Annotated in this window: 86 protein-coding genes (1 of these 86 running past the window's edge); 51 read left to right on the top strand and 35 right to left on the bottom strand. The window is 59.7% G+C overall.

Annotation, left to right across the window (positions count from 1 at the left end; genetic code table 11):
- The 5 genes in view from NG895_RS00455 to NG895_RS00435 are tightly spaced (at most 49 nt apart) and all read right to left on the bottom strand, a layout consistent with a single transcriptional unit that may run on beyond the window.
- Nucleotides 1-186, bottom strand: partial view of a phage holin family protein gene (locus NG895_RS00455; protein WP_252850466.1) — the beginning only. 243 nt of this gene lie to the left of the window's left edge; only the first 186 of its 429 coding nucleotides appear in the window; it begins with the start codon at nt 184-186; its stop codon lies off the left edge, out of view.
- Between the two features lie 11 nt (nt 187-197).
- Entirely contained in the window at nt 198-389 is a 192-nt protein-coding gene (locus tag NG895_RS00450; RefSeq protein ID WP_252850465.1) for a hypothetical protein, read from the bottom strand.
- 19 nt (nt 390-408) lie between these two features.
- A complete protein-coding gene (locus NG895_RS00445; RefSeq protein WP_252850464.1) occupies nt 409-876 on the bottom strand; it encodes a hypothetical protein in 468 nt (155 codons plus the stop codon).
- A 6-nt stretch (nt 877-882) separates the two neighbouring features.
- Nucleotides 883-1,164, bottom strand: coding sequence for a hypothetical protein (locus tag NG895_RS00440; RefSeq protein WP_252850463.1), 282 nt, complete (start codon nt 1,162-1,164; stop codon nt 883-885).
- A gap of 49 nt (nt 1,165-1,213) precedes the next feature.
- Entirely contained in the window at nt 1,214-1,636 is a 423-nt protein-coding gene (locus tag NG895_RS00435; protein WP_252850462.1) for a CsbD family protein, read from the bottom strand.
- Between the two features lie 318 nt (nt 1,637-1,954).
- On the opposite strand from NG895_RS00435, the gene NG895_RS00430 reads away from it, so the two are divergent.
- Together NG895_RS00430 and NG895_RS00425 are read left to right on the top strand one after the other, a co-directional pair.
- Nucleotides 1,955-3,175, top strand: coding sequence for an AI-2E family transporter (locus NG895_RS00430; protein ID WP_252850461.1), 1,221 nt, complete (start codon nt 1,955-1,957; stop codon nt 3,173-3,175).
- Between the two features lie 41 nt (nt 3,176-3,216).
- Nucleotides 3,217-4,098, top strand: coding sequence for a YihY/virulence factor BrkB family protein (locus NG895_RS00425; RefSeq protein ID WP_252850460.1), 882 nt, complete (start codon nt 3,217-3,219; stop codon nt 4,096-4,098).
- A gap of 48 nt (nt 4,099-4,146) precedes the next feature.
- Here NG895_RS00425 and NG895_RS00420 read toward each other — a convergent pair whose 3' ends face one another.
- The 3 genes from NG895_RS00420 to NG895_RS00410 form a co-directional block, all read right to left on the bottom strand.
- Nucleotides 4,147-4,629, bottom strand: a complete 483-nt coding sequence (locus tag NG895_RS00420) for a PA2169 family four-helix-bundle protein (protein ID WP_252850459.1) — start codon at nt 4,627-4,629, stop codon at nt 4,147-4,149.
- A gap of 141 nt (nt 4,630-4,770) precedes the next feature.
- The gene (locus NG895_RS00415; protein ID WP_252850458.1) at nt 4,771-4,938 is read right to left on the bottom strand and encodes a DUF1328 family protein; all 168 of its coding nucleotides are present in this window, start codon (nt 4,936-4,938) and stop codon (nt 4,771-4,773) included.
- 535 nt (nt 4,939-5,473) lie between these two features.
- Nucleotides 5,474-5,674, bottom strand: coding sequence for a hypothetical protein (locus NG895_RS00410; protein WP_252850457.1), 201 nt, complete (start codon nt 5,672-5,674; stop codon nt 5,474-5,476).
- Nucleotides 5,675-5,985: 311 nt separating this feature from the next.
- Between NG895_RS00410 and NG895_RS00405 the strand changes: the two genes are divergently transcribed.
- Nucleotides 5,986-7,509: a sigma-54-dependent transcriptional regulator gene (locus NG895_RS00405; RefSeq protein ID WP_252850456.1), complete on the top strand. Its 1,524-nt coding sequence runs from the start codon at nt 5,986-5,988 to the stop codon at nt 7,507-7,509.
- Between the two features lie 106 nt (nt 7,510-7,615).
- Here NG895_RS00405 and NG895_RS00400 read toward each other — a convergent pair whose 3' ends face one another.
- Complete coding sequence (locus NG895_RS00400) at nt 7,616-10,465, bottom strand: hybrid sensor histidine kinase/response regulator (RefSeq protein ID WP_252850455.1); 2,850 nt, start codon at nt 10,463-10,465, stop codon at nt 7,616-7,618.
- 510 nt (nt 10,466-10,975) lie between these two features.
- Here NG895_RS00400 and NG895_RS30745 point away from each other — a divergent pair.
- The 11 genes from NG895_RS30745 (at nt 10,976) to fliM (ending at nt 22,886) form a co-directional block, all read left to right on the top strand.
- Nucleotides 10,976-11,230, top strand: coding sequence for a BON domain-containing protein (locus NG895_RS30745; RefSeq protein WP_425267186.1), 255 nt, complete (start codon nt 10,976-10,978; stop codon nt 11,228-11,230).
- A gap of 281 nt (nt 11,231-11,511) precedes the next feature.
- Nucleotides 11,512-12,450 carry a PhoH family protein gene (locus NG895_RS00395; RefSeq protein WP_252850454.1) on the top strand — a complete coding sequence of 313 codons (939 nt, stop codon included), beginning with the start codon at nt 11,512-11,514 and terminating at the stop codon, nt 12,448-12,450.
- Nucleotides 12,451-12,545: 95 nt separating this feature from the next.
- Entirely contained in the window at nt 12,546-14,816 is a 2,271-nt protein-coding gene (locus NG895_RS00390; protein WP_252850453.1) for an HD family phosphohydrolase, read from the top strand.
- A 69-nt stretch (nt 14,817-14,885) separates the two neighbouring features.
- On the top strand, nt 14,886-15,377 hold the full coding sequence (ybeY, locus tag NG895_RS00385) for an rRNA maturation RNase YbeY (RefSeq protein ID WP_252850452.1): 492 nt from the start codon (nt 14,886-14,888) through the stop codon (nt 15,375-15,377).
- Nucleotides 15,374-16,672 carry a hemolysin family protein gene (locus NG895_RS30505; protein ID WP_252850451.1) on the top strand — a complete coding sequence of 433 codons (1,299 nt, stop codon included), beginning with the start codon at nt 15,374-15,376 and terminating at the stop codon, nt 16,670-16,672. The genes ybeY and NG895_RS30505 overlap by 4 nt, the downstream gene beginning before the upstream one ends.
- An 87-nt stretch (nt 16,673-16,759) precedes the next feature.
- Complete coding sequence (locus tag NG895_RS00375; protein WP_252850450.1) at nt 16,760-17,377, top strand: DUF456 domain-containing protein; 618 nt, start codon at nt 16,760-16,762, stop codon at nt 17,375-17,377.
- Between the two features lie 201 nt (nt 17,378-17,578).
- A complete protein-coding gene (gene bamD / locus NG895_RS00370; RefSeq protein WP_252850449.1) occupies nt 17,579-18,874 on the top strand; it encodes an outer membrane protein assembly factor BamD in 1,296 nt (431 codons plus the stop codon).
- Nucleotides 18,875-18,923: 49 nt separating this feature from the next.
- Nucleotides 18,924-19,448: an LPS assembly lipoprotein LptE gene (gene lptE / locus NG895_RS00365; RefSeq protein ID WP_252850448.1), complete on the top strand. Its 525-nt coding sequence runs from the start codon at nt 18,924-18,926 to the stop codon at nt 19,446-19,448.
- A gap of 54 nt (nt 19,449-19,502) precedes the next feature.
- Nucleotides 19,503-20,396, top strand: coding sequence for a dihydropteroate synthase (gene folP / locus NG895_RS00360; RefSeq protein WP_341871421.1), 894 nt, complete (start codon nt 19,503-19,505; stop codon nt 20,394-20,396).
- Between the two features lie 90 nt (nt 20,397-20,486).
- Complete coding sequence (locus tag NG895_RS00355) at nt 20,487-21,761, top strand: glutamate-5-semialdehyde dehydrogenase (RefSeq protein ID WP_252850447.1); 1,275 nt, start codon at nt 20,487-20,489, stop codon at nt 21,759-21,761.
- 48 nt (nt 21,762-21,809) lie between these two features.
- The gene (gene fliM / locus NG895_RS00350; RefSeq protein ID WP_252850446.1) at nt 21,810-22,886 is read left to right on the top strand and encodes a flagellar motor switch protein FliM; all 1,077 of its coding nucleotides are present in this window, start codon (nt 21,810-21,812) and stop codon (nt 22,884-22,886) included.
- 30 nt (nt 22,887-22,916) lie between these two features.
- Here the strand turns inward: fliM and NG895_RS00345 are convergent, their stop codons facing one another.
- The gene (locus NG895_RS00345; protein WP_252850445.1) at nt 22,917-24,749 is read right to left on the bottom strand and encodes a carbon starvation CstA family protein; all 1,833 of its coding nucleotides are present in this window, start codon (nt 24,747-24,749) and stop codon (nt 22,917-22,919) included.
- Between the two features lie 185 nt (nt 24,750-24,934).
- Between NG895_RS00345 and NG895_RS00340 the strand changes: the two genes are divergently transcribed.
- The 8 genes from NG895_RS00340 (at nt 24,935) to NG895_RS00305 (ending at nt 35,025) form a co-directional block, all read left to right on the top strand.
- Nucleotides 24,935-26,026, top strand: a complete 1,092-nt coding sequence (locus NG895_RS00340; protein ID WP_425267184.1) for an NAD(P)/FAD-dependent oxidoreductase — start codon at nt 24,935-24,937, stop codon at nt 26,024-26,026.
- Between the two features lie 179 nt (nt 26,027-26,205).
- On the top strand, nt 26,206-27,141 hold the full coding sequence (locus NG895_RS00335; RefSeq protein WP_252850443.1) for a sugar phosphate isomerase/epimerase family protein: 936 nt from the start codon (nt 26,206-26,208) through the stop codon (nt 27,139-27,141).
- Nucleotides 27,142-27,205: 64 nt separating this feature from the next.
- Complete coding sequence (locus NG895_RS00330) at nt 27,206-28,759, top strand: divalent metal cation transporter (RefSeq protein ID WP_252850442.1); 1,554 nt, start codon at nt 27,206-27,208, stop codon at nt 28,757-28,759.
- A gap of 29 nt (nt 28,760-28,788) precedes the next feature.
- Entirely contained in the window at nt 28,789-30,195 is a 1,407-nt protein-coding gene (gene asnS, locus NG895_RS00325) for an asparagine--tRNA ligase (protein ID WP_252850441.1), read from the top strand.
- Between the two features lie 92 nt (nt 30,196-30,287).
- Nucleotides 30,288-30,878, top strand: coding sequence for a 3-keto-disaccharide hydrolase (locus tag NG895_RS00320; protein ID WP_252850440.1), 591 nt, complete (start codon nt 30,288-30,290; stop codon nt 30,876-30,878).
- A 77-nt stretch (nt 30,879-30,955) separates the two neighbouring features.
- Complete coding sequence (locus NG895_RS00315) at nt 30,956-31,456, top strand: DUF1569 domain-containing protein (RefSeq protein ID WP_252850439.1); 501 nt, start codon at nt 30,956-30,958, stop codon at nt 31,454-31,456.
- A gap of 85 nt (nt 31,457-31,541) precedes the next feature.
- The gene (locus NG895_RS00310; protein WP_252850438.1) at nt 31,542-32,969 is read left to right on the top strand and encodes a hypothetical protein; all 1,428 of its coding nucleotides are present in this window, start codon (nt 31,542-31,544) and stop codon (nt 32,967-32,969) included.
- Between the two features lie 166 nt (nt 32,970-33,135).
- The gene (locus NG895_RS00305) at nt 33,136-35,025 is read left to right on the top strand and encodes an ABC transporter ATP-binding protein (protein WP_252850437.1); all 1,890 of its coding nucleotides are present in this window, start codon (nt 33,136-33,138) and stop codon (nt 35,023-35,025) included.
- A gap of 16 nt (nt 35,026-35,041) precedes the next feature.
- Here NG895_RS00305 and NG895_RS00300 read toward each other — a convergent pair whose 3' ends face one another.
- On the bottom strand, nt 35,042-35,467 hold the full coding sequence (locus NG895_RS00300; RefSeq protein WP_252850436.1) for a zf-TFIIB domain-containing protein: 426 nt from the start codon (nt 35,465-35,467) through the stop codon (nt 35,042-35,044).
- 120 nt (nt 35,468-35,587) lie between these two features.
- Between NG895_RS00300 and NG895_RS00295 the strand changes: the two genes are divergently transcribed.
- Nucleotides 35,588-36,946 carry an arylsulfatase B gene (locus tag NG895_RS00295; protein ID WP_252850435.1) on the top strand — a complete coding sequence of 453 codons (1,359 nt, stop codon included), beginning with the start codon at nt 35,588-35,590 and terminating at the stop codon, nt 36,944-36,946.
- Between the two features lie 2 nt (nt 36,947-36,948).
- Here NG895_RS00295 and NG895_RS00290 read toward each other — a convergent pair whose 3' ends face one another.
- A complete protein-coding gene (locus tag NG895_RS00290) occupies nt 36,949-37,677 on the bottom strand; it encodes a peroxiredoxin-like family protein (protein WP_252850434.1) in 729 nt (242 codons plus the stop codon).
- Between the two features lie 129 nt (nt 37,678-37,806).
- On the opposite strand from NG895_RS00290, the gene NG895_RS00285 reads away from it, so the two are divergent.
- From NG895_RS00285 to NG895_RS00260, 6 genes are all read left to right on the top strand, one after another.
- Nucleotides 37,807-38,679 carry a ThuA domain-containing protein gene (locus NG895_RS00285; protein WP_252850433.1) on the top strand — a complete coding sequence of 291 codons (873 nt, stop codon included), beginning with the start codon at nt 37,807-37,809 and terminating at the stop codon, nt 38,677-38,679.
- A 535-nt stretch (nt 38,680-39,214) separates the two neighbouring features.
- Nucleotides 39,215-39,748 carry a sigma-70 family RNA polymerase sigma factor gene (locus NG895_RS00280; protein ID WP_252850432.1) on the top strand — a complete coding sequence of 178 codons (534 nt, stop codon included), beginning with the start codon at nt 39,215-39,217 and terminating at the stop codon, nt 39,746-39,748.
- A complete protein-coding gene (locus NG895_RS00275; protein ID WP_252850431.1) occupies nt 39,745-41,577 on the top strand; it encodes a LamG-like jellyroll fold domain-containing protein in 1,833 nt (610 codons plus the stop codon). Before NG895_RS00280 ends, NG895_RS00275 begins: the two co-directional genes overlap by 4 nt.
- Before the next feature lie 50 nt (nt 41,578-41,627).
- Nucleotides 41,628-42,701, top strand: a complete 1,074-nt coding sequence (locus tag NG895_RS00270) for a DUF1559 domain-containing protein (protein ID WP_252850430.1) — start codon at nt 41,628-41,630, stop codon at nt 42,699-42,701.
- A gap of 316 nt (nt 42,702-43,017) precedes the next feature.
- A complete protein-coding gene (locus tag NG895_RS00265; protein WP_252850429.1) occupies nt 43,018-47,982 on the top strand; it encodes a LamG-like jellyroll fold domain-containing protein in 4,965 nt (1,654 codons plus the stop codon).
- 188 nt (nt 47,983-48,170) lie between these two features.
- Nucleotides 48,171-49,496, top strand: coding sequence for a PIG-L deacetylase family protein (locus NG895_RS00260; RefSeq protein WP_252850428.1), 1,326 nt, complete (start codon nt 48,171-48,173; stop codon nt 49,494-49,496).
- 34 nt (nt 49,497-49,530) lie between these two features.
- On the opposite strand, the gene NG895_RS00255 is transcribed toward NG895_RS00260, so the two are convergent.
- Nucleotides 49,531-52,545, bottom strand: a complete 3,015-nt coding sequence (locus NG895_RS00255) for an alpha-amylase family glycosyl hydrolase (RefSeq protein ID WP_252850427.1) — start codon at nt 52,543-52,545, stop codon at nt 49,531-49,533.
- A 752-nt stretch (nt 52,546-53,297) separates the two neighbouring features.
- Here NG895_RS00255 and NG895_RS00250 point away from each other — a divergent pair.
- The gene (locus NG895_RS00250) at nt 53,298-53,996 is read left to right on the top strand and encodes a helix-turn-helix domain-containing protein (RefSeq protein WP_252850426.1); all 699 of its coding nucleotides are present in this window, start codon (nt 53,298-53,300) and stop codon (nt 53,994-53,996) included.
- 90 nt (nt 53,997-54,086) lie between these two features.
- Here NG895_RS00250 and NG895_RS00245 read toward each other — a convergent pair whose 3' ends face one another.
- From NG895_RS00245 to NG895_RS00185, 13 genes are all read right to left on the bottom strand, one after another.
- On the bottom strand, nt 54,087-58,283 hold the full coding sequence (locus NG895_RS00245; protein WP_252850425.1) for a beta strand repeat-containing protein: 4,197 nt from the start codon (nt 58,281-58,283) through the stop codon (nt 54,087-54,089).
- A gap of 278 nt (nt 58,284-58,561) precedes the next feature.
- A complete protein-coding gene (locus NG895_RS00240) occupies nt 58,562-58,978 on the bottom strand; it encodes a PaaI family thioesterase (protein ID WP_252850424.1) in 417 nt (138 codons plus the stop codon).
- A gap of 279 nt (nt 58,979-59,257) precedes the next feature.
- Nucleotides 59,258-60,445: an NAD(P)/FAD-dependent oxidoreductase gene (locus tag NG895_RS00235; protein ID WP_252850423.1), complete on the bottom strand. Its 1,188-nt coding sequence runs from the start codon at nt 60,443-60,445 to the stop codon at nt 59,258-59,260.
- The gene (locus NG895_RS00230; RefSeq protein ID WP_252850422.1) at nt 60,442-61,182 is read right to left on the bottom strand and encodes a helical membrane plugin domain-containing protein; all 741 of its coding nucleotides are present in this window, start codon (nt 61,180-61,182) and stop codon (nt 60,442-60,444) included. Before NG895_RS00230 ends, NG895_RS00235 begins: the two co-directional genes overlap by 4 nt.
- Before the next feature lie 54 nt (nt 61,183-61,236).
- Nucleotides 61,237-62,676, bottom strand: a complete 1,440-nt coding sequence (locus NG895_RS00225; RefSeq protein WP_252850421.1) for an MBL fold metallo-hydrolase — start codon at nt 62,674-62,676, stop codon at nt 61,237-61,239.
- Between the two features lie 46 nt (nt 62,677-62,722).
- On the bottom strand, nt 62,723-63,508 hold the full coding sequence (locus NG895_RS00220) for a sulfite exporter TauE/SafE family protein (RefSeq protein WP_252850420.1): 786 nt from the start codon (nt 63,506-63,508) through the stop codon (nt 62,723-62,725).
- Nucleotides 63,509-63,641: 133 nt separating this feature from the next.
- Nucleotides 63,642-63,992, bottom strand: a complete 351-nt coding sequence (locus NG895_RS00215) for an ArsR/SmtB family transcription factor (protein ID WP_252850419.1) — start codon at nt 63,990-63,992, stop codon at nt 63,642-63,644.
- Nucleotides 63,993-64,542: 550 nt separating this feature from the next.
- Nucleotides 64,543-66,069 (bottom strand): hypothetical protein, encoded by a 1,527-nt coding sequence (locus NG895_RS00210; RefSeq protein ID WP_252850418.1) that lies wholly within the window; start codon nt 66,067-66,069, stop codon nt 64,543-64,545.
- Between the two features lie 381 nt (nt 66,070-66,450).
- The gene (locus NG895_RS00205) at nt 66,451-69,327 is read right to left on the bottom strand and encodes a M10 family metallopeptidase domain-containing protein (protein WP_252850417.1); all 2,877 of its coding nucleotides are present in this window, start codon (nt 69,325-69,327) and stop codon (nt 66,451-66,453) included.
- A 437-nt stretch (nt 69,328-69,764) separates the two neighbouring features.
- On the bottom strand, nt 69,765-70,337 hold the full coding sequence (locus tag NG895_RS00200; protein WP_252850416.1) for a hypothetical protein: 573 nt from the start codon (nt 70,335-70,337) through the stop codon (nt 69,765-69,767).
- 879 nt (nt 70,338-71,216) lie between these two features.
- Nucleotides 71,217-72,134 (bottom strand): hydroxymethylbilane synthase, encoded by a 918-nt coding sequence (gene hemC, locus NG895_RS00195; RefSeq protein WP_252850415.1) that lies wholly within the window; start codon nt 72,132-72,134, stop codon nt 71,217-71,219.
- 8 nt (nt 72,135-72,142) lie between these two features.
- The gene (locus tag NG895_RS00190) at nt 72,143-73,099 is read right to left on the bottom strand and encodes a DUF502 domain-containing protein (protein WP_252850414.1); all 957 of its coding nucleotides are present in this window, start codon (nt 73,097-73,099) and stop codon (nt 72,143-72,145) included.
- 138 nt (nt 73,100-73,237) lie between these two features.
- Nucleotides 73,238-74,002, bottom strand: a complete 765-nt coding sequence (locus NG895_RS00185) for a ComF family protein (protein ID WP_252850413.1) — start codon at nt 74,000-74,002, stop codon at nt 73,238-73,240.
- A 243-nt stretch (nt 74,003-74,245) separates the two neighbouring features.
- Between NG895_RS00185 and NG895_RS00180 the strand changes: the two genes are divergently transcribed.
- The 6 genes from NG895_RS00180 (at nt 74,246) to NG895_RS00155 (ending at nt 82,113) form a co-directional block, all read left to right on the top strand.
- The gene (locus NG895_RS00180) at nt 74,246-75,385 is read left to right on the top strand and encodes an LptF/LptG family permease (protein ID WP_252850412.1); all 1,140 of its coding nucleotides are present in this window, start codon (nt 74,246-74,248) and stop codon (nt 75,383-75,385) included.
- Nucleotides 75,386-75,652: 267 nt separating this feature from the next.
- Nucleotides 75,653-76,585 (top strand): DUF6772 family protein, encoded by a 933-nt coding sequence (locus NG895_RS00175; RefSeq protein ID WP_252850411.1) that lies wholly within the window; start codon nt 75,653-75,655, stop codon nt 76,583-76,585.
- 39 nt (nt 76,586-76,624) lie between these two features.
- Nucleotides 76,625-76,957, top strand: a complete 333-nt coding sequence (locus NG895_RS00170; RefSeq protein WP_252850410.1) for a hypothetical protein — start codon at nt 76,625-76,627, stop codon at nt 76,955-76,957.
- 103 nt (nt 76,958-77,060) lie between these two features.
- Entirely contained in the window at nt 77,061-79,574 is a 2,514-nt protein-coding gene (locus NG895_RS00165; protein WP_252850409.1) for a sodium:solute symporter family protein, read from the top strand.
- A gap of 191 nt (nt 79,575-79,765) precedes the next feature.
- Entirely contained in the window at nt 79,766-80,962 is a 1,197-nt protein-coding gene (locus NG895_RS00160; protein ID WP_252850408.1) for a M20 metallopeptidase family protein, read from the top strand.
- A gap of 29 nt (nt 80,963-80,991) precedes the next feature.
- Nucleotides 80,992-82,113, top strand: coding sequence for a carboxylate-amine ligase (locus NG895_RS00155; protein WP_252850407.1), 1,122 nt, complete (start codon nt 80,992-80,994; stop codon nt 82,111-82,113).
- A gap of 27 nt (nt 82,114-82,140) precedes the next feature.
- On the opposite strand, the gene NG895_RS00150 is transcribed toward NG895_RS00155, so the two are convergent.
- The 4 genes from NG895_RS00150 to NG895_RS00135 form a co-directional block, all read right to left on the bottom strand.
- Nucleotides 82,141-82,359 (bottom strand): hypothetical protein, encoded by a 219-nt coding sequence (locus tag NG895_RS00150; protein WP_252850406.1) that lies wholly within the window; start codon nt 82,357-82,359, stop codon nt 82,141-82,143.
- A gap of 74 nt (nt 82,360-82,433) precedes the next feature.
- Entirely contained in the window at nt 82,434-83,900 is a 1,467-nt protein-coding gene (locus NG895_RS30500; protein WP_252850405.1) for an EF-hand domain-containing protein, read from the bottom strand.
- 148 nt (nt 83,901-84,048) lie between these two features.
- Complete coding sequence (locus NG895_RS00140) at nt 84,049-85,356, bottom strand: DUF1501 domain-containing protein (protein ID WP_252850404.1); 1,308 nt, start codon at nt 85,354-85,356, stop codon at nt 84,049-84,051.
- A 34-nt stretch (nt 85,357-85,390) separates the two neighbouring features.
- Nucleotides 85,391-86,941, bottom strand: coding sequence for a DUF1549 domain-containing protein (locus NG895_RS00135; protein WP_252850403.1), 1,551 nt, complete (start codon nt 86,939-86,941; stop codon nt 85,391-85,393).
- Between the two features lie 277 nt (nt 86,942-87,218).
- Between NG895_RS00135 and lacZ the strand changes: the two genes are divergently transcribed.
- Complete coding sequence (gene lacZ, locus NG895_RS00130; protein WP_252850402.1) at nt 87,219-90,359, top strand: beta-galactosidase, LacZ type; 3,141 nt, start codon at nt 87,219-87,221, stop codon at nt 90,357-90,359.
- Nucleotides 90,360-90,554: 195 nt separating this feature from the next.
- Nucleotides 90,555-91,163 (top strand): DUF4405 domain-containing protein, encoded by a 609-nt coding sequence (locus NG895_RS00125; protein ID WP_252850401.1) that lies wholly within the window; start codon nt 90,555-90,557, stop codon nt 91,161-91,163.
- 108 nt (nt 91,164-91,271) lie between these two features.
- Here the strand turns inward: NG895_RS00125 and NG895_RS00120 are convergent, their stop codons facing one another.
- Both NG895_RS00120 and NG895_RS00115 read right to left on the bottom strand, forming a co-directional pair.
- Nucleotides 91,272-92,183: a hypothetical protein gene (locus tag NG895_RS00120; protein ID WP_252850400.1), complete on the bottom strand. Its 912-nt coding sequence runs from the start codon at nt 92,181-92,183 to the stop codon at nt 91,272-91,274.
- A gap of 62 nt (nt 92,184-92,245) precedes the next feature.
- A complete protein-coding gene (locus tag NG895_RS00115) occupies nt 92,246-93,877 on the bottom strand; it encodes an OprO/OprP family phosphate-selective porin (protein ID WP_252850399.1) in 1,632 nt (543 codons plus the stop codon).
- Between the two features lie 581 nt (nt 93,878-94,458).
- Between NG895_RS00115 and NG895_RS00110 the strand changes: the two genes are divergently transcribed.
- The 12 genes from NG895_RS00110 (at nt 94,459) to NG895_RS00055 (ending at nt 112,447) form a co-directional block, all read left to right on the top strand.
- Nucleotides 94,459-95,403, top strand: coding sequence for a LysR family transcriptional regulator (locus NG895_RS00110; protein ID WP_252850398.1), 945 nt, complete (start codon nt 94,459-94,461; stop codon nt 95,401-95,403).
- Between the two features lie 110 nt (nt 95,404-95,513).
- Nucleotides 95,514-100,193, top strand: a complete 4,680-nt coding sequence (locus NG895_RS00105) for a glutamate synthase-related protein (RefSeq protein ID WP_252850397.1) — start codon at nt 95,514-95,516, stop codon at nt 100,191-100,193.
- A 109-nt stretch (nt 100,194-100,302) separates the two neighbouring features.
- The gene (locus NG895_RS00100) at nt 100,303-101,874 is read left to right on the top strand and encodes a glutamate synthase subunit beta (protein ID WP_252850396.1); all 1,572 of its coding nucleotides are present in this window, start codon (nt 100,303-100,305) and stop codon (nt 101,872-101,874) included.
- Between the two features lie 239 nt (nt 101,875-102,113).
- A complete protein-coding gene (locus NG895_RS00095) occupies nt 102,114-102,326 on the top strand; it encodes a SlyX family protein (protein ID WP_252850395.1) in 213 nt (70 codons plus the stop codon).
- A gap of 149 nt (nt 102,327-102,475) precedes the next feature.
- Nucleotides 102,476-103,993, top strand: coding sequence for a thiol-disulfide oxidoreductase DCC family protein (locus NG895_RS00090; protein ID WP_252850394.1), 1,518 nt, complete (start codon nt 102,476-102,478; stop codon nt 103,991-103,993).
- Between the two features lie 224 nt (nt 103,994-104,217).
- Nucleotides 104,218-104,982, top strand: a complete 765-nt coding sequence (locus NG895_RS00085; protein WP_252850393.1) for a (Fe-S)-binding protein — start codon at nt 104,218-104,220, stop codon at nt 104,980-104,982.
- Nucleotides 104,983-105,010: 28 nt separating this feature from the next.
- Nucleotides 105,011-106,402, top strand: a complete 1,392-nt coding sequence (locus NG895_RS00080) for a lactate utilization protein B (protein ID WP_252850392.1) — start codon at nt 105,011-105,013, stop codon at nt 106,400-106,402.
- Between the two features lie 10 nt (nt 106,403-106,412).
- A complete protein-coding gene (locus NG895_RS00075) occupies nt 106,413-107,018 on the top strand; it encodes a LutC/YkgG family protein (RefSeq protein ID WP_252850391.1) in 606 nt (201 codons plus the stop codon).
- A gap of 37 nt (nt 107,019-107,055) precedes the next feature.
- On the top strand, nt 107,056-107,862 hold the full coding sequence (locus tag NG895_RS00070) for a DUF1338 domain-containing protein (protein ID WP_252850390.1): 807 nt from the start codon (nt 107,056-107,058) through the stop codon (nt 107,860-107,862).
- Nucleotides 107,863-108,019: 157 nt separating this feature from the next.
- The gene (locus NG895_RS00065) at nt 108,020-109,165 is read left to right on the top strand and encodes a saccharopine dehydrogenase family protein (protein ID WP_252850389.1); all 1,146 of its coding nucleotides are present in this window, start codon (nt 108,020-108,022) and stop codon (nt 109,163-109,165) included.
- 301 nt (nt 109,166-109,466) lie between these two features.
- Nucleotides 109,467-111,017 carry an L-piperidine-6-carboxylate dehydrogenase gene (gene amaB, locus NG895_RS00060; protein WP_252850388.1) on the top strand — a complete coding sequence of 517 codons (1,551 nt, stop codon included), beginning with the start codon at nt 109,467-109,469 and terminating at the stop codon, nt 111,015-111,017.
- Between the two features lie 47 nt (nt 111,018-111,064).
- A complete protein-coding gene (locus NG895_RS00055; protein WP_252850387.1) occupies nt 111,065-112,447 on the top strand; it encodes a DUF2092 domain-containing protein in 1,383 nt (460 codons plus the stop codon).
- Nucleotides 112,448-112,451: 4 nt separating this feature from the next.
- Here NG895_RS00055 and lpxA read toward each other — a convergent pair whose 3' ends face one another.
- Nucleotides 112,452-113,309: an acyl-ACP--UDP-N-acetylglucosamine O-acyltransferase gene (lpxA, locus tag NG895_RS00050; RefSeq protein ID WP_252850386.1), complete on the bottom strand. Its 858-nt coding sequence runs from the start codon at nt 113,307-113,309 to the stop codon at nt 112,452-112,454.
- 387 nt (nt 113,310-113,696) lie between these two features.
- Between lpxA and NG895_RS00045 the strand changes: the two genes are divergently transcribed.
- Complete coding sequence (locus tag NG895_RS00045; RefSeq protein WP_252850385.1) at nt 113,697-114,035, top strand: tetratricopeptide repeat protein; 339 nt, start codon at nt 113,697-113,699, stop codon at nt 114,033-114,035.
- Between the two features lie 85 nt (nt 114,036-114,120).
- Here NG895_RS00045 and NG895_RS00040 read toward each other — a convergent pair whose 3' ends face one another.
- A complete protein-coding gene (locus NG895_RS00040) occupies nt 114,121-114,474 on the bottom strand; it encodes a DUF3467 domain-containing protein (RefSeq protein WP_252850384.1) in 354 nt (117 codons plus the stop codon).
- 133 nt (nt 114,475-114,607) lie between these two features.
- Nucleotides 114,608-115,273 (bottom strand): 16S rRNA (guanine(527)-N(7))-methyltransferase RsmG, encoded by a 666-nt coding sequence (gene rsmG, locus NG895_RS00035; RefSeq protein WP_252850383.1) that lies wholly within the window; start codon nt 115,271-115,273, stop codon nt 114,608-114,610.
- Between the last annotated feature and the right edge of the window lie 70 nt (nt 115,274-115,343).

Here is a 115,343-nt window from a genome sequence, read left to right as displayed (position 1 = left end):
CAGCACAGGTGCCGCGGCGAGTATCAGGCACGCTGCAAAAACCGCAATTGCCAGGCTTGCCAGCATGTTCTTCGCGGCATCGCTGGCATCGGCTTTGAGCAACTCGAGCTGCAGTTCGCCGAGTTCCACAATGTCGGAAACCAACTGTCGCGTGGGGCTCGATTTTGGCTTGAGGTCAGGGTTCATGGGCGGTTGTTTCAGTTCTTTCGTTTCAATAACCATCCGAGTAGACCTCCCATGACCAGTCCCGTACCCACGATCAGCCGCGGATGATTTCCCGCCCACTCGGCAATGCGGTCGCCGAGCGAGGAGTCGGAAGAGCCCTGGGCCTTCATCTTGCGGTGCGAGGCTGGAATGATTCTCTGTTCCGGTGGGTGGGTTGTTTGCATGGCTTCGATTCAGTTGAAGTTACGAAGCAGGATTCGTTGGTCCATCGCCAGTAGGAATAATGTCGCCCAACCGCTTGCCGAAGTAGGCCATGAGCGCGCGGGCGGCAACCGTCCCCAGGCCAAGCATCGCTTGCTGAGCGAACGTTGGCTTATTGGAGGGACTTTCCGTGGCTTCGATGCGAAGCTTGCCGGCCTTGACCAACTTCTCCACGGTGTCGGGCGAGGCGACCGTTTCCTCCTGCTTGCGGCGCGGCACCAGGCTGTAGCCCACGGCCGCCGCCACGGCCAAGCAGGTCCAGGGATATCGCTTGACGTACGTGGTCCATTGCGTGGCGTCGTGCACCTGTTGCGAGATGTTTTCAACATCTCGCGACAGGTCGTTCCGCACACGCTGCATGGCGTCCGCGATGTCCTCGGGATGCTTACCATTCACGGGAGGCATCTGCCCAGACGCTGGAGTCAATCGATTGATGGGGCGATGCGCCATGAGTGATTACCTGCTGAAAGCCTTGGACACGGTGTCGGGAATCAGTTTCTCCGCCAGATGCGACATCTGCCCACCGAGCCTCGACATCTCGTGACTCAGTTGATCGGTCACTCCGCGGCGCGACCGCGAGGCTCCATCGATACGCGCGGTTAGAGCAATTCCGACCGCGACACCGACGACGGCGCCGGTCACGAATGCGGCGATAATGGATTCTTCGGGATGTTCCTGAACTATTTCTCGTGCTCGATCCGAGGTGTCGGAGCAGCACTCAGTCATTGCAGTTGACATGACAGGTTCCTAACTTGTTGAAGGTTCTAGGCTGAGACTTCTCAGATTCTTACCGCGAGCGGCTGCTAAGAATGCCAACCACCAGACCGGTTACCAGCCCCGCACCGAGCGCAATAGCGACCGATTCGAATGGGCGGCGGCGCACCACGGCTTCTGCCTGTGCCTGTCGTTCGGCCACCTGTTGGCGAAACCGCTCGGCCGCCTCGGTCGTCGATTCAATGGTCTGGTTGTAATAGTCGCGAGCAGTCTGGCTGAACTGCTCGAGCATCGGGCGGAAACGGGCATCGAGCTCCGCCAAGCGGAGTTCAATTTCCTCTTGGGCTTCGCCAGTGGAACGTTGGATGTAACCCACAAGTTGTTCGAGATCGCCCTCGAACTCGCGGAGTTCATCGTCGTTGAGTTCGCCCCACACTTGTTTCACTTTGCCTTTGAGTTCCGTCCAGCCACCTTCGATATGTGATTGCGTTAACATGCTCAACTCCTCAGTCTTGTTTCGGGAGGGGGGATTCGGCTTGGGGCTGCTTCAGGAATCAGCCACCGGAAACCTGATGCAAGTGGCGCGCCATGGCGTTGGAATGAAGAATTGCCCACAGATTTGGCAGTAGTCAGGCAGCCGTCGGGCTAAATTGTGAGGGTCCGTCTGCCATGCTGGCTGGTTGCGAACCAGGGCCGGTGTTGCCGAGGTGCAGGCGGCCCGCAAAAATCCGATGTGGGCCGCAGGCACGCAATTCGCTCTGTAGACGTCCAAACAATGCCCTCCCATTCCTTCTCTCACCACCAAGGTGGTAATATGTCTCTTTCTGCTACCCCCGCGAACGACGAGCCGTCCGAAGAACCAGGGGTGCATCATGTTCGCATCGATGTTCTTCCTCGGCAAGAAGTCGATAGCTCGGAGGTCGTTACCGTGAATTCTGGCGACAGGGACGATACCTCCCACTCGTGGCGACGGCTCGAGAGGACATGCCTGGTGATCCTCACCGCACTGGCCATCTTCTACACCATGTACTTCGCGCGGGCCATCTTGCTTCCTACGACCATGGCCATCGTGCTGTCCCTGGTGCTGAAACCATTGACCAAAAGAATCACCCGGTTGGGCATACCGCCAATTGCCAGCACCATCGTGGTGATGTTAGCGTTTTCGCTGGTCGTAGCGGCCGGGGCCCGTGCACTGTGGCAACCCGCCAACGATTGGATCGAGCAGGTGCCCGAGAGCCTGCAAAAGGTTCGCCAACAGGTGGCATCCAGCGGGGGACCGCTGTCGCACCTGATGAAGGCCAAATCGGAGGTGGAAAAACTAACCTCGGTACCCGAAAGCGAAGAGACCGATTCCGACTTCCTTCCGGACCTGCCGCCGGTCTCAGTACATGTCGAACAGCCCCAGTTGACCAATCAGATGCTCAGCACCACAGGCGGCTTTGCGACGGCGTGCATCATCACGCTATCGCTATTGTTCTTCCTGCTGGCGGCCGGCGATCGGTTTATGGAGAAAGCGGTTCAGCTCAGACGAACCTGGCGCGAGAAGCGGGATTTGGTAATGCTGATCAAAGAGGTGGAGCAGAAGATGTCGTCCTACCTGGGGGCGATCACCATCATCAATATTGGATTGGGAGTCGTTATTGGCGGCGGGTTGTGGATGATTGGTCTGCCGAATCCCCTGCTGTGGGCCGTGCTGGCCGCACTGCTGAACTACATTCCCTTCGCTGGACTGGTAATCGGATCTTTGACGGTCACCATCGTGGCCATCGGCGAGTTCGATTCGATGAGCCATGCCATGCTGGCGCCGGCCATCTATTTGGGCGCCAATGGCATCGAGGCGAATTTCATTACCCCCGCCGTGCTGGGCCGATCGATCAGCCTGAACCCAGTGGTCATCCTGATGGCCGTGTTTCTGGCGGGCTGGGTGTGGGGAATTGGGGGGATTTTCCTCTCGGTTCCGCTGCTCTTAATGGCCAAGATTGCCTGCGATACCAATGAGTCGCTTGAACCGATCAGTGTGTTCCTAGCAAAATAGGGCGAATCGCCATCCGCCAACTGACATTGCCCGGGCACCCTATGTTTGCGTTCATCCGTTCCACCGCTATCGACTTTAACAAGCATCACTGCATGCAAATGGCCGCCGCGATTGCCTATGGCATGATCTTCTCCCTGCCTGGGCTGTTGCTTATTTCGACCACAACCGTAGCCTACGTCGCCCGAACCGGGGCGCTGGGGGGCAGTGAAGAAGTGGAAGAACGGATGGTGGACGAGATTGAATCGGCCGTGGGGCCGATTAACGCCAATCAGATTCGCGAGGTCATCGACCACTCCAAGAAGATGCCCACGTCGACCGTGGGATTCCTGATTGGCGTCGGCGTGCTCTTGATCAGTGCCTCGGGCGTGGTGGCCCAGGTTCAAGTGGCACTGAACACCATTTGGAGCGAAGCGAGCGAGTCGCCTCGAGGACGCAATCGCAATTTCCTGGTCAAACGATTGCTTTCGATCGCATCGGTCATGGTCATGGCGTTGCTGCTGGTCGCCTCGTTGGTGATGAGTACATTGTTTGCCGCGTTTGGCGAAACCATCGATCCGTTGCTTCCCCCAGCGGTGGTTCATGGTGCCCAATGGCTCACCGGCACGGTAACCAACCTGTTAGTTAGCTGGTTGGTATTCACCGCCATCTACAAATGGTTGCCAGATGTGCGGGTGGGTTGGAAGGATGCCTGGCGGGGCGGCCTGCTGACCGCCGGCATGTTCTGGGTGGGAAGGTCGGTACTGGCAGCTTTGATCGCCCGTCTTGGTATCGGTTCGGCGTACGGGGCGGCTGGGTCGCTTGTAGTGTTGCTCTCCTGGCTCTACTACAGTGCGATTGTCTTTCTGCTGGGTGCCGAGATGACCCGCCACATCGAAGACCGTGCGATTCAACGCCGGAAGGCAAAAAAAGAAGACGCCGGGTAGACTCTCCCGGCGTCTTACTGATATTTCAATTGTTCCGACACGTACGAATTACTTCTTGCTCTTCCGCGCGTCGCGAAGGTCACGCACACGGTCGTGCACGGCTTTCACGCTGGCATATTGCTGCTGCAGCAGGTCAGTCGCCGCGCTGCCGGCAACGTCCTTTAGGATCTCTTCGTACCGTTCTTTGATGGCGTCTTCGCCGCGCTCGGCTTCCGCCAGCACGGTGTAAGTGTTGCCGCCGGACAGGGCACTGCGAAAATTCAACCATGCCTGATGTGCGGCTGCGGACCAACTACGGTCTTCGGGAGCTTCGCCATTATTAAACTCAACGAGGGCTTGAAGTTCGTCTGCTTGTCGTGTGCGATCAACTGCCCAGACACGGAAGTCGGAGGCCAGTGCCTTGTCGTCAATGGCGTCAGCCGCTTCCTGAAATCCGCTTGCGCTGTCGCGGTTGATTTGGACAAGTTGCGACAGCTTGTTGACTGTTTCCTTTGGTAATGATGTCTTGGTTTCCTGAGTGGTAATTCCCATGACCTCAGCACTCCTTTCCAATTTGCCTAAGGGCTAACGACGGCAGTCAGGCCGGGGCAAGTAAAGGGGGTAAGAACCTGGCCCCGGCCCGCGCCGCTTGAGTCGAATAAGCTGGTGAGCATTGCTCACCAACTTAGGTTGCTAGGCCGATGGCCGCAGTCGCGGGAAGATCAGGCTGACAACGAACAACACGAGGAAGACGAAGAAGCAGATCTTTGCTGCACCATACGCCATTCCGCCGACAAGACCGAACCCAAAGAGGCCCGCAATCAAAGCGATAACCAAAAACGTAATAGCCCAACCTAACATAGTGTGCCTTCCTTTCTCGAAGGGATGTGTCGCCACACATATGTTGGTGCGGACGACTCGAAGTTGCTGATGCTGGAGAACAAATGCAATTGCGATGCCAAAGTCCAAAAAGGGCATAAGCCGCTAGAAATGGCTGGCTACACCATGACGAATTGGTCCTCTTTGCACCGCGCTGGGCGGCGGCAGAGCAAGGTCGACGAGCTAGATGAAAGCAGCCACCTGGCAGAGTGCGCGGCTTCCATTGAACTTATACATGGCTTCTCCGCGCGAAAAACGGAACATACTTCCTGCGCGCGCATCGTGGTGCGTGGCGAACAGTTGGGGTGCACGCTCGCAAGTAATGCTCACTAGCTTCACCTTCGAGCGGAGAGCAGCGACAGGCTGGCGGCCGTCGCTCGCATGGAGCAGAATCGCTCGGGGAGAGACAAGTAGCAGTGCGCAAAAGAGCAGTGCGCAAACGAATCGGGCGCAGCAAGTCGGAGTACCGACCCGCCACGCCCGACCTTGGGGGGATTCATCAAGTCGACGTGCAGGACTATTCGTTATCGGAAACGTCGACCTCGACGTCATCCGTCAGCTTATCCTCGTTGACCTCGACTTCGCCGGCAGGCGTTTCGACATCGATGATTTCATCTTTAGTGTCGCAACCGGCGGTCATGGCCAGGCTGCCAAATGTCAGTCCACCCAGAGCACAAGCTACAAAAGTGTGGCGAAAGACGTTTACAACTGATTTCATCGTTCTGTTCTCCAGGGAATGTCAGGCAAGGGCGTGCTCAAAAAGGGCACGTGAGGATAGGTAACCGCACGTTGCGTGCCCATTTGGGAAAATAGGGCTATTTCGAGAGAATTGACGCTTTTCCACGTATGCCTGCTGTCTGCGAATCTGCCAGCCTGGTTCCCAGGCAACCATTTTTCTGACCTCTGGCCGCCTGTCAGCCAATCTCAAAGCCCCGTAGGATTGAAGAAAGAGACTATTTACTTCGGTTTGTCGGCGAATGACCACGATTGAGCGTCCGACTGGCCCCGGTTTTGCTATTACGGCTTGCCATGAAAAAGCTCCTACTTGTAGACGACGATCGCGCGGTTCATGTACTCGTAAACCGAGCGCTGGAAAATGCTGGCTTCGATGTCCATGCGGTTACCACCAAGCAGGCCGCACTGGAAGCGATGGAGACCCTTCGGCCCGATGTGGTGCTGTTGGATATCATCCTTCCCGATTGTTCGGGGCTGGAGGCCTTTCAACAGATTCGCCAACGCGACAGCCACCTGCCGGTCATCTTTATCACGGGTAGCGGTACCAGCGACACGGCCATCGAGGCCATGAAACTGGGTGGCTTCGACTACGTCCATAAGCCGATCGACCTGGACCAACTCGAAGCCCTCGTCGAGCGTGCGGTGGCCTCCCGCCGGCTGGCGACGGTGCCGGTCGGAATGCGTGACATCCTGGAGCCCGAAGAAAAGGGCGATGCCTTCGTCGGACGTTGTGCCGCGATGCAGGAAGTGTTCAAAGCCATTGGCCGCGTGGCACCGCAGAACATTCCCGTGTTGATTCGTGGAGAGAGCGGTACGGGGAAGGAACTTGTGGCCCGAGCCGTGTTTCAGCACGGAGCTCGTGCCGACGGCCCTTTCCTGGCGGTGAATTGTGCAGCCCTGTCCGAAACCCTGCTGGAAAGTGAACTGTTTGGCCACGAAAAGGGGTCGTTCACCGGAGCCCACGAACGCCGCATTGGTAAGTTCGAACAGTGCTCCGGAGGAACCATCTTCCTGGACGAAGTGGGCGACATGACTCCGCTGGTGCAAAGCAAGGTTCTGCGTTTGTTGCAGGAGCAGAAGTTCGAGCGGGTGGGCGGCAACGAAACGATCAGCACCGACGTCCGCATCATCTCGGCGACCAACCGCGACCTGGAGGAGATGTGCGAGGAGGGCGAGTTCCGCTCCGACCTGTTCTATCGACTCAATGGATTTACGATTAATCTGCCCACGCTTAATGAGCGTGGCGACGACCGGGTAATGCTGTTTCAGCACTTCCTCGCCCTGTTGAACCGCGAGCTCACGCGCGAGGTGGAAGGCATCGCGCCCGACGCCCTGCATTTGTTGATGGAGTACGATTGGCCTGGCAATGTTCGCGAACTGCAGAGCGTGCTCAAGCAGGCCATGCTGCAGGCTTCCGGTTCGGTGCTAATGGCAGTGCATCTCCCGGACTATATCTCCGAAGCGCTGTCGGAGCGGACATCGGGGCCGAATGCCCATGGCAAGGCCGGCGATTCGGAGCGGTGGTCGATCACTAGCTTGATCGACCAGCACTTGGCAAAGAATCCCGACAACCTGTACGGCGACATGTTGGCTTGGCTCGAAACCAACCTGCTTAGCAGGGTGCTGCAGCACACTAAGGGCAACCAATCTGAAGCGGCTCGCCTGCTGGGAATCACCCGCGGCAGCCTGCGGAACAAGATCCGCTCACATAACATCTCGATCTCGCAAGTGGTTAGCCTGAACGACGAGGTGGATTCCGCCGACGCCCCCGTCGAAGAGGAAGCCGAGCAAGATGCCAACGAAGTGGCAACCACCTAAGGCTTAAAGGTGGCGGCCGAATAGAAGTGGGAGGGGCCGTCGATCCGCACGGCGGTCACCGAATGGCAGACTGAACTGCGCCCGCTGGTAGCGTGCAGCCGAATGGTTACGCGGTGTCACTGGCGTGGGGCCGCAGCAACTCTGCCAATTGGTTGCTCATTTCCGTGAGACTGGGCAACCGCTGCAACGCTTCTTGCACCTTGCCAGCCGCCAGCATTCCCTCCATCTCGGCCGCGAGTTGGGAAGTTTGCTTGGCGTTGAAGTTCATGGCCAGGCCCTTCAGGCTGTGGGCATGTCGTCTGGCCTCTGCTGCCTCGCCCGCCTGGGCCGCCGATTCCACCCCCTGCAGCAGCTGCTGGTAGTCTTCCAGATAGCAGGTAGCCAAATCGGCCAGCAGGCCCCGGTCGCCACGAAGGCGATCGAGGACGGGGCCCAGATCGATGGTTTCAGAGGCTTCGGAGACAGTTGGGTCCGAGGCTGGCTGTTGGTCTTCGTTGGGGGTGGGTGGGCTCATCGTGGGCGTGGGGGTTGGTTTGGCTACGAGTCCATGCTTCTCGACTATTTGGGCCAGTTCTAAAATATCCAGCGGCTTGGCGATGTAGTCGGTCATCCCCGCCGCCAGGCATCGATCGCGATCGCCTTGCATGGCGTGGGCCGTGATGGCGATGATGGGGGTCGGCAGAACCTGTGATTTCGACTCCCATTCACGAATGGCAGCCGTCGCCTGAAAGCCATCCATCACGGGCATCTGCACGTCCATCAGTATGATATCGAAAGTTTGTTGACGCGCGAACTCGATGGCTTCGCGTCCGTTGTTGGCCAACGTGCACTGGTGCCCGCGCCGTTCGAGGACGCGTTGCACCACTCGTTGATTGGCCTTGGTGTCTTCCACCACCAGCACGGATAGCGATCGAGGTGCACCAGACATGCTTGCCAATCCCATAGGCTTCTCCTCAACCGTGTCCCCGTCGGTCAAAATGCTGGCGATGGCATTAAACAGGTTGGACTGACTTATCGGTTTCTCGACGAAGGCGTCCGCCGGGATGTTTTCGCATTGTTCGCGCAGCAACGTTCGATCGCTGGGCGAGATCATCAGGATGCTGGCGGGGGTCTCTTCCTCCAGAGCGGCCATGTCTTCGATCAAATCGAAGCCGTTCTTGCGTGGCATCAAGGCATCGACAATGGCCAGTTGGAAGGGGCGACCCTGGGTTTTGCCTTGCTGGAGTTTATCGAGGGCTTGCTCGGCTGTTTCGACACCCACGGCCCGAATGCCCCAGTTTTGGAGCAGTTCCTGTACGATCGAACGATTCGCCTCGTGGTCGTCGACCACCAATGCAGTCACGCTCTGCATGTGATGTCGGGTCACCGCCGGCGTCTCGAATGGTGGATGGTCGCCGTTGCGGCGGAAGTGGCCGACAAAGCTGAATACGCTGCCTTCGCCCAGCGTGCTGTCGACTGTCAATTCGCCACCCAGGCAAGCGACCAGGTGCGAGGCAATCGAGAGTCCCAGTCCGGAGCCCCCAAACTGACGAGTGGAAGAGGCATCGGCCTGCGCGAACGGAGCAAATATCTTCTCGCGGTCCTTCGGCGAGATGCCGATTCCGGTATCGCTCACTCGGAAGGCAATCTGGCACTGCGAATCGTCCGCTTCGACCAGGCTGACCTCGACCAGCACTTCGCCTTTCTCCGTGAATTTGACCGCATTGTTCACAAGGTTATTGATGACCTGCTGCAGCCGCAACGAATCGCTGATCAAGGCATCGGGTACATCGTTGTCGATGTGGCAAGCAATCTCGATACCCTTCTGGTAGGCCCTCAATCCAGCCAGACGCATGGTTTCGTCCAGCGCGGTGCGTAAGCTGAAGGGGCCATCTTCCAGCCGGAATGACCCGGCGTCCAGCTTCGACACATCGAGCAAGTCGTCGACCAGCTGGTTCAACTGGCTGGCCGCTTCTTTGGCCATCTGTAGGTTGTCGTGGGTCTCTGCGGAGAGGTCCTCATCCAGGGCCAGCGATACCATGCCCACGACGGCATTCATCGGTGAGCGGAGCTCGTGGCTCACGTTGGCCAGGAACTGGCTCTTCGTGCGATTGGCAGCCTCGGCGTCTTCCAATGCTCGCTTCAGGGCATCGGCCGCCTGTACTCGGTCGGAGATGTCTTGGGCGATGGTCGAGCAGCCGATTACATCGCCATCGCGATTGCGAATCGGCGAGGCAGAGACCGCCACTGCCACCTCACGCCCCTTCTTCGTCATGCGCCGGGTATCGGTCGATTTGATGGAGTGCCCCCGCACGACCGTGTTCAGCAGGGTGTCGAACTCGTCGAGCCGATCTTCAGGATGGATGATCTTGCCCGACTGCCCGACCGCTTCGGCTTCGGTGAATCCATAGATGCGTTGGGCGGCGTGGTTCCAGCTTTGGATGGTTCCGTCGATGTCCATACTGATGATGGCATCGGTGGACGACGAGATGATGGCCGCGAATTCCGCCGCAGTACGATGCGAGACACTGTCGAAACAGTCTTGAAACTCCAGGAAGCTTTGCACCGATTCGACGATGGCATCGTCCGTGATTTCGGCGATCTTCGACAGCAACTCGGGCTCCATCTCCAGGTTGGCCTGCTCGAGCAGGAATTCCGCAATTACCGGCCGCAGCGTCTGATAGTCGCGAACCACGTCGTCCAAGCGCCAGCCTAATTGCCATCGCTGGCGACCGTGCTTCTCCGCGGCCTCCTCGGTTTGCCCATCCAACCTCGTGCTTCCCGCAGCGAGCTGCTTGCCGATTCGCTCGAGCAGGGTGGGCAGGTGATCGCGGAGCTGCTGGCGATGGGCGTAGGGAATTTCCGGCGTCTGCTGGGCGCGGTCGATCCACATCGAGACAATCCGGTCAGCGTGCTCGCAGACAGCCTTGCCCGCTTTGACCAACGCCATTTCGCTATCGTCGGCCGGCGCGGTCATTCAAACTCCCAAGAAACGTAACTTGAAGAGGACGCGTGCTTGCGTCTCCTGTTCTAGTGGCGAAAAAATACTCAGCGAGCGGCCAAGTCCGTGCGGCGCACTGAGGCGGAATTGGAGTGGACCACTGGGGCGGGCGTCTACTTATCAGCAATCTTCATACCACCTGCCGAGAAACTTCCGAAAGGCGTCGAAATGCCTCGCCCGAAGTGCAATCCAGGGGCTGATGTTTCGGAGGCCAGAAATGCGCCCGGTGATACCTGTTTCAGATAGGTGAGCGCCAGGCGACCGTTCTGGTGGACTGGCGAGCAGCTGTGTTGGCCGATTGGTTGGAGACGACCCTGTTTTACGCTAACTCGCCCTGCGACATCGGTATCGTTACTGAATGCTCTGTGGCACGTGTTTTGCTTAAGGTTGGTAGGTCGTGAAGCGATTTACACAGTAAAGGCGACACATCACCTCTATCTCTCCGCCTTGCTTGAATCGAAACCTCCTAGTGACCACCCCAAGGAAATGAATACCCAGCAACGAATCAATTCGCTCATTCGCTCTGCTTTTCGACGCTACGGATATCCCCAGCTAGAGGCTATCTGGTGCCGTTTGGAACGAGGAACTGTGATTCTCTACGGCGAGTTGTCCACAATGCATTTGAAGCAAGTCGCAGAAACGATTGCGAGGAGCGTGCCTCAGGTTCAGCGGGTTGAAAATCGGATTTCGCTCCGCGAATCGCCGCAGCCTGCCTCAACCAACTGCGAGACGGACGACTAAGCTGCCGGCCCCCCGCACGAGTGAATCGCAATCGCAAACGTGCCAAGGGTATGGCATGGCTGCGGGGGGATCTCGAACTCCCTCCCCAGCTCTCCACCTGGGGTATAATAGGGCTATTCGTCATAATCTGAATGCTTGTAAGGACTTGCGTCGGATGCTCAGCGTGCGGCTAGCTGTTGTGGCGGTTCATTAGGTATAGTTGTTGGTCGGGTGCGGCACCGTGCGCGCCCCGCCAGTTTCCTGACCCTTGCGCAGTGGCCCGAGTGCTGCGGCGATTCTTGATGATCGAAGCATCAATTCCGGTAGGCAGCCCCGAGCAACTCATTCTCCTCTTCGGGACGTCGGATCAGCATCTCCGGCGCATTCGCGAATCGACCGAGGCGAAGATCTCCACGCGCGGTGGGAAAATCCATCTCAGCGGTCCGGAAAGTGCTGTGCTTCAAGCGACCGCCATTTTCGAACAAATGCGATCGACCATCGGCAGCGAGGGGGCGCTGATGCCCCACCAAGTGGACGAGATCATCAACAACGTGGTCGGTAATTCGCCTAAAAGCAACACCAAGCCGGTCGACGTGAAGCGGGCCGGACGGACGGTTCGAGCCCGCACTCCTGGTCAGGAGGCGTACATCGAAGCCATTCGCAATCACGATCTGGTGTTCTGCATCGGTCCAGCGGGCACCGGAAAGACCTATTTGGCGGTCGCCACCGCCATTGAGGCGCTCAAAGCGCAGCAAATTCGTAAAATTGTGCTGGTACGCCCGGCGGTCGAAGCGGGCGAAAGCTTGGGCTACCTGCCGGGTGACCTCTTGTCGAAAATCAATCCCTATCTGCGACCTTTACTGGATGCGTTGGGCGAGATGATCGATTACGACCAGGTGAAGCGGTACATGGCCGACGATGTGATCGAGGTGGTGCCGCTGGCCTATATGCGTGGTCGCACGTTGAACAACGCTTTTATCATCATGGACGAGGCCCAGAACACCACGGTCTCGCAAATGAAAATGTTCCTTACCCGCATGGGCTCGAACAGCAAGGTCGTGGTGTCGGGTGACACTTCGCAAGTCGACCTGCCTTCCCATACACGAAGTGGCCTAACCGACGCCATCGCCCGATTGAAGCGGATTCCAGGTTGCGCACAGGTCATCCTGTCGCGAGACGATATTGTCCGCCACCGCCTGGTGGAAGCCATCGTAAAAGCCTACGAGGAAGGAACTGGATAGACCTTCGCAGAGTGACGCGAGACCGACCGGCTGTAGCGGACGTCTCGGACCTTTCATTTCTGTTGTTTGCCGTTCTTCATCCACCCAGCTAGACCGTGTCCACCGCCACCCCCAAGAAAACGCGAAGCGAGCGAGTAGCTTCGGTGGAACTGCCGCCAGGAAGGTGGACAGCTCTTGCGCACAACCTGCGTCGGGGGCCGGTGCTGCTGCGGTTGGCGATTTGTGCGTTGGCGGCGCTATTGTTGTGGACCATCACCGGTGGCTGGGCGCCGCCGCTGGAATATCACCTGGGCGAAATCCCCCACCGCGACATCGTCGCCCGCGTAACCTTCCAGGTGGAAGACGCGGACGCCACCGAAGAGGCGGTGGAACAGGCGATGGATACGGCCACGGCCGTCTATACGCAGAATCCGCAGCTCATCATCGAAGTCAAGAATCGGGTGCTCAATGAGCTCGCACAGTTGGCCGGTGCCAAGTCGATAGACGAAGCCGACGCCGCGATTTGGGCCAGTTACCAGCCTAATCTCGCCGAAGGAACGCCAGCGCCCACCGAAAAGGAACGGGCAGAGCAGTTCTTGGCGTTTAACAAGCAACTGACCGAAGACACCGAAAACAAGATCGCTACCGCGCTGTCCACTGTGCTGAAGCCGCTCGAGCAGTGGGGGATCCTCAAGGACCTGCCCCGCGAAGATCTGGCCACCAGTACCGAGATCGAGATTCAGGACGCCGCTAGCCCGCAGGCCCCCGTCATTAAGCAGATCAACGACGTTTTGTTGGTCAACGTCCGCGACCAGGTGCAGCGGCGTTTGCAGCAGGAGTTGCCCTCGCTGGAATTGGCCAATCGCATTTTCGCCCGGCTGTATGACGATCTGCCGGCGACGTTGACCCTCAACGAGGACGCCACGCGGGCGGCGCGGGAGGCTGCGGCCGAGGGCGTGACATCCGTGATGAAGGAGTACGTGAAGGGGAAGGACGTGCTGGCGCACGGCGACTCGCCCATCGACGCGGCAGAGTTTGAATTGCTGGAGGCGGGCCACACGCAGCGTCTTAAGAACCTCACCTGGCAGCAAACCTTGGCGTATACCGGTGCGAACTTCGGCATGTACATCGCCCTGTATACGCTGTGTGGCTTTTACATCTACAAGATGGAGCCCCGCATCCTGCGCGACCTGGCGCGGTTCATTGGCGTGCTGGCGGCTGTGGTGCTGGCCGTGGCGCTGATGTGGCTGACCTTCCGCTATCATCGCCAGGCGGAAGTCATTCCATTGTTGCTGTTTGGCATGACGATGGCCGTTGCTTATTCGCAGCCGCTGGCATTGCTGCTTTCCACTGCGGTCACGCTGATTGGTGTAACCGCCATTGGCGCCGACCTGCACGAAGCCGTGGTGCTGATGGCTACCACGGCCGGCGCGATTATCGTGCTCGATTCGATTCGCACCCGTAGCAAACTGCTGAGCGTCGGCTTCGCCGCGGCAGGCGTGGCATTTTTCACCAACCTGGGTGTTGGCACCCTGCACGGCGATCCATTCTCCAACACGTTGCAGGTTGCTCTTTGGCTGGCCCTGTGGGCGGTAATCGCTGGATCGCTGATGACCTGCATCTTGCCGCTGGTCGAAAAACTATACGGCGTGCAGACCGACCTGAGCCTGCTGGAATTGGGCGACCCCGCGCATCCCCTGCTGCAGGAGCTGGTGCGACGTGCACCTGGCACTTACAATCACTCGATCAACGTGGCGTCGCTATCCGAGGCGGCCGCCGAGGCCATCGGTGCACGCGGATTGCTGGTGCGGGTGGGAGCGTACTTCCACGACATTGGCAAGATGCTCAAGCCAGGGTACTTTGTCGAGAACCAGAGTGCCGGCGGCAATCGTCACGACTCGCTGGTGCCTGCCATGAGCACGCTGGTGATCATCGCCCATGTGAAGGACGGTGCCGACTTGGCGCGTCAGAACAAATTGCCCGAGCCGATCATCGATTTCATTCAGCAACATCACGGCACCACGCTGGTGGAGTATTTCTACCGCCAGGCGACCGACCGGCGAGAGAACGATCCCGACGCCAGCGAAGTGGACGAGAGCTCCTTCCGCTACCCGGGCCCCAAGCCGCAAACCAAAGAAGCGGGAGTGCTGATGCTGGCCGACGCGGTGGAAAGCGCCAGCCGAGTGCTGGTGGAGCCGACACCCTCGCGAATTGAGAACCTGGTCGAGCAGCTGACGCAGAAACGCTTGCTGGACGGGCAATTCGACGAATGTGGACTCACCTTGGAAGAGGTGCGTAAAATAGGCGATAGCTTGGTGAAATCGCTGACGGCCGTGTATCATGGACGAGTGAAGTACCCAGAGGAAAAGAAAGCCAAAACCGGCTGACATGCGGGAGGTACCCCGCAGGAACAGGCTCACGTGGCGGGTACGTGGGTACGCAACCAACATGGAACGATGATCGACATCGCGATCACCAGTCGCCAAAACCTCTTATCTATCGACACCGAACTGCTGGCAGAGGCCTGCCGTCGCATTGTCGCCGGCGCTGGCCACTCGCAGGCGGCCCTTAGCGTCACCCTGGTCGAAGATGACGAGATGCACGAGTTGAATCGTCAACATCTGGATCACGACTATCCGACGGACGTGCTGAGCTTTCCCCTCTCGGAACCTGGCCAACCGCTCGAGGGCGAAATCATTGCCAGTACCGGCACGGCGACGTCGAACGCCCAGGAGTATGGCAACCGTCCTGAAGAGGAATTACTGCTGTACGTCGTGCATGGAACCCTGCATCTGGTGGGGCTGGACGATAAGACGGCCGATGCCGCGAAGAAGATGCGAGCTGCGGAAGCCTACTGGCTAACCGACTTGGGCATACCCGACGATCGCGCCAGGGCGCTGGTGTATCCCTCGGAGCCAACTACTTGTGATGGAGAACCCACGCGGTGACGTTCGATCCGCTGCTATGGGTGGCGATGGTAAGTGCCGCCCTGGTTTGTTTCTTTTCGGTTGGCACGCGGGTGCTGCGAGGATTCTCGCGCCATGACCTGCGCGAACTGTGCGAAAAACGTGAGGACGTGGAACTGTTCGGCGAGGTAGTCCGGTCGCACGACCGCGTAGCCCTCGGACTGGACGTGCTGGCGGTGCTCGCGATTACCACGTTTATCGTCAGCTCGGTTGCCTGGCTGTGGGGCGAGGGCAATCACCAGATGCCGCTCGACTGGACCAGAGCCTTGGTGCATGGGTTGCTGTTGGGGCTCGTGCTGACGCTAATCCGCGTGGCCGTTCCATGGACGACCTCCCGGCTGTTCTCCGCGCACGTTTTGTACTACTGTTGGCCGCTGTTCGGAGCGTTGGCCGTGCTCGCCAGTCCCATTGTTGGCTGTGCCCAACTGATGGACACCGTGCTGCACCGGGTGTTCGGTCGCACCGCGCCGCAGTTGGACGAGGAGTCGCTGGAGGAAGAGATTCGCACCATCGTCACCGAGGGGCACCGCGAAGGCCTGCTGGAGGGGGAAGCGCGGGAGATGATTGAGGGCGTGATCGAACTGGCCGACGCCGACGTGGCCGAAATCATGACACCGCGAACCGACATGCACATGGTGCCGGTAGAGTTGCCCTGGGACCAGTTGCTGGCCGATGTGATTCAGTCGGGCCATACTCGTATCCCCGTGTACGACACCAATCGCGACGACATTGTGGGCGTGCTGTACAGCAAGGACCTGTTACCCGAATTGGCACGCGAGGGAAACGATCCCCCCACGCCGGTCCGCGACCTGGTCCGCAAGCCGCTGTTCGTGCCCGAGACCAAGGCGGTGGACGACCTGCTGAAGATGTTCCAGCAGGAGCGGACCCACATCGCTATTGTACTGGACGAGTACGGCGGAGTGGCGGGGCTGGTGACCATTGAAGATGTGCTGGAGGAGATCGTTGGCGAGATTGTCGACGAGTACGACGAGGACGTCGAAGACGCCATCCAGCAGAAAGAGGACGATGTCTTCGAGGCGGCCGGGCGGGCGCACGTCGACGAGATCAACACGGCCATGAGTCTCGAACTGCCAGACGATGGCGACTTCGACACTATTGGCGGGTTTGTCTTCAGCGAGTTCGGCCGAGTGCCATCGGTGGGCGAGTCGCTCCTATGGAACGACCTGCTGAAGATAACGGTGCTTGAAGCTACCCGCCGCCGGATCGACCGGGTCCGGCTTGAACGCCTGCAAACGGGCGCCCGCGAGATTGCTTAGGTGCCCGAACGTGCCAAGGCCCATGTCGCGACTTCTTGATGTTCGATACGATTGGTCGTAGTAACTCGCGGATTGGTTCTATTCTGTATGTTCTGGCTCTACCTGCTGTACTACGTGCTGTTGATGCTGATCTCCTTGGCGGGATTGGCCATTAGCGTGCTGGGGTTGCCCGGGCTGTGGCTGATGGTCGCGGCTGCCGTGGGCTTCTCGCTGGCCACCGGGGGATCGGTGCTGGGCTGGCAGGCGGTGGCCGTGGTAGCAGCGCTAGCGTTGGGGTCGGAGATCGCGGAGTTCCTGGCAGGCGCGGCCGGCAGCAAGAACGCCGGCGGTACCTGGCGAGGAGTGACCGGAGCCGTCGTGGGGGGCGTCGCCGGGGGCATCATCGGCGTGCCAGTGCCAATCGTGGGGCCCGTCCTGGGGGCCATCCTGGGCGCAGCCATCGGTGCCGGCATGCTCGAACTGGCTGGTGGCAAAGCCAGCGTTCAGCAAGCAGGCAACATCGCGGTGGGGGCCGCCAAGGGGCGATTCTGGGGCACGGTGAGCAAGCTGGCGTTTGGCAGCGTGATGTTCTTCGTGCTAGCAATCTACGCCTTCCCGTTGCCAGGCGATCTCCCCGAGTCGGAAGAGCCCGCCACGGTAGGCGTTCCGCAACCCGCGGCCGATCCTTGGGACGAGCCGGGCCGGCGGCAATTGGCTGCAAGGTAGCTGCGGCCCAGTTTGCACTTGACGCCGCTGCGACCAGTGGACTAACTTCCCCCGCCTTGTCTTACGACCAGCTGTGCGGTCGTGCTTCGGTCCTTCCACCGATGGTTCGCAGGATTTATGACTCGTCTCAACCGATTACTCACTACGGTCTTGGCCCTGACGCTGTTTACAGCGTGCGGCTGCAGTTCGTTGCCAACACGTATGCCTAGCATGCCTACGTTTGGTGCGGCAGCCAAACCGGGAACCAAGGAGTGGTGGAAGAAAAATAAAAACAAAGCCGAGTACGTCGTCGGAAAAGGCTTTCAGGTAGAGGGTGCGCCAGGCTATTACGACAGCCATGGTCAGCCGATGGATGCCCCCATGGCAGAAGAAGCGCTCGTCTTCTCGCGAGAAGAGAACTCCCACGAAGGGCTGCTGCCGGGGCTCGATCCAAAGAAACAATACAGCAAGGCCAAGGAGGCCGTGGGGCTGGGACCGAATCAGCAGAAGGCCACGGACGCCTACCAGGCGGGGCAGGAATTGTATGCCCAGGAGAAGTATCGCCGGGCCGCTAAACGATTCTCCGAAGCGGCCAGCCGTTGGCCCAATTCGACGCTCGAGCAGCAGGCCATGTACCAGGAGGCCAATTGCTACTTCTACGACGATAAGTACATCGACGCGCGGGATAAGTACGTCGAGCTGTTAGACAAGTACCCCAACTCGGCGCAAGTCGACAGTGTGATCGAGCGGATGTGGGCCATCGCCCAGTACTGGGAACAACACCAGAAGCACGAACCGCATTGGGCGGTGACCCCCAACCTCATCGACGAGACTCGGCCGTGGTTCGACACGATGGGCCACGCCGTGAAGACCTACGAAGACATCCAACTGTACGATCCCACCGGTCCGCGAGCGGACGATTCGATCATGGCCATTGCTGGAATTCACTTCCGCACGGGCCGGTTTGGCGACGCCGACCACTACTACGAACTGCTGCGGCAGCAGTACCCCCGCAGCGATTTCCAGTTCGAAGCGCATCTGCTGGGGCTGCAAACGAAACTGCGGAAGTACCAGGGGCCGGAATACGATGGGGCGCCGCTCGAGGAAGCCAAGAAACTGGCCAAGCAACTGGGCAACCAGTTTTCGCGACAGTTGAACGCTGAAGAACGCGAGCGGTTGCGCGAAACGCAGGGCGAAGTGGCCCGCGCCATTGTGGAACGCGATATGTCGATGGCCCGGCACTACGAGAACACGGGGCAATACGGTTCGGCAAAGGTGTACTACGCCGAAGTGTTGCGTAAGCACCCGCAATCGCAACTGGCGGCCGACGCCCGCACGCGCCTGGCCCAAATTGCCGACGAGCCAGCCGTGCCGGAAGAGCCCGTCAAATGGCTGATCGACATGTTCCCAGAGAACCCCGAGCGGACACGCGTTGCTCGTGTGCCCGAACTGCGCGACTCGCGCGGCGATAACGAGGCTCCTGAGCAAAAAGACGATGACAGCACCTTGTTGCGCTAACTGGCTGCCCCATCGGCACCGGCTACGCCCAACACGATTGCAGCACTTCATGCGACAAATCTCCACCCTGCTGCTGATTACCGCCTGTGGCCTGGCATCGCTGGGCTGCGCTGCCTATCGCATGGGGGCCGAATCGTTGTACGCGCCGGACATCCGCACCATCTACGTGCCGATGATCGAATCTGACAGCTACCGCCGTGATCTGGGCGAGCGACTGACCGAGGCGATCGTCAACGAGATCGAACTGAAGACTCCCTACAAAGTGGTCGGCAACCCATCGGCAGACGCCGTTCTGACGGTGCACCTGCAGAACGATATTCGCCGCACCACGGTCGAAGATGCCTTCGATCAGGTTCGAGCTGCTGAGAATCGCCTGCGGGCCGAGGTGACCTTCGTCAACCATCGCCGCTCCGGCTACGCGGCTTGTCCCCAGGTGTTCCCGATGCCGCCGGAGATCGTGGGCCAAACATCGTTGTTGGCGCCGGCCGTGGGCCAAACGGTCTCCTCTAGCCAGCAGGTAGCCATCGAACGCTTGGCCCAGCAGATTGTGGGTTCGATGGAAGAGAGCTGGTAGCGACACTCAGGGCGTCGCTTGGCTGGATCGCAAGGCTGGACTACGCTTAGTCGTATGCCCGATCCTTTCTCATCGAACTCGTTCCCTATTCGGCCGGTGTCGCCCCGGGCCGCCGTGTGGAAGTTGCGGACTTGCACGCTGCAGTTGCCGCCGCTGCCGCTGTGGATGGGCATTGTAAACGTCACGCCCGATAGCTTTTCCGACGGGGGAGAATTCTTCGCTGCGTCGGCGGCCGTGGCACACTCCCTCGACCTGGTGGAGCAGGGGGCCGATGTCCTGGACATCGGCGGCGAGAGCACCCGGCCCTATGCCGATCCCGTGTCGGCGGACGAGGAGATCCGCCGAGTGGTACCGGTGATCGAGCAGGTGGCTCGAGAGACGAGTGTGCCGATTTCCATCGACACCAGCAAGGCGGCAGTAGCCCGCGCGGCGATCGACGCTGGGGCGGAGATCATCAACGATATCTCGGGCCTGGAGGGCGACCCCGAGATGCTGCCCTTGGCCGTGGAGACCGGGGTGGGGGTGTGCGCCATGCACATGCAGGGCACGCCGCAGACCATGCAGGATAACCCGCAATACGAAGATTTGGTGCCGGAGATCTATAACTACCTGCTCCAGCGGCGAGACGCCCTGCTGGCCGCTGGCATCGACCGCGAGCGAATTTGTCTTGATCCGGGCGTTGGGTTTGGTAAATCGCACGAGCACAATCTGAAGCTCATGGCCAACTGCATCGAGTTCCACAATTTGGGCTGCCCGCTGTTGGTGGGGCATTCCCGCAAGGCATTTTTGGGTAAAATTGTGGGAGACAAAAGCGCCGACCGCCTGCCCGCCACCGTGGGGGCGGCCGTGTCACTCGCCCGCCAGGGCGTGCAGGTGATCCGCGTGCACGACGTCCGCCCGGCCCGCGAAGCGGTGCTAGCATTCGCCGCCACGGGTGGATTGGCTTAGCTCCTCCACAATTACCTGCCAACCAGCGTTGACCCCGCTGGCAAAACTGGCGATACTCCTCCGCCCTCTACAAATACAGATAAAAACGGTATGTCGACCGCAGCGCAACTCGATCTGGAAACCTACACCCGCACCGTCGCCCAACAAGCGCGCGAGGCGTCGCGAGCGATGGCGTCGCTAACCGGTGCGACCAAGATTGCCTGGCTCAATGCCACGGCACAGTTGCTTCGGGAGGAGAGCGGTGCAGTCCTCGAGGCCAACGCCCAGGACATCGAAGCCGCCCCCGGTTACGGCTTGACCGATGCGATGATCGATCGGCTGCGACTGTCGGAGGATCGCATCGAGGGCATCGCCAAGGCGCTGGAGGAAGTGGCCGCACTCGGCGACCCAATTGGCCGCGTGATGGATTCGACGGTGCGTCCTAACGGCCTCCGAATCAACAAGGTTCAAGTGCCGTTGGGGGTGGTGTTCTTTATTTATGAGTCACGCCCCAACGTAACGGCCGATGCCGCCGCGATATGCGCCAAGGCGGGGAATGCCGTGATTCTGCGCGGCGGTAAGGAAGCAATCCACTCCAGCCGGGCGATTGTCGATCTGTTGGCGAAGGCGGCCAAGCAGCATGGTGTGCCCGAGCACGCGGTGCAGTTGGTAAGCACCACCGACCGGGCCGCCGTGGGACACTTCCTGAAGATGAACGATCTGATCGACGTGGCGATTCCCCGCGGTGGCGAAGGATTGATTCGCCGCGTGGTGGCCGAAGCCACGATGCCGGTGATCAAGCATTTCGACGGCAACTGCCACGTCTACGTGGATGCCGACGCCGATCTGGAGATGGCCGAAGCCATCGTTCTCAACAGCAAGTGCCAGCGAATGGGTGTCTGCAACGCTTGCGAGTCGCTGCTGGTGCACGCCGACGTGGCGGGTGAGTTCCTGCCCCGTATGGGCAAGGCATTTGCCGCTCAGGGTGTCGAAGTGCGTGGCTGCCCTCGCACCTGCGAATGGATCGAAGCCGCCAAGCCGGCGACCGAAGAAGACTATGCCGCCGAGTTCCTGGGCCCTGTGATCTCGGCCAAGGTCGTCGCATCGCTCGACGAGGCCATGGCCCACATCAACCGCTACGGATCGGGCCACACCGACGCCATCGTGACCCGCAGCCTTGAAGCCGCGCGGCAGTTCACCGACCAGGTGGATAGCTCGGCCGTGATGATCAACGCCAGCACGCGGTTCAACGATGGCGGGGAGTTCGGACTGGGGGCGGAGATCGGTATCAGCACCGATAAGTTTCACGCCCGGGGGCCCTGCGGCATCGACGAGTTGACGACTTACAAATACGTGGTGCAAGGAACGGGTCAGGTGCGAAGCTGATCGCTGCCAGGCCACCCTTAATCCCCCCCCTGCTAACGGATTGGCACGATGGGCGACATACTTAGCCAAGAGGAAGTTGAAAGCCTGCTGAGTGAAGCAAAGGTGGCTCAGGTGAGCTCTGCAGAGGAATCTGCTGCAGCCGCCTCGACAACGCCACCCATTGCCAAGCCGGCCGCCGGCCCCGTGCCGATGCGGCCGCGGGAAAAAATCACACCTTACGACTTCAAACGCCCCGAGCGCGTCGGTAAGGAGCAGATGCGTGCCCTGCAGACAATGCACGAGGGCTTCGGGCGCAACTTTGGCGCGGGTCTTTCGGCCATGTTGCGCTCCATTGTCGAGGTAAAGCTCACGAGCGTCGATCAGCTCACGTACAGCGAGTTCGTGTTCAGTCTCGAGAACCCGACCTGCTTCAACTTGATCACGGCCAAGCCGCTCGAAGGCCAGTTGATACTGGATATCAATCCTTCGTTGCTGTTTCCCATCATCGACCGTTTGCTGGGCGGCGGCAACACGCCCACGCCAGCCGCCCGTCGTCCGCTGACCGAAATTGAGCTGCGACTTGTAGGCAGGATTACCGATTTATTTCTCACCGAGATGCGGCGGGCTTGGGAAAACGTGCTGGAGCTGGAGCTCAGCGTCGACCGCGTGGAGAGCAACCCTCAGCTGGTGCAGATCGTCCCGCCGAACGAAGTGGTGGTGCTCATCAGTTTCGAGCTGACGGTGGGCAGCGTTCGGGGCATGATGAACTTGTGCATCCCGTTCAACTCTATCGAGCGAATCGGCAACAAGCTAAGCGCCAACAGTTGGGTGGCCATCAGCAAACGCCCCGCCACCCGCGAGTCGATCCAACGGCTTTCCGACCAGATCGGCGGCGCCGTGGTGGAACTGATCGTCGATCTGGCCGATACGAACATCTCCACGGCCGACTTGATCGGTCTTCGCGTCGGCGACATCGTGACCACCGAGAAAGACATCCACAAGCCGCTGGTGCTGCGTGTGGAAGGGCAACCGAAGTTCCACACGTCCATCGGTGCGTTCAAGGGTCGCAAGGCCATTCGAGTGCTCGACGAAATCGAAGAGCATCATGTGGCCATTGGGGAAGTGCCCACCAGCGAGGCGGAATAGTCTGGTTTATACGATGTGGAGGCCAGGTGCCTACTTTCCGCCACCCGCCATGGCGCCCACGCTGGGCAAGCTTGGCTCGAGCACTCCCGCCGCGCGGCGCCAGGTGAGAAGTCCTTCGACGATCATCCATGCTTCGAGGGCCAGGATGCCGATGCCGAAGCTCATCAGCAGCCAGTTGCCTTGCCAGTCATGCGTCAGGTTGTGCACCATTGCCCAGGCCGGCATCAGCAGCATCATTGCCATGGGGGCCACGACAAACCAGGTGGCGATGTTGCGGCGGCGAAGGTGGAATGCCAGCACCAGGAACGCCAGCCCGGCCAGCAGTTGATTGGTGGCCCCGAACAGAGGCCACAGCAACAGGCCGCCCTTGCCGATCTCGCCGAGCGAATTCGGCATCATGGCAATCGCTCCACCCGTCACCACGGCCACTGTGGTGGCCGCGTACTTGTTGGTCAGTGGCGGCATGTGCAGCGAGGCGCCCAGTTCTTGGATGACGTACCGCTGTAGCCGCGTGGCCGTGTCGAGCGTCGTAGCGGCGAAGCAGGCGACCAGCACCGCAATGATGGCCGTGGCGAGCGCCAGAGGAATGCCCAGGGTTGAGACAAAGTTCGCGCCACCATCGACAAACGCGCCCACCAATTGGGGCAACTTCTGATTGGCCCAACCGCCGCTGCGAACCTCGGTGCCATCGGCATTAACGGTCGTGACAACTTTGGGTTGGTATCGACTTTGCCAGGCGGCGCGACCGGTGAGTTGCTCGTCGCCGGTGCCCCCTTTCACGCCCATGCCGACTCCCGCGCAGCACGCCAGGATGACCACCACCGCCAGGGCGCCTTCCAAGAGCATGCTGCCGTAGCCCACGTACTGGGCGTCGGTTTCGCAGTTGAGTTGCTTGCTAGTGGTACCGCTGGAGACCAGGCAATGGAAACCACTGCACGCTCCACATGCGATGGTAATGAACAGGAACGGCAGCATCGGCGGCGCATCGATAGGTACCTCCTGGGCGATGGCCGGGGCACTTTGCAGTTCTGCTTTGCCCTGCGCCGCAGCCACGACTAAGCCGCCCACCAGCAACGCCAGCGCCACCAGCAGCTGGTGGCTGTTCACGTAATCGCGCGGCTGAAGCAACAGCCACACGGGCAGCACCGACGCTGCGAAACAATAGATCAGGAGCAATATTGTCCAGAGCACGACGGGAGTGCCATAGGTTCCGATCGTCGGTAATTTGATCTGGAGGAACTCAACATAGGTGCCGAGGTAAACCGCAGCGTACAGGATGAACAGCGCCGCCAGGGATGGCCACAACAGCCCCACGTTGGCACGGTAAACCAACAAGCCCACGGCGATTGCCACAGGTACGGCCACGATGACGCTGAGCACCGAGGAAGGATAGAGGGCAAAGATGTTGGCAATCACCAGGCCGAAGATGGCGATCACTACCGACAAGGCAAAGAACAAGATCAACAGGAACAGCAGTTTGGCCCGGGGCGAAATCACGCGCCCGGCGATCTCGCCCACGGTCTGGCCGCGGTTGCGGAGGCTGACCACCAATGCGCCGAGATCGTGGACGGCGCCGATGAAAATGGATCCCAACACCACCCATAGCAGGGCTGGCAACCAGCCCCAGAATACGGCAATCGCCGGCCCGACGATGGGCCCCGTTCCCGCGATGCTGGTAAAGTGATGACCGAACACCACCGATCGCTTGGTGGGCACGTAGTCGACATCGTCCCGCAACTCGTGGCTGGGCACCGTGCGGGAATCGTCCAGGGCGAAAATCTTGTGGCTCAGCCAGCGACCATACGTGTTATACGCAACGATGAACGCAAAAAAGGAACCAATTGCGACGGCAATGGTGAGCATCGAAGGCAGTCTGAATAGGGTCAGAGAAGTGATTAAAGACTCGTACGTGCATGATAACGCGGTGCCGGGTGGCCGAACAAGCGAAAACGCGCAGTTAGGCAACTACCTCAAATGGCGATCCTCAATTCCGCAAACCAGTCGCCCGATCCCGCGGCTTGTTTACCCTTAGTGCCGGCGCACCTATAATGCGGGCTTCGATGTCCTACCCTGCAGCAGAGGATAATGTTGTGCCAGAGAAAGTTGTAATCGTCGGCAGCGGCCCCGCCGGCTGGGCCGCCGCCATCTACACCGCCCGTGCGAACCTCGAGCCCTTGGTGTTCGAAGGAGCGGTTACGGAAGAGAACCGCCAGGACGGTACTTTGCCGCTGGGCCAGTTGAATCTGACCACCGAAGTCGAGAACTACCCGGGCTTTCCCGCCGGCGACTTGAGCCACTACCTCCGTGGTGCATTGGACGAAGAGAATGCCTGGCTGGCCGACATGCACCAGAAGGAAGGTTGCAGCGGCCCCGAGCTGATGAACCTGATGCGCAAGCAGGCTAAGAATTTTGGCACCCGCATCATCACCGATGACATTGAAGACGTCGATTTCAGCGACCGGCCGTTCAAGCTCAAGAGTCTCGGCGGCGAAGAGGTCGAAGCCGAAGCGGTGATCATCGCCACGGGGGCGCGGGCGAACTACCTGGGACTGGAGTCGGAGAACAAATACAAGAACCACGGCGTCAGCGCCTGTGCTGTATGCGACGGGGCGCTACCTCGGTTCCGCAACAAGCCGCTGGTCGTGGTCGGCGGTGGCGACTCGGCTGTGGAGGAAGCCGACTACCTATCGAAGTTCGCCAGCCAGGTCTACATGATCCATCGCCGCGACGAACTCCGCGCCTCAAAGATCATGGCCGAGCGGGCGATGAAAAACGAGAAGATCGACATCCTCTGGAATACCGAAGTGGGCGAAGTGCTCGGAACCGAAAGCGATGGCGTGACGGGCGTGCGGCTCACGTCCACCGTGGGCGAACCAGATCGCGAAGTGGAAGCAGGCGGTATGTTCGTCGCCATCGGCCACACACCGAACACTGCCTTCTTGGAAGGCAAAATCGATATGACGGAGAAGAAGTACCTGAAGTGGACGGTGCCGTTCCGTACCAACACCAGCGTCGAGGGCGTGTTCGCTGCGGGCGACGTGGCGGACGACTACTACCGCCAGGCCATTACGGCCGCCGGCACAGGCTGCATGTCGGCCTTAGATGCGGAGCGCTGGCTGGCTGCTCAGGGCTTGCACTAAGGGGCCACCACTTCGAACTTACGTGCCGCGTTTGACAAGATTCGACGCCGAAGGGAGATCATCAGACCGAAAGGACTCGTTTGACACAGGGCTGGAGAGCAACGAGCATAGCAGACGGCAACTTGTCTAAGGGCTAGCTTCTCCTGCACCACACTACTCGTTCCACAGGGGGTCCGATCATGGATCAAGCAACGCGTCGCGATTTTATGAAAGGAGCCGCCGCGGTTGCCGCAGCGGCAACCGTGGGGATGAAACCAGCCATGGCCGCCGAATCTGCCAAGCCAACCAAGTTCTCTATCTGCAACGAGACCTTCTTCGACCTGAAATGGCCGCAGGAGAAGATCTTTCAGTTTGCCGCCGAGTGCGGCTACCAGGGCGTTGAGATCGCGCCGTTCACTCTCAACACCGATGTCACCAAGATTTCGGCCTCCGAACGGACTCGCCTGCGGAAGGCGGCCGATGCGGCGGGCATCCAGGTGTGTGGACTGCATTGGATTCTCTCGAAGACCGAAGGCCTGCACCTGACCACCGACGACAAAGCGGTCCGTCAGCGTACCAGCGATTACCTGGGAGAGTTGGCCCGCTTCTGTCGCGAGTTGGGTGGCGAAGTGATGATCTTCGGTTCGCCCATGCAGCGTAGCCGTCCTACGACCATGAGCCTGGTTCAAGCCTACCAGAATGCAACCGAAACGCTGCAAGCGGCGGTGCCCGTGCTGGAGGAGACGGACGTCAAGGTGCTGATGGAGCCACTCGCCCCTTGGGAGACAAACTTCCTGATGGACGCCCGCAGCGCGGTCCACCTGGTGAAGATGGTCGACTCGCCTAACGTTGGCATGATGATCGACTGCAAAGCGATGTGGGCCATGGAGCCGGAGCCGATTCCCGAGGTGATTCATCGCTACAAGGATTGGTTTGGACACTTCCACGCCAACGATCCCAACCTCCAAGGACCCGGCTTTGGCGAGCTGGACTTTGTACCAATCTTCCAGGCACTGAAAGACGTGAAGTACGACAAGTGGGTGTCGGTCGAAGTGTTCGACTATACCCCCGGACCCGAGAAGCTGGCAATTGACAGCATTCGTTACATGAAAGAGTGCGTGTCGCAGGTCGCGTGAAAGGAACATCGCGCGCCCCCGCGGTTCGAATTAGCAACTACTTCCACATACATGGAGCAACAGCATGGCGGATGATTCCAAGGGCTTGCCGATGACGGCCAAGTGGGACCCCGAACGTGTTCAGGCCGAAATTGCCCAACTCGATGCCCTCGAATCCCAACCGTTCTTTTCCCGTGTGGGCGGATACCTCAAGCGTACCGGGCCCGGGTTGCTGCAGAGCGCCATGACGCTCGGCGCCGGCAGCGCCGCGGCATCCGTCGTGGCGGGGGCTTCCTTTGGATACAAGTTGCTATGGATTCAGCCAGTGGCCATGTTCCTGGGCGTCTGCATGATGGCGGCCCTGAGCAACGTGGTGCTCACTACACAGGAACGGCCATACGGGGCCTTCGGTCGCGAGTCGAGCAAGTTTCTCGTGTTCCTGTGGGCGTTGGGCACCGTGATGGCCTCGGTCATCTGGCACTTTCCGCAGTATGGCCTCGTGGCCGGAGCGGCCCGCGATCTGGCCGACCTGGCGAACATTCAATGTCGCGCGGCTGAGGGCGCGGGAGCCCTCGCTGGTTACACCACGGCAGGTCTGGCTATCAGCTTTGGCGCGGGCCTGTTGATTCTGCTCATCAATATGGGAACCACCTGGAGTTACGGCAGCAGTGCCTGGGGCATCAAGCTGTACGAATGGTTCCTCCGCGGCGTGATTGGCCTAGTGATCCTCGCCTTTGGAATCGTCGTGTTTGCCAACTTTTCCAATATCGAGTGGGGAGAACTAGGCAAGGGCTTCATTGGCTACTACGGAGTTCCTGAAGTGGACGAACAGGTAGTGGATGCGGCCATCGAAGCTGGGGAATTGAAGCCCGAAAACAAAGAGGGCGCGATGGACACGCTTACCCTGGTGCTGGGTATGCTCGGTGCCGCGGTGGGCATCAACATGACCTTCCTCTACCCCTACTCGCTGCTGGCCAAGGGTTGGGGGCCACACCACAAGAAGCTTGCCCGCTGGGATCTCGGCATGAGCATGTTCGTGCCGTTCGTATTGGTGACCTCGCTGGTGATCGTGGCGATGTCTGTCAGCGGGGTATTCCAGCCCGGCGACGAGTACGTTCACTCGGGCATGAAGCCACTCGACGCGGCCGCCTCGCTGCAAGGTGTGATGGGCGATGCCGCCGGTCGCATCGTGTTCGACCTGGGGTTGATTGGCATGGCCTGCGGGGCAATTAGCGCCCACATGGTGGTCTGCGGCTTCACGATCTGCGAGATGTTCGGCCTGGAGTATACTAAGTGGCGGTTCCGAATGTTCGCCATGGTGCCGGCAATTGGTGTTTTTGGAGTGGTGACCAACCTGCCGATTTGGTTTCCGATTGCCGCGTCGGCGGTCTGCTTCACTATGCTACCCATCGCTTATGTGTTGTTCCTGATCATGAACAACAAGCGGAGCTACATCGGCGATGCGGTTGGCAGTGGTGCTAGCCGAATTGTGTTCAACACCATCTTGGTGGTTGCCCTTGCCGTGGCTACGATTGGGTCGATCATCAAGATCAAAGGTGGCGTGATCGATAAGGTGTTTACCAAGTCAGAAACGGTGACTGTGCCGACTGGTAGCGACCAAACCAGCAAAGAAGAATAGCCCCACGGCAGATGGAGAACCAGCGCGTCATGGACAGACTTTCTGTAGTAGCAGCTCGACAGCCCGAATCCGTTGGCCGGCAGGTTCGTCTGTCGGGCTGGGTACGGACGCGCCGCGATTCCAAGGGTGGATTCAGCTTCATCGAGATTAACGACGGTTCGTCGCTGGGCAATATCCAGGTGATCGCCGATGGGGACCTGGAAAATTACGAGTCGGAGATCAAGCACCTGTCGCCCGGCTCGAGTATCACCGTCGAGGGCGAGGTCAAAGCGTCGGGCGGCAAGGGGCAGGCGACCGAGATCCACGCCGCGAGCGTTACCGTACATGGCGGTGCCGATCCCGAGACCTACCCTCTGCAGAAGAAGCGGCACTCCTTCGAAAAGCTTCGCGAGTGGGCCCACTTGCGGCCGCGGACCAACACGTTCGGCGCTGTGATGCGGGTGCGGAATCGCATCTGCCGGTCGATCCACGAGTTCTTCCAGGAAGAGGACTTCCTGTGGATTCACACCCCCATCATCACGGCTAGCGACTGCGAAGGGGCGGGCGAAATGTTTCGCGTCTCGACGCTCGATCCGGCCAATCCGCCACGCAACGATAAGGGCGAAGTGGACTACGCCCGTGACTTTTTTGGCCGGGCATCGTACCTCACGGTGTCGGGGCAACTGGAAGGGGAAATCTACGCCACGGCGCTCGGCAAGATTTACACATTCGGACCTACGTTTCGTGCCGAAAACAGCAACACCTCGCGGCACCTGGCCGAGTTCTGGATGGTAGAGCCCGAGGTGGCCTTCTATGAACTGACCGACAACATGTCACTGGCCGAGCGGTTCCTGAAGCGGATCGTAGGCGATGTGCTCCGGGACTGCGGCGAGGATATGGACTTCTTCCAGCAGCGTATCGACGACACCACGATCGCCCGGTTGGAAAAGGTGACCGGCGGCAAGTTCCAGCGCGTTCCGTATTCCGAGGCTATCGAGATTCTGGAGAAGTCGGGGCAGAAGTTCGAGTTTCCCGTCTCCTGGGGCGCCGACCTGCAAGCCGAACACGAGCGGTTCCTTACCGAGCAGCATTTCGAGTCGCCAGTGATCCTGTACGACTACCCGGCCACGATCAAACCTTTCTACATGAGGGTGAACGACGACGCAGCGCCCGATCGTCCAACGGTCCGGGCGATGGACGTACTAACGCCAGGCGTTGGCGAGATCATCGGTGGCAGCCAGCGTGAAGATCGGATCGACGTGCTGGAAGCTCGCATGCGCGAACAGGATCTGAACCTGGACGAATACTGGTGGTATCGCGAGCTTCGCCAATTCGGCACGGTGCCGCATTCAGGGTTTGGCCTGGGCCTGGAGCGAATGGTGCAGTTCGTGACTGGCATGTCCAATATCCGTGACGTGATTCCATTTCCGCGGACTCCGGGAAATGCGGAGTTCTGACCGTTTTTATTGTCCAATCAGGCGAAAATGGGACTTTACCTGATAGAGGTATGCGCACTCAGAATCTTTGATCTTCGCTAGAAAGCTCTGCCATGCTCATTCGGTTCTTACTCTTCACCGTTTGCCTGTTTCCAGCCGTTGGCACGTTGGCTGTCGGTCTTCCCTCCGCCTTTAATGGCAAGGACTTTCAAGGCTGGAAAGTACCCGCTGGGAACCTGTGGTGGAAGGTCGATCAGGGGGTGCTGCAGGCTCGTAGCGATCCCGGCCAAAAGGGGTCGGTCCTGTTCACGGAACAGAAGTACCGCGACTTCGTCATGCAGCTGGAGTTCAAGCTGGGCGAAGGCACCGTTGATAGCGGTATCTTCATCCGTGGCGAGCATGACCAGATTCAGATTGGCGAATCGGGATCGTTGAAGCGGGACATGACCGCGTCGCCTTACATTCCCGGCAAAGGGTATCCTCAAGAGGCCGAGGGCGTGGCCGACTTGCTCAAGCCGGATGGCTGGAACGCAATGACCATCGTCGCCATGGGCGACACCTACACCGTTTGGCTGAACGGCAAGCTGGTAGTCAGCTATCAGTCAGATACGGCCAGCCAGCGGGGGCCCATCGGCATCCAACTGCACCCCGATCGCGACATGGGCATCGACTTTCGCAAGATCCGTATCGCCGAGTTGGACTAGTTGGTGCTTTAGCACCTGCATTGCGTTCGTCGGCAGAAACACTTGCGGTGCCCTACGTCCTGCGGGATGATGGTGGCATGAGCTCATCGCCACCCAGTACCGACCGCCGCACGCTGCAGTTGGCGGACCTTGACGCACTGTCTGTCGAACTCGATCGCATCGAGTCGGCCGAGCAGGCGGGGCAGTTAGTGGCAGTGGGCAGCTGGACGCCGGGCCAGATCCTCGGCCACGTAGCGGCCTGGATTCACTACGGTTGGGAAGGCTATCCTATCAATCCACCTCCCCGGTTTGTGCGCTGGTTTCTTCGTTGGCGTTTGCCAAAGATGCTAAAGGGTAGCATGCCGAGTGGGGTTCGCATCCCGGGTGTGGAAGGCGGCACCACCGGCATCGAGCCGGTCGAGTTCGGGCAGGGCCTGAGCGAGATGCGGAGGGGCATTCAACGAATGCGGGGCGACGATCCTGCGAAGTTCCACAGTCCGGCATTTGGTGAGATGTCGATGGCAGACCGGATTGAGCTGAACCTCCGCCACGCCGAGCTGCACTTCAGCTTCCTGCGCTACCCGGGCGATGGCGGCTGATTGACCGACGCGCAGCGTTTGGGTTGAAGAGCAATTCTGATCTATTCTTTCCGATATCGTTCGCCTGCTGGCGAACACAACTTGTATGAATGCAGTTGTCGACGAGAAGTCCGCTGAATCTGGTGTCCGCATTAGCCTGAAGTGGATGCTATTAGGACTAGTGTTGCTGGGAGCCGCCTTGGGGCTGCTGGGTCGATTGTTTTTCCGACATCATGAGATCTTCCAGGTGGTCGTGGGCATCCTGTCCACCATTGTCCCGTTCCTGCTAGCGATCATTACTCTCATTGCCCGTGGACGCCGAGACCGTAGTCGGCCGCTCATTCTCTGGGCGATCGCCATCCTGTGCATGCCGCTGCTTGGATTCGGGACCTTGATGCTGAGTGAATTGTTCGTGCGCCCTGGTCCAGGTGGATTGGGAGTGATGACCACGCAACAGATCATCGCGACGGAGCTGCCTCAGAAGTACGACGAACCATGGGTCTGGAACGAACTGAACGCCCGTCTTCAGAATGGCAAGCTCACCGCCGCCGAAGCCGATGCAGCGGTCGTGGAGTTGGCCAAGCAGATGAAGGCAGCCAAGCCAGCCGGCTGGGACAGCCCTATGCACTGGCAGGACGAGTTCATCAAGGCTGCCAGCAACGCGGGGTTGTTGTCCGATGAAGCGATTCTAGAGTTCTGCGACGCGTTCTATGGAACCACCCCTACCGTAGAGTCTTTTCAGCGTTTGCGTGAGGGGCTGACTCGTAACATTAATTTGGAAGTTCACTACGGTTCCACCTGGGGCCAACACTCTGGACTGCCCGTTCACTTGATGTGGACCATCAACAAGGCAACCATCGATGGCGAACCCATCGAGTTTGGTCACCGTAACCACAATGTTCGATCCGCCGATTTCAGCACCTATTTCGATCGCGAGCTGGCGGCCGGGAAACACAAACTCGACATCGAACTGGATTGTGCTTACATCGAAGCTGACAAGCTGTTTGGTCTCGATACGATGAATCTGCCCGCCGATCGTTGGCCTACCGCGCTGAAGCGGTGGACGAAAAAGCTCGAAATGCCGTTCGAGGTTTACGCCGGTGGTCAGCAGATTGTCAAGCTGACCACCGATCCCCAGCTCGATCCGAGAGCGGGGCGCAGTATTCGTGTCGACCGCTTCGTGGTTCAGAAGGCAGACAAAGGGTACTCCGTGGCGGCCAAACTGCATTTCGGAGAGGACCTGCCGGTCTCGGTGAGTATGGACGTGGTGGCCGTGGTGGACGGGCAGGAGGTCGAGCTTGGCAAGTCGTTTGTACTGCTGCGGGACGACGGCCGAGCGTCCAATGGCAGCGAACATCGTGGTGAGCTGGAGAGCATCGATCCCGAGACGATTTACGGCGACATCCTGCTAATTCCCAACCCGGCGCATATCGAGAAGTACCCCGAGGCCAAAGCGATATGGGGCAAACCGATTCGGTTTCGCAACCTCCAACTCGAGCGTCTGGATCTGCAGCCCAGCGGCGAGAGAGAGTAGCACAAGTAGACGGGCCCCCTCTGGTTCGTGGATTGGTTCGCTCTGGCGGGACGTGTCCGAGAGAATGCCACTTTTGTGCCTTCTCCCTGGCCGCTGCGATGCATAGGATGCAGCGGTCACTTTCTTTACGTTAGGTACAGGTGTTCATCACCTTTTCAAAGCTTCCGTGCACAAAATTCGTTCATCCAGAGTACGTTTCGGGCAATTTCGTCAGGCTTACCGCGAGGGGCGGCTGAAGGAACTGGCCGAGCGCCGGCGCGGCAATCGCAAGCGTCCACCCGAATCGGAGCGGCGCAGGTACCTATGGGACTACATTGCGTGGCTGGCCCCCTATCGGCGAATGGCGATGGGGCTAATGGTGCTGGCATTGATGGTGGCCGCATTGGACATGGCCCAGCCGCTGTTCATGCGGTACATCATCGACAAGGTTCTTTTGAGCGAGGGGCTGGATGCTTCCACTCGGATGCAGATGCTGAACATTGCCGGCTTCTCCTTCCTGGGGGTCATTCTGCTGGCCAGGCTGCTGGACTCGACCAAGAACTTCTACCAGCGGATACTCAACGTGCGGGTGCTGATGTCGCTCCGCAAGGCCTTGTTCCAGCGGATGCTCGGCCTGCCGCTGAACGATCTGACGGACATGAAAACCGGCGGTATCATCAGCCGGCTCAGCGGCGACATCGATCTGACGACGGGCCTGATGCAGTTGGCTATCATCTCGCCTGGGGTGTCGTTAGTGCGACTGTTGATTGCGGTGGGTATCCTGATTGCCATCAACTGGAAGCTGGCACTGTTGGCCATGATGATCCTGCCGCCGGCACTGGGGCTTAGTTTGTATATCGCGAAGCGCGTGAGACCCATCTACCGGGCGATGCGGGAAGAAAATTCCGCAAGCGACGCCCGTGTTAGCGAGACGTTTGGCGGCATCCGTGTGGTCCGGTCGTTCCAGCGCGAGAAGAACGAGGAGGCCGAGTACATCGGCAACCGCCACACTATTGTCCGCGAGCAGTTGTTCGCCCACTGGCGGGAGATCCTGTTGTGGAGCTTCTGGGGGTTCCTGCTGGCTTCGGCGAACGTGGTGATCGTGTGGATGGGCGGGGCCATGCAAATTGGTGGCAAGACCACCGTGGGCGACATCATGGCGTTTCAGTGGTACACGCTGATGTTACTGGACCCCGTGTGGCAGATCGTCAACACCTTCTCGGAGATGCAGCGTTCGCTAGCCGGTATGGAGCGGGTGTTCGAGGTGCTTGACTCCCCCGTCGACAAGCCCGATCGTCCCGACGCTTTGGAAGCTCCCGATCACGTGGAGGAGGTTCGTTTTGAAGATGTGAACTTCGAGTACCACGAAGGACAGCCGGTGGTCAGCGATTTCTCGGTCGAGGTTTCCGGCGGCAGCACCGTGGCGCTGGTGGGGCGCAGTGGGGCGGGCAAGACGACGATTACCGATCTGCTCGCGCGATTCCAGGACCCCACGTCCGGCCGTATCTTGCTGAACGATGTCGACCTGCGCGATTATCGTCTGGCCTCGTATCGACAACTGCTCGGTGTGGTGCAACAGGAGGTGTTCTTGTTCGATGGCACCGTGCGAGAGAACATCGCCTACGGCAATCCCAAGGCCACCGACGAGCAAGTGCTGGACGCCGCGCACCGGGCGAATGCCCACCGATTTATTGTCGATCTTGCCGACGGCTACGAAACCATGATTGGCGAGCGAGGCGTCCGGTTGTCGGGCGGACAGGCACAGCGGCTTTCGATTGCGCGTGCGATACTGGCCGATCCACGCCTGTTGATACTCGACGAAGCCACTAGCAACCTGGATACCGAGAGCGAGCAGCTCATTCAGGAGTCGTTGGACGAGCTGATGCACTCGCGAACGACATTTGTCATTGCCCATCGTCTATCGACGGTGGCCGGCGCGGACCTGATCCTGGTGATGGAAGGCGGCCGCATTGTCGAACGAGGCACCCATCCCAAGTTGATGCAAAAGCGGGGCGCCTACTACGAGATGGTCTCGCGTCAGCGCGACGCCATGGAAAACGAAGAGGCCTTGCTGTAGCCCGCCGCGCCGGAGTCTATCGGCTGGTCAGCAGGTTCGACATCGCCCGCATAAAGGCCTTCAGCTTGCTATCGTCGGCCAATTTTTCAAGTTGCTTCTGTTCCCCCAGGATGGCATCCAACTCCTTGTCATCCACCCACATCCCCAGGCACTCGTTGCAACGATCGATTCGCACGCGATTGCCATAGGTGTAGGTGAACTCCTGCAGTCGGCCTTCCGAGCAGCGGGGGCAGCGCATGTATCCTTTCACTTCGCCAGCAGCCACTTCGGGACTGCCGTACTGCTGTTCCAGACGTTCTTCAACCTCAGTGCGGTCGAGTTTGCGCACTCGGTCGAGCTCGCCTTGATCAAACCACAGTCCGTCGCAATGGTGACACTTGTCGATTTCTACGTCGCCAATGCGTACGGTGGTCAGTTCAGCGCCATCGCGGGGGCATTTCATGGCGGACCTCCTTTTCGATTCAAGACATGAAAAGTGGACTCTGCTTGCAGGTTGACTTAGAATCGGAGGATACTCAAGCTGAAGCCTCTACCACCTTCAACATATCGCAAGACGAACAACATGACAAACATCTCTAGCTCGCGTCTTGTTTCACTACCTACTTGGTTGTGCCTGCTGGTTCTTGTTGTAGGCCTGCAGCTTGACTCCGTTGGCATCGCGGCCGAATCGCACCCCAACATTGTGCTGATTGTATCGGACGACCAGGGGTGGAATGACGTTGGCTATCATAATTCGGAAATCAAATCCCCCACGCTCGACCGATTGGCCTCCGAAGGAGTGCGTTTCGACTGGCATTATGTCATGCCTCAGTGCACGCCGACTCGAGTTTGTCTGATGACGGGGCGCTATCCCAGTCGCTTTGGCAACCACTGCTGTTTGGCTTCCAACAGCCATGCCTTTGACTTCGACACGCCAACACTAGCATCGGTGCTCAGGGAGGCCGGCTACGAAACGGCTCTGTGCGGCAAGTGGCACCTGGGTTCCAAGCCCGAGTGGGGGCCGAACCATCATGGCTTCGATCACTCCTACGGTTCGCTTGCCGGAGCGGTGGGAATGCTCGACCATCGGTACCGGCTGGGTACATCGTTTACCAAGACCTGGCATCGCAATCACGAATTCGTCGAGGAGCAAGGGCACGCCACGGACCTCGTAACTGCCGAGGCAGTGAAGCTGCTCAAGGCCGACCGCGACCAGCCGTTGTTTCTGTATGTGCCGTTCCACGCAGTCCACACGCCCCTGGTAGAGGAGGAAAAGTGGCTCGCGCAGAACACGCACATCGAGTCGGCCGATCGTCGTTTGTACGCCGCCGCGGTTACTCATCTGGACGATTGCGTACGGCGGATCGTCGAGGCCACGGAAGACATGCCCAATGGTCGCGATACGCTGGTCGTGTTTGTTTCAGACAATGGTGCGGTCATCAATCACGGCGGCAACGCCTATCCGCCGCCCGACCCGAAGCTGCGCAACTTCAGCAGCAACGCGCCCCTGCGGAGTTCCAAAACACATGTCTACGAGGGTGGGATACGCGTGCCCGCGTTTGCTTATTGGCCCGGGCATTTGGAGCCGTCGGTCTGCGATGCTCCGCTGCACGCCGTGGATTGGATGCCGACGCTTGCTACGCTGGCCGGCGCAGATTTGCCGGACGACACCACACTCGATGGCCAGGACATATGGCCGCAACTCAACGGTCAGCCAGCCAGTGACCGCGAACTCTACTGGGTTTGGGGGTCGAAGCGAAATCGCGTTGCCCTGCGCGCTGGAGATTGGAAGGTTCTCCGCGATGGTCCCAACCAAGAGTGGAAGTTGTACAACCTGAAAGACGATCCCTACGAGAAGGACAATCGCGCCAGCGCCGAACCTGAACGCTTAGAACAAATGCTCGACAAAGTCCGCCAGCAGAAGACTGGCGACGCTTCGTAGGTCTATTCGTCTTCCGCCAGCTTATTCACTGCTTCAATAATGGCGGCCGGCTCGGCGCGTTTCTTGTAGTCGGCGTCGAGGAACGCGTAGCGGATCACTCCCTTGCGGTCGATCACGTAGGTGGCCGCCATTGGCAGTTCGAGTTTGTCGTAACCGTTCACCTTCGGCAGTTGCAAGCGGTCGCGGTAGACGGGCACGATCGACTCGGGCAGCTTGAATACGATGCCGTACTTGTGGGCTAGCTTGTTCTTCTTGTCATGCAGGACGAGAAAGCTCAGCTTGTTTTGCGCGGCCGTTTCCTTGGCGTTGGCGGGCAGTTCGGGGGTCAGGGCAACCAAGCGAGCTCCTGCTCCCTCGAGCTCTGCCAGTTTCTTCTCCATCGCCCGTAGCTGCAGATTGCAGTAGGGGCACCAACCGCCGCGGTACCAGGTAAGAACCAGTGGCTTCTCTTTCCATAAATCACTCAGCGTGGTCTTCTGCTCATCCCATGATAGCAACGTTCCGTCTGGAGCTTTGTCGCCCACCTTCTTGGCGGTTTTCTCGATTCCCGTTTCGCGAACCTCGTCGATGGCGTTGCCGAAGGTCTTCAGCATCTCGGCTGGCATTCGCTGCTTGGCTCCCTCGGTCATCTCCTTCAACTGATCGGACAGGGGCTTTTCGGGCTCCTGAGCAGAGGCGGATAGCGAAACCAGGAGGAAGGAAAACGCAATGAGTCGTGGCAGGTGGGGCATTTCAATCTCCTTGGGGTGCGTGTAGCTTGCGGTGGGCTAGTAATGCGGGGGCCGGATGATGGACTTGTTGCGCGGGTGCCAGTTATCATGGGGAGGTTGGCTGCAACACGACTTCATCGGGGTATTCCAATGTATCGCATCCTTTTCGCTGCGGCTATCTTCGTGGGCATAATTGGCAATGCTGTCGCCGAGCAAGCACAGTCGTATCGCATGCCGACGTACAACGACGTTGTTAACCCCCCGCCGCCACGCCCGAAGAGCGATGTCGACGCCTTGCTGGCCGGCAAGGATCCAACACCTACCAGCGAGAAGCCTCTGAAAGTGTTGCTGGTTGCTGGACCAAAGGATCACAAGTTGGGCGAACACGACTACCCCGCCTGGCTCGATGTCTGGAGTCGGCTGTTGGCGAAGGCTCCGCACACTGAAGTGAAAACGGCTTGGATGTTTCCCACGCCCGAAGAGGCCGAGAAGGCTGACGTGATGGTCTTCTACCAGAAAGGTTTGTGGAATGAGAAACGCGCCGAGTTGATCGACCAGTTTCTCGCGCGCGGGGGCGGGCTCGTGTATATTCATTGGGCAGTGAATGGCGAGGATCATCCGCACGAGTTTGCTAAGCGCATTGGCATGGCCTCCAAAGCCGGTGCCGTTGGATTCCGTCACGGGCCGCTCGATATCGACTTCACTCCGGCGGGCGACCACCCCGTGGCACGCAACTTCGACAGGGTGAAGTGGTACGACGAGACCTACTGGCGGCTGCGTGGCGATGCGAGCAAGATTTCTTTGCTCGGCACCAGTCGCGAAGACGGCGACGACACCCCGCAGTTTTGGACCTATCAGCCAACCGACGAGGGCCGCGTGTTTGTCTCCGTGCCAGGGCACTACATGTGGTCGTTCGACGACCCCGCGTTTCGACTGTTGCTCATGCGAGGCATCGCCTGGAGTGGTCACCGCAACGTCGATCGCTTCAATAATCTGGTGCTACTCGACGCCCGGGTGGAGTAGCACGCCCTTGGCAATTCTTGCCTGGCAACCGGTTGTTGCCGTGCGGCGGACTCGGCCGGCAGCGACTACGGTATTCCACCTCGCTCCAGCGGCGGCGGCCTCTCCAGGTTACGAAATACTAAGAGCTTCTCCGCTCGGCTGACCGCAGTGCAAAAGAGGCTCGCTTCCGGCACCATGGAGCCGGAGCGAGCGGCACCAGCTATCTCCTCTAGTTCTCTATCCGCGGTCTCCCGAAAGGGCATCGTTCCAGCCCGACCGCCCGTCGGTCGCCGCATCCGGGCTAGCTCCCTGCACTGTCGACGCGGGGCTACTGGCAATTGATTAGAGAACTTCGGAAAGAAATTAGAGTTTCTGGTAACGCTGACGTCCTAGGTGGCCAAAACCTAATAATCGCCCGCCTAGCGGCTACTGAGAATGCGGAATGCCGGGGGCTTGGGCGAGGTTCCGCATGAATTAAACTGAATGACTTCCCGAGTAGCTGATGCAGCGGAACGACTTAACTCAACCTGGCAACTCCGACAAAAGGCGGGGTGCTATGCGCGAGTTAAACGTTTTGTGGACCCAGTCGCATGGGGCCGTGCTGAGCTACATTCGCTCGATCGTGGTCGACTTTCATCGGGCCGATGATGTCTTGCAGGAAACTGCAGCTACGGTCGCTGAGAAGTTTGACGAATACGATCGCACTCTTCCTTTCGCTCCCTGGGCCTTGGGGATTGCCAAGTTCAAAGTGCTGGAGTACCTCCGCTCCTCTTCACGTGATCGTTTGGTGTTCAGTGAGGAAGTGGCCGAGTCGATTGCTGGTGCCTTCAGCGAATTGCAGATCAAGGCAAGCGATACCGAGATTGCCCTGGAGCAGTGCGTATCGCGTGTGCGTGGCCGGCCGCGCAAGCTGTTGGAAATGCGGTACCTGCGGCAGACTTCCGTCGAAGACGTGGCGCAAGCCACGGGAATGACGTCTACCGCCGTGCGGGTGGCTCTGCATCGGATCCGCAAGTCACTGCTGCAGTGCCTGCAGGATCAGTTGCCTGGCCTGTATGGTGGCAATCACCTGCCGAGGGGGAGGCAATGACGTTGGACCCCCGGCTACCACAGAAACCTGCCGATCAGTGGCTGCGGCTGATCAATGCCTATCTGGATGAGTCGATCCTGAAGGAGGAGTTCGAATTGCTCTCTGAGTGGATCGCCGCATCGCCGGACAACGCCATGTGGTTTGCGCGAGTCGCCTCGCTGCATAGTGGGCTTCGGACGACTTTGCAGCAGCAAGACTTGCGTGAATTCTTGGCCGCGAAGGACAGCGATGGAAGCTTGGAGCTGACCGTGGACCCGCAGAACATCCAAGAGATGTTGGTTGAGTTCGACGAAGCGGAGCGGCGACGCGAAGAAATCGAAGCTACTCAACGAGCCAAGCAGATCGCGGCCGAGGCAGCGGCCAAGCGGATGGAGCAGTTGGAACAGGAGCGACTCGATCGTCCCCACCGGCCTCAACCGATCGAGATTCCCCGCAGCGCCTTATGGGCAGCCATCGCAGTTGGCGTCGCCTTTGTCTTCCTCGCTGTCGATGCGCTCATGCTGCAGCAAGAGCAGCAGGCGGATATGACGCAAGTTGCCCCACCGGTAGAGACTCGACCGGCGGAGACCTTTGCGTCGGTCTCCGATTCGGTCGCCGCGGTGTGGGCCAGGAATGCCAAGCCGATTGGTCCCGGTGGACGCTTGCCGGCTGGCCGTTTGAATCTGATTGAAGGCGCCGTAGAGTTGACGTTCGACGATGGTGCGCAGGTGGTCTTGGAAGCTCCGGTTGAAGTCGAACTGGTGTCGGCCAGTCGCCTGTGGTTGCAACGAGGAAAAATGGTGGCCAAGGTGCCTGAAGAGGCAATTGGCTTCACCGTATCGACCGCGGCGGGATCCATTGTCGATCTGGGAACCGAGTTTGGAGTGGGCGTGACCGACACCGGCGACACCCAAGTGCAGGTGATGCAAGGCGTCGTTGCCCTGGCGGCAAAGAGTAGTGGTGAAAACGTGCCGCGATTGACCCTCACCGAAGGGCAGGCTCGATATATACAAGCAGAAGGCAGTCAGATCAGCAAGCTCGAATTCGACGAGCAGGCTTACCTTCGCAATGTGCCCTCGTCGCCCTATGAGTTGGCGGTCATGCGAGACAGGCCATTTGCCTACTGGAGGTTCGATGGCACGGGCAATGCCGTCGAGAGCATCGGTCGAGTGGAGTCAAACTCCCCGCTTGGATCGGGGGTCTCCCTGGTTGGTTTGGCCGGCCAAGCCCTGGTGGGGAGTGCGGCGGCCGAGTTTTCGGGTGCACACGACGGAATTATGTTGTCGGATCTGGCCTCTGAGTCGCTGAAACGCGACTTCACGCTCGAAGCTTGGGTCAAGCCAACCGAAATTCCAGAGTCCACCGGGGCCATGCGTATTCTTTCGAACTTCTATAGTTCAGCGGGCATACGTTGTGGCTGGGGATTTGGCGTGGCCGACGAGCGTTTTGTCGGTGCCCAGATACCGCGTCGCGTCCTGCTCTTCACGATGCATGGTGTTTACGACTCCATCTCGACGCAGACGATGACCTTCGGCGAGTGGACCCATCTGGCGGTGACGGTGGACTCGCGGGCTCAGCCGGCAATGTACATCAACGGGTCAGAGGTCATCGAGTTTTGTCGGGATTGGAAGACCAACAAGGACAGTTACAAACCGATCCCCAAGAACGCCAACTACACTGATGTCGATGTGACGAGCAAGAACCCGTTCCTGATTGGCAGGCACCCACCCATAGCGAACGAGGGAAATCCCCCCGAAGCATGGCACGGATCGATTGACGAGTTGGCTGTATTCACGAGAGTGCTCACTCCGGCGGAGATATTGGAGCACTACCAGGCGAGTAGGAAGTAACGTAACGGACTAGTTTTCTAGGTCAGGCGCAGGTGAAGCTTAGGAGAGATATGACGGACTACTCCCCCCCCCATTGTCACAAGCAGAACTTCCAAACCAGCCAGCTGGCAAGTAAGGCAAAGTCGGCTTTTACCCTGGTGGAACTACTGGTGGTGATTGCCATCATTGGCATTCTCGTCGCCCTGTTGCTGCCGGCGGTGCAGTCTGCTCGCGAAGCAGCTCGCCGCTCAAGCTGCCAGAACAACCTGAAGCAACTTGGGCTGGCGTTGCACAATTATGAGAGCGCCCACAAGCGTTTCCCGGCAGGGCAGGCCATGGGATTCGGCGTGAATGGCAACCAGGGCTGTTTGGGAACGCTACCAATGATTCTGCCATTCATTGAAGAATCGAACCTGCAGGACGCTTTGGATTTTTCCAAAGGTTCCTACGACCAACCCAACTACACGGTAACGGCAACCCAGCCGGAGATTATCGTGTGTCCCTCCGAACAGCGACAAGTCAACCTGGAAGCGGGCTGGACGAATTACCACGCCAATGCAGGTAGCTGGTCGGCGATTGCCGGTTGGGATGGCGTTTTCGGACCGATTATCGAAGAGGCGGGACATCGACCGCTGCAAGGTATCAAGCTCGCCAGGATCCTGGACGGCACATCCAACACCGTGGCTCTGTCCGAAGTGCGCAATGGCAAGGCTTCCGAACTCAGTGGAAGCGACCAGAAGGACGAGTTGACCGATTGCTTCGACTTCGGATCGGCTCCGTCGGGGAATAATCTTGCCACCGTTCGTGCAGCGTTTATGAACAAGGACTGGCGCAACGCCAGCATCCCCACCTACGCGGGTGACTTCTGGCGATTGCGGGGCCATCCCTGGTCGGAAGGGACCATGTGGCGTACCTGGTACAACCACTTGCTACCACCGGGATCGGTCTGTTGGAGGACGGACAATGAATGGTGGGAACTGGTGAGTCCCGCCTCGAGCTACCACCGCGGCGTCATTAACTCCGTGATGTGCGACGGCAGCGTGCAGTCGGTCTCGGAGGATATCGATCCCGATGTCTGGACGAACCTGGGCACGCGAGATGGCTTGCCCGAGTTTCGCTCCGCTGGTGGTGGAGGACGCGGTTAGGCGAGTCGCCGAAACGGCGTCCTGGGACTTTCATTACGTACCCAACCACCGGACTGAGATTATATGGTTCGCTATTTCCGATTGCTGCTTACCCCGGCCTTTAGCTTGTCGTTGAAGGTGGCAGCAACACGAACTTGAACACGTTTGCGGTGCGGGCCAGGTGTGGTCTGTTCCGCATGGCGCGACGCACGCGCAGGTTACCCATCAGGCGATTCTGACTTCATTAGTTTTTGCTCAACCTGCACGACCAGATTGTAGACAGAACTTTCAACATTAGCTGCCCAATACTACAGGCCCTACTTAAGAGGTAAGACCAATGATTCGCATCCTGTCCTTCGCCTGTGCCACCGCCTTGGTGGCGGCCGCCATCCCGCAAAGCAAGGCCGTGCTGCTGGCCCACTACGAATTCGATTCAGGTTCGATACTAGGGCTCGACTCCGCTGGCGGTAATAACAACGGTGTCCAAACGGGAGGCGACTCGTCTTACTCCACCTCTTCTCGGCTGGGTTCAGGGGCTCTCTCGTTGGATGGTACAGGTACGGGGCTCCGCTTGGATAACTCGGCGGACTTTCAGAACCTGACGACATTCACGATCGCTGCCTTTGTGCGTCCCGATCTCAACAGTGCCACCTGGGGCGGCGGTTCTGTGCCGGTAGGTCGAGTCTTCGGATCGGTTGGTGCGGATGCCCCGGGGGGGACCCAATTCGGCGACGGCAACGGCTACGGATTCGGTGTCTACAACTACGGCTCCGAAGGGGGGCTGCGATATACGAGTTTCTTGGTAGCCGACTTTGACATGACGGCCGCAAGCCTGCCCAATCCTCTGGAAAACAACGAGTGGGCTCATGTAGCCGTCGTGGTGACCGAAGGTACCCCCGCGACCGCCGAGTTCTATCTCAATGGGGTCAGCGTCGGTTCCCTCGAAGGGGGCAATCCGAATCCAACGACTGATCCCTTCCACGTTGGCGCATCGGGCGGTGGCAATACCGATTCATTCGCGGGGCTGATGGACGATGTGCGGGTGTATGACGAAGCACTCGACGCTTCGGCAATTGCCGCGTTGGCCAGTCCCGGCGGCAGCGGACAGCAGGGGCTGTTCTTCTCGATCGACCGCGACCTTGGTTCCGTGACCTTGACCAACGACAGCGCCTTCAGCGCCGAAGTGCGGGGCTATTCACTTACCTCCGACTCTTCGCGGTTTGATTCGTCGTCGTGGCTTTCGATCGCCGATAACTACGACCAGGGCAACGGCGGATCTTCCATCGATCCGGATGACGAATGGCTGGAATTCAGTGCCGGCGCGTCCGATCTGAGCGAAGGTACACAGGGCGAGGTGGTCTTGTCGGGAAGCCAGGTGCTCGACCTGGGAACGGCCTGGCGCAAGGGGGCCATCGAGGATGTCGTGGCCGAGGTGTTGCTCGCCGATGGTACGTCCCTGCAAGTGCCTGTTCAGTACACCGGCAACGGAGGCGTAGCTTGGCAGCAGGGTGACCTCGATTTCGACAATGATATCGACCTGGATGACTACTCCATCTACAACGCCGGACTGTTTACCACCGGAATCGATCCAGAGCTCTCCGATTCCTACCTGATGGGAGACCTGGACGGTGATCAGGACAACGATTTCTTCGACTTCCTGCTGTTCAAGAATGCCTACGTGGCCGCGGGCGGGAATCCAGCCGCGTTGACGTTTGGCGCAGCTGTGCCCGAGCCCTCGACCACTGCCTTGCTGGCGGTTGCGGTCCTGGGAATGGTTGGACTTAGGAAATGGAATCGCATCTTCACCTCTGCTCTGGCGGTGGTTGTCCTAGCGGCGGCTTCGGCTAGTTCGCAGGCGGCCCTCTTGCCAGTTTTCGAGTACAGTTTTCCTGCCAGCTACGATGGCAGTGGCCCGGAAAGCACGGTTAGCGACACATCGGCAGCTGGGAACCATGCCGTAATCGATGCTGGTAACGGTACCGCGGCACTGGTGGATGATCGCCCTGCAGGATTCGATGCCTCGTTGATGTCGATTACAGGATCGAATGGAGCCCATGGTGCTACCGAAGCGATCGACCTGTTGGAAAACAGCGTAATCGACGATTACGACGGCTTCATGATGGATGTATGGATGAAGTGGGAAGGGGTTTACACAGATACTCGTAAGATGATCGACTACGCCGGTACGGAGTTTATTCGTACTTCCGGTGGAGAGGTGCAGTTCGGCTTGAGCAATAGCGCCACGGTGCTTGGCTATCCCATCAACGCCAATGAGTGGTATCACGTTCAAGGTGCGTTCATCACCAAGAACCACCAGACCGACATCGACGGCAACTTGGTCGGCAATGCCTATCTGCTGGTAAATGGAGAGGTAGTGGACCATGCCGTGGGAGTAACGAAGACGTCGTTCGGCGACAGCCTGGATCGTCCGATTGGCATCAATCGTTGGGCCGGCGGCGGTGGCGACTGGAACCAAGGTTGGATCTTCGAGCCCGCAGTCTACTTGGGAAATGCTGAGGTACCCGAACCCTCCAGCATCGCACTGGTGGGGGTGGCGGCCCTTGGCCTGTTGCTTCACACGCGGCGACGCGTTGGGCGACTGCTCATGGGAGTAGCTGCGGCAGCGACGCTGTACGTCGCTTCCGGTAATGCGGCCTTGGCCGATTTCACCCCCGTGTTCGAGTACAGCTTCCCCGCCAGCTACAACAACACCGGGCCGGAAAGTGCCATTACCGACTTGTCGTCGGCGGGCAATAATGCGGCGCTTGATGCCGGGACAAACACCGCGGCGTTGATAGACGACCGTCCAGCAGGGTTCGACTCGTCGCAGATGTCGCTCACCGGTGCCAACGGCGGACACGGAGATACTGACGCGATCGACCTGCTGGAGAACTCCATTGTCGATGACCACGGAGGTTACATGATGGACGTTTGGATGCAGTGGGAGGGAACCTACACGAACGGCCGAAAGTTAATCGACTATGCCGGTACGGAGTTCATCTACACGCAGGGCGGCGATACTGAAGCCGGCACCACGCCCGTATATCTTCGCGTGAGCAATACGCTTCTCAGCCACACGATCAATGCCAACGAGTGGTACCACGTCCAAGGCGTGTTCGACAGTGGCAGCAACCAGACTGATGCCAATGGCGACCTGCTGGGGGACGCGTACCTGTACGTGAATGGTGAGTTGGTCGATTCGGCATTCGGGGTGACCAAGACTTCCTTTGGCGATAGCCTCGACCGACCTATCGGCATCAACCGATGGGGTGGTGGCGGTGGCGAATGGAACCAAGGTTTGATCTTCAATCCGTCCGTCTACCTAGGTAAGGCAGAAGAACCGATGCGGCTGACGATCGATGCCTCGACAGGCGAGACTGCGATCGCGCATTTGCCGAACGATCTGTTGCCTGATGGCCGCGAGATCGACTTCTATCAAATCTCCAGTGCTAGTGGAGCCTTGACCACCGAAACGTGGGAAAGCCTTGCCGACAGCGGTCAAGGTGGCAGCAGTCCGGCCGACTACAACGGTGACGGCAATGTCGACATTGCCGACTACACCGTGTGGCGAAACACCCTCGGTAGCACGGGGGCCGGACTGGCCGCCGATGGTAATGGTGACCAAGTTGTCGATGCCGCTGACTACGAATTCTGGAAAGGTAACTTTGGCACCGTAGGTGCTTCTGGTTGGGCCGAGGCAGGAGTCTTGTCGAGTTCGCTCGTGGGCGAATCGTATCTCACTGGCTCTACGTTGTTCGACAACGGCACCTCCATTAGCCTTGGCGACTTGTGGAATGAGGGCAGTTCGGCAGATCCCACCACCGACCTAGTCTTCCAGTACCACGTGGTGGGTGAGTCCGGGTTGCGAACCGGGGCGATTGAACTGGTGGGCGGATCCCTGCAAGCGGGGACGAGCGTGCCCGAGCCATCGTCGCTGTTGCTGCTCGGCGTAACGGCCGTAGGGCTGCTGGTCTCCCGCCGCCGGGTCGCCGCGAGTCGTCGCGCCGTTCGGCACTCGCTGGTAGCCATACTGTCATGCGTAGCGGCTGTTGTTGCCGCCCCGCTGGTATCGGCATCGTCGACCAACGACCGATTCTATCCGTTTGGCGAAAGCTCGGGCGATGGCGGAGCCAACGGGGTGTACGTGGTCGATAGCAACTTCCAGGCTACCTTCGACGACGAGTACGAAAGTGGCAACCTGACGGGTACCGCCCATGACCTGTTGCCGTTCGAATACAACGGCACGGAGGCGATTCAAGCTCCCGGCGGGGCTGGGCCTCAGTTCACCAGCGTGGCGGGTCGCCCACTCGCGGCTGGATCTCCCATCGGAGTGCGTTTCGATGGCCAGAACGACTTGCTGATCGGTGCGCGGCTGGGACTTCCTCAGTCGTCCGCTTCCAGTCTCACGGGCGATACAACTCCGCCCACGCAAGGAAGCGCCGGCACTGGCCCGTTTGACTACAGCGGGATTACCCGACGCGGTTTCCAGTTGTGGGTGAATCCGGACGAATCGAACGCGGTGTTTGGCACCGCCCAACAAACCGTGGTGCTCGATTCGAGTCAGCACGGTGTGTTAATCAGCGACACCGGCACCTGGATGTTGTCGTACAACGCCACGAACGTCGATTCGGGTGTGGCAGTGAAGGGCAATTCGGTTGACAACGGCTGGTCGCATGTGATGGTGGTCAGCCCCAACGATGGTGCCTTTGTGGGCAGCATTCTGTACGTCGATGGACTGGCCGTGGCGGCCGAGTCCGGAGGGTATATCAACAGCGACTTTCCATTAGTGATCGGAGCGAGCAATGGAGTCTTCGACCCTACGGTAGAAGCTCCCAATCCCGTGTATTCTGGTGGAACCTCCAACTACTTCGCGGGAACGATCGACGAGATGAGCATGTTCGTTTTGGGAACGAGCATCGGTGGTGTTGACTACGGCACTTTCGATCTCGCCACCGACAACGAATTCGTTGCCGACGCTTTGACCGGCTTTGGTCCTGCCGACCTTAATGGTGATGGCCTCACCACGAATGCGGATGTGACTGCATTCATTGGCCAATGGGGCAGCACCAATCTGGTGAACAACCTGCAAGTGGGAGACTTGGCCACTCGCATGACCGGCGACTTTAACATCGATGGGACAGTCGATCTCGACGACTGGCAAATTCTCACCGAAAACTACACGGGCTCCGCGGCGCTGAATCTCGGTGCCTTGCTCGCCGGACAACCTGTCCCCGAGCCTTCGTCGCTGATGTTGTTGGCCCTGGTGGGAGTCGTGGTCTGTGGCCATCGGCTTCGACGGTAGTTCGCCAACACGTCCCATTCCATAGTATCGACAGCGGCATTCTCGAAGGATTGCCGGATGACGGTGCGCGAATTGTTCGAATGAACGAGCGCGCGCGGGCCATCCGAGGCATCCTCCCTGAGCGCGGGGGACGAGCAAAGAGGGCAGCCTTTGCTCGCTCCCGCCATTTTTTCGGATACAGAGCAGAGATGACAAGGCTACTTGCAGCGTTCTATTTGGCCGTGATCGTATCATTTTCGATGCAGGCTGTCGGCGACACCCTCGACTGGAATCCCACACCCGACAAGGTCGATGTGCTAGTGATCTCGACGCACCCTGACGACGAGGGCATCTTCATGGGCAGCGTCCTCCCGTACATGACCCAGGTGCGGCAAGTGGAAGCTCTACACATCTCCATGACCAGCGGCGACTGGTTGGCCGAGAACGGTGCACCCGACTGGCGACGCGAGCAGGAGATGCGGGCGGCGGATTGGGTCTATGGATTCCGCAACGAGCCATTGTTCCCCCGCTTTCGCGATGCACCCACCAACACGATGGACGAGACTTGGGACTACTGGGCAGATGGTGTTCTGGATGGAGACGACATCGAAGAAGGGAAGAACGCGGCCACAACTTACATTGCCGAACAGATTCGCCGCTTTCAGCCAGAGGTGTTGGTCGTGTCCGACTTGGATGGTGAGTATGGGCACAACAACCATCGCGCGACGTCGCTGTCGGCGGTCAGCGGCTACGAAATGGCGATGAACCCTCTGGTCGACGTGGCCGGGCTCGACGCCTGGCAGCCAAAAAAGTACTACATTCATCAATCGCAAGCCAACGGCCTGGGCACTCCCGGATACGATTTTGTAAACTGGTTGTTTCACGACTACACCGAAGTGGTCTCGATCGACACCGACAATGACGGTATTCTCGACGCGACGCCTCGACAGGTGGCCGACTTGGGATTGGACGAGCACGTTTCGCAGGGCAGCCCCGATGTCTCGACCGTGTTCCGCACCGGAGAGAACTATGATGGCCACCACACCGAATGGTGGGGTTTGTATCGCTCGACGGTTGGACCGGACACGTTGCAGAATTTTGAGATTGCCGGTCAATCCTACTCCGACTGGGCGCTCGGCGACTTCTTCGAGAATGTGTTCGAGCCGCCGGTATTCTCCGCAGATATCAACCAGGACGGAATAGTAATTGGCGATGGAACCGGCCCGTGGGAGACGGATGACATCACCGCTTTCATCGCTGGCTGGGGAACCGGGGGGCACACCACGAACCTGGACAGATTGATGAACGGCGATATCAATCTCGACGGCCGAACCACGTTGGCAGATTGGCAATTGCTGGTCGACTCTCTCAACGAGACACAAGGATCAAGCCTGGCGGATGGAGTGAGCCTGCAGGCACTGCTCGAAGGTCAGGCGACCGAGGTGCCGGAGCCAGCAACGAGCACGCTGGTTGTTGCAGCATTGGCAGCGTGTGGGCTGCGGTATCGGACTCGAAAAAGAGCTGCCACACGTTGAGACGTTCGATCCACATGCTGCCCGGTGCGAGTAGTTAAACCTTTTCCAATACGACCGCACCGTAGTCTGGAATGTTCAGGGCGTGGCCGCCGTGCAACCGAGCGTGACGGCCACCGTTGGTGTGTTCCCCTTCGTCTTCCGAGTGAACGGCGAACGCCGGCCAGGTGGAGTTGAACAACTCGCGGTACTCGCCCCATGGCAGATGCAGCGACGCCAGGCTCTTGTGTCCGGACCAGCCGCCGAAGTTCAGCACGACGAAAAAATCGCCGTTCTGGCCACGGGTAAAGGCGAGCATCTGTTCGGCGGCAAATCGCACCTCCAGCGGGGCAGGGCCCTTGATCGACGGGTTGCGGCGCAGCCAACCCAGTTCGCGCCACCAGCCACGGATGCGCTGGCGGTCCGGATCAGTCAGGTACAGATCGATGTCTAGTTGCTCGTCGCTGCCAAACTGAAACTGCTTGTGCTCGCCCGACTCGGCTCCCATGAAGTACAGCGGAATCCCTCTGGAAAGCAACGTGGCCGCCGCGGCCACTTTCGACATCCGCAAGCCTTGTCCGTAACCCGCAACGTGCGAGATCCGGTCCGGCACGTTGCCCACTTCGTCGTGACTCTCCGGATAGCTGACTACGTTGTACCACTGATGGCATTGCCGGTGAGTCAGTTGCATGGCGTTTGCCAGGCGGGGCATGACGCCGAACTGGCGACGGCAGGCGTCCACCAACCGATCGTGGAAGTCGTCGCCCCACTGCGAATCCATCGGCCCGCCATAGTTGGTGATGCTCCACTCGTTGGGTAGGTGCTCGGCCATGAGGGGGCAGTTGCCCGGTACCTGATGTTGCACGGCATGGCGAAGTCCATGCAGGAACTCCCAGCCGCCACCGGAGCCGAGTTTCCGGACCGAGCCACTCCATGGATCCCAGGCCGCGGAGTGGACGATGGTGGCCGTGTGGTCCAACCGAAACGCATCGATACGATACTCGTTCGCCAGGTACACCAGGTTCTGAGCGAAGAAATGCAAGCACTGCGGGTGATCGAAGTTTACCAGTGCGCCCCATTGCGTATCGCCATCGAAGAAGCTGTCGCGGGCTACTTCCCACAGGATGTTGTCGCCACCGGCATGGTTGAAGACGACATCCAGTATCACTGCCAGACCGTACTCGTGGGCCACTCGAACCAAGTGTTTTAGGTCGTCTGGCCCATCCGGCCCACAGTAGTCGCCTTCCACTGCGTAGAAGTAGGCGGGGTCGTATCCCCAGGAATTCTTGCTGCTGACCTCGTTGATGGGCAGCAACTGGATGGCCGTGACTCCCAATTGCTTGAAGTAAGCGGCTTGGTCGGCGATCTCCTGGGCGACCCGCCGCAGCGGGCGCTCGTGCTGAAAGCGATTGGTGAAGCGAGTGGGGTGCAATTGGTAGATGATGTAGTGATCCGTGCTGGGCCGCTGCCACGACGCGTTTCCCCAGTCGAAGCGTTGATGGTTGACCAACCGCGATGCTCCTTCGATCGACGACTTCTCCACCCAACCAGCCCCCGGGTCCTGGCGAGCATCAACCTGATTTAGCAGCAGTTGATACTTGATGCCATGGTAGTCGGCTGCACCTGCAACGCCGGCCAGCACATCGGCGACGGGCACGCTCGCCCACCAGTAGGTGCCGTCGCGAGTGATTCTCATTTGCACAGGATGATCCCGCCAGTTGGTCCACTCTCCGATCAGGCTCATGTCCGCGGCGTGCGACGAATGCACCACGAACCTCAATTTGCCTGCCTCTTCATAGGCGCCGGGTCGGAGGATGCGGAACGGTGGATCCTGTACCAGGTCGTTGGGAGGGGCTTCCGGCAGCAGCGGCGGACGCTCGAGAACCACGTAGCGGTGAAGGGGAGAGTCTGCCTCCTGCACGCATGCGACATGGCGGAGGTTCTCCCAGACTCCGTGTTCGTCATGAAATTTGATAGAAGTATTAACTTTCGGGTAGACATGCAGGGAGACCTTTCCGGCGTTATCGACCGGCACATCGTCCAGCATGGGGCCACGAGCTCGGTTGATCCACACGTGGGCGAACCTGCTTTCCCCAAGGTCGCTGAGGTCGGTATTGGCTATCGTCAGGTCCAATCGCGCATTGGGCGTCGGCTCGGCGGAGAACAAAGCTCGATCCCCCTCGAGGGTCCACCATTCTTGATCATCGTCGACCACCAGATGGGTGCGTTTGGCCTCTTCGTGCTCCCACTCGACGTCGTAGCCGGGGTTGCGAATCAGGCAACCATACGGAAGGTGCGAATAGATGTCGGCTTTGAATGTAGTCCAGCCGGCTATGGTATTGCCTGGCAGATCGGCGACAAACTCGCCATTTTGTGCCCACAGGTGCAATACGGGCGGCATGTCTATCCATTGACGGACGTGCATCGTCAGAGTGCGTTTGACGGGTTGGGTCGTCGTGACCGCTGAATCGCCGCTATGCGTCCACACCTCGGCGCCGTCGCTGCTGACCCACCACCGATTGGCGCTGTTCGGTTCGAACTCTGTGAAATCCTCGCCCTTCTTGCGGATGAACTTGAAGTTGAAGAATGATTTTTCATCGTCCGATAGTGTGATGTCGAAGTAGGGACCGAGGGCATCCTCGCCGGTTTGTGATTCGCGTCGGGCGACCCCCAGGGCTGGATCCCAAATGTACATTTCGGCGGGGCGAAATCTCGTCTGAGAAATCAGGTGCACTCGGACACTGGCTTCCGATCTCAAGCGAGGATCGGTGAGTGTGATGCGCGGTGCCCCCGAAACAAACCAGACATCGGGCGGGAACTCGCCGGAAGGCAGTCGGGGCAGCTCTCGGTTGAATGTCCCATCCTCCCAGTCAACAAAGGTATCCTTGTCGGTGAAGGAGAAGAGCATGAATCGCACCGGATTCTCGATCGAGGCGTTCAGATTGTCGCACTCGAACTTCACCCACCCCGGTCCGAGGTTCTTGGGAACCAGGTAACGCTTCAGCGCGGTCCCCTCGCGCCAGACATGCAAACCTGGACGCTTGCGATTAGTGTAGACATAGAAGTCTGGCATCGACTTTCCCCCGTCGCCTGTCGATGAGAAACCACGCGCCAGTCTTGCGGCGGGCGTGGCGCGGTCGCATTATACTCCGCCAATCGAGCTTGTCACGCCATGCCATTGGAAAACGACTCTCGCTCAATAGCACCACGGGCAAGTCGTGACCGCCAACGGCCAAAGTTGCTAAGGCGGGCTGCCCTCAGGCGGCCTGCGTCGAAAAGAAAAACAGACATCTCGAGGTCGAGCGAACACGCGATTCGGCAGCCGTTTCTGGCCGCTCACCCGAGCGGGGGGGCGTGTGTCAGGGGCGTGATTTAAATTCGGTGCCGGCGACGTCCCCGTACTCTGGAGGCGTCGCTCGCAGAGTGCCGCCGGCACCGAGTTTGATATTTCCGTGGAAGGGTTGGATGGGTCGCGTGATAACCACCGTAGAGAACTTGCAACGCGATCCAAACGCGAAGCTCACTGGGTTGGTATCGAGGAGTTTTGGCCGATAAACGGAGGACGCCTAAGGCCTGCGTGGGCTCGAAATGCGGAAAATGTCGGAATTTCCGCCGCACTCGGGGCCGGTCGATATCTGCTGACTGACATTGGCCGATTCGCCAATGGCGAATCTTCTTCAGTCTAATGTCGCGACCCTGCGGTGAACACGCACGCGACACGCACGTTGACCTTTCGCCCGAAGAAAACTAGGCTTGAACAGGTATCTAGGGTGGAACATTTAGGAATTGTCACGATTCCTGCCAGCATTAACATGGGATGACTCTATGCCCTGGCAAGAACCGCCACAACAAAAAGCGTACGCCTGCAATGGCGAGCTAGTTGCATTTCTTCGACAAAAACGAGGTTGGACACAGCGAGAACTAGCTCAGGAATCGGGCTACAGCGAAAGGCTTGTTTCCAAGGCTGAGGCCAGCCAGTCCATTTCGGCCAGTACGGTGGCCGACCTGGCGGATACGCTAGCCACGCCGAGAGAGCCCGTGCACCCTGAAGACCTGATTTGTGATCCGGTTACATTGGCCAAGGCCTACATCGCGGCCGAGTACGAGCATCCGGGCAACAACGTCGAAAAGATCCGTCATTTTCTCGACGAGGATTTGGTCACTCGACTGAACGGCGACCCTGAGGTGATTCCATTTGCTGGCGAGCACTACGGCATCGACGGCCTTGAGCGAGCGTACAGTATCTTCTTTTCCATCATCGAGCCCCCGGCGAACCACGACTGGCGGCCCTGGTACAAGTTCGCCTGCCATGGCAACGAAGTGATCGTGTGGGGGCAAAACTGGATGGGGCCAATCGGGCAGCCCCTTACCCAGCCAATGCAATTGGTCCACCGGTTCGTGTTCCAACGCGGCAAGCTAGTCCTAAGCGAGGTGCTATTCGACGCCGCGCAGGGTGCTGAGTATCTCCGCCAGGCCGGGCTGCTCGACGAAGCAGGTAAGTTGCTCAGCAACCAGAATCAGTAGGCTCCGCGAATGCCAACAGAACAGCGACTTTGTGCAGCACGCTAGGGCAGGGCACCCAACAAGAAACGCTCTGTTAGCCAAACGTCAATTTCATTCTTTGGCTCGCCAATACGTGCCTCCCACGAGCGTCATGGCCAGCGCGAATCCCAGCAGCGTGTTGGGTTCTGGCACGGCGGTTTGATCGCCAACTGAAGAAGAGGCCGTGTTGCCAAAGTTCGACCGCCAGAGGTTGTAGTCGGCAGCGTCGACGGTGCCGCTGCGATCGCCATCGGCGGCGAGGGCCGTGCCGGCGGCTCCCAGGGTGTTGCGCCACACCGTGTAGTCGGCGATATCGACGAAGCCATCCGCGTTGTAATCGCCAGCGAGGGCCGGAACGACTGCCAGGATCACTTCGTTGGGGTTATAGAACACGTCCATCGCCAGCAGCGGACCAAGATCGGGCAGTAATGCATTGGAGAATTCGCCGGTCAGCCCACCCGTAGAGGCGAGTATCGTGAATGTCTCCGTTAATGCAGGCGCATACTCTTCAACTAGTTGGACTTCGAGGGTACCGGCGATGGTCGTCGGGCCGTCGATAACCAGTTGGTCGTGCTCGGGATTCATCGCATTCGAATTGTCATCGCCGGCAATGGCAACGGCGAGCGTTGCATCGGCGGCCTGATCATAGGACCCCTCGATCGATAGAACCCCAATCGAATCACCGGGTGCGACGACACCGGACTGATTGTGAACCTCGCCGCTGACAGTGCCCGAGCCGTTGAGCGTGCTGCTATTGCCCAGCCATAGCTCGCCGCCAACGGCAACCGAACCATTTGCTTTCACGCTAAGCGTGGCGCTGCCGCTGCCGAGGACCAGGTCTTGGTCGACCTGCAATGTTCCGGTATCGCTAATGGTGAGTTGCCCGATCGAGCCCGACTCGGGCGCAACGAGCACGCGGTTGGTGACGAGCTGGCCATTGCTGACTGTAAGCGAGGCTTCGTCGCCGGAACTTTCTGCGACAATCAGCGAGTCGGCTGCGTGCAAGCCGGCAACCTCGTACGTAAATCCACCAAGATCGAAAGTCACACGGTCCGTCTTGATCGCGGCGCTATCGGTTGCCACGTTGGCACCGAACAGCACCACATACCCTGCGATGCTGTCGAGGTCCCAGACGGCGGCATCGGATCGAATCGGGGTCACGCCATCGCTCCAGTTGCCTTCCACCTGGAAGTCGCCACCCCCGCTATTGTCCCAATGGAAATCAAGCGGTACAAGCTGCACGTAGCCATCGTCGTAAGGAATGCGCAATTCGCCCGGACCGAATAAGCTGTTCAGATGCACTTGTTGCCCTTGGATTGGGTCCCACGCATACACGTTCAGTCCGTTGAGCACCAACGCGGAGCCATTGAGTATTTTTAGGCCGGTCGGTCCGCCGAGGCCGTAGAGGTAGAGCGCCTCGGCCTCACCGCCGATGCCCCGGTTGCCGTTGTCGATGGCGTCGATCAATTCGACAGAGTTGCGTTCCGTGGCGGTTCCGATGACGAGCTGCGCCGTTCCAAAATTACCGCTGGTTGCACCGCCCACACCGCTGTCGAGGCCGGCGACTTCCATCTCTTGCACGCCGGATCCTTCAAACCGCAAAACGCCCGCGTCGAACGCAATGTTGCCTTCGTCGATCTGCTCGAAGCGATAATCGCCCTGCAGGATCAATACCCCTCCATTGCTCACGCTGAGCGTACTGTCAGGGTCGATCAGCACGTCGCCGTGGGCGATGAAGCGACTATCGGAATCGGTGACCAAGATATTTACCGAGTCGCCGGACGAGACGGAGCCGACCTCGATGCGTCCGCCCGACTCGACATGGAAATCGATCAGACTGGCCGATTGCAGTGCTCCCAGGTCGATCCGACTATTGCTTTCGGCGACGAAACGCAGGCGGTCGTTGCTGGAAGCATTGGCCACGCTGGACAAGTCGATCGTCGCCTGGTCGGCCGCTCGTACCGTAAGCGGGTCGTCGAACGAGGTGTTCTCGGTCACCACCAAACTACTGAGCGAGGACAAATCGAGCACCGAGCCGGTGCCGGTTGCCTGCATGATGGTTTGCTCGCCACTGAAGTTGCCGGTGTAACCAGTTGCAGTCGCGGCATCGAATACGCCACCTGCCTCGACGAAGAACCGCGACCCGTCGATGTTGATCAGCTTGGCGGTCTGGATCGAGTTGGACGCGGTGAACGTCGCCAGGCTGTCCGTCAGGCTGGTCAGATTGGTCGCAAGCAGGGCACCGCCATCGGAAACATCGAGGGTGGAACCACTGACCGCGGCAAGCAGTGGCGCATCGACCGTTGCGCCGGTGGCAACCAAAAACTGTGAACTGGCGGCCGTCTCCAGCGAAGGAAGCTCGAACGTGGCCACATCAACATCGAATCGCACTCGACTGGTGCTGATCAGCGAGCTGAGATCGATTTGCCCACTCGACGCTATCTCGAAAACCAGCAGGTCGCTGCTCACTGCCGACTCGATTGACGAGAGATCGATGATCCCGTCGTTGATAGCTCGGGCGTACAATGGGTCTTCGAACGAGGTCGTTTCATTTGCCTCGAAACTGGTCAGCGAGGAAAGGTCCAGCCGACTGCCGGCTCCGTCTGCTTGAAACAGCGTTTGTGATCCGTTGGAGAAATTGCCCGTGTACGAAGTGGCCGTGACTTCGCCAAACACCTTTCCTCCTTCGACGAAAAATCGCGCGTTATCGATATGCGAGAGTTGGCGGGTCGTAAAGGTGAAATCTGGTGAGATGGTCGCCGTACTGCCTGCGAAGTCGGTTACCAGTGGCGCGTTGAACGTGGCATTCGTTTCGGCGGTAAACGTGGTGTTGTTCAGGTGCGTCAGCGAAGGGGCGTTGAGCGTCGCGTCGGCGGACAGCGTGATGTTGCCGCCGTCCTGTTGCAAGAGCATCGGCAGGTCGAGCGTGGCCGCGGGGCCCACTTCGTAGCGAGTGTTGGCTGCGGTTGCGAGTACTGGAGTGGTGTAGGTAGTCACGTCGATGTCAAACAGCACTCGCTGCGTGGAGGTCAACGCGCTCAGGTCGATGTGGCCTGAAGTTTGAATCTCCAGTTCCAGCAGGTCATTGGCCTGAATCGACGTAACGTTCGACAGGTCGATGAGCCCTCCGTCCGCGGCGCGGACGGTTATGACGTCTTCGAACGAAGTATTCTCATTTACGGTCAGACTGGTAAGTGACGAGAGGTCTAGGTCGCTGCCTGGTCCATTGGAATCCAGCATTGTTTGGGCACCTGAGAAGTTGCCTGTGTAGCTGGTGGCCGTGACCTGATCGAATACCGCACCGGCTTGTAGAAAGAAACGCGAACTGTCGATGTTCACCAGTCCGTCCGTCGTAAAGGTGCGAGTAGGTGTGAGGGTAATCGTGCTGGATTGGAAGCTGCTGAGGTTTGGTGTGTCCAATGCGGCGCCATCGGCCAGGGTTACCGTGGAATTCGACATGCTGCTGAGTTGCGGAGCACTGAGCGTGGTACCGGAAGCTGCGTCGAAGATGGTGTTCGTGGAGCTGCCCAATGCCGGAAGGCTGTAAATTGCTTTGTCGATTTGGAATCGCACGCCCGAAGTGCTGAGTAGCGAAGGCAGGTCGATGTTGCCGCCCGTGGCAACCACAAAGTCGAGGCGGTCGCTGCTGGTGGCCGACTCGACGGCCGACAGGTCGATAACGCCTCCGTTGGTGGCGCGTATCGTGAGCGGATCGGTGAACGACGTCGACTCGTCCACGATCAACGCGTCCATGGTGTTGAGCATAATGACGGAGCCGACACCGTCGGCGTCGAAGATGACTTGGGTGCCGGTGTAAGTCGCCGAGAAAGTGGGGGCCGCAACGTGGATGGTTCCGCCACCGCTGGCCATCAGGTGTGGTGTGCCAGTGAATGACGAACTTAACGCGGCGGCCGTCAGGCTACCGTCCGCTGCGTTGATTGTTCCAGCCAGGCTCGCGGTGCCGAGCACCTCGAGTGCCAGGCTGGGTGAACCCATTACGAGCGTGCTTCCATCGGCCAGGGCAAGGCTGTCCACCTGATTGCCAGTGCCTGTGACGTCGTAGTTGATTGTCGCGCCCGCGGGGATGACGACGTTGTACGTGTTAGACAGGTCGTTAATGGGCGCCAGGGCCGTGTCCCAATTGTCCGCGTTGGAGTAGCTGTTGTCGCCGCCGGCGCCGGTCCAGGTCGCGGTCAGTTGCGCTGTGGCACTCGCTGCAGCGAAGAAGAATGCCAATAGCACCAACAGTGTGTTCAATGATCGTACCATGCGCTCTGAGTCGACTGGCCCAGACATCTTCCACCTCCTACTGGAAAAGAGAACCCAGAAGTTCGGGCAGCGACACATAGACTCTCCGCCACCAAAACACTCGCATCGGTGTGCGCGGTCATTGTTGCACAAGGGGCTAGATAATTCCAGCAACGACTACATGTTGGGCGCCGTCGATTGCAGCGGTCCTGGACAAGCTTGCTGGAGCCGTAGCATGTCGGTGCAGTACCAGTCTTATTGCGAATCCGACCGGCGGACTGTTTGAAACAGAGGTGATGCTAAGCGGCAGGGCGTTCGATGAACTTACCCTCCGCCTTGGCTTTTAGTTGCCCCTCTTGGGTCAGTTCGGCATTGAGCAAGTAGTACGGCGGTCGGTTCTCGACAATCCACGCTCGTATCGTGGCCCTGCTTGCGGTCGCGACTGGATGTCGAAACTTCACTCGAAGCTCGCCCGTGACGGCAACGTGCCCCTGGGCGAACAAGCAGTTTGTCATGGCGCCGTCCAATAGCCCGCTGATGACACCTCCGTGCAGCATGTTTGCATAGCCTTGGAATGCTTCATCACAATCGAACGATGCCGAGACCTCATGTGGATTGGTGACGCGAAACTGTAGCTTCAACCCATGCTCATGAGAATCACCACACACCACGCAATCACCATGATGCAGTGAGCGGAGTTGGTTGAGAGTATCCATTGCGAGTTCCGCTCCATTCGTGGCGACAACGAACCACCTGGTCGTGGTTGATGTTGCTTTCGTCCCAGGCCTCTGGCACTCCCTTCAGCTTACACGTACTAAATGGAGGCATGTCGCCGCAAGCATGTCACACCGCAGCACTGTTGTGGACACGGCAGTGGGGACTGCGAGTGGACACTATTCATTGTGTTCATACTGGCGCCACGATCAAGTGCGGCTGGCTCGCTGGCCAACGGTAGAACCCGAAATCCCGAAGTCGCCGTTGGTGTTGCCAGCCGCTTATGCGCGGCCCTTGAGCATGCCATGCCAGTACAGGGCGGGGAGACCGTACTCTTTGAGCAGCATCATGCTGAACCGTTCTTCCGACTGGTCGAATGGGAAGGTCTCTTGCGGCTGCTTGTCGTAGTCGAACTCTGCCAGCACCATACTGTTGTAACCCGTTACCAGCGGGCAGGAGGTGTAGCCGTCGTAGCTGGCGCGGAGCGGCTCGCCGTCGATGGCGGCCAGCAGGTTGGCCACGAGTGTGGGCGCCTGCTTGCGAATGGCGGCCGCCGTCTTCGACGTCGGCAGGCTGGAAGCATCGCCTAGTCCGAAGACGTTGGGGTATCGTGTGTGCTGCAACGTGTGCTTGTCGACATCGACCCAACCCGACTCGTCGCCCAGGGGGCTGTTAGCGACGAAGTCGGGTGGGCCCATGGGGGGCGTGACGTGCAGCATGTCGTAGTCGATGACAACGCGCTCGTCGCCACCCACCTGCTGCAGCACGGCTTGACGCTGTTCGCCTCGCACTTCCTTTAATTCCATGCTGTATCGCACGTCGATCTCTTTTCGCTCAACCACTTGGAGTAACGTTTGGGCGTAACGGGGGGAGTCGAAAATGACATTCTTGGCGATGCTGAAGACGATGTTACAGCGGTCGCGAATACCGGCGCGGCGGAAATAATCTTCAGCCAGGTAGCAGATCTTCTGCGGTGCGCCGCCGCACTTCACGGCACCCACCGGATGTGTGAACAAGGCGGTACCACCTTGGAAGTTGCGGATGTTGTCCCAGGTCGACTGAACGGTCTCGAACGAATAGTTGCTGCAGACGCCGTTGTTACCGATCGATTCGCGCAGGCCGGGAATGGCGTCCCAGTTTATTTGCAACCCCGGTGCGACGACCAGGAAGTCGTAACTCACCTGACTGCCACCATGAATACGCAGCAGGTTGTTTTCGGGGTCGAACGACTCGACCGCATCTTGTAGCCATTGGGCCCCGACAGGGATGACATCCTCTTCGTTGCGGCGCGAGTTCTCGCGGGGGAAGATGCCGCCGCCGGCCAGAGTCCACATCGGCTGGTAGTAGTGGTACGTCGCCGGATCGATGACCGCAATGTCGACGTCCGGTAGCGCCCGCAGCAGCCGCGATGTGACGGAGATGCCCGCGGCCCCTCCGCCGACGACGACGATGTGATGGTGTGTGCTCATCGAGAATCCTCACTTTCCGTGGAGCCGCAGCAGGATTGGCCGACCAAGTCGCCAAACGCTTGGGAGAATTGAATAGCGAACGCCAGCGACTGTTGGGTTCGTGGGTTGGACAACGCCCGTAGTCCGGACAACAGACCCGCTTTTTGTGGCCGATCGGACTGGTGAGTGGCCTGCTGGGTCTGTGCCAGTGCGGTGGCGGCGTTAGCCACGACAGCCAGGGCGTTGGGATCGAGCATGTCGGACCGTAGTAGCGTGCCAAGCCGTTCGAGTTCCTGCTCGCTGATCCGCTCGCCGAGCCAGACCGCTGCGCGAATTCCGCGCCGCACCGCCTCGATCAGATCGACACCTTGCTCGCTATAAGACTGCGCCCAGTCGTCTACGACGTCGGTGAACATGGCGAGCGCGTCGGGTGCAGTGTCGACTAGCGACAGCAGGTACTCGAGTTGTGGCGCACGTTCAGCCAGATTGTTGAGAGCTGCCAACGCTTCGGGGCGGGTAAGCCGTTCGACGAGCGCCATGGCCTGGGCGATACGCCGATCGGTGTCGCCGCAGCGTTGGGCTTGTTCGTCGGCTACGTCGACCGAAATAGCCGCAATCGACTCCAGCGACTGCTGCACATGGTCGAGCTTCAGTAGCCGGGCATTGAGTTCGTCCAACTGCTCGGAAAGTCGCGCGACGTCGCGAGCCGACGGCGGCAGACAAGCGGCGTCGCTGGGATTGGTTGCGAGATCGTTCATGGCGACAGGCCTTGTATGAAGAAACGCCGCCCCCGCAGGGGGGGCGGCCAATGATTACACCGACGCACATGCGACGGAGTCGCAAGCGCCGTTGGGGAGATCGACTGGCAAACCAGCCTCGCTCCAGGCGCCGAAACCGCCGGCCATGTTGATGACTTCCAGCCCGGCGTTTTGCAGTACGCTGGTGGCGATGGCCGACCGTCGGCCGCTCTGGCACTGGGCCACCACCGGCTTGCTGCGATCGATACCCGCCAGGTTGTCAGGCAGCTTGCCCAGGAAGCGATGCTCGGCCTGCGGAATGTGCCCGGTGTTCCATTCACCCTGTCCGCGAACGTCCAGCAGGCTGACTTTACCCGAAGCGATGCGATCGGCCAGCTGCTCGGGGGTCGCGTTGGGGTAAGTTTGCCCCATGGCGCCTGCCGCGGTGAGATCCTTCGGCGCGAAGACTCCTTTCACGTGGTCGACGCCAATCTTGTTTAGCACCCGCACGGCCTCGGGCAACTGATCGTTGCCAGCGATGAGATAAACCGGCTTGTCGTAGTCGACCAACCAACCTGCCCAACTGGCCAGCATGCCCGCGGGAATGTTCAGCGTCCCCGCTGCGTGCCCCTCAGCGTACTGACTCGGTTCTGACAGGTCGACCACCGTGCCGTCCTTGAGGGCGGCGTCCAGCAAGTCGGCTTCCACGTGCGGTGGCAGCGGTTGGTCACCCAGCACAGTAGGACCTTCCTTGTTCACGCGTTTCATCACGGCAAAGTACTTTGGCGCCTCGGGCTGGTCGGCCAGGATGTACTTTACGAACTCTTCTTCGTCGTCGAATTGCAGTGCCGGGTTAAAGAGCTTCTCGTAGCCGACCGTCGACGACGGAATGGCCCCCAGTCCCTTGCCGCATGCGCTGCCCGCACCATGGGCCGGCCACATCTGCATGTGGTCGGGAAGTTCGCGGAACTTCTGAGCCGAGTGGAACAACTGATGGGCTCCCATCTCGGCCGTGCCTTTCATGCCGGCAGCTTCCTCCAGGAGGTCGGGCCGCCCGATGGAGCCGACGAACACGAAGTCGCCTGTAAAAATGCCCATCGGCTTATCTGCACCACCGCCATGGTCGGTGAGAACGAACGAAATGCTCTCGGGCGTGTGCCCCGGTGTGTGCATGACCTGCAGTTCGATCTTGCCCAACTGGAAGCGGTCGCCATCCTTGCACAAGTGATGGTCGTACTTCGCGACGTACCCGTACTTCCAGTCGTCGGGTCCTTCGTCCGAGACGTACAGCTTCGCGCCCACTCGGTCGGCCAACTCGCGTGCACCGGAGACATAGTCGGCATGGATGTGCGTCTCTGCCACGGCGGCAATCTCCATGCCTTCCCGCTTCGCCGCGCCCAGGTACTGATCGATGTCTCGTCCAGGGTCGACAATCAAGGCCTTCTTGGCTCGTTGGCATCCCACCATGTAGGAAGCGTGGGCCAGCGTGCGATCGTAGAAGTAACGAAGTAACATGACTTAACTCCTTTGGCCTGGTATGGGAACTTCTAACTCGCCTGCCTCAGGCGAGGGATTTGACGACGACAAAACAGGCCACCGCGACCATCGCAGCGGCGAATACTCGTTGCAGTACGGGGCCCGACACGCGGGCGGAGAGGCGCGAGCCGAATTGCATCCCGACGACGCCTCCCAAGGTAAACAAACCGGTAAGTGCCCAGGAAATGCTGCCACCGCCAAGGACGTAGGAAGTGACGCCCGAGATGCTGATCAGAAAGATCACCAGCAAGGAGGTGGCCACCGCAACATGGATGCTCAGTCCACCGAGCAGGACCAGTGCCGGCACGATGACAAATCCACCACCCACACCAAACATGCCCGATAGCACGCCGGTCGACAGCCCCAGCGCGCTCAACAGAGCAATGCATCGCGGGCCGAGCGTCGGGCGCCCGGATTCGTCGCGCTGACAAACGAACTGCGCGTTGGCAAGGTTTCTTCTCGATGCGTTCCACATTCGCACGGCAACTACTAACATCAGACCGCTAAACAGCACCAGCAGCATCGACTCCGGAAGCAGTGCCGAGAGTCGCGAGCCAAGGGGAGCGCCAATCATGCCTGCCAGCGCGAAGATCAGTCCAGTACGAAGATCGGCCTGCCCTTGGTGGAGTCGTCCCAGGGCGCCCAGCAGGGCTGTGGTGCCGACGGCTGCCAGGGAGACGCCCACGGCTTCTCGCGCCGGCAGTTTCAGTCCGTACACCAGCAGTGGCACGGCGAAGATGCCGCCCCCGCCGCCGGTGAGTCCCAGCGCAAAGCCAATGGCTATCCCACCGACAATGGCTATACCTGGCATGAGGAAACTCCCCGCTGGAATGGCAGTCTGGCAGCAGTCGATAGGACGCGGACTATTGATGCCTTCTCGGACATGGAAGCAAACATATCAATACCTAGCGAGAGTGCGATATATGGTGGTAAAAAAATACGATTCAGCTCGCCGCGCAAGGCTGGAAGCGGTTCTCGATGCAATCCAGCATTCGCTCGAGATGCGGCTCGGCCACCTTGTAGTAGACTCGCCGCCCCACCTTTTCGCTGGTGAAGAAACCGCATCGCTGCATCAGCCGCAGGTGTTCCGAAGCGACGTTTTCCAGCACGCCACAGTCTTTGGCCAACTCGCCTACGGTATACCGGTCGTGCAACAGGAGCTGCACCATGCGGATCCGCACCGGGTGAGCCAGCGTCCGCAGGCACTCGGCAGCCTGCCCCAATGCTTCGGCGTCGACTGGCAATAGGCGACGCTTCGGTCGTGAATCCTCGAGTGCTTGGGCTTTGTCGATCATCTTCCACCTCCACAGACATTATATCGGAATGTTGCGATATGTCCACCTGTCTTTTCTGGGAGATTTGCCCACACACGTCGTTTGGCTGCGCTGGCTGTAGTTGGCCAATTCGATCCAATGGTCCCAAAACCACCGGAGATTGTGGGCTTGTGTTTTGCGCAAGTCGTTTTGTGGTATAGGCTTACAGCAATGCCACTGCCTCGAGGCCGCCGAGTTGTTCCCCACTCCGCCCCCTACGGACCATTCGAGCCGATGGCAGGTGGGGATCTATGGCGAAGTTTGACAGAGTGCGGAATTGGGAGAGGCAAACGCTCTATCTCGGCTGGTGTTTACGGCTTCGCTATTTTGCCGCCGTGGGTCCATCTGCGGCAGACTGGCATATGGCTCACTTGCCTGCGGTATCGTTCACCTCAGCACTCCGCATCATCGCATCGATGACAGAGAGATCCATTGTGTGGACGATTCCAACTGTCTGGATTCGCGTCGCCGCGTAGGGCGATTGCTTAGCAGCTGACCTGCTCGCGAAAGAACCGACCAGTGGTCCTCGCCATCATGCTCCCAAGGCTTCGCGGGTCCGTTGAACGAGTTCGTTATCTGGGCCCTGCGAACCGCGCAACATGAACACATTCGAGGCCAAATAGAGGTTCCTGAACTCAGGTGACACGTGATAGTAGTCTTCTAGCACTGCCGAGCTGAACTTGTAGTCGTGTGCATTGTTGCCTTTGAGGAAAATCAACACACGGGCGGCATCCATAAGCGCTCTTGGGTCCTCCGTCTCATTCAAATAACCTACCATGCTTGCCGCAGCGTCTTCAGGTTTGCTACTCAGGTCGGAGAAAATCTCGGCCACATTTTGGGGGGCAGGGGCCGTCGCAGTTTGAAGATCGTCGATCCAGACATCCTTCAACTGACCTCGCCCGTGAGTCGCTTCGCGGAACTTCGCCAAGAACGCCGCATTCTGGAGCAATACCAGCCGACGAGTCTGATCGTTACCGCTGGTCTGGTAAGCGAAATGAAGGGCGTTGGTCGTTGTCACCGCATGCAGTGGCACAATCGCCGGCTGTTGCATCAGCAGTTCTCCAGCGGAGACCAATAGCCCGTCCCACACGGACTGGGGACCGACGCCGCTGTTCAACAAATCCACGACGTGCTGACTCGCTTCCTGGCTCGAAGCAGTCCGTAAGGTTGCAACGAGATCTCGAGTAGCAACCCCATCTACACGCCCCGCTCGCCAGTCGCGACGGATCGAGTCGACGATCTCGAGATTCTGGCGATAGGGACGGTCGGCTTCAGCATCACGTTGGCTCGGATTGCCTCCTTCGTGCATCAACAGGGCGTAGGCCAACGATCGCAATACGGGTTCGGCATGCTGCCATCCGATGCATTGGAGCGTTCGCCAACTGTTGGCCACATAAATGGCTTTGTGCCCGATGGAGCGAAAGTCTCGCATCCCATAGTGAAATAACTGTTCATAAACTCCCATAGCGCCAGCGTGACGAGCCATGCCAACGATGGCCGTGTCCGCGGCTGCTTCATCCCAGTTGTCCATGGCCGTGGCGAAAGCTTGCGGCGACTGCAGAGGAGTTGGCAAGGCCGATTCGTCGACCCGACTCATGGACCAGTCACCACGCTCGGCCACGTCACGCGCCGCGGCGCTCTTGAAGTAGTCTAGTGCCCAGAAGATGGGAAGCCATCGATGTTCGGGCGGAGAGGAAATGCTCGCCAGGTGCGCCGAGTTGACCACCAGCACGGTGTGGAACTTGTGTCCGACGCTGGGTCGAGGTTCTACATTCTTCACGCCCGCCAGCAACAGACCCGCCAGTAGCTCGCGATAGCTCAGGCCTTGCCGCAGTCGCTCAGCGACTACCTCCAGCAAGCGATCTCGCGGTGTTTCCTCAATCAACCTTACGACGGGGGCAATCTCGGAGTTCAACTCAATTGCGCCGGGGGCCACTTTTGCCTCTGCGGCCGACACCGGGTTCAAGGCAGATAGAAAACCGAGGTCACCGAGGCCGATCGCAGCTCCGGTAGTTGCCGTTGTCGAAAAGAATCTTCTCCGATTGAACTCTCCAGCCATGTCGGGGTTCCTTTCTTTTGAATTGCTCACGGTCCCCGGCCTCCCACGCGCATTGTAGCGTGTTTCTCTGGTGTTTGTATCGATAAATCATCTGGCAGTCGTGAAGATAGCAAGCATCGTGCTTCTTGAGTTGTTCCGTTCCCCTGTCAGCCGCTGGATAGCATGCCAACTGCGTGGGAAGGACGTTGCCTGTGCTCCAATTCCTCCGCGCCGTCACCATGACGACACAGCGGCAGAAGTCTGCGACACCACCCACAGCTGGACGTCTGGAGAATCTGCGGATGTGGGTCCAGCCGAACTTCCTTGCATGGAATCTGTGTACTAACAGGAATGCAGCTGCGGAACAGGGGCAACGGGACCGCCCGACTTGTTTGCGGAGGACTATTGCCGGGCCTTGTTGGCGGTGCATCGCTGGCAAGCCCACATGATCAGTAACGCGCCGGTTTGTACAACGAATGCGATAGCACTTGGCTCCGGCACAGCGGACAGCTGTCGTAGAGCTGACTCCGGCAAGGTGTTTCCGAAGCTAGACTTCCACGTTTCGTACTGAAACGTGCCAATCGGTGATCCATGTGGGTCGTTGGGCAGCGTACCTGCTGGCGACCCAAGGTTGTTTCGCCACACGGTGTAGTCGGCTGCGTTGACGACACCATCGCCGTTGTAGTCGCCCCAAAGTCCTATGTTTTCGATGCGAAGTACAACCGTATTCGGAGAATACAAGGCAACCAAGGTGACGTTCAGGATATCCGCTTCGTCGGCAACCGTGAGCTCGTCGAATGTATTCGATATCCGGTTGGCGGTGAGAACAGTAAACTCGTCCCCCACATTCGGTGTGTATTCGTCGTTCAAAAGCACGTCGAGCACCCCAGCCAGGTCCGCCTGGCCGACGACGTCGAGTTGATCAAACTCGCCCGATCTGGGTGTTCCGGCGATTTCGACATGCCATGACGCATTGGCCGATTGCGAGTAGAAGCCAACTTGAGCTGCGCCGGGTGAATTGCCAATTTGCAACTCCCCCTGGTTCTCGACGTTTTCACCAATCTGCACGCCGTCTTCCAGCGTGAGCAGGGCGGTGCTGCCGATTACAAGTGTGCCACCGCCGTCGATCGTAGCCCCGGTACGTATCACATGCTCGCTGAGCCTTACAAACGGAGCCGATGAAAGAGTGACCCTCGACTGTGTGTCGACGAAGTGGAATGTGCCAGACACATCGAGCGGGGCGGCAACCACACTCGATCCGTCGGCGTTGAGCGTGCCGGTGATGTTGACCCCGACCCCGTCTAGCACCGTTTGCGGGAAAAGTCCGAAGTTGATGTTCAACGTACTGGCCATGGTCCAGGCGCTCGAGGTGTTGAGATTCACTGCCAACCGACCGTTGAAGTTGATGTCGATCGTATCAAAATTGAAGTTGTTATTGCCGGTATCGATGTAGTCAACATTTAACGTAAGCGGTGCGTTGAGTGTCACTGTTTGACCGAAGCTGTCGCCGTCGAGGTCGAATCGGCTGACTTCGACAGTGGTGTCCGATTCCACCGCAGTGTCATTGTTCAACACGATGCTGCCGCCTCCGGTGTAGGTACCGCCTCTGAAAGTGGTCACGCCGTCGAGGTCAAGAAAGCCGTCGGTCGCCACATTCACTTCCACCCCCTGCAGGAATTCCGTTGCCCTCAGAATGTTGGCTCGCCCGGACACGTTTATTCGCCCATCCCGGGCGGTCCATCCCTGGGTGTCGAGAGTGGCTAGCTGCGTATCGCTACTCCCCCCATTTAGATTGAGGACCCCCACTCCGTCTCCATTTAGCTGAGGGGTGCCAAATGTCCACGGCTCGTCAAAGAAAACCGACCGCCCGGCACCGACGGTGATTTCGCCACCAAAACTGTCGGAAAGCGGGCCGGAGATGCTGACACTCGCCAGGACGGCAAACACCTGTCCGCTTCCAGTACCGTCCAGATCGATCTCTCCCCCCGGATTGGCATCGAGAGTGAGTACATTCATCAAACTGCCGACGGGAGCAATGGCCGTTAAGGTGCCCGATAGCCTGATGTTGTCAGCTCGTATGCGCCCGGTCCCCGAAACGAGCCCACCCTGCTCGACAATCACCTCCGCGGCATCAACGTCGACGTCAAAAATACTGCCTGATGTGAATAGGCGACCGTCATCGCGAACGCGGACCACCGAAGCGGTAATCGACTTGTCACCAAGTACCGACATGACCGCCGTACCCCCACCTTCGCCACCGATGGTCAGGGTGTTGCCGACGGTTAGTGAGTTGCCATTTCCATCCAGTTCGAGGCTACTGCCTTCAGCGATCAGCAAGTTGGCCACTGCGTGGTTTGCCAGTACTCGCACGTCGCCGCCGTGGCGGATGAATGCACTATCGTCTTCGTCCGGAATGCTATTGCCCTCCCAGTTTGCGAGAATGTCCCACAGCGTGCCGCCGAGAAAGTCTTGCCTTGGCAAATCGATGAATGCCCAGTCGGGGTCGGCTCCGGCGGCTATGGCAAACACGTCAGTCGCCGAGGGAAGCAAACGCTGATCCACAGATACAGTCGACCGCATGAGGCCAATGGTGCTTGCCAGATGTTCGCCATCGCCGGAATTGGTGGCAATCTCAACGGTTGCCCCGTATACGAAATCGGGATTCACGTCGTAAGCGTCGTCAGTTGCCGTTTCTGGCAGCGAGATTTCGTTCAGCGTACCCAGCAGATGTCCCAACTCGTGCACTGCAATCGTGAAAGCGTCGAATTCGTTGGTCGGACTACTTGCATTGCCTAGCATGCCCGCCTCCATCAATTCGGGCGGACTGGTCTCGGAATAGACAAATGCGACATTGAGGGGTGAGAGAGACCTCACCAACGTTTGCTGCATCTCGAATTCAGAATGATCAAGTGGAGTGCTGTCGAAAAACCACCGCAACGTTCCGTCGGCATTCGTGCCAGCTCTCCCGACAGTCTGCATGGTATCAAAGCGGATGAGCCCAAAATCGGGCGTGCTTGGTTGTACGTCGCCGTCGATACAGTTTAACGGTCCCGTGGCATAGCAGGCGAACGCCGCACGTCCATTACCGCCGATATTCTCATAGCCAATTTCCACATCGAGAACAAACGGATCTTCAATGATATCTTCCCAGTAGTTGGCAGCCGCGTTGACGATGGCCAGCATTTTATCTCCCGTCGGATCAAAGTTGGGCGCATCAGTAAACTGCGAGAATGAGACATTGATGGTCACTGCCTTGGTTGTTGCATAGAACGTGGGCACGAGAAGTGACGCAAAGAGAACTACCGAGAGCAGGCGAGGTGTCAAACAGCAACCGCTAACCATCGTAACCCCCTTTGGCCACATGCCGGAGATAGATCAGGTCCGTAGTCTGGAGTCATCGCGAAGGGGTTGCTAATCGCAACCAGGTCTTTTCGCAAAAGACGTTCCTACGCACAAACACAAGCTAGTTCTTTCTCAGCCGCAAGACATCCCGTCATGCGCGAGAAATAGCCCTTTTGAACTGTTCAAATGGCGGTGTTGAACCGTAGGGTTGTCAAAGCAAGCAACCACCGCGCTGCCAGATCCGGAGGCGTGGACCGATAGCAGCACGGCGGTCCAATTGCTTCACAGAACAGCGTGGACTCAGGCCAATTGCGATTTGATGCCTTCGTCCGGAGGTTCTATAGGCACTCGCACTTTAGGTTGGGAATGGTGGTTTAGCTTTTCCCGGCCCGATATCCACCTGCCAGTAGGAGGCACGCTCCAACCAGTGCCAACCCGAATGCCGTTGGCTCCGGTACTATTCCAAGTCTTACCGGATTTGGGCCAATGTCACCGGGAGTGAATCGATTATCCACTGTGGAACCTGCGGGCTCGCCAGCGAGAGTAAAGAAACCGTAACTGGTTTCCGGCGGTGTGGTCAGGCTTAGTGCCTCGCTCACCGACGCATCGACGATGAGATCCTGGCTGGTGGGATTCGTGAAGGTAAACAGCCAGTTGGGCCTCGTTTCAGGGATGTCAGTCGGGTTTACCTTCAACACAAACGCAAAGCCAGGCTGCAGTAGCCCAGGGCCCTGCGTATTGCCGCCAGGCCACACGAGGTTCATATCGAATGCAACGGGTTGACTGCCCATCGGGTTTCCAATCAGAAACTCAGCGTACCAGTCTTCGGCGCTGTCCAGAGCGTCACCAAACGATTGCTCGTAGGTAACCCCCGGCGCCACGAAGATACCCGATCCCCCTGCAGCCGGATCAAGATCCAAGTGCCGGGGATCCAGTTGGTTCTGCATGGGAAGTGAACTCCCCGTCGCGACTTGGCATGCGATGATGCCCCCCCAGCAAGCTAGAATGCTACCTTCTAGGAGAATCCGAAACGATACAGGCTTGGCGTTCGACGAATCGCTCGACTTGTACAACATGGGATCTTCTCCTGTCGTCTGAAGTGGTGCTGACTTGAGATCACAGAGTGACTTCACTGGGCCGGATGCCACGCATGGCATTTTCCGAATGCCCATTTGGTGGAGTATGGCTTCGAACAGGTACGACACCTCCACAAACTCGCCAATGGGAAGTAGGGCAACCTGCAAAGCGAATGAAGCACTACACCAGTCTATCAAGGCACCTAAATACACCTCATTGGCAACTCCTTATGTCATTGTGATTCGGCCGAGATCGCACAAAGAAGGCGTGGCGGATCAAAGCACTCCTTTGCAAGTGGGAGTGCGGTTTTGAAGTGCTCACGCTCAAAGAACGCAGAACACCTGGTGAATGGCGGAAGAGTCGTCACCGAGGCCGCTTCACGAGAGGTCGCCTGTCGATTCTAAAGCAATCCGACTCTATTCAAAGTGAATTCTGGAGGAATTGTTCAGATTGCGATTGTTGGGTGGTAGCACTGGTAGATTCGGCTGTCTGGGGTGCATTCGCGACAGCAGGCAGGCCTGATGGAAGCACTGCTATTGCGGTAGTGGCTGGCCGATCAAGGACCAAGCATGTTGTCCTGATGCAATACCAGGGAAGACCGCTCTCCATTGACTTTCAAAACTGCTTCGACGTTATGCGCGTCTTTCGCATTGATCGAATGTGTACAGTGGCAATTCTGATTAATGTTAGAAACGCTAAGAAGTTGGTTGCTGACGTTGCGGCGGTCGATCGCAACTGAGACTCCCCCTCTACCGCCGCTCTTCCACTAATCGCTTCGCCCCCTGGGCGAGCAACTCAGTGCCCACCTGTCGCCCAATCATCTCCGCATCATCCATCGCTCCCGTCGACTTGGCAGCCAAGCACTCCGTGCCGTCAGCGCTAAGGATGCGGGCGACAAGATGCAACTGATCGTCGTCGACCGTTGCATGTGCGCCGATGGCGGCCAGGCAGCCCCCTTCGACGTGGGCCAGCATTGTTCGTTCGGCGGTCACCGCGGCGCGGGCCTCGGCAACGTTCAGCGGGGCGAGGGCCGAGAACGCTTCTCCGTCATCCGCGCGGCATTCGATGCCCAGGGCACCCTGGCCCGGGGCCGGCAGCATCTGGTCGAACGGTATCTGCTGGGCGATCCGCTCGTCCAGACCCAACCGCGTCAGCCCGGCAGCGGCCAGCACCATCGCGTCGAAGTCGCCCGCGTCGAGCTTGCGGAGTCGCGTGTCAACGTTCCCGCGGACGTCGCACAGCTGCAGATCGGGCCGCAGCTTCAAGAGCTGTGAGCGGCGACGCAGGCTACCAGTGCCGACGCGAGCGCCAGCGGGCAGTTCGTCGATCGAACGGGCCGTGTTCGAAACCAGGGCGTCGGCCACCACTTCCCGCTCGGGCACAGCGGCCAGGGTGAGGCCCGGTACCGGCGTGGTTGGCAGGTCCTTCAGGCTGTGCACCGCCAGGTCGACGGTATCGTCCAGCAGCGCCCGCTGAATCTCCTTGGTGAACAGTCCCACACCGCCGATGGCGCCGAGGTCGGTCGATTGATTGGCGTCGCCGGTGGTGGTGATCTCGACAATCTCGACCAGATGGCCGATTTCGGTGAGTCGCGCGGCGGTCCAGTCGGCTTGCCAACGGGCCAGTTTGCTGCCTCGGGTTCCTAGTCGCAGCACTCGCTTGGCCACGGGATTCCTCACTCGCTCTTGGGCGTCATGTTCGGTCCGGAGGGCGGGTGTGCCGTGTCGGGCAGGATCAGCCGATCCCGCTCGTCGACATCGGTTGCCACCTGCCCCGGCGGCACCACCACACCGCAACTGACGATGAACTGGATCGCCTGGTCGATGGTGATGTTCAGGTCGATGGTTTCGCTCTTACGTACCGTCATGGTAAACCCAGTGAACGGCATGGGCGAGGTGGGTACCAGCACGCTGAGCACGGGCTCGTTGGCGGCGGCGCGGATGTCGAGCATGCTTTCGCCGGTCACCATGGCGAGGGTCCAGATGCCTCGGCGGGGGTATTCGATGGCCACGACGCGGGTGGCCTTGATCGTGGTGTCGGAGAACATGAAGTCGGTCACCTGCTTGACCGACGAGTAAACCTTGCTGATGAGCGGCAGCCGGGTAATGACGCGTTCGAGTTGCCCCCACAGGAATCGGCCCACGCCGGCCGCCAGGAACCTGCCCAGCAGGTACAGCACCAGGATCAACACCCCGAGAAACACGGGGATGACGAACCATCGTTTCAGGTACTCCTGGTCGATGTACTCTTCGTAGATCACGTCGGCATCGCGCGAGGTGCTGCGGCCGACGCTTGGTTTGACCTTCTTGTAGACGTCGAGCGGTATGAAGCGATCGTCCTTGGTGCGGACGTATTGCTTGTCTTCGATGGTGTACTGATTCGGATCGTCTTCGTTCTGCTCGGCATCGGCCCGGTCGGGCTGGATGTCCGTGGCATAGGTCATCAGTGCCGCACGAGCGTTACGCTCCATCGGCTCGAGCATGTAGGTGATGACCGTGTTGTAGACCCACACGAAGATGACGATCGTGAGCAGCGGCGGCAGCAGCACAGCGAGTCCGCGCAGCACGGCCCGGCGAAACGGATCGAGGGGCCGTTTCGGTGGTTGCAGGCTCACTTGGGTCTGAGGGGCCATATTCACCACGCGAAGGGAAGGGCGGATAGGATGGGTGCGCGGGGGCGGCTTTATTACCCGATCGTCAAAACTGGGCCACGCCGCAGCACTATTCTCCCGACAATTGAGGCGTTGGCAAGCGCGGGCGGCGGCGCGGCATTAACGATCCGAATAACTGCGCGCCACGGCAGCCACGGTCACCCGAGCGGCGCCGCCGTGGCGCAGCGCACGCGAGCACTGGGTGACGGTGGCGCCGGTTGTAAGGATGTCGTCCACCAGCAGCACGTGCGCCGATTGTAACCGATGCCCGGCCGCCACGCGGAACGCGCTGCGGACGTTCGTGAGCCGATCGGTAGGCGACAGTTGGAACTGCGGCAGTGTGTAACGTCGCCGCACCAACAGCCCGCTGGCCAATGGCACGCCCAGTTGCTGCGCGATGACGCTGGCCATGGTCGAAGGCGAGTTGGTCATCCGCCGCAACCGACGCCGCCAGTGCATCGGCACCGGGCAGACGACATCAATGTCGGCAGCTTGGAGTTGTTCGCTGTGTTGCTGTAGCAATCGATGCGCGAGCGCCACGGCCACTTGTTCGCCGGTTGGCTTTTTGGCGCGTAGTAATTGCTCGCGGAGCAAGCCTTCGTAGGGGCCGAGACTCACGGCCAGGTCATAGCGAGTCTTGCCGCCGCCGCAGTGACCGCAGGTCTTACCGGCGGCGAGCGGCTGCGGCACCGTGGCCCCGCACCCCGGACAGTAGGGCGGGTGGAATTCGGCGAACTCGTGCAGGCACGCCCTGCAGAAGGCGGCCGGCGTGGGCCGATCGAGCGCCTCGCCACACACGACGCACGCCGGTGGGAACAATAGTTCCAATAGCCGCGAGCGACACGACGAAGCAAGCCGGGATATGGAGAATACGGAGCGAGACATGCCAATGGTGCCGTGCAAGGTAGTGCTAGCATTGTAGTTAAGCGGGGGAAGGAGTGCAGAGTTTTTACGGGAGCCGGACGTGCTAGCACCGCGGGGGCAGGCGGAGATTCGCCCTGGGGGGAAATTCGCCAGCAATCGGCCGTTGTTGGCAACTGACGGCGATAATCACCCAATCTTGACGCACCGCGCATGCATCCACTACTGTTCTGCGACTTTGTTCCCGAATTGTGAGTGCCGTCCGCCATGCTGCGAATCATCGATCGATACCTGCTGTGGCAGTTCGTGCAGATCTTCCTGATCTGTTACGTCAGCCTGACAGGGCTGTTTGTGGTGATTGATGCGTTTCAGAATCTGGATGACTTCAGCCGCGTGGCGAAGGAGATGAATCAGTCTTACGCGCAGGTGATGTTGCAGTACTACGGCTACAAGTCGATTTACTTCTTCGAGATCATAAGTGGCGTGCTACCGCTGGTGGCGGCCATGTTCACTATCACCTGGATCGAACGGTACAACGAAATGACCGCCCTGATGGCCGCGGGCGTGTCGCGCCTGCGGGTGTTGCGACCGGTGATTATCGCGGCGGTGGTAGTATGCATTCTGGCGGCCACCAACCGCGAGGTGGTGCTGCCCCAGATTCGCGAGAAGCTGGCCTCGGACGCCAAAAACCTGGGTAGCAATCGCGCCCAGGAAGTGGCTTCGCGACAGGACACGCAAACCGGCATCCGCATCGACGCCGAAGAAGCCGTGACCGCCACACAAACCCTGGCGGGCGTGAGTTTGATTCTGCCGTCTCACCTCTCGAGGTACGGCAAGCTGGTATACGCCGAAAGTGCCGTATACCAGCCGCCCGACGACTCCAAACCGGGTGGCTACCTGCTGAGTGGCGTGGTTACCCCCAAGCACCTCAGCGAGCGACCCTCGCTGATGCAGGACGACCTCCCCGTGCTGGTAATGCCGTGCGACGCGGGGTGGCTGAAGTCGGATGAAGTGTTTCTGGTGAGCAATGTCGACTTCGAGCGACTGCTGGCAGGCACCGCGTGGAGGCAACACGCCTCGACGCTCGAACTAATCGACGAGCTACATAGTCCGAGTGTGGATCTGGGCAACGACCTGCGAGTCGAGGTGCATTCGCGGCTGGTGAAGCCATTGCTGGACTGCACGCTGCTGTTTCTGGGACTGCCGCTGGTGGTAACGCGCGGCAATCGCAATCTGTACCTGGCGGTCGGTCTGGCAGCCCTGGTCGTAGCGGCCTACTTTACCGTGACGATTGGCTGCCAGTCACTGGGTAATTCGGGCTGGATCCGCCCGACGCTGGCCGCGTGGCTGCCGCTGATCATCTTCTGCCCGATCGCGGTGTACTTGGCCGACTCGCTCCGTCGGTAGTCGGGGCTGTGGGCTAATTTTGCGGTCAAGAATGCCGGGTTTGGGCGATCTTTCGTGCTGTCGCCTTCGGTGTGTGCTTGCATGGCCACGACTGTGGTAATAAGATGCGTAGAATATTTCTGGTTTTTCAGTAATATGTCGGCGGCGGGTTTGGCGGCAAACGCACCGAGGATTCTCCGCGCAGGTCTTCCTCTGCTCGGGCGTTGTTGAAAACATGTCGAGTGCCGCCGCCGAGCCCTTTCGTAGCAAGGAGCGTGTGCAGGCACAATGAACGAGTTTTCCCATCCGCTATTGCTCTCTGGCCGTTACCGGCCGCTGCAAAACATCCTGGCCTACGACGATTTTAATCAGGGACAGTGCGGCTGGATCGACCTGATGAACAACTTCGTGCTGGAAGGGCACAAGCCGCGACCCAGTATCGTGACCAAGCATCGCTGGGGGCCAGTGATGTTGTCGAACGCCAACTTCGGCTATGCGGGGACGCACGGCGCGATGAACGGGTTGTATTCGCTAAAGCTGGCCACTCGCCCCGAGGCGAATCCGTACGAACAGCCACCGGCGCCCGGCGCTATGAGCATGGCCATCAAACGAATGACCTCCCTGCCGTTCGCCAACAGCGGCAAGCTACAGCTCGAGATGTGGTATGCGTACACGCCCGAGCAGGATCGCGCCGGCATCGGCGAAAAAGACATTCGCGCGTTCGGCGCGCTGTTCGACATCCAGGACACCGAACATCGCTACTTCTCCGCCGCCCGCTATGTGAACTCCGTAAACGGCACGCTCGCCCGTAAATGGCAGTACGCTCAGGCTGCCGATGTAACCGACAGCGAGTGGGCGTATGATACCGAAGGCGATTGGTGCAAGCGCGGTATCGACCCAGTGTGGTTTGGCAAGCGCCAGTCCAATGGCGACGCCGACTCGTTCAAGTGGGTGCCGGGCGGCGAGGAAGTGCTCTGCTACAACGAGTCGGACGACAAGATCAACTGGTCCTACTTTCGGTTGACTATCGATACCCAACGTCGCGAATACTGCGAGCTGCAGTCGGGCCGGAGCACCTATTCGTTGCAGGGTGTGCAGCCGACGCTGGTTGCACCGTATCGCGGCATTACTTCGTTATTGAATCCGGTGATCTGGATCGAAGCCGATACGACTCGCCGCGTGTTTCTTTTCGTCGATTCGGTGCTGATCTCGGCGGAGTGAGTTCCGCCTTTCCCTTATCCATTCGAAAGTACGCTGAGGATGAGACACTCGATTACGGCCGCCTTGGAACGGCACCGCGACTACACCCAAAGCTTTGCTACGGAGCCCTACGAATGCGCCTGGGCGACCGAGGCGATATTCTTTATCCGCGTTCAGGAGCTCGAAGGAGAGAACCCCGCCCTGCAGGCCCGGGTGCAAGTCTCGCCGGACGGTATTCATTGGGCTGACGAAGGTACCGAGTTCCAGCGGATCGACCAATTGGGCGTAAGCTTTGTACGCGTCACTCACTTTGGCGGCTGGCTGCGGCTCGAGGGATCGGTCGAAGGCGAGCAGGCTCGCTTCAACGTCAACATCAACCTTGTTCTCAAGTGACTCGAGCCACGCCGCAGTTGACGCGTTGGGACCACTGCAGGCGGCTACCTCTTCATGCTCCCGTTCACAGCATATGCACCCGATATCACGAAACTGCCTGCTAGTGCTACTGCTCGCCGCCGGTGTTGGCGCGATCGCTGGAGCATCGGACACCGCCCCGCCAGATGATCTTCTGCACTGGCAAGAGCTCCCCCAACTGCCCGACTCGCTGGGCATCGCGGGGGCTTACGTGGGGATGGTTGGCGATCGACTGATCGTGGCGGGCGGTTCGAACTTTCCCGACTGGGAGGATCCCAAACAGTATCTCAATACGATCTACGCACTAGATCTTGCCCATCGCGAAACGGCCGACTGGCGGTTGGTGGGGCGATTGCCGCGGCCCTTGGCCCATGGTGCAGCGGTCGGCACGCCGCGAGGTTTGTTTTGTATGGGCGGTACAGACGCCTCCGGGGAGACCGCCGAGGCGTTCTGGATTGAGTGGCACGGCGATACCAACTCGGCGGAGGTAGTCACCGAGCCCGCGGCGCTGCCCTCGCCGCGTTCATATCTGGCGGCGGCCATCTTGGGACAGAAGGTTTACGTGGCCGGTGGAAACCACCAAGGGAAGCAACTCGAGGAGTTTCTTTGTCTCGATCTCGACGCACCCCGCAATGAACGCGGATGGCAGCGACTGCCAACTTGGGAGGGACCACCGCGAAGCGGCGCTTTGCTGGTGCCGCAGTGGGATGGCTTCGCCGACCGGCTGTACCTCGTCAGTGGCAAACACGGCAGCGAGTACCTCCGCGACGTACACAGTTTTTCGCCCAGCGAAGGTACCTGGCGACAGCAAGCCGAGGTGCCGCGGGCTGCGTTTGCTGCGCCGGTTGCAGCCGTGGGGCAATCGCACCTGATGGTGTTCAGTGGATCGGACGGACACGACGTCGATGGCATCGCGGAGCTGCAGCCCGACTACCAGTTCGTCCGCGATGTGCTCGTCTACCATACGATCACCGACACCTGGTCGACCATGGGCAAAATGCCACAAGGAGTTGCCGGGACGTACGCGGTCAGCTGGCACAACAGTTTGTTTCTGCCGGGCGGCGAGCTGCGCCCGCGGATTCGCACCCCCGACGGATGGCAGGTAACCCCTCAACCGGCCCCGCCAAAGTTTGGGATGATCGACTACGTGGCGTTGGTGCTATACCTGGCGTCGCTAGCGGGCATCGGATTCTACTGCTCGCGCCGGGAAAATTCCTCTTCCGACTTCTTTCTGGGCGGGAAGCGGCTACCTTGGTGGGCGATTGGGCTGAGCCTGATGGCCACGCAGGTTAGTTCCATTGGCTTCATGGCGATCCCTGGCAAGGTGTTCGCCACCAATTGGGTGTACTTCACCGGCGTGGCCACGTGGTTCCTGGTGGTGCCGATTGTCACTCGCGCGTACCTGCCATTTTTCAGTCGTTTGAAGATCACCAGTGCTTACGAGTACCTGGAGGTGCGATTCAATGGGGCGGTGCGCATGTTGGGAGCCACGGCTTTTGTACTCACCCAACTGGGACGCATGACCATCGTTCTGTACCTGCCGGCGATCGCGCTGAACGCGGTGACCGGCATCGATGTCGTGTGGTGCATCGTACTGATGGGAAGCCTGGCCACGGCCTACACCATTGCCGGCGGCATCGAGGCCGTGGTGTGGACCGACGTGTTACAAGCGGTCATGTTGCTGCTGGGTGGCCTGGCTTGCATTACCGTGGTGGTTCTCGATCTCGAGGGCGGGCTCGGCGAGCTGTTCGCCGTGGCCAGCGAGCACGACAAGTTTCGCATGGTTGATCCCGGCTGGCAATTCACCACCACCGCGCTGTGGGTCGTGCTGGTTGGCAATCTGTTCCAACGCTTGGCCATGCTTACCGCGGACCAGGCTTCGGTGCAGCGTTTCCTGGCGACGAAGGACCAACGCAGCGCAACGCGGGCACTGTGGACCGATGTGGCGGTGTCGGTGCCGTGGGCGGTGTTGATCTACCTGCTGGGCACAGCGTTGTACGTGTTCTATCGGTCGAATCCGGCGCTCATGGATCCTGGCGTGAGGGTGGATGGCATTGTCCCGCTATTCATCGCCCAACAACTGCCACCGGGGCTATCGGGGTTCATCATTGCTTCGATCTTCGCCGCCGCGATGTCGAGTCTCGATAGCTCGATGCACAGCGTGGCGACGGTACTGGTGACCGATTTCTACGCCCGGCTAAGACCTGAGCGTTCGGATGCTGCGCGACTGCACATGGCCCGCTGGATTACACTCGCGCTGGGTTGCCTGGCCACGGTGTCGGCGATTCTCGTCAAGCAGTTTGGCATTCTCTCGTCGCTCGATCTGTTTACTACCATCGTAGGACTCACGATTGGTATTGTCGCCGGGCTGTTCGTGCTGGGCATCTTCACCGCGCGGGGAAACTCCTCCGGCGCCATCATGGGAGTGATTTGCAGCACCGTGGCACTCTACTTCGTGTATGGCCATGTCCATTTCTTCTTGTATTCGATGATCGGTGTGATCGTCACCACGGTGGCCGGTTACTTGTTCAGCCTGCTGCTTCCAGGCGAGTCGACAACGGCCGGGCTGTGCCTGGCGGTCAAGCAAAGGTCGGAGTGAGTGCCCGGTGACCACGCTCGCACCGTTGGTGCTGGTTGATAGCTGCCGAAAAGCGTGCTTCGGCGTATCGGCTCCATAGCCGCACGTGCGGATAACGTGGTAGGCTATACATAGACAACGGGTGGCGAGTGACGTGTGGCATGGGGCCAGTCGCTTGCGTCCACCCGTCACGTGCCTCTTGCCACTATCAGATGCCCGACTGGCAACAACAGCTGTGGGACGCCGTGGATCGTCGCGCCGACGAGCTGATCGAGGTCCGTCGTCACCTGCATCGACATCCCGAGCCGAGCAATCAGGAGTACGCCACGAGTGAGTTCCTGCAGATGCGTTTGGCCGAGCATGGCATTGCCTCGGTGGTGCCGCAACATCGTCGAGGAGTGATCGCCGACAGCGAGGATCAATCGGCGGCGAAGCGAGTCGCCTTGCGGGGCGATATCGATGCTTTGGTGCTGAAGGATCGGAAGCAGGTGGAGTATCGCAGCCGCAACGAGGGCATCATGCACGGCTGCGGCCACGATGCCCACGCCACGTGCGTGTATGGGGCGATTGTCACGCTGGCCGAATTGGCCAAGGCCGGCGCGCTGCCCTGTCCAGTCACCTGGCGAGGCCTGTTTCAACCGGCCGAAGAAACCGCCACCGGCGCGAGCGAAATGGTCGCCAATGGCGTGTTGCAGGGAGTCGACGGCATCTTCGCGCTGCACGTCGATCCCACGCGCGCCGTGGGTACTGTGGGGGTGAGGGCAAACACTTTTACTGCACACTGCGACGCCATGCGGATCGAAGTCGAAGGTGCGGCCAGTCACGCCGCACGGCCGCACTTGGCAAAGGACACCATCGCGGCGGCCGCGCAGTTCGTCACGGCCATCTACCAACTCGTGCCGCGTGGCATCGATAGCCAGGATGCAGCCGTAGTGGCGATTACCCAAATCGAAGGGGGCTCCGCTTCCAATGTGATTCCCGACCGAGTGACCATGTCGGGTATGATCCGCGCCTTGGGCCGCGACGTCCGCAATCACGTGGTGGGCCATGTGGCCCATGTGGCCGAGTCGGTGGGACAACTTACCGGCACCAAGATTCATATCGATTTCGGCGTGCATATTCCCGGTGTCGAAAATGATCTCCGGCTGACCAACCTGGTCGCCAACATTTCGGGCAGCCTGCTGGGCACCGACCGCGTACAATGGATCGACCGCCCCAGTATGGGCGGCGAAGACTTTGCTTTTTTTCAGGAACACGTCCCCGGCGTGATGTTCCGCCTTGGTTCGTCGCGCGACAACACCCCTGCCAGCGGCCTGCACACTCCGTTGTTCGATATCGACGAGCGTTGCCTGGCCATTGGCGCCAAGGTGCTTGCCACCGCCGTGGTGGAAGCTTGTCTCGACAGTTGACCCGCCCCCAATGACGGGAACCTCTTCTTATGGGAAAAATTGGATTCACCCGCAACGACTATCCCACGGTGGGGATTGAGTTGGAGTTGGGCCTGGTCGATGCCAAGACCATGGCGCTTTCCAGTGCGTATGATCGCGTCTCTACGGCGCTGGACGATTCGGTCCAGGGCGTGAAACACGAATTGATGCAGTGCGTACTGGAAATCAACACCGGCGTGTGCGAAACCATCGACGAAGCCGGGGCGGACCTGGAGCATAAGATCCGCAGTGTCGAAGCCGCCTGCGATGCGTGCGATGTGCGGCTATGGTGGGGGGCCAGCCATCCGTTCTCGCTGTGCCTGGACCAACAGGTAACCGAAAACGAACGCTACTTGGGGCTCGTACAACTGCTGCAGGACATGGCCCGCCGGCTGATCACCTTTGGCATGCACGTGCACGTGGGGGTCGACTCGGGTGACAAGGCCGTGATGATTTGCGACCGGCTGATGCGGCACCTGCCAACCCTGCTGGCCATGAGTACCAGCAGTCCCTTCTGGGAAGGGCGAGTTACCGGGTTGCAGTCGTATCGCTCGAAAGTAATGGAGGGTCTGCCCACTGCCGGACTGCCGACGCTGATGCGCAACTGGAGCGAGTATGTCTGGCTGGTGAATCACATGGTCGACACAGGGTTCATCAATACCATTCGCGAACTGTGGTGGGACGTCCGCCCGCACCACAACTTCGGCACCGTGGAAGTGCGCGTGTACGACATGCCGGGCAACCTGGAACACGCCCTGGCCCTGGCCGCCATGACGCAAAGCCTGGTACAGTCGCTATCCGACGAGATCGACCACGGTACGTACCAGCACGATTGCCACCCGATGATGGTGCGGCAGAACAAGTGGCGGGCCGCGCGGTACGGCGTCGACGCCGAACTGGTCGACTCCTTCACTTACCTGCCGAGGCCCGTTTCTACCGCTGTCAAACAGCTGACCAACGTACTGATGCCCACCGCCAAACGCCTGAACTGCGACCACTGGCTCGCAAAGTGCGAACAACTGGCCCGTGCGCAAAGTTGTGCCAACAAACAGTTGGCTATCTTTGAAGAAGCGGGCGACCTGGTGGAAGTCGTGCGTCGGCTAACTGCGGAGTCGCGGATTTCGGAGAAGTGACGAGTCCCAAAGTGGAATGGTCGCACTTTAGCCCTTGCCGTTCATAGCCGTGCCAATCACTTCGGCCACTCCTACCAGCAGCACGACCACAAGGATAAATCCCAGGACAAGGCACAGAGTCTGCAGCGAGGCGACGGATTGAACTTCTGCACGTGCCAGATTCTTGCGGCCCCGCGGACCGTCGGTGAAGAAGGAGTCGGGCATCAACATCAGCCCGATGACATGGACTACAAAAAAGCTGGCCACTCCCGGCCAGTGCCTGTCGATCCAGCACCTCTTGAGGTAGTTAGGACACTCATAGCTCAGGGAAGCGAGGGACCTTACTCCGCGCCGTCCGCCGCCCGAGCCTCCTCGGCATCCATAAACCCATCGCCGTTGAGATCCAACTGATCGAACGCCTCGGGAGGGCCGAGGAATTCCCGGCGGCTGAGGTCACCATCGTTGTTGAAGTCGGCGGCGGCGAACCAGCGGGGGGCATCGCTCGTGCTGCCGCTGGTGGGCGCTGCATCGGGGACGTAGAAGTTCACCGTCGAGGGATCTTCCCCGCGCAGCAATGCCACGATGCGGACCTGCGGCAATTCGGCGGCCGACAGCAGGCCATCGCCATCGAGGTCGCATGCTTTGAGTCGCTCGCTGGCGGTGGTCACCTCTCGTTCGCCCAGGCGGCCATCGGAGTTAGCGTCGAGCGACTCGTACAACACGTCGCACTGGTCGTGCACCATGAGCTGCGTCTGGATGCTCCGCAGGCTGTTGTTGGGACTCGATGGAACGGCCAGGTCGTGGATCGACAGCACCAGTCGGCAGTCGCCCAGTTGCACCACAGCGCGGGATTTGGTGGGGTGGGCTACGAGTCGCAGCGACTCCACGCGGTCGGTCAGTTCGAGTTGCTCGATCACAGGCGGACGGCCGTCGCGGAAGCCCACAGCCAGGCGAAGGTGCGGCTCGATGGTGGCCAGTCGCGCGATCTCGGAGTCGCCCAGCCACCCGTCGCCGTCGTCGAGTTCAGTAAACAGACCTGGCAGCTCACGAAAGCACTCGCCGCCCAGCGACTGTTGGCGAGCGTACATGTCGGCCAGCAGGTAACCGAGCCGACCCATGTCGAACGAGCCGCCCAAGTGCAGGGCCGCATGTCTTTGCACCACGCGACTCGAGATCCGTCGATTGCCCTGCGTTGACAACTGTTCTTCGAGCGGGGCCAGCTCCGCGTCGACCAGCGTGCGATCGTCGTCCGCGTCATACGCCCACAAACGTTGGGCGACGCTCGCCAGTTCGTCGGGCGACAGCCCACCACTGGCGTCGGCATCCAGCAGTTCCCACAAGCGTGATTCGCTGGCACCTCGCGTCTGGGTGCTGCGGACCGTCAGCGGCGCGACGCTGCGCCCCGCGTCGCGGCCCAGCCACGATGCCATCTCGCCTCGCTGGATGCGATGGTCGCCGTTGCGATCGTAGGTTTCCTCCCACTCGTCGAGTTGTTTGGAGGTAGGTGTTACGCCGGGCATGGAGGAGGCGAAGTACTCGTTGTTCGCCCGCCATTCCTTCCAGGTTCGCCGTTTGTCGCCGTTGGTATCGCCCGCGTTGTATGCCGCTTCGACAAGCTGCTCCACGCCCTCGGTATGGGGCCGGCCGTCAACCGTGATCCATAGATCCGCCACCAGCGGCCCGCCCGGCGAAAGCAACACCACGCGTTCGCGCAGCTTTTCTTCAGGCCATGTGTAGGCTGGTTCGGGCGGTGGTTCGGGTTCAGGCTGTTCGGCAGGTTCCGGCTCGGGTGCGGGAGCTTCTTGCACGATGGCAACGGGTTCCGCTTTTGGTTTTGCCTTCGGTAGCGCAGGTTGAGATACCTTGGCGCGCTGGCATCCGACCGTCGCCACGACCGACACGGCGATCAGAAGGAGTAGGCTGCAGTAGCGAATCCAAGGCATTCGAAATGCACCCTCATGCTAACAGTTCCGTGATCGCCGAGCCTTCGGCGATCTTCACTGGGCGATTCGAAGGGGTAATGTTCTCATGGTAGGGCGAGACGCCCACCGCCTCGCACAGGGTGGCCAGCACGTCACCTATCTGCACCGGGTTCTCTTCGATCTTCATACCGTCCTCTGAGGTGCGACCATATGCTTGCCCGCCGGCGATGCCGCCGCCCGCCAGCACGCAGCTCCAAGCGTTGGGGAAATGATCGCGACCAGCGTTGGAGTTGATCATCGGCGTTCGGCCGAACTCTCCCATCCAGACGATGGTGGTGCTCTCGAGCAAACCACGATTCGACAGCTCGATCATCAAGCTCGACCAACCAGCGTCGAGTTCCTCGGACAACCGGGCGACTTGCTGGAAATTGTCCGCGTGCGTGTCCCAGGCCAGGCCTTGCCCCAGGGCGACCTCGACGAACGGTACGTCGCGCTCCACGAGTCGCCGGGCGAGCAAGCAACCCTGACCGAACAGTCCCCGGCCGTAACGCTCACGCACCTGCCGAGGTTCTTCCTTTAAATCAAACGCTTGTCGAACCTCGGGACGCATCATTTCGGCGGCCTGGCGGTAGAGAGCGTGGTGCGCTGCCAGCGAGTTTTGCTGACGGGAGGCCAGAAACCGGCCCTCCAAGGCCCGCCACATCTCCATCCGCCGCGCAGCTTGTCGCTCGCTAACGCCTTGGGCCCACTCGACATTTTCGAGTCGCAGATCGGCCATCTCACGGGTGCCATCGGTTGGTTGTCCGCCCACGACGGCCGGTGCGTATTGCGGACCCAGGAAGCCCGGGCCGAAGGCCGCGGGGTTGAGCTGCGATTGCGGCGCGATGCTCACGTACGCCGGCAGGATGGTGTCGCCATGGTCGAGCTGCTTGGACAGTGAGCAACCCATCGCCGGATGGGCCACGTCGCCCTGCGGAGTGTAGCCGGTGCGGACCACGTGGGCCCCGCGGGCGTGGTCGCCTTCTTTGGTGGTCAGCGAGCGAATCACCGCCAGCTGATCGGCTTGCTCGGCCAGACGGGAAAAGTGCTCGCTGAACCGCAAGCCCGGCACGCTGGTGGGGATTTCCTTAATCGACCCGCCGTTGGCGTGGCCCGGTTTCATGTCGAACGTGTCTGTTTGGCTCGGTCCGCCGTTCATCCACAGCAGAATGCAGTGCCGCCGACGTCCTGGATGCGAAGCGGCTGCAGTGGCCAGCGGAGCGAACCAACTGGCGCAGGACGTGCCCAACGCCCCCAGGCCCAAAGCCCCAAGCATTTGCCGGCGATCGATTGGTTGGAACATGGAAGTCTCCAAGGGAAAACCGATTGACGCTGAACTATCTTCGGAAGGCGAACTCGGTGCTATTGACGAGTGCCCACAACAGATCGCTCAGGGCTCGCATGCGTTGTTCGTCGCCTTCTGTGTCTTGCAGCATCGTTTCGCACGACTCGCGTTCTAACGAATCGGGCTCGCGGGCCAACGTGGCCAGAAACAGCGTGGTCACCTGGTCGCCCGACCTCATGTACGGCGCGGTCAGCGCGGTGAGCAATCGGCCTTGTTGGTGGTCGGTCAGTCCCGTGGTCGTGGGGCCGTTCATTAGTAGCAACGCCTGCAGCGTGCCGGCGTGGTACTCCAGTGGATCTTCCGACGGGCTCCGCATCCGACGGACGAACTCGGCTCGCACGGGATCTTCGGTCAATTGGTCGCCCGTGGACGGGAACATGGAGCCCGACATCGTGGGCGACAATAAGGCCACGCTGTCGTAAAACTGTTCGGGCGTCAGCGGCTTGGGTTGCATCACCGCGAAGTAATGCGGATCGGGCGGTGCGGGATGTTCGCCCGACAGCCCGTATGCCTGGGTGGAGGCCAGCACTCGCCACAGGTTGGCCAGGTCGAACTGCGTGGCCACGAAGTAGTCGGCCAGCTCGTCTAGTAGGTCGGCGTGAATGGACGACTGCTGCTCGCGGGGCAAATCGATGTCCGTGACCAGCGGCTGCCCAAACAAGTGGGTCCATGACCAGTTGACGGCCGCACGGCTGAACAGGCGGTTGTCGCGTTCGGTCATCCAGATGGTGAGCTGCACTCGCCGCGAACGTCGATCGCTATCTTCCACCACTGGGCCGCCAGGGAACTTGGGCGGAATCACCTCGGTGGTGTCGGGCAGCATCACTTCGCCGGAGTCCTTATCGCGCACCTGCAAGTTGGCGTTCATCTGCATGGCCTCGCTGCCATCGATGCGGGCGAAGAATGCGGCCAGGCCCCAGAAATCTCGCTGCTTCCAGTCGGCAAACGGATGGTCGTGGCATTGCGCACACTCGAGCTTCACGCCCAGGAACAGCTCCGACGTGCTGGCGGCCAGTTTCTCGGGCGCGAAATCGTTGGCGCGGAAGTAGAGTGCAGGACCGAGCTCGTCGCCGCCGGTGGCCAGCAGTCCGCCGACGATATTGTCATACCGCAGGTTCGATTCGAATCGCTCGCGCAACCACTTCTCCAGCGCCACCGACTCGCGCATGTTCGCCTGTTCCACTTCGGGGGGCACAATGCGGTTCCGCCAGGTGGTGGCCATGTGCGTGGCGTAGCGGGGTGAACGCAGTAGCCGCTCGACCAGGTCGATGCGTTTGGTGGGGCTGTCGTCGTCCAGGAACTCGCGGACCTGCGACACCCGCGGGACCACGCCTACCAGGTCGAGATACACCCGGCGGATGAACTCGCTGTCGGTCGCGGCCGTGGCAGGCGTGATACCGGCCTGGGTCCATTCGGCGGCCAGCATTTCGTCCACGCGGGCGGCCATCGCATCTGGATCGGTCGATCCGGCGGCGTCGACAACAGCGGCGCTAAAAATCGACAGGCAAATTACGATAGAGTAAGCAGGTACTCGACTGTTCATGTCCACCTCCTCCGCGTGCTCCCGCCAGCGCGAACCCAAGCCCGCACGGCAAACGTAGGGGAATCCAGCTTCGGGCATCTCCGCCGAAATGGCGGTAAACAGGCCCAAAGAGGACTTCAGTCTACAGAATGTTGCGGCAATACGCGACGAAAAACGACCCATTGGGCCACTTCGCTCTGGCTAGCCCTATATTTGGGAACAGGGGCAATTTATTCTGTAAGCTCTGCAGACTAGGTAACTTACCACCGCTATTCCACCACACTCGAAGGTGAAATTCGTGTCGAAATCCACTACCTATCAGGCGCTGTTTGCAAGTCTCTTCCTCCTACTGCCCGCCGTGGCCATGGCTCAGCACGACTGGGAAAACGAGCGGGTGTTCCGCGTTGGCAAGGAGCTGCCCCGCGCGACGGGCTTCCCGGCTCCCACAGTCGAGCAGGCAATCAAAGCCGACGCGGCCAGCAACCCCTGGGTAAAGTCCCTCAATGGCACCTGGAAGTTCCATTGGTCGCCCGACCCCGATAGTCGCCCGGAGGAATTCTACCAGTCGGAGTTCGACACCTCGGACTGGGGCGACATCAAGGTGCCCGGCAACTGGCAGACGCAAGGATATGGCGTGCCGCTGTACACAAACGTCACCTATCCGTTCAAAGTCGATCCGCCACGCGTGATGGGGACCCCACCTCGCGACTACACCAACTTCAAGGATCGCAATCCGGTTGGTTCCTACGTGCGAACGTTCGAAATTCCCGCCGACTGGGACAGCAAGCAGGTGTTCCTGCAGTTTGGCGCCGTCGACTCGGCGTTCTACGTGTGGGTGAATGGCGAGAAGGTGGGCTACAGCCAGGACAGTCGGACGCCGGCCATCTTCGATATCACCAAGTACCTGGACGAAGGCGAAAACCGCTTGGCGGTGGAGGTCTATCGCTATAGCGACGGCAGCTACCTGGAAGATCAGGACATGTTCCGCCTGAGTGGCATCTTCCGCGACGTAATGCTCTACACCACCGGCAAGACGCACATGCGTGACGTGGCGCTGCACCCTGTGCTCGACAAGAACTACCAGGACGGTGAGTTTTACGCCGAGGTGGAACTGGTGAACTACGCGCCCGACACGTGGCACGTCGATTTGCACGTCGAACTGCGCGACGATGCGGGCAAGGTAGTTGGTAAGTCCGTCACCAAGCATCTGGCAGTCGGACCCGATTCGTTTGTGGTCCGTACCGAGACGATCCCTGTCGAGAATCCCAAGAAATGGACCGCCGAAACACCTAATCTCTACACGGTGGTCACCAGACTGATCGGCATGCAGGGCGAGACGCTCGAAGCCAATAGCTACCGCGTTGGTTTCCGCACGGTGGAAATCGACGATGGTCAGCTGAAGGTTAATGGCAAGCCGATCCTGGTCAAGGGCGTCAACCGCCATGAGCACGATCCCGAAACCGGGCACTACGTATCGCGTGAGTCGATGCTCGTAGACGTCAAATTGATGAAACAGCTGAACATCAACACTGTGCGAACGTGCCACTACCCTGACGATCCGTACTGGTATCAGTTGTGCGACGAACTTGGCTTGTACGTGATCGACGAAGTGAATACCGAGTCGCACGGCATGGGCTACGGCGGCGATTCTCTGGCCAAGCAGCCAAGTTGGGGCCCCGCGCACCTCGATCGGGCCAAGAACCTGTACGGTCGCGATAAGAATCATCCCTCGGTGATCATCTGGTCGTTGGGTAACGAAGCGGGCAATGGCTCGAACTTCGAGAACACCTACGCCTTCTTCAAGAAAATCGACGGCACCCGGCCCGTGCAGTACGAACAAGCGTACGAAGGTCGCGACACCAACAGCGACATCCTCTGCCCCATGTATGCTGGCATCGGTCGCATTAGGGACTACGGCAGTCGACCGCAAACGCGGCCGCTGATTCAGTGCGAGTACGCCCACGCCATGGGCAACAGCGTGGGCAACTTCCAGGATTACTGGGATGCGATCGAGGCGTCGCCCTACCTGCAGGGTGGCTGCATCTGGGACTGGGTCGATCAGGCCTTGTGGGCGGAAGCCCCTGACAATGAACTTGGTATCGAGCGATACCTGGCCTACGGTGGCGACTTTGGCGACAAGCCGAACGACAACAACTTCTGCTGTAATGGTGTAATTCGCTCCGACCGCACGCTGAATCCCCATGCGTGGGAAGTGAAGAAGGTTTACCAGAATATCAAGGTCGAGCCGGTCGACCTGGCCGCTGGCACCGTGAAGGTGACCAACAAGTACACGTTTAAGAACATCGACCAGTACGAAGCGAAGTGGACACTGCGAGTCGACGGCAAAGAGGTCGCCACAGGCGATCTTGGCAAGCTGGACATCGCGCCGGGGGAGAGCAAGGAAGTGAAGCTCGACCTGCGCGAAGTCGATGCCGGCGAAGCGCTGGTGACGGTCTCGTTCCACTTGCCGGAAGACACCGAATGGGCCGAAGCCGGCCACACCGTGGCGTGGGACCAGATGCTGGTGAGTGACAAGGCTAGCGATGACAAATCAGCTGAATTGCCTAACGCTGCCACCGTTGAAGAAAATGGCAAGCAAATAGTCTTTAGGGGTAGCGATTTCGAATTGCAATTCAGTAAGTCCACCGGAGCGTTGACCTCCTATCAGCTGGATGGCAAAGAGTTGTTGGCCGCCCCGCTGGCGCCGAACTTCTTCAAGGTGCCCAACGACAACCAGCGGGCGCAAAACATCTATCGTCGAGACTTCCGCGGTTGGAGGAATGCGGCTGAGCGTGCCGAACTCCAAAGCATAGACACTTCGTCCTCCGCTGGCACTACCACGGTAACATGTAAATGGACGCTACCTACGGCGAGCGACTCCGAGCTAACTGCCGCTTACGCAATCGATGGTGAAGGAAGTGTAGACGTCCACCTGAAGCTCGATCCCAAGCAGCGCGACGAGTACCCGCTGCTGCCTCGCTTCGGCATGATGCTGGCCGTACCGAAGAGCGTCGACCAGATAGAGTGGTACGGCCGCGGTCCGCAGGAAACTTACTGGGACCGCAAGACGGGTGGCGAGATTGCCATCTACCAGACCACCGCCGACGAGATGCCGTACGACTACGTTCGCAGCCAGGACACCGGCAATCGGACCGACGTGCGTTGGTTCACCATCGCCAATAAGTCGGGCCAAGGACTGAAATTCGAAGCGATGAAGGAACCAGTGAGCTTTAGTGCGTTGCCCTACACGCTAGACGATCTGATGAAGGCCACGCATCCGCACGAGTTGCCGCGGCGCGACTTCAACACCGTATTCATCGACTCGCATCTGCACGGCGTGGGTGGCGACAACTCGTGGGGCGCCAAGACGCACCGCGAGTACACGCTGCCAGGTAACCAGTCGCACGAACTGTGGTTCCGACTGTCGCCGCTCGAGTAGCTACTGCCTTCGGTGCTATGGCAGACGTCTTCATCGTGCGGCTTCGCACGGCCGTTTGGGCGGACGCGGACGCTGCGCGACTGCTTTTTGTGTCGAACCTTCACGTATCCTAGCTTCGGCCGACTTGTCGGTCGCAGGAATGTGATTTGCACGCTCATCTGTGTGGCGCAAATTCGGATAACGAAGGATCGAACGATGAAAATCAAGAAAGGGACGGTCAACTTCTCCGTCGACTTGATTGCTTTTCTGCTGTCCACCCTGTTGCTTTCGACAGGGCTCTTAATTCATTACACCTTGCCGCCCGGCTCGGGGCATTTCAAGACGCTGTGGGGACTGGATCGCCACGCGTGGGGCGACGTGCACTTCTGGATGGCGATCGGGCTCGTTGTCGTTATTGGCGTTCACCTGGTGCTGCACTGGCCGTGGATTGTCGCCATGGTTAAAGGCAAGGTCCGCTCGCTGACGCGACGGCGGGTGTGGGTGGCCTGCGTGGGACTGGTCGTCCTGGTGGCCGCGACTGCTGCGCCGTTCTTCGCCACACCACAGGTAACCCCCACCGCTGCCGGCGAAACATCTCATCGGCAGCAACAAGCCATCGAGCACGACGACATGGGCATCCGCGGTTCGATGTCGGTGGCCGAGATCTCGCAGCTCTCGGGCGTGCCGGCGGAGGCCTTCAAACGCGAACTAAGTTTGCCCGCTGACGTCTCACCCGACGAGCGCATGGGCCGATTGGGGCGGGAGTTCCAGTTCGACATGGACAGGGTGCGCGAAGTAATAAAGGACAACTCGCCCGAGCCATAGAGACCAACCCGGCGGTAGGGAATCGCCAAGGTCTGCATAGACTTAGGGCCGTCGATGTTCACGGCATCGACGGCCCTGGTCGTTTTCGCTGAACGCAACTTGGCTTTGCTACTTCCACAAGCTCCAAGGCGACTTTCTCTTGGGCTGCTGTTTCGGCATCTTCGCCTGGGTAACTGGGGGTACCGACTGTTCGCCTTCGGGCTCTTCACACGAGGCGGGGCTAATGCCGAACGCCTGGGCAATGGTCACGCGATACTGTCCGTTGGCCGACCGCGCGGCGGACGCCGGGGCAGGGGGCACTTCGACGGGCATCGCTGGAGGATTCATCTTCAAGGGGATACTTCCGCAGCCATCGCCGCAGTCCACCGCCGAGTCACAGCCGGCACTGCCGCAGCAGCCGCCGGCACAGCTACCCGGTCCATAGCGGTAGCAGCCGTCCTTGATGTCCCACTTGCACTGGCATTTGGTGCACTCGTAGCTTTCGCTTGCCAGCGTGCGGACACAGCGTACATCGCCGCATCGAGGTTGCTGGCAGCAGCCATCCGTGCAGCAATCGCTACCGCAGCAGGTGTCACAGCAGTCGCCGCATCCGGCGGCGTGGCCCTTTTTCTTCAAGAAGTTGAAGATGGTCAGGCCCGAACCACCTTCGGCCCAGGGCCCCACCACGCGGGGCACGCAGATCTCCTCGCACTCGATCTTCCAGCACGACTTCTCTTCAGTAACCTCTTCGACCTTCGACATGCAGACTTTGCCACAGCCCTCATGCAACCGCATGTTCTTCAGCAGAAAACCCTTGCCGCAGCACTCCGAGCGATACTTCTCGTCACAGCAGTCGGGTCCACAACAATCGCTGGGGCAGCAAGCGGGTGCACCGCAGGCCGGTTCGTCGCATGCCGAACCACAGCAGATGGCCGAGGATACCAGGGCATCTGGCAAGGGTGACTGGGCCATGGCGCTGGTTGCAGCGGCCAGCAGGGCAAACGCCAAGTAGTTCACAGCTGCGTATTTGGACGTGGACATTTATCGAGTCTCCATCGGTAGTTGGCTGAGAGCTTGATGTGTTACTTGGAGCGAATGGGAATCTAGAAGTCGCAACGGAAACGCAGCCCAAGCACGTGATAGTCGCCGTCGTCGATACCGCCGGCTGCATTGAGAGAGTTGTCGTAAATGTTCCCGTAGATGTAGTTGAACTGTACGTTAGCGTAGGGATTCCAATACCAATTCATGCCGAATGTGAAGCTATCACCGATGCCGCCCTGAATGTCGTTGTCGGCGAGGTCGAGCCGTGAATAGCGGGCGGCGATCTGCCAAGCTCCCCAGCCGCCGCGAACGCCGTCGCAGCAAGTGTCGACCAGGAAGAAGTTCTCGAACGGCACGACACGGCCCAGGCAACCCGTTTCACGATCCCACGGCATGTGCTCGCCGGTAAGGAAGTACGAAACGTAGAAGTACCCGCCATGGAATTGCAATTCGCTGGCTGCATCTCGCTGCAGCCACACTTGCTCATACTCGCCGCAGAACTGCACTGCCCCGACGTTGATCACATTCTCCAGGCCCAACAGCGAATAGTCGTCCGCCCCGTCGATCACGCCGGTGTCGAGCCAACGCGATACGGTGCGAGCCTCTGGCCGCGTGCGAAAGCGAGCTTCATTGATGCCGGAATCGGCATAGTTTTCCGTATTCTGATCGCCGGCGGTGTCGGCCCAGGTGCCTGATACGGCCACGTGGGCGTAGCCACGGCCGTCGGAACATTCGTCGTACCAGATGGTGTTAGCGAGTCGACCGGCGATCTGGCACTGCCAGTGGTTACTAATGTAGTTTCCCTCGTCTTGGATCAACCGCTGGTTGAATACCCCGTATCGCCAGTTGTACGCCTCATCTTCGGACACTCCGTAGGAGCAGATGCCAAAGCGTCGAGCGTCCTGATTGAACGCCTCGACAACAAAAGGTCGTTCGATGAACACGTTGTAGCGGCTGCTGTTCAGATGGTCCAAGCCATAGGGACGCTTCTGATTGCCGATCAGCAAGGTCCGTAAGATGGGCAGCTCTGTAAGGCCGAGATATACGTCCCGAAACTCTACGTCATTCCCCCCGGCAAACTCCATTTCAACCTTGTAGAGCGTGTTCTTCCACAGGTCTCCCGCCACGCCGAAACGAATTCGACGGAAACCGAGGCGAGCTGCGGGCGGATCGTTGTTGTCTCCCGTCTCGAAGCCGTTTACGCCGGGCGAAGGATCGGGGTAGCCCCACAGGTCAGCGTGTATACGACCACTGACCTTCATGGTCGCACCGCTGTTACCACTCCTGGCGTAGCCTTTGAGGCTCGACTTCAACTCGCCCTGGGCGTCGTCCATTTCGTCGAACTTCTTCTCCAGAGCACTCAAGCGATCGGCGAGCGACTCGTCTGGTTCGACGTCTTCGGTGCTTACTTCATCGCTGGGCGAGACTTCGGTGGAGACCTCGCGAAAGAGATCCTGATTGGCGGCAAATGCTTCCTGTCGCAACTGCGGGGGGAGTGAGTCGGGAGCGTCCACGTCCTGCTCGGCTAGCCAGTCGTAGCCGCTGCTGGCATCGTAAGAGATCTGCTGGATTCCATAGACGTTGGACATTTCCTCGAACGGCCCCCCGGCTTGAGCCATGGCGCCCCAAAATCCAAGGTTGATCAGGATGGTCGCCAGCGCTGACAAATTCATTCGCAACGCGACTGCATTCATGGCTATACGTTCTCTCAATCGGGTCAGTGAATCAGGGACGTGCAACGAACGAGGGGGCTACCCGCAGGCCCGAGGGGGCGGAACCTGCGGATAGAGAGGGTCCGAGCGATTGCCCGATAGTGCGGGCAACAATCACTTAATCGGTTGCAGCAGTGGTGCCGGACGTAGCGAATCGACCGGCTGTAACGGCAAATACCCGGGACTGGCCGCTAGGACTGTTACAAGCGGTACAGCTTGCCAGCGATCTCTTCACAAATGCTTAACATTGCTGAAGAAGGCAATTCTCCGAGATGCGGATGTGGAATACCGCAGCGCTGAGGGTGGGGTGGGAGTTGGCGAGGGGCCGCTGGCTGGGTGTGGCTGATTGACAAGCAGTGCAGGCAGGCTGTACTATTCGTTTTCGGAATTCTGCTGATCGCCGATATTTGCATCCATGATTGTCTTGGCAGATCGGCACCTGCAATAGGCTTATCTGCTTTCAGAGTTCCGACTCGGCGCGTCGCAAGTGGCCCTTCGGTTGGAGCAATCCAGGGAGGTGGACCCACGGCGCCCAACGAGCGCAAAACCTGTTCGAAAATACGATGCACATCAAATCCCTCAAGATATTTTGCGACGTGGTCAAGCACCGCAGCTTTTCGAAAGCTGCGGATGCCAACGGTGTATCGCAATCCAATGCCAGCCAGGTAGTGCTGCATCTTGAGGAACACCTGGGCGTGCAACTGCTCGATCGTTCGCGGCGACCGTTTGTGCTCACACCCGAAGGCGATCGATACTTTGAGGGGTGTCTCGACCTGCTGCAGAAGTACGATGTGCTGGAGGAAGACATTCGCTCGTTGCACGAAGCCGAAGAAGCGCGAGTGAATGTGGCCTCCATCTACTCGGTGGGGCTGGCGCACATGAGCCAGTACCTCCGCGACTTCTCGGCCCAAAACCCCAACTGCAATATCCGCTTGGAGTACCTGCACCCGGATCGGGTACGTGAAGTGGTGGAAACCGAGCAAGCCGACTTTGGCATTACCAGCTACCCGCAGGAGTCGCGACTGCTGGCGGCCGTTGCCTGGCGAGACGAGCCAATGGTGATCGTGGCGCCCCCCACGCATCCGCTCGCATCGCGGGGAAGGGCGCCACTCGAGGCGGTTCGCGGTCAGTCGTTTGTCGCCTTCCAGCAAGGTTTGCGTATCCGCGACGAGATCGATCAGGAATTCGACCTCCGCGGAATCGAAGTCGTAGTAGAGTTTGAGTTTGACAACATTGAAACAATCAAGCGGGCGGTTGAGGTAGGTTCGAGCGTAAGCATCCTGCCGGAGCCGACGGTCGCCCGCGAAGTGGCCCTGGGCACGCTGGTCGCCATTCCGTTGAGTGGTCAACAGCTTTCTCGGCCGCTCGGATTTGTGTACCGGCGCAATCGCGAACTCAGCGGTGCCTCGCGTCGGTTCATCGAGTACCTGCAATCCCACGCCGACGACGAGCTGGTGCTCGCCAAGTCGGTCTCCTCGAGTACCAATAAAAAGACAGTCTTAGCGTAAGAGGTCGCCCGGCGGCGTGCGGCCTCTGGCAGAGTGCGACTCGCAAAGTCGCACCTCGCGGCAGAGCTCTCGCTGGCGGAACCTAAGGATCCCGCAGAAGGACCCAATCCATGGACACCCGACACCAACTCATTCACCTGCCACAAGAGTACGGACTGTACAATCCCGCCAACGAGCACGATGCGTGTGGCGTTGGCTTTGTGGCGCACATCAAAGGCGAGCGGAGCCATCAGATTCTGCTCGATGCCGAGACCGTGCTGCGCAACATGGACCACCGTGGTGCGTGTGGCTGCGAACCCAACACCGGCGACGGCGCCGGCATTCTGACGGCGCTGCCGCACGAGTTTCTGACCCAAGTGGTGAAGTCCGACCTGGGAGTCGACCTGCCAGCGCCCGGGTTGTTCGCCGCCGGCAATGTGTTCCTGCCTCGCGATGCCAAAGAGCGCGAACACTGCAAGAAAGTGGTGAACAAGCTGATCGAAGAGCAGGGGCAGATCCTGGTTGGCTGGCGGGACGTGCCCACCGACACCGACGGTGCCGACCTGGGCCCCACCGCTCGTGCGGCCGAACCGCACATCGAACAGCTGGTTATCGCCGCGGCCGACGGCTTTGTGGGCGACTCGTTCGAACGCCGGGTGTACCTGATTCGCAAGCAAGCCAGCAACCAATTGCGGGCCGATAAGTCGCTCGGCCAGGCCAAGATGTTCTACATCTGCTCGCTGTCGACCAAGGTGATCATCTACAAGGGCATGCTGACCACCGAGCAGTTGTTCAAGTACTATCCCGATCTGGCCGACAAGTCGTTCACCAGCCATCTGGCGATGGTTCACTCGCGTTTCGCGACCAACACGTTCCCGTCGTGGGACCGCGCCCAGCCGCTGCGGTTCATGAGCCACAACGGCGAGATCAACACCGTCCGCGGCAACGCCAACTGGATGTTTGCCCGCCAGGGGGTGGTGGAAAGTGAATTGTTTGGCGACCGGTTGCCCAAGCTGTTTCCCATCATCGAGCCCGACTGCAGCGATTCGGGTACATTCGATAACGCTCTGGAGTTCCTGCTGATGAACGGCCGGACGCTGCAGGAAGCGGTGATGATGATGATTCCCGAGGCATGGCAGAACCACGCCACGATGCCCGAGAACAAGCGGGCGTTCTACGAGTTCCATTCGGCCTTGATGGAACCATGGGACGGTCCCGCTTCGGTGGCCTTTACCGATGGCAAGTACATTGGCGCCACGCTCGATCGCAACGGATTGCGGCCCAGCCGGTACTACGTGACGCATGACGATCGCGTGATCATGGCCAGCGAGGCAGGTGTGCTGCCAGGCATCGAACCGGACAACATCAAGATCAAGGGACGCCTGCAGCCGGGCCGTATGTTCCTGGTCGATTTCGAACAGGGACGCCTGATTCCCGACGAAGAGCTGAAGCACGAGATCGCCAGCCGCCGTCCCTACGGCGAATGGCTGAAGCGTCAACGCATCGACTTAAACGACCTGCGGCCGAACGAAGAGCCGCATGGGTTCAGCCCCAATTCGCTGCTCGAGCGGATGCAGGCGTTCGGCTATACGCTCGAAACGATGCACTTCATGCTGCTGCCGCTGATCAAGGTCGAGAAGGACCCCATCGGCTCGATGGGCAACGACTCGTGCCTGGCCTGTTTGTCCGACAAGCCACGGATGCTGTACGACTACTTCAAGCAGTTGTTCGCTCAGGTTACTAACCCGGCCATCGATTCGATTCGCGAAGAAGTGATCATGTCGCTGGAGTGCTACATCGGTCCCGAGCAAAACCTGCTGGAGACCAGCGAGCAGCACGCCCACCGGCTACGCATTCCGCACCCGATCCTGTCGAACGAGCAACTGGCCGCTCTGCAGCATATGGAAGATGCGGGCGAAGCCGCGCAAGGCTGGAAGACGCGGACCATCGACATCACTTGGTCCCGCAACGCCGGCCCGCAGGGCATGGAGCAGGCACTCGACCGCATCTGCGCCGAGGCCGAGATGGCCATCGACGACGGTTACACCCTCATCGTGCTGTCGGACCGGGCCATCAGTTCCGAACGCGTGCCGCTGAGCTCGTTGCTGGCCACCGGTGCCGTGCATCACCACTTAGTGAAGGCTGCCAAGCGAACTCAAATCGGTATTGTCGTCGAAAGCGGCGAAGCTCGCGAAGTGCACCACCACTGCTTGCTGGTGGGTTACGGTGCCGACGCCATTAATCCTTACTTGGCGTTCGAGGCCCTTTGGCAGGCTCGCCGCGATGGCCTGTTGGATAGCGGTGACCAGCAGATTTCTGAAGGGGAAGCCGGCGAAGGTGAGAACCATCCCGCCGTGGCGGAAGATACCGAGATGTTCAATCCGCTTAGCCGCGAAGACCACGATCTGGTGGCCAAGTACCGCAAGGGTGTCGCCAAGGGCATGCTGAAGGTGATGGCCAAGATGGGTATCTCCACGCTGCAAAGCTACAAAGGCGCACAGATCTTCGAAGCACTCGGCCTGAAGGACGAAGTGATTCAGCGTTCGTTTGTCGGCACCGCCAGTCGCATTCAAGGGGTTGGCTTCGACGTATTGGCCGAAGAAGCGCTGCGGCGTCACGCCCTGGGTTACCCAGCAGCGGGTACGCCCAAACTGCCGGTGTTGCCCAACCCTGGCGAGTACCACTGGCGGGCCGAAGGCGAACGCCACATGTGGGATCCGCAAGCGATTGCCGATATACAGGTGGCCGCCCGCTCGGGCGATCCCGGTGCCTACGAGCGGTTTGCCAGGCACATCGACGCCGATGCCCGCACCCGTTGCCAGTTGCGGGGGTTGCTCAAGTTTAAGACCGACGGCAACGGTGGACCGATTCCCATGGAGGAAGTCGAATCGGCCAAGGACATCGTCAAGCGGTTCTGCACCGGTGCGATGTCGTTCGGATCGATCTCGGCCGAAGCCCACGAATCGCTGGCGATCGCCATGAATCGCCTGGGCGGCAAGAGCAACACCGGCGAGGGAGGCGAGGATCCGGCCCGTTGGACGCTCGACGAAAACGGCGACAGCCGCCGCAGTGCCATCAAGCAGGTAGCCTCCGGCCGCTTCGGCGTGACGATTAACTACCTGACGAATGCCGACGAGTTGCAGATCAAGATCTCGCAAGGCGCCAAGCCGGGCGAAGGCGGTGAACTGCCCGGCCGCAAGGTGGACGACAACATCGCCCGCATCCGGTACTCGACGCCGGGCGTGGGCCTAATCTCGCCGCCGCCGCACCATGACATCTACTCCATCGAAGATCTGAAGCAACTGATCCACGACCTGAAGAACGCCAACCGCACCGCGCGGGTAAGCGTGAAGCTGGTCTCCGAGGTGGGGGTCGGCACGATTGCCTCTGGGGTGGCCAAGGGCTACGCCGACCACATCCTGATCTCGGGCGACGGTGGCGGCACCGGTGCTTCGCCGCTGACGAGTATCAAGCATGCCGGTTTGCCATGGGAGTTGGGTATCGCCGAAACACATCAGACGCTGGTGATGAACGACCTGCGTAGTCGCGTGGTGCTGCAGACCGATGGCGGTTTGAAGACTGGTCGCGATGTGGTGATTGCGGCGATGTTGGGGGCCGAAGAGTTTGGTTTCTCCACCGCGCCGCTCATTACGCTGGGCTGCATCATGATGCGGAAGTGTCACCTCAACACGTGCCCGGTGGGTGTCGCCACGCAAGATCCCGAGCTGCGGAAGAAGTTCAACGGCAAGCCCGACCATGTGGTGAACTACTTGTTCATGGTGGCCGAGCATACGCGACAACTGATGGCCGAACTTGGATTCCGCACCATTGATGAAATGGTCGGCCGGGTGGATTGCCTGAACACGGACGATGCCATCAAGCACTGGAAGGCCGATGGGCTCGATCTGACCAAGTTGCTGCAACCGGCCAAGGGCCCCCGCCCCGACACCGGCACCTATTGCACGATGGCTCAGGACCACGGTTTGGACCTCTCGCTCGACATTCGCAAGCTGCTCGACCTGGCGAAGCCCGCCATCGAGGATGGCAAACAGGTGCGGGCGGAACTCGAGATCGTCAACACGGACCGCACGGTCGGCACCATCTTGTCGAACGAAATCGCCAAGAAATGGGGCCAGGACTTGTTGCCCGACGATACCATCCGCTTCAAGTTCCTTGGCTCGGCAGGGCAAAGCTTCGGTGCGTTCCTGGCCAAGGGCGTGACGCTCGAGCTCGAAGGCGACGGCAACGACTACATCGGCAAGGGACTCTCCGGTGGCCGCGTGATCGTCTACCCGCCGGCGAATTCGAAGTTTGCTCCCGAGGAGAACATCATCGTCGGTAACGTCTGCTTGTACGGGGCGACCAGTGGCGAGGCGTACTTCCGCGGCCGAGCGGCCGAGCGGTTCGGCGTGCGTAACTCGGGCGCCAGCACTGTGATCGAAGGCGTGGGCGACCACGGCTGCGAGTACATGACCGGCGGCCGCGTCGTGATCCTCGGCCCCACGGGCCGCAACTTTGCCGCCGGCATGAGCGGCGGCGTGGCCTACGTCTGGGCCCCGGACCGCGACGCTTTCCGCGTGCAGTGCAACCTGGGTATGGTGGAACTGGAGGACGTGGTGGACGAAGAGGACATCGCCGAGTTGCGAAGCCTGATCGAAGCCCACGTCAACCACACCGGTTCGACGGTGGCCGCCGATGCCCTCGACCGCTGGGACCAGGTGCTTGGCGAGTTCGTCAAGGTGATGCCCACCGACTACAAACGCGTGCTGGAAGAGCGAAAGGCCAACAAGACCGTGGCCGCAGGCGCTTGAACGAGCGTTGGTGTCGTTCCGCCTCTGCCGACGGGACAGTATCGTACGTCGGCAAGAGCATCCAGCTTATTTCCTCCATCCTCGACCCCTGACCCCCGATCCCTGAACCATGGGTAAGCCAACCGGTTTTAAAGAGTACGAGCGCCAGGCGGTGCCTTATCGTGATCCGCTGGAGCGTGCAAACGACTACTTGGAGATTTTCACGCAGGCGCCGGAGCAGCAGTTGCGCACGCAAGGTGCGCGGTGCATGGACTGTGGTGTACCGTTCTGTCAGTCGAACAGCGGTTGTCCGATCGACAATCTGATCCCCGAGTGGAACGATCTGGTTTACCAGGGTCGATGGCGCGACGCACTGCATCGTCTGCACAAGACCAACAACTTCCCTGAGTTCACCGGTCGGGCGTGCCCTGCGCCGTGTGAGGGGGCGTGCGTCCTGGGTATCAACGAACCGCCCGTCACGATCAAGAACATCGAGAATGCGATCATTGATCGCGGTTTCGAAGAAGGCTGGGTTGTGCCGCAACCGCCGGAGCAGGAAACAGGCAAACGGGTGGCCATTGTCGGCTCCGGCCCAGCCGGATTGACTGCCGCACAGCAACTCCGCCGCCGCGGCCACGCGGTGACGGTCTTCGAGCGGGCCGATCGTATCGGGGGACTGCTGATGTACGGCATTCCGTTTATGAAACTTGGCAAGGACGTCGTCGAGCGACGTATCAACCAACTCCGCGAAGAAGGTGTCGAGTTCCGCACCTGCACGCATGTTGGCAGTCGCACGGAGTTCGAGTCGGGCCACATGACCGGCATCATGAAGGAACGCGGTCTCGAGATTGCGGTCGTGGATCCCAACGAGCTGATGGAAGAGTACGACGCCTTGCTGCTGGCCACCGGAGCCACCAAGCCGTTCGATCCGACGGGGCGCTGCCCTGGCCGCGATCTGGATGGCATCCACCTGGCCATGGACTTCCTGACGCGGAACACCAAAAGCTTGCTTGATTCCGAGCTGAAAGACGGTGCGTTCCTGTCCGCCAAGGGGAAGAACGTCGTCGTCATTGGCGGTGGCGATACGGGCGCCGACTGCATCGGCACTTCGCTGCGTCACGGAGCGACAAGCATCGTGAACTTCGAACTGCTGGCGAAGCCACCAGCGACCCGGGCTCCGAACAATCCTTGGCCCGAGTGGCCTCGTGTCTATCGGGTGGACTACTCGCACGCCGAGGTCGAAGCCCGGACTGGCAGCGATCCGCGAGTGTATCAAGTGCTGACCAAGGAGTTCGTGGGCGAGAATGGTCACATCACCGGCGTGAAGACGGTGGAAGTCGACTGGTCGAAGCCCACCGAGATGGCACCATTTAGCGAAGTGATCGATAGCGAAAAAGTGTGGCCCGCCGATCTGGTGCTGTTGGCCACTGGGTTTGTTGGCCCCGAACTGGAGGTTGGCGAGTTGTTGGGGCTCGAAACCCAGGAACCACGCCGCGGCTGGCTTACGATTCGTGCCGAGCATGGCCAGTTCGCTACCAGTGCCGAAGGCGTGTTCGCCGCTGGCGACTGCCGTCGCGGACAGAGCCTGGTGGTGTGGGCGATCAACGAGGGCCGAGGCGCCGCACGGGCCATCGACGAATTCCTGATGGGCTCGACCACCATGAGTGCTCCGGGGCTGAACCTGCCGCAGCAAACGGTGTGACTTCACCGGTGAACGCCGCATGGGTGTGCCTCGATTCACGACGCGAAAGCTACTCGCAATCACAACCGGTTGCGCACTGCTGGCGGCATTCATCGGATTCTTCACCCAGATAGTAGGCTGGCGAAATGCCGGGCAGCGCGGCATCGCTGTGTTACTAATTGTTATTGCCATGCTGCTGACGGGGTGGTATCGATTGCGCCAGGACAATTAGCCGCTCGGCCGGAATGAAGCACCATTGCATGTCTGACGAACGCCAAACCCGACTCGAAGAATTGCTCGCTCACCAGCAGCATTTAATCGATACGCTCAATACCGAAGCGGTCGAACAACGCAAGGAAATCGACCGGCTCTCGGGGGCTGTCGCGCGGCTCGAGGCGAAACTCAAGTTGCTGGCCCAATTCGTCGAGCGGTCGGGCGAAGATCTGCCCCACGAAAAGCCGCCGCATTATTAGAGCTTACTCGGCTGGTGCTCACCGTCTTTTTCGAAAGTCGAGCGTTCTGGTTCTAAAACTTCGGGGAATCGGCCCTGCGGTTGGACGTACCGATAGCGGAAACTACAATTCATGTACCGCTCGTGTCCTTCCGCTCACTACCCCCGCCTATGCCCTCCTCCCTTACTAGCAATCGACCAGATGGGTCGCTCGCCGCGCTAACTCGGCGGTTATGGCGATTCTTGTTTGCGCCGGGGGCGGCATTAAACCTGGCGGTGCTGCGCGTTGTGGTGTTCACGACATTGCTGTTGGGTCTGCTGAATGAGCCGATTCGCGAGATCGCCAGTTGGCCGCGCGACAACCTCCAGTGGCCCAGCATCGCCGGCGCGGTGCTGCAGCATCTTCCCATTGGTGTCGAGATAACCGACTGGTTACTTCCGGTTGCCATAGCCGCAACGGCGCTCGCGCTCATTGGGCTATTCACACGGACGGCTTCCTGGATCGCCGTGCTGCTATCCTTCTATCTGCTCGGCATTGCGCAATGCTCAGGCGCGGCGAACTACGCCCTGCACCATGTGGTATTGATTGGGACACTGTTGGCATGCAGTCGTGCGGGCGATGCGTTGTCGATCGACTCGCTGTGGCGGGCATTTCGTAACGCCGATCACGGTCGCGTCCAGCGGGTCGCCCACTCGGTTCGCTACGGTCTGCCGATTCGCTTGGCGATGTTGGTGGTGGCAATCACTTACTTTTTTCCCGGGTTCTGGACGGCGGTGAGTGGCGCTGCGAATCTCACAGCCGTGTTGATGATGGCCGTCGTGTGGATGATTGGCTGGCCGTTGGCAGTGTGGTGGAAGCCGACACGGTTGGTGTGGGCCGGCCTGGGACTGCTATTTCACGCCACGACGCGTCTGCTTTCGACGCTCCATGCCCCCACCCTGCTGGCGATGTATGTGATGTTCGTCGATTGGCAGCGGCTGTTCGGCTTGCTGGGCCGGAAGCTGTTTCGTCAGCCGATCACGGTGCTGTACGATGGCAACTGCAAAATGTGTCGCCGCACCATGGGAATGCTCCTTACGTTGGATTGGCTCGAGCAACTTCACCCGGTCAATGCGTTCGATCGCGAGCGTTTCGCCGCGATGGGCTTGGGATACCTGGAAGACGACGCCCTGATGCGGGACATGCATGCCGCGGAACGAACCCCGCAGCGCGAGTGGCACACCACCAAAGGGTTCGACGCCTACCAGCGAATCGCGTGGCGGGTACCGCTGCTATGGCCGACCCTGCTGGTCATTTACCTACCGCCCGTCGCTTCGCTGGGCCGGAAGATTTATCGCCATGTGGCCGACAACCGCGCGTGCAGCGTACCGATTAAGCGCGACGAGGCCCCCACGGCGGCGATCCGCTGGTCGGCCAAGCCGCTGTTGGTGGTAGGCGCGGTAATTCTCGCCGCCCAGGTCATGGTGGGCGCGTCCCGGATGCATCGGTCGTGGCCGGTGGCCTGTTATCCGTTGCTCGACACGACCGACATCTCAGCGGCCGATTGGCCGGAGCGCGATGCCATTCTGGCCGAAGGCGCTATAGTAGGGTGGGGCGATGACGCTCTGCGCAATTATTTCACCGATTCGCGCCACGAATCCAAGGTCCAAGGAGTTCGTGAGAATCAAGGTGAAAAACAACCAGGATAAACCGGAACAGTTGCCCGGATTGGTGCGGTGGCTATTACGTTTTGCCGATACGCGAAGTGCCTGGGCGACTCGCAACCGGACCGGGGAAGAGTGTATATTGCAACTTGCGAATTAACGGACCGAGTGCGGCCCAGCGAGCCCGCCGAGCGACACACTTGCTCGACCAGTGGTGCAAGCGAAGTCGTCGCCGACCCGTTCCACCGCCAGCCTATCATGGACGCAGCGTGAAAGTCGGACTCTTCATTCCTTGCTACATCGACCAGTTCTTCCCCCACGTCGGCATGGCGACCGTGGAGGTGCTGGAGCGCTATGGAGCAACGGTCGACTATCCTACCGGCCAGACTTGTTGTGGTCAGCCCATGGCCAATACCGGTTGCACCGAAGACGCTCGGCCGGTTGCCAAATTGTTTCTCGACGTATTCGAGTCGTACGAGTATGTCGTCGCGCCCAGCGGCAGTTGTGTCGCCATGGTACGCCATCACTTTCACGACCTGCTGCCCGACGACCCGCGGGTGGACAAGGTCGGCAGTCGCACTTTCGAATTGTGCGAGTTCCTGACCGACGTGCTGGAGATCGACTCGATCGAGGGCGAGTTTCCCCATCGGGTTGGTTTGCACAACGCCTGCCATGGCCTGCGCGAACTGCGGTTGGGTAAACCGAGTGAGCAAATGGCCACGCCCTTCAACAAGGTGGAGAAGCTGCTAGCCGGACTCGAGGGTATCGAACTGGTACAGCTCGAGCGTACCGACGAGTGCTGCGGCTTCGGCGGTACGTTCGCCGTGGCCGAGGAGGCGGTGAGTTGCCGCATGGGGCTAGACCGATTGGCCGATCACAAGTCGGCCGGTGCCGAGGTGATTGCCTCGGCGGACATGTCCTGCCTAATGCACCTGGGAGGTCTGGCCCGCCGCAAGAAACTGCCGCTTAAGCTAATGCACGTCGCGGAGATCCTTGCCCAAAGCACAAAGACTCAACCGACGCCTACTCCCTAGTCCCCCGAATCCCGACCACTGCTCCATCATGTCCCACGCTACAGCCGCCGCCGAGTTCATCGCCGACGCCGAGCGAACGAAGTGGCATGACGAAACAATCTTCTTTGTTCGCAAGAAACGCGACCTGGCAGCGGCCAGCGTGCCGGAGTGGGAACTGCTGCGCGAGACGGCCTCGCAGATCAAACGGCACACGTTGTCGCGACTCGACGAGTACCTGGAGCAGTTCGAAGCCAACGCCATACGGCATGGCATCAAGGTGCATTGGGCGCGGAATGGCAAAGAGCACAATGAGATCGTTCTCGGCCTGCTCAAAGAACGTGACGTCAACCTGTTGGTCAAAAGCAAGTCGATGCTTACCGAAGAGTGCGGGCTGAATCCGTTTCTCGAGGCGGCCGGCATCGAGGTCGTGGACACCGACCTGGGCGAGCGGATCGTACAGATGCGGCATGAGCACCCCAGCCACATCGTGTTGCCGGCAATTCATATCAAAAAGCAGGAAGTGGGCCAGTTGTTCCACGACCAACTCGGCACCGAAGCCGGCGCGAGCGACCCCGACTATCTGACTGAAGCGGCGCGAAATCACTTGCGGGACAAACTGATATCGGCCGGCGCCGGGCTGACTGGCGTGAACTTCGGCATTGCCGAGACCGGGGGCATTGTCGTTTGCACCAACGAAGGCAACGCCGACCTGGGTACGGCGCTACCGCCGCTGCACATCGCGTCGATGGGGCTCGAGAAGTTGATTCCCCGGCTCGATCACCTGGGGGTGTTCCTCCGGCTGCTGGCGCGATCGGCTACCGGACAGCCCATCACAGCCTATTCGTCGCACTTTCACACGCCGCGCGAAGGGCAGGAAATGCACATCGTGCTAGTCGACAACGGCCGCAGTGGCATGATGGGCCAAAGCGAATTCAATCGTGCACTGAACTGCATTCGGTGCGGGGCATGCCTGAACACTTGCCCCGTGTATCGCCGCAGCGGCGGCCACAGCTACCACGCCACGGTGGCCGGGCCGATTGGTTCGGTGATCAACCCGGCGCGCGATCCGGAGAAATTCGAGAGCCTGCCATTCGCCTGCAGCTTGTGTGGCTCCTGCACGGAAGTCTGTCCGGTGAAGATTCCGCTGCATCACCAGTTGCTCGCTATGCGACACGAACTTGGTAAACGACACCTGCTGCCAATGGCCAAAACGGTGCCGATGAAGGTGGCCGGCGCAGTGTTGCGCAGGCCGTGGCTTTACCGTACGATGGGCAAGCTGGGGCGAGTCTCGCTGCGGTGGCTGCCCAGGTTTCTCATTTACAATCCCCTGAACGTTTGGGGCCGACAGCGCGATTTGCCTGAGGCCCCGAAAGAGTCGTTCCGTCAGGCGTACAAGAAACGCGCCCCGCAGGCGCGAAGCGATCAAGAAAAGTCGAACTAGAATCTCCCTCATGGCTGCTCGCGAAGACATCTTGAACAGTGTACGAGCCAATCGGGCTGCGAACATGGATCTGCCGTCGATGGAGCAGGTGTGGCAAACGTTCGACGAACCGCTTACCCATTTTCGCCAGATGCTCACCGGCATCGGCGCTTCGAGCGAACTGTTGCCCGACTCTGCGGCGGCCGATGCCTGGCTGGAAGGGCGGAGCGACTACACCCAGTCGGCGTCGACCCTTTCCCTGGTCGAGGGGGTCGGTAAGTCGACGCTGCAACTCGACCAACTCGATACGCCACACGAACTATCGGGGCTGGACTGGGCCGTGCTGCCGGCCGAGTTTGGCGTGGCCGAGAACGGCGCGATTTGGGTGACCGATCATCAGGTATGCCACCGCGCGGTATACTTTCTGTGCGAACACCTGGTGTTGGTTTTGCCAACCAGTCAACTGCTGCACAACATGCATCAGGCGTACCAGCGCATCGCCGGTTGGGGATCGGACGACCGCCCCGCGTTTGGTACTTTTGTCGCCGGACCGAGTAAAACCGCCGATATCGAACAGTCGTTGGTCATTGGCGCCCAGGGGCCCCGGTCGCTGGACGTATTGTTGATAGAATCGTAAGTGTTCCGACCTCCCAATTCTCTATCCCCTATCAAACATGTCACCCGACGAATTCTTTGATGCGCTTTGGAAAGACTACGTGGCCATGGCGCCGCAGGCCGCTCGAATCCGTGAGGAGTTCGAGTCGCGAGGCGAGCAGGTGGTAAACGACCACGTCGCGTTCCGTACGTTAGGTCTCGAGCCGATTGGCATCGAGCGGCTGGAGCCCCACATCCTGGCGCTCGGCTACAAGCAGCTCGAGCCGTACGAGTTTCCGGCCAAGAAGCTGCGGGCGTTCGGCTACGTGAGCGAAGAGCCCAATGCTCCGCGGATTTTTCTTTCGGAGCTCAAGGTTGATGAGCTATCGAGCAAGTCGGCCGCCATCCTGAAGGAATGCGCGGCCTGGGTCGACTCGTCGGAACTCGCCGAGCCCGAGGTGCTGTGGAGTGGCCGGCTGTGGGACCCTATCAGCTGGGACGACTACCAGACACTGGTCGCCGAGAGCGAGTACGCCGCGTGGGTGGCCACGCTCGGCTTGCGGCCCAACCACTTTACGATCAGCGTGAACAACTTGCAGAAAACCACAGAGGTGGAAGGGGTGCTGCAAGTCGTCGAGTCGCTTGGTCTGGCGGTGAACGATTCGGGTGGCCGTGTGAAAGGCTCGCCCGAGCAACTATTGGAACAGGGGTCGACCATGGCCGACAAGATGGAAGTGGAGTTTGCGGACGACCAGACGCACGAAGTTCCCACCTGTTACTACGAGTTCGCCAAGCGATATCCAGACAAGGACGGCAATCTATTCCAGGGCTTCGTCGCCACTAGCGCTGACAAGATCTTTGAGTCGACGGATACAAAGAAATCGTAACGGCCGCAAAGTTCCCTGCTCAAGTTTCCTAGATCCATTGGTCTAATTATATTGGACCTGGAAACTTGAGCGTGGGTTCATTCTTGCTCCGCTATTTGATTCACCAGTTCGACTATCTCCCTACCACTTCGGCTGTTCCTCTACAAGGATGTTCCCCATGGCCAAACAAACCAATATTGGAATTCTCGGCGCCGGCAAGATCGGCCGGGCGATCGCTCGTTTGCTGCAACATGCAGGCGACTATCAAGTTCGCGTAGGCGACGTGTCGGACGAGGCGCTCAATCTGCTAGTGAGCCAGACGCCGGTCGACACCCAAGTGCTCGACGTAGCCAGCGCCGAAGAAGTGGGCAAGTTTCTCGATGGACTCGACGCGGTGGTATCCGCCTGTTCATTCGACGTGAACGAGGGAATCGCCCGTGCGGCCCACGCGGCAGGTGTCAGCTACTTCGACCTCACGGAAGATGTCGCAACCACGGCGGCCATTCGGGCTATCGGCGAAGAGGCCAAGCCGGGGCAAATTTTCATGCCGCAGTGCGGATTGGCTCCGGGCTTTATAGGCATCCTGGCGTACGACTTGTGCAAGCACTTCGAACAGTTGGACCGGGTAAAAATGCGTGTGGGCGCATTGCCGCTTTATCCCGACAACATGCTGAAGTACAACCTCACCTGGTCGACCGATGGCTTGATCAACGAGTACTGCAACCCGTGCGAGGCCATTCGCGAGGGCAAGCGTGTCTCGCTGCAACCGCTGGAGGGACTCGAGCAATTCGCGCTGGACGGAGTCGACTACGAGGCCTTCAATACCTCCGGCGGCTTGGGCACCTTGTGCGAGACGCTCGAGGGCCAGGTCAACGAACTCGACTACAAAACGGTCCGCTACGTCGGTCATCGCTACCTGATGAGCTTCCTGCTCTCCGGCTTGCGGTTCCACGATCAGCGACCGCTGCTGAAAAAGCTGCTCGAACAAGCCGTGCCGTGCACCAATCAGGACGTGGTGCTGGTATTCAGCACGGTGACCGGTTGGGTCGATGGCGAGTACCAGCAGGTGGCCGACGCTCGGAAGATCTACCACAGCGACATCCACGGCCTGTCCGCCAGTAGCATTCAGATCACCACGGCGACGAGCTTGTGTGCAGTGGTCGACCTGTGGCGCGACGGCAAGCTTCCCGAACGCGGCTTCGTGCGACAGGAGGACGTAAAACTGGCGGACTTCCTCGCCAACCGCTTCGGTACTCCCTATGCCCAGGCCACGCACGTGCGGGCGCCCATCGCCAGCGATACCCGGCCTGAGTTGCAGCCTTAGCAAGAGTGAATCGCCGAAACTGAATGACCACCCGATGAATTGGCGTTTCGTGCAATTCGTGCATGGGGCGCGGGAGATTTGGAAATGGGTCCAAATCTCTTCCAGGCTGCTTGCACTTTAGAAACTGCCCCCAATCTACTGTGGAAAAGGTGGGCCGATTTGTTCTAATAGGGTATTGCTGCCCGCCTGCCCTGCCCCTTCCTCCCTGCTTGCGTCGTATCGTTGCCGTTATCAACTGGCATTTCGCATTGCAGAAGTCCATGTTTCATCACACCGACGTCGTGCCTCCGAAGGACCGATCATGAAGCTGCCCGAGCACATTCTTCCCCCTACCGATGGCGATCACTACTCCGGCTTTTGGGGCATCGACCCATTGCCGCGTGGTGCGAGTGGTGAACTGCTGGAACCATGTTCGCCGATCGATGGCAAGCCGACCTGCCCCATTCGCGCGGCGGCTCCTTCGCAAGTTGCCGAAGCGGTGCACGCCGCCGAACACGCATTTCGCCAGTGGCGGATGGTGCCGCCGCCGCGTCGTGGTGAATTTGTTCGTGAAATTGGCGACCTGGTACGGGAGAACAAGAAGGAACTCGCCAAGCTGATCACGCTCGAGGCAGGCAAAATTCCTGCCGAAGCCGAAGGCGAGATTCAGGAATGGGTCGACGTTTGCGAGTTCGCGGTGGGACTGTCGCGACAGTTGCATGGCCTGACCATCGCCACCGAGCGGCCCGAGCATTGTCTGATCGAGAACTGGCACCCCTTAGGACCAGTGGGTGTGATCTCGGCGTTCAACTTTCCCGCTGCTGTGTGGGCGTGGAACGCCATGATTGGTCTAGTGTGTGGCGACCCCATCATTTGGAAGCCCTCGGAGCAAACCCCACTAACGGCGCTGGCCTGCAACCAGATTGTCGCGCTGGCCGCTGCCCGCTTTGGTGGCGAGGCCCCCGCAGGGCTGTCGACCCTGGTCATCGGCAAGGCCGACGTGGGTTCGGCCCTGGCGGCCGATCCGCGGGTGCCGCTGGTCTCGGCGACTGGTTCGGTACCGATGGGACGCGCCGTGGCCCAGGTAGTCGCCTCACGACTCGGTCGCAGCCTGCTGGAACTTGGCGGCAACAACGGTATGATTGTCACCCCGTCGGCCGACCTCGACATCGCCGTGCGAGCGATCACCTTCGCGGCCGTGGGAACCTGCGGCCAGCGTTGCACCAGTTTGCGTCGGCTGTTCGTGCACAAGGACATCTCCGGACAGCTCATCGAACGACTCAAGACTATTTACTCGTCGCTTCCGATTGGCGATCCACGGGAATCCTCCACGCTGGTGGGTCCGCTAGTCAACGAACGGGCGTTCGACACGATGCAGGCCAGTCTGGCGGCCGCGCACGACCAGGGGGGAACCCTGATTTGTGGTGGCGACCGCGTGACCGAAGGGGTGCCCGCGGGCGGAGTGTACGTCGAGCCGGCATTGGTTCGTCTGCCGGTGCAAACGCCGGTGATGCACGAAGAGACCTTTGCGCCGCTGACCTACATCGTGGAGTACGAGAACTTCGACGACGCCATCGAGATGCACAACGCGGTGCCGCAAGGATTGTCGTCGGCCATCTTCACGAACGATGTTCGCCAAGCCCATCAGTTCATTGGCCCGGCCGGTTCCGATTGTGGTCTGGTCGGTGTAAACATCGGCACCAGCGGCGCCGAAATCGGTGGCGCGTTTGGTGGCGAGAAAGACACCGGCGGCGGCCGCGAAAGTGGCTCGGACAGTTGGAGGCAGTACATGCGACGAGCCACCTGCACCATCAACTATGGTTCGGAGTTGCCGCTGGCGCAAGGCATCAAGTTCGGCGACGACCTGGGCTAGTCCAGGTCGCGATCAGTCATCATTTTCTGTTACGCGAGGAGAGGCAGATGGTATCGAAAGCACACTTCCTGGCAGGCGTGCTGGCCTTGGTGGCCTGCTCGTCCAGCGCACGTGCGGCAGACGAAGCGAACGATCCGGATGCAATCTTGCGAGCAGCTACCGACCTGGTGAAAAACGCCAAGTCGTTTACCGCCGAGATGGACCTGGAAGTGAAGGTTGGCTTGCCCGGTTTGGAACACGGCAAATCGGCCCACTACGAAGTGGCCGCCGAACGTCCCAATCGGTTCCTGATTCTTCGCACCGACGGCGACCTGGGAGGAACCGTGGCCTCGGATGGCGAGAAGATGGTTCAGTACATGTCCGAGCTTCGGCAATACACCGAGGGCGAGGCGCCCAAATCGCTCGACGAGTTCAGCACCAGCGTGCAAGGGATGATGCTGGTCGATGGCGGCATGGGGGGATTCATGATGGCGCTGCTGTCCGACGACCCGATGGAGCGACTCACCGGCCAGGTCACGTCGAGCGAGTACATCGGCATCGAGACCTTTGAAGGTTCAGAGTGTCACCACTTGAAATTCATCGCCAAAGAGTGGGACTACGACATCTGGGTCACCACCGGAGACCAGCCGATCATTCGCCGCATCCTTCCCGACGTATCGAAGCAACTGGGCGAAGAGGAAAAAGAGCTTGGCTACACCGTGCAAATTTCGTTTCGGACGAAGAACTGGGAGTTCGATCCACAACTGGCGGAAGAGACCTTTGCCTTTACCCCACCCGCCAGTGCCGAATTGGTGGAGAGCTTCACCCCTAACATGCCGGGTCCGGTGGAGCCGCCCGTCGTCACGGTCAACCCGCTGATCGGTCAGCCAGCGCCCACGTTTGCCTTGGTGAAGCTCGACGGCGACGAAGCGTTTTCGCTGAAAGATGCCATCGGCAAACAGGTAATCGTGCTCGATTTCTGGGCCACCTGGTGCCCGCCGTGCGTGGCGGGACTGCCCCAACTGGCCGAGGTGGCAGCCGACTTTAAGGGCAAGCCCGTGGGCGTGTACGCCGTGAACTTGCAGGAAGACGTCGAGACGATTCAGAAGTTTCTGAAGGACCGCGAAATCGAAATCAATGTGCTCCGCGACCCCGAAGCCTCGGTGGCGGAGAAGTACGATGTCTCGGGCATTCCGCAAACGGTCCTCATCGGTCTGGATGGGCGGGTGCACGTGGTGCACGTTGGTTTGCCCAACGACCTGAAAGGCGAACTGACCGAGTCGATCAACGCACTGCTCAACCGAGAGGACCTGGCCGCTAAGGAGCTCGCCAAGCAGGATCGCCCGCAGACAGAGCCAACGGAACAAGATTCTGAGGCGGAACCCGCTAGCGACGAACCAGCTAACGACGAAAAATCAGCGGCCGACGAGCAACCAGCCGAGACTCCATAGAGCCTCAGCCTGCTTGCTTGACTGGTTCGATCACTACGGCATCTTCCGAAGCCGGATCTTCGCGGACCAGGCGGAACGACTTCGGCGGATCGCGACGTTCGCGGATGTACCCGCGAGTGGCGGCCCGCAGGAACGGGGCGTACTCGGCGGCCGGTCCTTCCTGAAACTGCTCGTCGAGTGTTTCGAGCAGGTCGTTGAAGGCGAGCCCGGTGCGGAAGATCAATTGATAGGCGTCTTTGATCTCGCTCCGTTGTTGCGGGCTCACACCAGCGCGACGCAAGCCGACGCGGTTGAGTCCCACAATGCGATTGGTTTCGCCGTCCACCATCACAAAGGGTGGTACGTCCTGGTCCAGCCGAGCCAGACCACCGACCATGGCGACGCGGCCAATGTGGCAGTGCTGATGCACCGCTGCGCCACCGCCCAGGTAAGCCCGATCGCCGACGATCACGTGGCCACCTAGCAGGGAATTGTTGGTCAGGACGACATTGTTACCGACAATGCAGTCGTGCGCCACATGCGAACCGACCATCAGCAGGCATTCATTGCCAATCGTGGTGGCCGTGTCGGTGACGAAGGCTCGGTGAATAGTGACATTCTCTCGAATGATGTTACGAGAACCTATCACGACGCGGCCGGGGTGCTCAGGCTGTTGCAGGTGTTGTGGCAGGCCGCCGACCACGGCGCCTTCGCCCACAATGTTTCCTTCGCCCAACGTGGTTCCACGCTTAATGCTGGAGCGAGCAAGGATTTGGCAGCCGTCGCCAATCTCTACGTCGTCTTCCACCACGGCGAAAGGTCCGATCGTTACGTCGGCTCCCAGTTTGGCACTCGGGCTGACTTCGGCAAGCGGGTGGATCATCACAGGTGGGCCCCCTCGATGGTGCGGCCGCGGACGCGCAGCGGTTGCGCGGGTGGCCTAGTGCAGGTTGCTGTTGCGAGTGCTGGCAGTTGCGGGACTGTCGGCCGCTCGCCGAGGTCATCCGGTGATGGTGCCTCTCATGCGTTGGTTATCGGTTTCGCCAATCGTACCCCCTTAACGGAAGGTATCGATTTTGCCTATTCGAGCAGTTGGCCCCGGCAAAACACTGTGCCTGGGTAGTTCGTGGCGGGGAGGAGTGCTAGCATAAAGAGCACCAACTAACAGCATTGTCGGCAAACCGACGTCGTTGCCCGACTTGCCGATGGGGCCCGATCCAACCAGAATTGGTGACGAGCCGTTTTCATCCTTTTGCCCTCCCGATCTGCCATGCCCACTGCACTTGAACTGTATAACGAAGCGGAACAACTGAAAGCCGAGGACAAGCTGGAGGAGGTGGTTGCGAAGCTCGAGCAGGCACTGGAGATCGATCCCGCCTACTCACTGGCACATTCCTCGCTGGCGGTTACGCTGCAGAAGATGGGCAAGCACGACGAAGCAATCGCCCACGCCCAGAAGACTTGCGAATTGGAGCCTGACGATCCGTTCAGCTTCGCGGCCATGAGCGTTACCTACCAGCGGGCCTACGCTGGCACCGGTGACACGCAATACATCGCCATGGCCGAAGAAGCCATGGAGAAGAGCCGCATTCTGCAGTCGCAGCGGTAAGCGAAAAAGCCAACCGCAGGCCCACAAAAAAGGCCCAGCCGATTCTGATTCAGAACCGGCTGGGCTCTTGTTTTACAGGGCTCTCTTAGCTCTGCGTCTTGGTCACGACGCGTTTCTGCACGTCGGTCTCCAGCACGCCGAAGGCTTGCTCGTGCCGCTGCACCGACAGGTGCAACGCCTGCAGCATCCGCTTGGCAGTGAAGTAGTTGGTGACGATGCGCTGCTTCACTTCCACCGGCTCGGTGGGCACGCCATACGGTTGCGAGTTCAGGCCGAAGTCGAGGATCAATTCTTCGGGCGTGCCCGTCACGCGGCAGAAATTAGCGTAGGTGCAAATGGCGTTCTTGTCGCTCACTTCCACGCGGGCACGTTGTTGAGTTTGAGCTTCGCCGCCTTCGGCTGGTTTGGTCTCTTCTGGTGTAGTTGGCTTGTCGGCCATGGTATGTTGTCTCCGGATTGAACAGAAAAAGATCTCACCAATGGCAGACCGTTGGCAAGCCGTCGGTCGCCTGCGTATTTGCGCAATACCGTGAGTGTAGTGGACTCTTTGCCCACCGACTAGCGGTGCGAGGTCATTGGGAGTCGCGTTGAGTGATGCGAAGCAGCACGCTTTCGCCAACCAGTGGACTTTCGTACGAAGCGACGCGTCGCAAGTCCAGATCTTTCAGCAAACCGTGGTGTCTCGCCTCGCCCCGTTCTTCTACCCAGGCTTTCCCTTTTATCAAGAGTAGTTGGTCGAACGCTTCCCAATGCGGCTCCAGCCATGTGAGCAGTTTCTTCAACGACGCCACACCTCGGGCGATCAAGGTGCCCTGGGTGGTGATTTCGAGTACCTGCTCGGCACGTGCTGGATAAACAGTGACGGGCAGGCCCAGCGATTGGACCATATCTTCCAGAACTTTCGCTTTCTTGCCCACCGAGTCGCACACCGACACGGTGAGGTCGGGCCTCAAAATGGCCAGTGGCAAGCCAGGCACGCCGCCGCCAGAGCCGATGTCGAGTACACGGTCGCCCTTGTCCAGGTGTTCGGACAACCGGACCGTGTCCAGCAGATCGCGCCCCGCGAACTTTTGCAGCGTGGTGTGCCTCGTAAGGTTGATGTTCTCGTTCCATTGCCACAACAATTGACGATAGGCGTCCAGCCCGGCAATATGTTCGGCGGGAATTTCCAGTCCGGCCCACGTCACGGCGTCGGCGAGGGAATCAAAGTCTTCGGTTGTGGGGGCTGGTTCGCTCATGCGTTTCACTTTCCCATGTTCCCAGGTCGCTGACAACGGTCCCTGGCACATCGATAGTTACCCACCATTT

This window comes from Aeoliella straminimaris, from assembly GCF_024054565.1.
Classification (GTDB): Bacteria; Planctomycetota; Planctomycetia; order Pirellulales; family Lacipirellulaceae; genus Aeoliella; species Aeoliella straminimaris.
This window is presented reverse-complemented; position numbering and strand designations above follow the sequence as displayed.

What these genes read in the sequence shown, in the direction of transcription:
- NG895_RS00450 (WP_252850465.1), bottom strand. Translation starts at nt 389, where the DNA reads ATGCAAACAACCCACCCACCGGAACAGAGAATCATTCCAGCCTCGCAC.
- NG895_RS00445 (WP_252850464.1), bottom strand. Translation starts at nt 876, where the DNA reads ATGGCGCATCGCCCCATCAATCGATTGACTCCAGCGTCTGGGCAGATG.
- NG895_RS00440 (WP_252850463.1), bottom strand. Translation starts at nt 1,164, where the DNA reads ATGTCAACTGCAATGACTGAGTGCTGCTCCGACACCTCGGATCGAGCA.
- NG895_RS00435 (WP_252850462.1), bottom strand. Translation starts at nt 1,636, where the DNA reads ATGTTAACGCAATCACATATCGAAGGTGGCTGGACGGAACTCAAAGGC.
- NG895_RS00430 (WP_252850461.1), top strand. Translation starts at nt 1,955, where the DNA reads ATGTCTCTTTCTGCTACCCCCGCGAACGACGAGCCGTCCGAAGAACCA.
- NG895_RS00425 (WP_252850460.1), top strand. Translation starts at nt 3,217, where the DNA reads ATGTTTGCGTTCATCCGTTCCACCGCTATCGACTTTAACAAGCATCAC.
- NG895_RS00420 (WP_252850459.1), bottom strand. Translation starts at nt 4,629, where the DNA reads ATGGGAATTACCACTCAGGAAACCAAGACATCATTACCAAAGGAAACA.
- NG895_RS00415 (WP_252850458.1), bottom strand. Translation starts at nt 4,938, where the DNA reads ATGTTAGGTTGGGCTATTACGTTTTTGGTTATCGCTTTGATTGCGGGC.
- NG895_RS00410 (WP_252850457.1), bottom strand. Translation starts at nt 5,674, where the DNA reads ATGAAATCAGTTGTAAACGTCTTTCGCCACACTTTTGTAGCTTGTGCT.
- NG895_RS00405 (WP_252850456.1), top strand. Translation starts at nt 5,986, where the DNA reads ATGAAAAAGCTCCTACTTGTAGACGACGATCGCGCGGTTCATGTACTC.
- NG895_RS00400 (WP_252850455.1), bottom strand. Translation starts at nt 10,465, where the DNA reads ATGACCGCGCCGGCCGACGATAGCGAAATGGCGTTGGTCAAAGCGGGC.
- NG895_RS30745 (WP_425267186.1), top strand. Translation starts at nt 10,976, where the DNA reads ATGAATACCCAGCAACGAATCAATTCGCTCATTCGCTCTGCTTTTCGA.
- NG895_RS00395 (WP_252850454.1), top strand. Translation starts at nt 11,512, where the DNA reads ATGATCGAAGCATCAATTCCGGTAGGCAGCCCCGAGCAACTCATTCTC.
- ybeY (WP_252850452.1), top strand. Translation starts at nt 14,886, where the DNA reads ATGATCGACATCGCGATCACCAGTCGCCAAAACCTCTTATCTATCGAC.
- NG895_RS00375 (WP_252850450.1), top strand. Translation starts at nt 16,760, where the DNA reads ATGTTCTGGCTCTACCTGCTGTACTACGTGCTGTTGATGCTGATCTCC.
- bamD (WP_252850449.1), top strand. Translation starts at nt 17,579, where the DNA reads ATGCCTAGCATGCCTACGTTTGGTGCGGCAGCCAAACCGGGAACCAAG.
- lptE (WP_252850448.1), top strand. Translation starts at nt 18,924, where the DNA reads ATGCGACAAATCTCCACCCTGCTGCTGATTACCGCCTGTGGCCTGGCA.
- folP (WP_341871421.1), top strand. Translation starts at nt 19,503, where the DNA reads ATGCCCGATCCTTTCTCATCGAACTCGTTCCCTATTCGGCCGGTGTCG.
- NG895_RS00355 (WP_252850447.1), top strand. Translation starts at nt 20,487, where the DNA reads ATGTCGACCGCAGCGCAACTCGATCTGGAAACCTACACCCGCACCGTC.
- fliM (WP_252850446.1), top strand. Translation starts at nt 21,810, where the DNA reads ATGGGCGACATACTTAGCCAAGAGGAAGTTGAAAGCCTGCTGAGTGAA.
- NG895_RS00345 (WP_252850445.1), bottom strand. Translation starts at nt 24,749, where the DNA reads ATGCTCACCATTGCCGTCGCAATTGGTTCCTTTTTTGCGTTCATCGTT.
- NG895_RS00340 (WP_425267184.1), top strand. Translation starts at nt 24,935, where the DNA reads ATGCGGGCTTCGATGTCCTACCCTGCAGCAGAGGATAATGTTGTGCCA.
- NG895_RS00335 (WP_252850443.1), top strand. Translation starts at nt 26,206, where the DNA reads ATGGATCAAGCAACGCGTCGCGATTTTATGAAAGGAGCCGCCGCGGTT.
- NG895_RS00330 (WP_252850442.1), top strand. Translation starts at nt 27,206, where the DNA reads ATGGCGGATGATTCCAAGGGCTTGCCGATGACGGCCAAGTGGGACCCC.
- asnS (WP_252850441.1), top strand. Translation starts at nt 28,789, where the DNA reads ATGGACAGACTTTCTGTAGTAGCAGCTCGACAGCCCGAATCCGTTGGC.
- NG895_RS00320 (WP_252850440.1), top strand. Translation starts at nt 30,288, where the DNA reads ATGCTCATTCGGTTCTTACTCTTCACCGTTTGCCTGTTTCCAGCCGTT.
- NG895_RS00315 (WP_252850439.1), top strand. Translation starts at nt 30,956, where the DNA reads ATGAGCTCATCGCCACCCAGTACCGACCGCCGCACGCTGCAGTTGGCG.
- NG895_RS00310 (WP_252850438.1), top strand. Translation starts at nt 31,542, where the DNA reads ATGAATGCAGTTGTCGACGAGAAGTCCGCTGAATCTGGTGTCCGCATT.
- NG895_RS00300 (WP_252850436.1), bottom strand. Translation starts at nt 35,467, where the DNA reads ATGAAATGCCCCCGCGATGGCGCTGAACTGACCACCGTACGCATTGGC.
- NG895_RS00295 (WP_252850435.1), top strand. Translation starts at nt 35,588, where the DNA reads ATGACAAACATCTCTAGCTCGCGTCTTGTTTCACTACCTACTTGGTTG.
- NG895_RS00290 (WP_252850434.1), bottom strand. Translation starts at nt 37,677, where the DNA reads ATGCCCCACCTGCCACGACTCATTGCGTTTTCCTTCCTCCTGGTTTCG.
- NG895_RS00285 (WP_252850433.1), top strand. Translation starts at nt 37,807, where the DNA reads ATGTATCGCATCCTTTTCGCTGCGGCTATCTTCGTGGGCATAATTGGC.
- NG895_RS00280 (WP_252850432.1), top strand. Translation starts at nt 39,215, where the DNA reads ATGCGCGAGTTAAACGTTTTGTGGACCCAGTCGCATGGGGCCGTGCTG.
- NG895_RS00275 (WP_252850431.1), top strand. Translation starts at nt 39,745, where the DNA reads ATGACGTTGGACCCCCGGCTACCACAGAAACCTGCCGATCAGTGGCTG.
- NG895_RS00270 (WP_252850430.1), top strand. Translation starts at nt 41,628, where the DNA reads ATGACGGACTACTCCCCCCCCCATTGTCACAAGCAGAACTTCCAAACC.
- NG895_RS00265 (WP_252850429.1), top strand. Translation starts at nt 43,018, where the DNA reads ATGATTCGCATCCTGTCCTTCGCCTGTGCCACCGCCTTGGTGGCGGCC.
- NG895_RS00260 (WP_252850428.1), top strand. Translation starts at nt 48,171, where the DNA reads ATGACAAGGCTACTTGCAGCGTTCTATTTGGCCGTGATCGTATCATTT.
- NG895_RS00255 (WP_252850427.1), bottom strand. Translation starts at nt 52,545, where the DNA reads ATGCCAGACTTCTATGTCTACACTAATCGCAAGCGTCCAGGTTTGCAT.
- NG895_RS00250 (WP_252850426.1), top strand. Translation starts at nt 53,298, where the DNA reads ATGCCCTGGCAAGAACCGCCACAACAAAAAGCGTACGCCTGCAATGGC.
- NG895_RS00245 (WP_252850425.1), bottom strand. Translation starts at nt 58,283, where the DNA reads ATGGTACGATCATTGAACACACTGTTGGTGCTATTGGCATTCTTCTTC.
- NG895_RS00240 (WP_252850424.1), bottom strand. Translation starts at nt 58,978, where the DNA reads ATGGATACTCTCAACCAACTCCGCTCACTGCATCATGGTGATTGCGTG.
- NG895_RS00235 (WP_252850423.1), bottom strand. Translation starts at nt 60,445, where the DNA reads ATGAGCACACACCATCACATCGTCGTCGTCGGCGGAGGGGCCGCGGGC.
- NG895_RS00230 (WP_252850422.1), bottom strand. Translation starts at nt 61,182, where the DNA reads ATGAACGATCTCGCAACCAATCCCAGCGACGCCGCTTGTCTGCCGCCG.
- NG895_RS00225 (WP_252850421.1), bottom strand. Translation starts at nt 62,676, where the DNA reads ATGTTACTTCGTTACTTCTACGATCGCACGCTGGCCCACGCTTCCTAC.
- NG895_RS00220 (WP_252850420.1), bottom strand. Translation starts at nt 63,508, where the DNA reads ATGCCAGGTATAGCCATTGTCGGTGGGATAGCCATTGGCTTTGCGCTG.
- NG895_RS00215 (WP_252850419.1), bottom strand. Translation starts at nt 63,992, where the DNA reads ATGATCGACAAAGCCCAAGCACTCGAGGATTCACGACCGAAGCGTCGC.
- NG895_RS00210 (WP_252850418.1), bottom strand. Translation starts at nt 66,069, where the DNA reads ATGGCTGGAGAGTTCAATCGGAGAAGATTCTTTTCGACAACGGCAACT.
- NG895_RS00200 (WP_252850416.1), bottom strand. Translation starts at nt 70,337, where the DNA reads ATGCAGAACCAACTGGATCCCCGGCACTTGGATCTTGATCCGGCTGCA.
- NG895_RS00190 (WP_252850414.1), bottom strand. Translation starts at nt 73,099, where the DNA reads ATGGCCCCTCAGACCCAAGTGAGCCTGCAACCACCGAAACGGCCCCTC.
- NG895_RS00185 (WP_252850413.1), bottom strand. Translation starts at nt 74,002, where the DNA reads ATGTCTCGCTCCGTATTCTCCATATCCCGGCTTGCTTCGTCGTGTCGC.
- NG895_RS00180 (WP_252850412.1), top strand. Translation starts at nt 74,246, where the DNA reads ATGCTGCGAATCATCGATCGATACCTGCTGTGGCAGTTCGTGCAGATC.
- NG895_RS00175 (WP_252850411.1), top strand. Translation starts at nt 75,653, where the DNA reads ATGAACGAGTTTTCCCATCCGCTATTGCTCTCTGGCCGTTACCGGCCG.
- NG895_RS00170 (WP_252850410.1), top strand. Translation starts at nt 76,625, where the DNA reads ATGAGACACTCGATTACGGCCGCCTTGGAACGGCACCGCGACTACACC.
- NG895_RS00160 (WP_252850408.1), top strand. Translation starts at nt 79,766, where the DNA reads ATGCCCGACTGGCAACAACAGCTGTGGGACGCCGTGGATCGTCGCGCC.
- NG895_RS00155 (WP_252850407.1), top strand. Translation starts at nt 80,992, where the DNA reads ATGGGAAAAATTGGATTCACCCGCAACGACTATCCCACGGTGGGGATT.
- NG895_RS00140 (WP_252850404.1), bottom strand. Translation starts at nt 85,356, where the DNA reads ATGTTCCAACCAATCGATCGCCGGCAAATGCTTGGGGCTTTGGGCCTG.
- NG895_RS00135 (WP_252850403.1), bottom strand. Translation starts at nt 86,941, where the DNA reads ATGAACAGTCGAGTACCTGCTTACTCTATCGTAATTTGCCTGTCGATT.
- NG895_RS00125 (WP_252850401.1), top strand. Translation starts at nt 90,555, where the DNA reads ATGAAAATCAAGAAAGGGACGGTCAACTTCTCCGTCGACTTGATTGCT.
- NG895_RS00120 (WP_252850400.1), bottom strand. Translation starts at nt 92,183, where the DNA reads ATGTCCACGTCCAAATACGCAGCTGTGAACTACTTGGCGTTTGCCCTG.
- NG895_RS00115 (WP_252850399.1), bottom strand. Translation starts at nt 93,877, where the DNA reads ATGAATGCAGTCGCGTTGCGAATGAATTTGTCAGCGCTGGCGACCATC.
- NG895_RS00110 (WP_252850398.1), top strand. Translation starts at nt 94,459, where the DNA reads ATGCACATCAAATCCCTCAAGATATTTTGCGACGTGGTCAAGCACCGC.
- NG895_RS00105 (WP_252850397.1), top strand. Translation starts at nt 95,514, where the DNA reads ATGGACACCCGACACCAACTCATTCACCTGCCACAAGAGTACGGACTG.
- NG895_RS00100 (WP_252850396.1), top strand. Translation starts at nt 100,303, where the DNA reads ATGGGTAAGCCAACCGGTTTTAAAGAGTACGAGCGCCAGGCGGTGCCT.
- NG895_RS00095 (WP_252850395.1), top strand. Translation starts at nt 102,114, where the DNA reads ATGTCTGACGAACGCCAAACCCGACTCGAAGAATTGCTCGCTCACCAG.
- NG895_RS00090 (WP_252850394.1), top strand. Translation starts at nt 102,476, where the DNA reads ATGCCCTCCTCCCTTACTAGCAATCGACCAGATGGGTCGCTCGCCGCG.
- NG895_RS00080 (WP_252850392.1), top strand. Translation starts at nt 105,011, where the DNA reads ATGTCCCACGCTACAGCCGCCGCCGAGTTCATCGCCGACGCCGAGCGA.
- NG895_RS00075 (WP_252850391.1), top strand. Translation starts at nt 106,413, where the DNA reads ATGGCTGCTCGCGAAGACATCTTGAACAGTGTACGAGCCAATCGGGCT.
- NG895_RS00070 (WP_252850390.1), top strand. Translation starts at nt 107,056, where the DNA reads ATGTCACCCGACGAATTCTTTGATGCGCTTTGGAAAGACTACGTGGCC.
- NG895_RS00065 (WP_252850389.1), top strand. Translation starts at nt 108,020, where the DNA reads ATGGCCAAACAAACCAATATTGGAATTCTCGGCGCCGGCAAGATCGGC.
- amaB (WP_252850388.1), top strand. Translation starts at nt 109,467, where the DNA reads ATGAAGCTGCCCGAGCACATTCTTCCCCCTACCGATGGCGATCACTAC.
- NG895_RS00055 (WP_252850387.1), top strand. Translation starts at nt 111,065, where the DNA reads ATGGTATCGAAAGCACACTTCCTGGCAGGCGTGCTGGCCTTGGTGGCC.
- lpxA (WP_252850386.1), bottom strand. Translation starts at nt 113,309, where the DNA reads ATGATCCACCCGCTTGCCGAAGTCAGCCCGAGTGCCAAACTGGGAGCC.
- NG895_RS00045 (WP_252850385.1), top strand. Translation starts at nt 113,697, where the DNA reads ATGCCCACTGCACTTGAACTGTATAACGAAGCGGAACAACTGAAAGCC.
- NG895_RS00040 (WP_252850384.1), bottom strand. Translation starts at nt 114,474, where the DNA reads ATGGCCGACAAGCCAACTACACCAGAAGAGACCAAACCAGCCGAAGGC.
- rsmG (WP_252850383.1), bottom strand. Translation starts at nt 115,273, where the DNA reads ATGAGCGAACCAGCCCCCACAACCGAAGACTTTGATTCCCTCGCCGAC.